Annotated in this window: 83 protein-coding genes and 3 pseudogenes (1 of these 86 running past the window's edge); 34 read left to right on the top strand and 52 right to left on the bottom strand. The window is 56.8% G+C overall.

Features of this window, described 5'->3' with window-relative positions:
- The 3 genes from pflB to IGS16_RS04270 form a co-directional block, all read right to left on the bottom strand.
- Positions 1-565, bottom strand: partial view of a formate C-acetyltransferase gene (pflB, locus tag IGS16_RS04280; protein ID WP_297083596.1) — the 5' portion only. Its footprint begins 1,697 nt before the window's first position; 565 of the gene's 2,262 nt are visible here — the first part of the coding sequence; the start codon lies at positions 563-565; its stop codon lies beyond the left edge, outside the window.
- Between the two features lie 141 nt (positions 566-706).
- On the bottom strand, positions 707-3,487 hold the full coding sequence (gene adhE / locus IGS16_RS04275; RefSeq protein WP_297083594.1) for a bifunctional acetaldehyde-CoA/alcohol dehydrogenase: 2,781 nt from the start codon (positions 3,485-3,487) through the stop codon (positions 707-709).
- A 371-nt stretch (positions 3,488-3,858) separates the two neighbouring features.
- The gene (locus tag IGS16_RS04270; protein WP_297083592.1) at positions 3,859-4,578 is read right to left on the bottom strand and encodes an alternative oxidase; all 720 of its coding nucleotides are present in this window, start codon (positions 4,576-4,578) and stop codon (positions 3,859-3,861) included.
- Between the two features lie 367 nt (positions 4,579-4,945).
- Here IGS16_RS04270 and IGS16_RS04265 point away from each other — a divergent pair.
- Positions 4,946-5,320 (top strand): annotated as a pseudogene (locus IGS16_RS04265) (winged helix-turn-helix transcriptional regulator); the annotation flags it as partial.
- A 270-nt stretch (positions 5,321-5,590) separates the two neighbouring features.
- On the top strand, positions 5,591-6,514 hold the full coding sequence (locus IGS16_RS04260) for an FTR1 family protein (protein WP_297083588.1): 924 nt from the start codon (positions 5,591-5,593) through the stop codon (positions 6,512-6,514).
- On the opposite strand, the gene IGS16_RS04255 is transcribed toward IGS16_RS04260, so the two are convergent.
- Positions 6,497-7,285 carry a pentapeptide repeat-containing protein gene (locus IGS16_RS04255; RefSeq protein ID WP_068514150.1) on the bottom strand — a complete coding sequence of 263 codons (789 nt, stop codon included), beginning with the start codon at positions 7,283-7,285 and terminating at the stop codon, positions 6,497-6,499. The two genes, IGS16_RS04260 and IGS16_RS04255, sit on opposite strands and share 18 nt — an antisense overlap.
- Positions 7,286-7,506: 221 nt before the next feature.
- Here IGS16_RS04255 and IGS16_RS04250 point away from each other — a divergent pair, with 221 nt between their 5' ends.
- Positions 7,507-7,962 carry a VOC family protein gene (locus IGS16_RS04250; RefSeq protein WP_297083585.1) on the top strand — a complete coding sequence of 152 codons (456 nt, stop codon included), beginning with the start codon at positions 7,507-7,509 and terminating at the stop codon, positions 7,960-7,962.
- A 68-nt stretch (positions 7,963-8,030) separates the two neighbouring features.
- Here the strand turns inward: IGS16_RS04250 and IGS16_RS04245 are convergent, their stop codons facing one another.
- The 7 genes from IGS16_RS04245 to IGS16_RS04215 form a co-directional block, all read right to left on the bottom strand.
- Entirely contained in the window at positions 8,031-8,882 is an 852-nt protein-coding gene (locus IGS16_RS04245; RefSeq protein ID WP_297083583.1) for a Uma2 family endonuclease, read from the bottom strand.
- An 84-nt stretch (positions 8,883-8,966) separates the two neighbouring features.
- Positions 8,967-10,160, bottom strand: a complete 1,194-nt coding sequence (locus IGS16_RS04240; RefSeq protein ID WP_297083581.1) for an aspartate aminotransferase — start codon at positions 10,158-10,160, stop codon at positions 8,967-8,969.
- Positions 10,157-11,389: an iron-containing alcohol dehydrogenase family protein gene (locus tag IGS16_RS04235; RefSeq protein WP_297083579.1), complete on the bottom strand. Its 1,233-nt coding sequence runs from the start codon at positions 11,387-11,389 to the stop codon at positions 10,157-10,159. The genes IGS16_RS04240 and IGS16_RS04235 overlap by 4 nt, the downstream gene beginning before the upstream one ends.
- 141 nt (positions 11,390-11,530) lie before the next feature.
- Positions 11,531-12,016, bottom strand: a complete 486-nt coding sequence (locus IGS16_RS04230) for a Ycf51 family protein (protein WP_297083577.1) — start codon at positions 12,014-12,016, stop codon at positions 11,531-11,533.
- 112 nt (positions 12,017-12,128) lie between these two features.
- Complete coding sequence (locus IGS16_RS04225; RefSeq protein ID WP_297083575.1) at positions 12,129-13,391, bottom strand: hypothetical protein; 1,263 nt, start codon at positions 13,389-13,391, stop codon at positions 12,129-12,131.
- A 116-nt stretch (positions 13,392-13,507) separates the two neighbouring features.
- On the bottom strand, positions 13,508-14,455 hold the full coding sequence (locus tag IGS16_RS04220; RefSeq protein ID WP_172358042.1) for an alpha-E domain-containing protein: 948 nt from the start codon (positions 14,453-14,455) through the stop codon (positions 13,508-13,510).
- Positions 14,456-14,521: 66 nt separating this feature from the next.
- On the bottom strand, positions 14,522-15,958 hold the full coding sequence (locus tag IGS16_RS04215; protein WP_297083573.1) for a circularly permuted type 2 ATP-grasp protein: 1,437 nt from the start codon (positions 15,956-15,958) through the stop codon (positions 14,522-14,524).
- A gap of 332 nt (positions 15,959-16,290) precedes the next feature.
- On the opposite strand from IGS16_RS04215, the gene IGS16_RS04210 reads away from it, so the two are divergent.
- Entirely contained in the window at positions 16,291-16,944 is a 654-nt protein-coding gene (locus IGS16_RS04210; RefSeq protein ID WP_297083571.1) for a zinc ribbon domain-containing protein, read from the top strand.
- Between the two features lie 381 nt (positions 16,945-17,325).
- Here IGS16_RS04210 and IGS16_RS04205 read toward each other — a convergent pair whose 3' ends face one another.
- Complete coding sequence (locus IGS16_RS04205; RefSeq protein ID WP_297083569.1) at positions 17,326-17,541, bottom strand: hypothetical protein; 216 nt, start codon at positions 17,539-17,541, stop codon at positions 17,326-17,328.
- Positions 17,542-17,543: 2 nt separating this feature from the next.
- Here IGS16_RS04205 and IGS16_RS04200 point away from each other — a divergent pair, with 2 nt between their 5' ends.
- Together IGS16_RS04200 and nagA are read left to right on the top strand one after the other, a co-directional pair.
- On the top strand, positions 17,544-19,568 hold the full coding sequence (locus tag IGS16_RS04200; protein WP_297083567.1) for an alpha/beta hydrolase: 2,025 nt from the start codon (positions 17,544-17,546) through the stop codon (positions 19,566-19,568).
- Positions 19,569-19,813: 245 nt separating this feature from the next.
- On the top strand, positions 19,814-20,962 hold the full coding sequence (nagA, locus tag IGS16_RS04195; RefSeq protein WP_297083565.1) for an N-acetylglucosamine-6-phosphate deacetylase: 1,149 nt from the start codon (positions 19,814-19,816) through the stop codon (positions 20,960-20,962).
- A 52-nt stretch (positions 20,963-21,014) separates the two neighbouring features.
- Here nagA and mscL read toward each other — a convergent pair whose 3' ends face one another.
- Both mscL and IGS16_RS04185 read right to left on the bottom strand, forming a co-directional pair.
- A complete protein-coding gene (gene mscL, locus IGS16_RS04190; protein WP_297083563.1) occupies positions 21,015-21,422 on the bottom strand; it encodes a large conductance mechanosensitive channel protein MscL in 408 nt (135 codons plus the stop codon).
- A 210-nt stretch (positions 21,423-21,632) separates the two neighbouring features.
- Positions 21,633-23,174: a DASH family cryptochrome gene (locus tag IGS16_RS04185; protein ID WP_297083561.1), complete on the bottom strand. Its 1,542-nt coding sequence runs from the start codon at positions 23,172-23,174 to the stop codon at positions 21,633-21,635.
- 375 nt (positions 23,175-23,549) lie between these two features.
- Between IGS16_RS04185 and IGS16_RS04180 the strand changes: the two genes are divergently transcribed.
- Both IGS16_RS04180 and IGS16_RS04175 read left to right on the top strand, forming a co-directional pair.
- Positions 23,550-27,674 (top strand): PAS domain S-box protein, encoded by a 4,125-nt coding sequence (locus IGS16_RS04180; protein ID WP_297083559.1) that lies wholly within the window; start codon positions 23,550-23,552, stop codon positions 27,672-27,674.
- 89 nt (positions 27,675-27,763) lie between these two features.
- Positions 27,764-27,904, top strand: a complete 141-nt coding sequence (locus IGS16_RS04175) for a hypothetical protein (RefSeq protein ID WP_297083557.1) — start codon at positions 27,764-27,766, stop codon at positions 27,902-27,904.
- Here IGS16_RS04175 and IGS16_RS04170 read toward each other — a convergent pair.
- From IGS16_RS04170 to IGS16_RS04145, 6 genes and pseudogenes are all read right to left on the bottom strand, one after another.
- Entirely contained in the window at positions 27,896-28,660 is a 765-nt protein-coding gene (locus IGS16_RS04170; RefSeq protein WP_297083555.1) for a sirohydrochlorin chelatase, read from the bottom strand. The genes IGS16_RS04175 and IGS16_RS04170 overlap by 9 nt on opposite strands.
- A 51-nt stretch (positions 28,661-28,711) precedes the next feature.
- Positions 28,712-29,266, bottom strand: a complete 555-nt coding sequence (locus IGS16_RS04165; protein ID WP_297083553.1) for a Dps family protein — start codon at positions 29,264-29,266, stop codon at positions 28,712-28,714.
- 303 nt (positions 29,267-29,569) lie between these two features.
- Complete coding sequence (locus IGS16_RS04160; RefSeq protein ID WP_297083552.1) at positions 29,570-30,535, bottom strand: bestrophin family protein; 966 nt, start codon at positions 30,533-30,535, stop codon at positions 29,570-29,572.
- A 112-nt stretch (positions 30,536-30,647) separates the two neighbouring features.
- A pseudogene (locus IGS16_RS04155) lies at positions 30,648-31,526 on the bottom strand (LysR family transcriptional regulator).
- A gap of 101 nt (positions 31,527-31,627) precedes the next feature.
- On the bottom strand, positions 31,628-33,241 hold the full coding sequence (locus IGS16_RS04150; protein ID WP_297083550.1) for a peptide ligase PGM1-related protein: 1,614 nt from the start codon (positions 33,239-33,241) through the stop codon (positions 31,628-31,630).
- 389 nt (positions 33,242-33,630) lie between these two features.
- Positions 33,631-35,055, bottom strand: coding sequence for a HEAT repeat domain-containing protein (locus IGS16_RS04145; RefSeq protein ID WP_297083548.1), 1,425 nt, complete (start codon positions 35,053-35,055; stop codon positions 33,631-33,633).
- 323 nt (positions 35,056-35,378) lie between these two features.
- On the opposite strand from IGS16_RS04145, the gene IGS16_RS04140 reads away from it, so the two are divergent.
- The 9 genes from IGS16_RS04140 to IGS16_RS04100 all read left to right on the top strand — a co-directional run bounded on the left by IGS16_RS04140 (position 35,379) and on the right by IGS16_RS04100 (position 49,295).
- Positions 35,379-36,911, top strand: coding sequence for a ferredoxin--nitrite reductase (locus IGS16_RS04140; protein ID WP_297083546.1), 1,533 nt, complete (start codon positions 35,379-35,381; stop codon positions 36,909-36,911).
- Between the two features lie 186 nt (positions 36,912-37,097).
- Positions 37,098-38,426, top strand: coding sequence for a CmpA/NrtA family ABC transporter substrate-binding protein (locus IGS16_RS04135; RefSeq protein WP_297083544.1), 1,329 nt, complete (start codon positions 37,098-37,100; stop codon positions 38,424-38,426).
- A 150-nt stretch (positions 38,427-38,576) separates the two neighbouring features.
- Complete coding sequence (gene ntrB, locus IGS16_RS04130) at positions 38,577-39,419, top strand: nitrate ABC transporter permease (protein WP_297083542.1); 843 nt, start codon at positions 38,577-38,579, stop codon at positions 39,417-39,419.
- Between the two features lie 37 nt (positions 39,420-39,456).
- Positions 39,457-41,457 carry a nitrate ABC transporter ATP-binding protein gene (locus tag IGS16_RS04125; RefSeq protein WP_297083541.1) on the top strand — a complete coding sequence of 667 codons (2,001 nt, stop codon included), beginning with the start codon at positions 39,457-39,459 and terminating at the stop codon, positions 41,455-41,457.
- A gap of 61 nt (positions 41,458-41,518) precedes the next feature.
- Positions 41,519-42,361, top strand: coding sequence for a nitrate ABC transporter ATP-binding protein (locus IGS16_RS04120; RefSeq protein WP_297083539.1), 843 nt, complete (start codon positions 41,519-41,521; stop codon positions 42,359-42,361).
- Positions 42,345-44,546 carry a molybdopterin oxidoreductase family protein gene (locus IGS16_RS04115; protein WP_297083703.1) on the top strand — a complete coding sequence of 734 codons (2,202 nt, stop codon included), beginning with the start codon at positions 42,345-42,347 and terminating at the stop codon, positions 44,544-44,546. The genes IGS16_RS04120 and IGS16_RS04115 overlap by 17 nt, the downstream gene beginning before the upstream one ends.
- A 151-nt stretch (positions 44,547-44,697) precedes the next feature.
- On the top strand, positions 44,698-46,470 hold the full coding sequence (locus tag IGS16_RS04110; RefSeq protein ID WP_297083538.1) for an ABC-ATPase domain-containing protein: 1,773 nt from the start codon (positions 44,698-44,700) through the stop codon (positions 46,468-46,470).
- A 584-nt stretch (positions 46,471-47,054) separates the two neighbouring features.
- On the top strand, positions 47,055-47,486 hold the full coding sequence (locus tag IGS16_RS04105) for an RNA-binding protein (RefSeq protein ID WP_297083536.1): 432 nt from the start codon (positions 47,055-47,057) through the stop codon (positions 47,484-47,486).
- A 183-nt stretch (positions 47,487-47,669) separates the two neighbouring features.
- Entirely contained in the window at positions 47,670-49,295 is a 1,626-nt protein-coding gene (locus IGS16_RS04100; RefSeq protein WP_297083534.1) for a S8 family serine peptidase, read from the top strand.
- A 52-nt stretch (positions 49,296-49,347) separates the two neighbouring features.
- Here the strand turns inward: IGS16_RS04100 and IGS16_RS04095 are convergent, their stop codons facing one another.
- Entirely contained in the window at positions 49,348-49,686 is a 339-nt protein-coding gene (locus IGS16_RS04095; protein WP_297083532.1) for a DUF4870 domain-containing protein, read from the bottom strand.
- Positions 49,687-49,829: 143 nt separating this feature from the next.
- Between IGS16_RS04095 and prfC the strand changes: the two genes are divergently transcribed.
- Both prfC and IGS16_RS04085 read left to right on the top strand, forming a co-directional pair.
- Entirely contained in the window at positions 49,830-51,458 is a 1,629-nt protein-coding gene (prfC, locus tag IGS16_RS04090; protein ID WP_297083530.1) for a peptide chain release factor 3, read from the top strand.
- Between the two features lie 242 nt (positions 51,459-51,700).
- Positions 51,701-53,992: a M48 family metalloprotease gene (locus IGS16_RS04085; RefSeq protein ID WP_297083528.1), complete on the top strand. Its 2,292-nt coding sequence runs from the start codon at positions 51,701-51,703 to the stop codon at positions 53,990-53,992.
- A gap of 244 nt (positions 53,993-54,236) precedes the next feature.
- Here the strand turns inward: IGS16_RS04085 and IGS16_RS04080 are convergent, their stop codons facing one another.
- From IGS16_RS04080 to IGS16_RS04045, 8 genes are all read right to left on the bottom strand, one after another.
- The gene (locus IGS16_RS04080; RefSeq protein WP_297083527.1) at positions 54,237-55,256 is read right to left on the bottom strand and encodes an NAD(P)-dependent oxidoreductase; all 1,020 of its coding nucleotides are present in this window, start codon (positions 55,254-55,256) and stop codon (positions 54,237-54,239) included.
- Between the two features lie 77 nt (positions 55,257-55,333).
- On the bottom strand, positions 55,334-56,395 hold the full coding sequence (hemE, locus tag IGS16_RS04075; RefSeq protein ID WP_297083525.1) for a uroporphyrinogen decarboxylase: 1,062 nt from the start codon (positions 56,393-56,395) through the stop codon (positions 55,334-55,336).
- An 857-nt stretch (positions 56,396-57,252) separates the two neighbouring features.
- Complete coding sequence (gene pstB / locus IGS16_RS04070; protein ID WP_172357215.1) at positions 57,253-58,053, bottom strand: phosphate ABC transporter ATP-binding protein PstB; 801 nt, start codon at positions 58,051-58,053, stop codon at positions 57,253-57,255.
- Between the two features lie 88 nt (positions 58,054-58,141).
- Positions 58,142-59,062: a phosphate ABC transporter permease PstA gene (gene pstA / locus IGS16_RS04065; RefSeq protein ID WP_297083522.1), complete on the bottom strand. Its 921-nt coding sequence runs from the start codon at positions 59,060-59,062 to the stop codon at positions 58,142-58,144.
- On the bottom strand, positions 59,059-59,994 hold the full coding sequence (gene pstC, locus IGS16_RS04060; RefSeq protein WP_297083519.1) for a phosphate ABC transporter permease subunit PstC: 936 nt from the start codon (positions 59,992-59,994) through the stop codon (positions 59,059-59,061). Before pstC ends, pstA begins: the two co-directional genes overlap by 4 nt.
- A 411-nt stretch (positions 59,995-60,405) precedes the next feature.
- Positions 60,406-61,473: a PstS family phosphate ABC transporter substrate-binding protein gene (locus IGS16_RS04055; protein WP_297083518.1), complete on the bottom strand. Its 1,068-nt coding sequence runs from the start codon at positions 61,471-61,473 to the stop codon at positions 60,406-60,408.
- A 300-nt stretch (positions 61,474-61,773) separates the two neighbouring features.
- Positions 61,774-62,343: a DUF4126 domain-containing protein gene (locus IGS16_RS04050; protein ID WP_297083517.1), complete on the bottom strand. Its 570-nt coding sequence runs from the start codon at positions 62,341-62,343 to the stop codon at positions 61,774-61,776.
- Between the two features lie 247 nt (positions 62,344-62,590).
- Positions 62,591-63,772 carry a bifunctional sterol desaturase/short chain dehydrogenase gene (locus IGS16_RS04045; RefSeq protein ID WP_297083516.1) on the bottom strand — a complete coding sequence of 394 codons (1,182 nt, stop codon included), beginning with the start codon at positions 63,770-63,772 and terminating at the stop codon, positions 62,591-62,593.
- Positions 63,773-63,993: 221 nt separating this feature from the next.
- Here IGS16_RS04045 and IGS16_RS04040 point away from each other — a divergent pair, with 221 nt between their 5' ends.
- Positions 63,994-64,878 (top strand): SDR family oxidoreductase, encoded by an 885-nt coding sequence (locus tag IGS16_RS04040; protein WP_297083514.1) that lies wholly within the window; start codon positions 63,994-63,996, stop codon positions 64,876-64,878.
- A 94-nt stretch (positions 64,879-64,972) separates the two neighbouring features.
- Here IGS16_RS04040 and IGS16_RS04035 read toward each other — a convergent pair whose 3' ends face one another.
- Positions 64,973-65,365 (bottom strand): hypothetical protein, encoded by a 393-nt coding sequence (locus IGS16_RS04035; protein ID WP_297083513.1) that lies wholly within the window; start codon positions 65,363-65,365, stop codon positions 64,973-64,975.
- A gap of 321 nt (positions 65,366-65,686) precedes the next feature.
- On the opposite strand from IGS16_RS04035, the gene IGS16_RS04030 reads away from it, so the two are divergent.
- Positions 65,687-68,668: an ATP-binding protein gene (locus IGS16_RS04030; RefSeq protein ID WP_297083511.1), complete on the top strand. Its 2,982-nt coding sequence runs from the start codon at positions 65,687-65,689 to the stop codon at positions 68,666-68,668.
- A gap of 588 nt (positions 68,669-69,256) precedes the next feature.
- Complete coding sequence (locus tag IGS16_RS04025) at positions 69,257-72,478, top strand: GAF domain-containing protein (RefSeq protein WP_297083510.1); 3,222 nt, start codon at positions 69,257-69,259, stop codon at positions 72,476-72,478.
- 76 nt (positions 72,479-72,554) lie between these two features.
- Here the strand turns inward: IGS16_RS04025 and IGS16_RS22290 are convergent, their stop codons facing one another.
- A complete protein-coding gene (locus tag IGS16_RS22290; RefSeq protein WP_367185721.1) occupies positions 72,555-73,187 on the bottom strand; it encodes a CP12 domain-containing protein in 633 nt (210 codons plus the stop codon).
- Positions 73,188-73,699: 512 nt separating this feature from the next.
- Here IGS16_RS22290 and IGS16_RS04010 point away from each other — a divergent pair.
- Positions 73,700-74,080, top strand: a complete 381-nt coding sequence (locus IGS16_RS04010; RefSeq protein ID WP_297083508.1) for a Uma2 family endonuclease — start codon at positions 73,700-73,702, stop codon at positions 74,078-74,080.
- 50 nt (positions 74,081-74,130) lie between these two features.
- Here IGS16_RS04010 and cphA read toward each other — a convergent pair whose 3' ends face one another.
- Positions 74,131-76,863 carry a cyanophycin synthetase gene (gene cphA / locus IGS16_RS04005; RefSeq protein WP_297083506.1) on the bottom strand — a complete coding sequence of 911 codons (2,733 nt, stop codon included), beginning with the start codon at positions 76,861-76,863 and terminating at the stop codon, positions 74,131-74,133.
- 263 nt (positions 76,864-77,126) lie between these two features.
- The gene (locus IGS16_RS04000; RefSeq protein ID WP_367185722.1) at positions 77,127-77,936 is read right to left on the bottom strand and encodes a cyanophycinase; all 810 of its coding nucleotides are present in this window, start codon (positions 77,934-77,936) and stop codon (positions 77,127-77,129) included.
- Between the two features lie 638 nt (positions 77,937-78,574).
- On the opposite strand from IGS16_RS04000, the gene trmD reads away from it, so the two are divergent.
- The gene (gene trmD, locus IGS16_RS03995; RefSeq protein ID WP_297083502.1) at positions 78,575-79,309 is read left to right on the top strand and encodes a tRNA (guanosine(37)-N1)-methyltransferase TrmD; all 735 of its coding nucleotides are present in this window, start codon (positions 78,575-78,577) and stop codon (positions 79,307-79,309) included.
- 95 nt (positions 79,310-79,404) lie between these two features.
- On the opposite strand, the gene IGS16_RS03990 is transcribed toward trmD, so the two are convergent.
- The 6 genes from IGS16_RS03990 to IGS16_RS03965 all read right to left on the bottom strand — a co-directional run bounded on the left by IGS16_RS03990 (position 79,405) and on the right by IGS16_RS03965 (position 86,464).
- Positions 79,405-79,581 carry a hypothetical protein gene (locus tag IGS16_RS03990; RefSeq protein ID WP_172799733.1) on the bottom strand — a complete coding sequence of 59 codons (177 nt, stop codon included), beginning with the start codon at positions 79,579-79,581 and terminating at the stop codon, positions 79,405-79,407.
- A 122-nt stretch (positions 79,582-79,703) separates the two neighbouring features.
- Positions 79,704-80,177: an SRPBCC family protein gene (locus IGS16_RS03985; protein WP_297083499.1), complete on the bottom strand. Its 474-nt coding sequence runs from the start codon at positions 80,175-80,177 to the stop codon at positions 79,704-79,706.
- Between the two features lie 14 nt (positions 80,178-80,191).
- Positions 80,192-81,589: a GTP-binding protein gene (locus IGS16_RS03980; RefSeq protein WP_297083701.1), complete on the bottom strand. Its 1,398-nt coding sequence runs from the start codon at positions 81,587-81,589 to the stop codon at positions 80,192-80,194.
- Positions 81,590-82,021: 432 nt separating this feature from the next.
- On the bottom strand, positions 82,022-83,284 hold the full coding sequence (sigC, locus tag IGS16_RS03975) for an RNA polymerase sigma factor SigC (RefSeq protein WP_297083497.1): 1,263 nt from the start codon (positions 83,282-83,284) through the stop codon (positions 82,022-82,024).
- A gap of 1,088 nt (positions 83,285-84,372) precedes the next feature.
- Positions 84,373-84,852: a peptidoglycan-binding protein gene (locus IGS16_RS03970; protein ID WP_297083496.1), complete on the bottom strand. Its 480-nt coding sequence runs from the start codon at positions 84,850-84,852 to the stop codon at positions 84,373-84,375.
- Positions 84,853-85,468: 616 nt separating this feature from the next.
- Positions 85,469-86,464, bottom strand: a complete 996-nt coding sequence (locus IGS16_RS03965; RefSeq protein ID WP_297083494.1) for a PRC-barrel domain-containing protein — start codon at positions 86,462-86,464, stop codon at positions 85,469-85,471.
- Positions 86,465-86,871: 407 nt separating this feature from the next.
- On the opposite strand from IGS16_RS03965, the gene IGS16_RS03960 reads away from it, so the two are divergent.
- On the top strand, positions 86,872-88,350 hold the full coding sequence (locus tag IGS16_RS03960) for an ATP-binding protein (RefSeq protein WP_297083492.1): 1,479 nt from the start codon (positions 86,872-86,874) through the stop codon (positions 88,348-88,350).
- A 37-nt stretch (positions 88,351-88,387) separates the two neighbouring features.
- Here the strand turns inward: IGS16_RS03960 and IGS16_RS03955 are convergent, their stop codons facing one another.
- Together IGS16_RS03955 and IGS16_RS03950 are read right to left on the bottom strand one after the other, a co-directional pair.
- The gene (locus IGS16_RS03955) at positions 88,388-88,591 is read right to left on the bottom strand and encodes a hypothetical protein (RefSeq protein ID WP_068514275.1); all 204 of its coding nucleotides are present in this window, start codon (positions 88,589-88,591) and stop codon (positions 88,388-88,390) included.
- Positions 88,592-88,678: 87 nt separating this feature from the next.
- Positions 88,679-88,930: a hypothetical protein gene (locus tag IGS16_RS03950; protein ID WP_297083490.1), complete on the bottom strand. Its 252-nt coding sequence runs from the start codon at positions 88,928-88,930 to the stop codon at positions 88,679-88,681.
- A gap of 450 nt (positions 88,931-89,380) precedes the next feature.
- Here IGS16_RS03950 and IGS16_RS03945 point away from each other — a divergent pair, with 450 nt between their 5' ends.
- The gene (locus tag IGS16_RS03945) at positions 89,381-89,950 is read left to right on the top strand and encodes a cell division protein SepF (protein ID WP_297083489.1); all 570 of its coding nucleotides are present in this window, start codon (positions 89,381-89,383) and stop codon (positions 89,948-89,950) included.
- Between the two features lie 78 nt (positions 89,951-90,028).
- Here the strand turns inward: IGS16_RS03945 and IGS16_RS03940 are convergent, their stop codons facing one another.
- Positions 90,029-90,505 carry a thioesterase family protein gene (locus tag IGS16_RS03940; protein ID WP_068514286.1) on the bottom strand — a complete coding sequence of 159 codons (477 nt, stop codon included), beginning with the start codon at positions 90,503-90,505 and terminating at the stop codon, positions 90,029-90,031.
- A 431-nt stretch (positions 90,506-90,936) separates the two neighbouring features.
- Between IGS16_RS03940 and IGS16_RS03935 the strand changes: the two genes are divergently transcribed.
- Positions 90,937-96,429, top strand: a complete 5,493-nt coding sequence (locus IGS16_RS03935; protein ID WP_297083487.1) for a helix-hairpin-helix domain-containing protein — start codon at positions 90,937-90,939, stop codon at positions 96,427-96,429.
- Between the two features lie 431 nt (positions 96,430-96,860).
- Here IGS16_RS03935 and IGS16_RS03930 read toward each other — a convergent pair whose 3' ends face one another.
- The 6 genes from IGS16_RS03930 to IGS16_RS03905 form a co-directional block, all read right to left on the bottom strand.
- Positions 96,861-97,490 (bottom strand): heme-copper oxidase subunit III, encoded by a 630-nt coding sequence (locus IGS16_RS03930; RefSeq protein WP_297076682.1) that lies wholly within the window; start codon positions 97,488-97,490, stop codon positions 96,861-96,863.
- A 242-nt stretch (positions 97,491-97,732) separates the two neighbouring features.
- A complete protein-coding gene (ctaD, locus tag IGS16_RS03925) occupies positions 97,733-99,385 on the bottom strand; it encodes a cytochrome c oxidase subunit I (protein WP_297083485.1) in 1,653 nt (550 codons plus the stop codon).
- 85 nt (positions 99,386-99,470) lie between these two features.
- Entirely contained in the window at positions 99,471-100,553 is a 1,083-nt protein-coding gene (locus tag IGS16_RS03920; RefSeq protein ID WP_297083484.1) for a cytochrome c oxidase subunit II, read from the bottom strand.
- Between the two features lie 205 nt (positions 100,554-100,758).
- A complete protein-coding gene (locus IGS16_RS03915; protein ID WP_297083482.1) occupies positions 100,759-101,787 on the bottom strand; it encodes a tetratricopeptide repeat protein in 1,029 nt (342 codons plus the stop codon).
- A 183-nt stretch (positions 101,788-101,970) separates the two neighbouring features.
- Complete coding sequence (locus IGS16_RS03910) at positions 101,971-102,309, bottom strand: hypothetical protein (protein ID WP_297083480.1); 339 nt, start codon at positions 102,307-102,309, stop codon at positions 101,971-101,973.
- Positions 102,310-102,418: 109 nt separating this feature from the next.
- A complete protein-coding gene (locus IGS16_RS03905; RefSeq protein ID WP_297083700.1) occupies positions 102,419-103,066 on the bottom strand; it encodes a Uma2 family endonuclease in 648 nt (215 codons plus the stop codon).
- A 419-nt stretch (positions 103,067-103,485) separates the two neighbouring features.
- Between IGS16_RS03905 and IGS16_RS03900 the strand changes: the two genes are divergently transcribed.
- Both IGS16_RS03900 and IGS16_RS03895 read left to right on the top strand, forming a co-directional pair.
- Positions 103,486-104,685 (top strand): Coenzyme F420 hydrogenase/dehydrogenase, beta subunit C-terminal domain, encoded by a 1,200-nt coding sequence (locus tag IGS16_RS03900; protein WP_297083479.1) that lies wholly within the window; start codon positions 103,486-103,488, stop codon positions 104,683-104,685.
- A 17-nt stretch (positions 104,686-104,702) separates the two neighbouring features.
- A complete protein-coding gene (locus IGS16_RS03895) occupies positions 104,703-105,935 on the top strand; it encodes an amidohydrolase family protein (protein WP_297083476.1) in 1,233 nt (410 codons plus the stop codon).
- A gap of 1 nt (position 105,936) precedes the next feature.
- Here the strand turns inward: IGS16_RS03895 and IGS16_RS03890 are convergent, their stop codons facing one another.
- Positions 105,937-106,431 carry a DUF4079 domain-containing protein gene (locus tag IGS16_RS03890; RefSeq protein ID WP_297083474.1) on the bottom strand — a complete coding sequence of 165 codons (495 nt, stop codon included), beginning with the start codon at positions 106,429-106,431 and terminating at the stop codon, positions 105,937-105,939.
- Positions 106,432-106,648: 217 nt separating this feature from the next.
- Between IGS16_RS03890 and IGS16_RS03885 the strand changes: the two genes are divergently transcribed.
- The 4 genes from IGS16_RS03885 to IGS16_RS03870 all read left to right on the top strand — a co-directional run bounded on the left by IGS16_RS03885 (position 106,649) and on the right by IGS16_RS03870 (position 112,341).
- On the top strand, positions 106,649-108,055 hold the full coding sequence (locus IGS16_RS03885) for an ATP-binding protein (RefSeq protein ID WP_297083472.1): 1,407 nt from the start codon (positions 106,649-106,651) through the stop codon (positions 108,053-108,055).
- Positions 108,056-108,194: 139 nt separating this feature from the next.
- Positions 108,195-108,860, top strand: a complete 666-nt coding sequence (locus tag IGS16_RS03880; protein ID WP_297083471.1) for a response regulator transcription factor — start codon at positions 108,195-108,197, stop codon at positions 108,858-108,860.
- A 567-nt stretch (positions 108,861-109,427) separates the two neighbouring features.
- Positions 109,428-109,643, top strand: a complete 216-nt coding sequence (locus tag IGS16_RS03875) for a hypothetical protein (RefSeq protein ID WP_297083470.1) — start codon at positions 109,428-109,430, stop codon at positions 109,641-109,643.
- A gap of 328 nt (positions 109,644-109,971) precedes the next feature.
- Positions 109,972-112,341, top strand: a complete 2,370-nt coding sequence (locus IGS16_RS03870; RefSeq protein WP_297083469.1) for a T3SS effector HopA1 family protein — start codon at positions 109,972-109,974, stop codon at positions 112,339-112,341.
- A 21-nt stretch (positions 112,342-112,362) separates the two neighbouring features.
- On the opposite strand, the gene IGS16_RS03865 is transcribed toward IGS16_RS03870, so the two are convergent.
- Complete coding sequence (locus IGS16_RS03865) at positions 112,363-112,683, bottom strand: hypothetical protein (RefSeq protein WP_297083467.1); 321 nt, start codon at positions 112,681-112,683, stop codon at positions 112,363-112,365.
- Between the two features lie 26 nt (positions 112,684-112,709).
- Positions 112,710-113,573 carry a M48 family metallopeptidase gene (locus tag IGS16_RS03860; protein ID WP_068514823.1) on the bottom strand — a complete coding sequence of 288 codons (864 nt, stop codon included), beginning with the start codon at positions 113,571-113,573 and terminating at the stop codon, positions 112,710-112,712.
- A gap of 874 nt (positions 113,574-114,447) precedes the next feature.
- On the opposite strand from IGS16_RS03860, the gene IGS16_RS03855 reads away from it, so the two are divergent.
- Entirely contained in the window at positions 114,448-114,765 is a 318-nt protein-coding gene (locus tag IGS16_RS03855; protein ID WP_297083466.1) for a hypothetical protein, read from the top strand.
- A 375-nt stretch (positions 114,766-115,140) separates the two neighbouring features.
- Here IGS16_RS03855 and IGS16_RS03850 read toward each other — a convergent pair.
- A pseudogene (locus IGS16_RS03850) lies at positions 115,141-115,343 on the bottom strand (hypothetical protein); the annotation flags it as partial.

The following is a 115,343-nucleotide window of genomic DNA, read 5'->3' as shown; positions in this document are numbered from 1 at the left end:
CTCGCCGATAGTCGCCGATAATCCGCCCCCGTCCATAGGCATCGGGCAGCCCAGTGATAATACCCGACCGCCGCGCCATCCGCATTTCCTGGGTGTAGGCATCAAACACGCCGTCGTTGTGCGTTTTGCGATACTTCGTGAAAATTGCCTCCGTTTCGGGGTCGAGCGTATAGCCATAGGCATTTAGCGCTGTTTTCACAACTCGGATGCCGCCAAAGGGCATCATCGCTCGCTTTAGCGGCTGGTCGGTTTGCAGCCCCACAATCCGCTCCAGTTCGCGGTTAATGTAGCCCGGCGGGTGGGAGGTGATGCTCGACACCACCCGCGTATCGGCATCCAAAATGCCCCGTTCTCGCTCAGCTTGCATGAATTGGGTCACTTGCTGCCACAGGGTGCGCGTGGCGGCGGTGGGACGTGCTAAGAACGCCTCATTCCCGGTGTAGGGCGTGTAATTTTTCTGGATAAAGTCGCGCACGTCAATCCGTTCTACCCAGACTCCGGGCACAAACCCGTCCCAGGGCGATCGCGCTTGACTGGCATCCGGTTCTAAAACAAGCGTTGGCATAGTGCCTCCTTGAACGTAAGACCTGAAGGTAAGACCTGGACGTAAGACCTGAAGGTAAGACCTGAAGGTAAGACCTGAAATTAGAAAAAGCGGCGGGTTTGCAGGGCCAGCCAGATTCCGGGCCGGCCCCGCGCCGGGGGGCTATGAGTCGTCCGCCGCTAAAGAGGGAATCGAGGGCATCTCCGCCATCACCGAGGTAGACAGCTCGCCTACGTCCGCAGGTTCATGCTCGCTGGGGTTTGGCGCAAGCTGCTGACTGGCGCGGGCAATTTCTGCGCGATAGCACAGCGGCACGTCGTCTGGATCGGCCTGGGGCCCCTCATAGGCCAACACAAATAGCTCCTTCAGGTCTTGGATCAGCGGGTAGCGAGGATTTGCCCCCGTGCATTGGTCGTCGAAGGCGCGGTTGGCCAGGTTATCAAGCTGAGCATAGAACGAAGCGCGATCGCCCCCCGGATAGGAGGCCTGCCCCATCTGACTGAGCGCTTCCGCCAGGGTTGCCGGAATCTCGACATTGCGCTTTAGTTCTTCCACCGCGATGATCAGCCGTTCCACCTTTTCATCGGTTGTGTTGCCCCCCAGGTGCAGATGGTCGGCGATCTGGGCGTAGCGGGCCTTGGCGTTGGGGTATTTATATTGCGGGAAGATTGCCTGCTTAAAGGGCTGATCCGTAGCGTTGTAGCGAATCACATGGGAAATTAGCAGCGCATTGGCCAACCCGTGCGGAACGTGGAACACCGCGCCAAGCTGGTGCGCCATCGAGTGGCAGATGCCCAAAAACGCATTGGCAAAGGCCATGCCCGCAATCGTGGCGGCATAGTGAACCCGTTCGCGGGCTTCGGGATCGCGGTCCCCGTTGCGATAGGAGCGCGGCAGATATTGGAACAGGAGGGCGATCGCCTCTAGCGCCAGCCCGTTGGTAAAGTCCGTCGCAAACACCGACACATAGGCTTCAACTGCATGGGTCAGCGCGTCAATCCCGCTCCAGGCCGTCAGCTTGGGTGGCATCGTCAGCACCAGATCCGGGTCTACAATCGCCAGACTAGGAGTCAGGGCATAGTCTGCTAGGGGATATTTAATGCCCTCCCGGTCATCCGTAACCACAGCAAAAGGCGTGACCTCAGACCCCGTTCCTGAGGTGGTCGGAATCGCCACCAGCAGGGCTTTTTGACCCAGCGGCGGCAGTTCATACACCCGCTTGCGAATGTCCATAAACCGCATAGCCACGCCCGCAAATTCCACCTCCGGCTGCTCATACATCAGCCACATAATCTTGGCCGCATCCATCGGCGAGCCGCCGCCCAGCGCAATAATCACGTCCGGCTGAAACCGCCGCAACTGCTCCAGTCCGCGATTCACATTCGATAGCGTCGGGTCAGGTTCGACATCGTGAAACACGTCGTAGCGAATTTCCAAATCCTCCAGAACCCGCGTGACAGGGTTGACCATGCCCAGGTCAAAGAGCGGCTTATCGGTCACAATAAATGCCCGCTGCCTGCCCGCCAAGTCGCCCAGCGCCATCGGCAAGCAGCCGCTCTTGAAGTAGACCTTCGGCGGCACGCGGAACCAAAGCATATTTTCGCGCCGCTGCGACACGGTTTTGATATTCAGCAGGTGATGCACAGTGACATTGCCAGAGACCGAGTTGCCGCCCCAAGTGCCGCAGCCCAGCGTCAGCGACGGGTCAAGCCTGAAGTTATACAAGTCGCCAATTGCCCCTTGGGAGGCTGGCGTGTTGATCAGCAAGCGCCCTGTCTGCATTCGGGTTTCAAAAAGCTGAATTTCGGAACGCTGGGCGGTGTCGATATAGAGCGCGGCGGTGTGCCCCTTGCCGCCAAAGTTAATTAGCTCCTCAGCGCGGGCGATCGCCCCTTCAAAGTTTGCTGCCCGATAAAACGCCAGAATCGGCGACAGTTTTTCCCAGGCAAACGGCTCATCCAGAGCCACTCGGTCGGTTTCAGCCAGCAGCACCTTGGTTTGTGGCGGCACGGAGATTCCCGCCAGCTTCGCCAGCGTTTGCACCGACTGGCCCACAATCGCCGCATTGAGCCGCCCATTCTGCACAATCTGTTCGCCCAGTTTCGCCTTCTCCTCTGGGTTCAGGAAATAAGCGCCCCGTGTCGTAAACTCTTGCTTCACTGCGTCGTAGATTGGCTCAACCACAATCACCGACTGCTCCGACGCGCAAATCATGCCGTTATCAAACGTTTTACTGAGTAAGATAGAACTCACTGCCGTTTGAATATCCGCGCTTTCGGCAATCACAGCAGGCGTGTTTCCTGCACCCACTCCCAGCGACGGATGCCCGGATGAGTAAGCAGCCTGCACCATCCCCGGCCCGCCCGTCGCCAAAATCAGCTTGATATCTGGGTGCTGCATCAAGGCCTGCGATAGCTCCACCGATGGCTCATCAATCCAGCCAATGATGTGATCCGGCGCACCGGCCGCCACAGCCGCCTGAAGAATTAGTCGGGCTGCTTCCACTGTGCAGCGCTTGGCGCGGGGATGCGGTGAAAAAATAATGGCATTGCGCGTTTTCAGGGAAATGAGCGACTTGAAAATGGCGGTCGAAGTTGGGTTTGTTGTGGGTACGATGCCTGCCAGAATGCCCACAGGCTCGGCAATTTTTTGAATGCCAAAGGTGTCATCTTCTTCGATCAGCCCGCAGGTGCGCTCATGCTTGTACTTGTTGTAGATAATTTCCGAGGCAAAGTGGTTTTTGATCACCTTGTCCTCAACAATGCCCATCCCGGTTTCTGCAACGGCCAGCTTGGCCAGATCAATCCGGTGGGCGTTAGCCGCTTGGGCAGCTTGCTTAAAAATCCAGTCTACCTGGCTCTGGGTATAGGTTGCGTATTGAGCCTGGGCTGCCTTGACTCGTTCGATCAGCGTTTCCAATTCTTGAATCGTAGTAACCTGCATAGGGACTCCTTAACTGGTGTGAGTAGGTGTGGATCTGAGTCGGCGGTGTAGCGTCTACGATCTTCAAGCGTTAGCGCATCGTGTGTCCAAATACGTTTCCAACTGCGTTTCCAAATGCGTTTCCAGACGTGCTTCCAACTGCGCTTCCAACTGCGCTTCCAACTGTGCTTCAGTAAAAACAGCAAGAGGATCTTTGGGCTTCACAAAACCATCTCTCTAGTTTCCTCGCAAGCCGAACAGTGCCATCATCAATCCCTACAAAATTCCTGCAACGTGAGGGTCAAGGCAAGCTCAGGGTCAGGCTCGATACGCATCCGGTTTTGAGGCTCTTTGAGGCTCTTTCATGCTCTTTCTGAGCCTGACTCTCCTGGCTATGAGCGCGTCACGACTTCTTTTTCCTCAGCTTTCTCAATCAAAACTGGCTCTGCGACGGTGTTTGACGGCAATTCCTGAAGGGGTTCGTAGCCGAGTCTGCCCGTATGGTCTGCTTGCTGACAGGCCACCATCGTTTTTACGTGTTCTCGCTCGTCATCGCGAATGGCAACAAACACGTCATACAGATTGTTAATGGCTGGACGACGTTCCTGCGGACGATGGGCCGTTTGAAACGCATCAAATAGATACAGATCGCCCGTTTGGTAATATTCAAGGGCTATTTGAGGAGCAGGCTGAGCCTTTAGGGTTTCGCCTTCCTGCACCAAGAACAGGTCGTAGGTATGATAGGCATGTTCCTCTACTAGCTCCATAAAGTGATACGCCGACTTGGGTGAGATAATATACAGCGCCACGATAATCCAGTAGTAGAGCAAGGCAACGCTGCGGGCTAGAAGGCGATCGCCCCAGTCTTGGCTACCCCCCAACGCTTCCATAATCAGCAGATGGTGTAGCTCGTTCCAAGACTCGGCAAAGTGAACCTTGAGCCACTCCACACGCCGCCACAATCCCAGCGTCTCGTACAAATGCAAAACCGACAGGTAAGAAAAGTAGGGAACGCGAGCCACAGTTTCCAGTACGTAAAACCGAGGAATCGGACGATCGTGATAAATCTGGTTGATCACAAACACCAGCACGCCAACGAGTAACTTAACCATTCAGCCAATTCTCCAAAAAGTGAGTGTGCAACGGGCAGCTTGAAGCGGAATGGGATGTACCGGATGCACAAGTGCCCAGATGACAGCAGGACTAAGGCAGCGGTTTGTTGAGTACTTGCCTTTGCCCCCATGATGAAAGACACGCCTCAGGAGGACAAGACAGTTTCCAAAATGCACACCCAGTTACCCAGAGGAAAAGAATCAGATGGGTGCTGGATTTGGACGGAACTGGAAGAAAACGTTAAACCTGACGAATTCGTATCCCTTGCACTAATAGCCTGGTATCGGGTCGAAGAAGCTATTGGATGGATCACTTGCTAATCCTGAGATAGATCAATTGCACCCCCACAGTTCAGGAGATAGTCCGTTGGATTCTCGCTCTTATTCTTCCTCTGATTTCAAATGCCCGATTCAGTTTACGCTCGACTTGATTGGCAGCAAGTGGGCCATTTTGATTTTGCGCGAGCTGTTTGCCAGTGGGCCAAATCAGAATGGTCGCCCTGCCCGCCGAACCCATGAATTTCTCGATGCACTGCCAGGGCTAAGCACCAAAACGCTGATGGCGCGGCTGCGGGAGCTAGAAGAACACGGACTCATTGAGCGGACGGTCTATGCAGAGATTCCGCCCCGTGTGGAGTATCGATTGACGGACAAGGGCCGAGAAATTCAGCCCGTGATGGCGGCGCTGCATCAGGTGGGGATGCGCTGGCTTCAGCAGGGGGTCTGCGAGTGTCCGCTGGATATGCCTCATCAGGAAGCGCCGCAATCCGACGCTTTGCCCGACGCTTTGCCGGCGATCGCCCCTAGTACCCAGCCCCATCTCGCCGCCTGTAGCAGCAGCAGAGTAGAATCACAGGTGTAATCGCTGATTGCAATGGCGGCTGCAATTCCTGGTTGCAATCCCTAGTTGCGATGCTGGTTGCAATTCCGGGTTGCAATTCTTGATTGTAATTGCGGTTGCAGCCGTCACAATGCTTGCGAGTCTGTTCTTGAGTTGGGGCTGTTTGAACCAATGGATTTAACGGCTGCTTTACCGACGTTTGTGGTGACGCTGCGTGAAGGGGTCGAAGCAGCGCTGGTAGTGGGCATCGTGCTGGCGTGCCTCAGCAAGGCGGGCCAGTCGCGGCTGAACTCGTGGGTGTATGGCGGTATCGGCGCGGGGCTGGCGGGCAGCGTGCTGGTGGGTGTGCTGCTGGGCGGCGTGCTGGCGGCGCTGAACCAGTCTCAGCAGCGCTATGCCCCTGTGCTGCGGCAGGCGATGGAGGCGGGATTTGGGCTGGTGGCGATCGCCCTGCTGAGCTGGATGCTGGTGTGGATGACGCGGCAGGCCCGCAGCCTCAAGGCCGAGGTGGAAGGCGCAGTCACGTCTGCTTTGCAGCAAGACGGCGCAGGCTGGGGCGTGTTTGGGCTGATCACCATCGCCGTGCTGCGCGAGGGATTTGAGACCGTGCTGTTTTTAGCGGCGCAGTTTCAGGAAGGGCTGGCTCCGGCGCTGGGCGCGGTGGCGGGGCTGGTGGGCGCGGTGGTGATTGGGATTCTGCTGTTTCAACTGGGCGTGAAAATCAACCTGAGGCGGTTCTTTCAGGTCATGGGCGTGTTGCTGCTGCTGATTGTGTCGGGACTGGTGATTTCCATGCTGCGTCATGTGGACATGGCGATCGCCGCCTGGGTGCAGCTTCACCCCGATTTGTCCTATCTCTGCTTTAGCGCCGGGCCAGACTGCGTGCTGGGGCCGCAGGTGTGGGATGCCCGCGCTGTGCTGCCCGACAAGCAGTTTCCCGGTGTGCTGCTGAAGGCGCTGCTGGGCTACCGCGATCAGCTGTATCTGGGACAGGCGATCGCCTATCTCGCATTTTTGGGAACTGTCGGCTGGCTCTATTTTCAGAGCCTCAGCCCAGCCGCGCCCAAAGCCCCGTCCCTACAGCAAAAAGCGTAGAAACAAACTCGCCAAGCCCCCAAGGGCACTCACTACATTGCCGACCCCGTTGCTGCGCCGCTGCGCCCGCCGTTCCCGCTCTTCGGCTGCCAGCACTTGCTCAATCCCAGTGACAAACCGCTCCGAAAGCTGCTGCCCTGGAATGTTTCCCTGAGCCAAGAACATTTGTTGCGCCCGCCGTCCGTCTTCCATCGCCCCTGCTTCGTCACCCAACTGGAGCCGCGCAATGCCCCGCGCCAGCATCGCGTTTGAGAAATCGGGCTGGCGGCTGAGGCTCTGGTTGAAATACTGAATCGCATCGGGGAAGTTGCCGCGCTGTGCCTCTGCCAACCCCCAGAGGTAAACTTGCTCCACCGACACCAGGGTTTCGGGCAAGCCGATTGCTCGCCACAAGTTTGCCCCGTCTAGTAGTGCCCCTGTCAGGTTTGCGCCATAGAGATAGGCTTCGCGCAAGTCTGCCCCGCGCAAATCGGCCCCGCGCAGGTCGGCTCCACCCAGATTGGCATAGGACAACACCGCGCCTTGCAGGTTTGCCCCTTGCAGGTTTGCCCCTTGCAGGTTCGCCCGGTTCAAATTCGCCAGACTCAGGTCAGAACGGCTGACATCGACCCCCGACAGGTTTGTAAACACCAGCCCTGCCCGGTGCAAATCACACTGCTGGCATTGGCGATTCGCAAGCAACCGCTGCACATGCTCAAGATTTTCGGCGCGGGCAGGCAGGGCCAAACCTAGCGCAGCCAACAGTCCTAGCGAAACAAGTTTGGAGTTCATAGCGTTGTTCAAAACCGGGTGGAGGAGTTCCGCGATATCGCTGCAATACGGTGTGAGTCAACTATGGGATCTAACCCTGGGAATCAACCGCTGCAACATCACATTGCCCAAAAGTGTACTGAGAAATCGCAAAACCGGCGCATTAATTTTAATTTTGGCGCAGCGCTAGGATAGTTGCTCTGTGATACAGTACATTTGTTCTTTTTTTGGAGGCGATCACGATGGCAGTCAAACCGATTCCTGATGGGTATTCAGCGGTGACCCCGTATCTGATTGTGCATGACGCAGCCGGGGCGATCGCCTTTTATGAGCAGGCATTTGGGGCAACGGAGCTAATGCGTCTGGCAGACCCATCGGGCAAGTTGGCTCATGCCGAAATCAAAATCGGCAACTCGCCCATCATGCTGTCCGACGAGTTTCCGGAGATGAACCATCTTAGCGCTCAGGCAATTGGCGGTACGCCCGTCAACCTGATGGTCTATGTGGAAGATGTGGATTCGCTGTTTGATCAGGCGATCGCCGCAGGCGCTACGGAAATTCGCCCGGTGGCAGATCAGTTCTATGGCGATCGCGCGGGTACGCTGGCCGATCCGTTCGGCCATGTGTGGACGCTTGCGACCCACGTCGAAGATTTGTCGATGGAAGAGGTAAATGCCCGGTTCAGCGCAATGGTTTAGCGCAAGTTGGGGGTAGATCAAGAAGCAAGGAGGGGCGATCGCCCTCAACCCAGGCAACCGTCGAAGCGCTATTCGCTGGGCAACTCACCAAACCGCGCCCGATATTGCACGAGGAGCGCTTCGGCCTGCTCCGCCCGCTGCCGTTCTTCTTCCGCCCGCTGCCGTTCTTCTTCCGCCCGCTGCCGTTCTTCTTCCGCCCGCTGCCGTTCGATGGCGGTTGCTTCTTCGGGGAGTGGCACAAGCTGCCCGTCTGGGGTGAAAAACCGCAGCTTGCGATCGTGGATTCCCAAAAATAGCTGGAGTTGTTCGCTCCACAGCCAGCCCCGCGAGTCGGGTTCGAGGGGCTGGTAGCGTCCGTCTACCAGGTGAAATCCGCAAAACTCCAGCGTATGGGGGTCAAACCAGAAATAGTCGGGCGTGCGGAAGGTGTCTTGATAAAGCTGTTTTTTCAGCCCGCGATCGACATTAGCCGTCGAGTCCGACAGTAGCTCAATGATGACGTTGGGATATTTGCCGCCCTCTTCCCACACGACCCAGCTTTTGCGGGGCTTGGGGTCGGCTCCCAGCACCACAAAAAAGTCCGGCCCACGAAAGTCCTCCGACTTGCGCTCGCGCAGGCTGTAGTAGATGGTGAGATTGCCAAAGGCGTAGAAATCTCGATGGGTGCTGGGGTCTGGCCCGCGCCACAGCCATTCGAGCGACTGAATCAGCAGCAAAATTTGGCGGAGATGCAGTTCAGATTCCAACGGAGGTTCGTCGCTGTAGAGGTCACCGGGCGGAAAGGGAACCTTGTCCAGGTCAAGGCCAGAGTCAATACCAGCGGCCCAATCAGGCTCCAGGTTTTGTGGAGCGCTCGGCTCAGCACTCGGCATCGCCGCAGGTTCCGTGCCGCGATCTTCCAGGTCTTTTGCAATGGACATGGCGAGACGGAGTGAAGGATGAATTCAGTGTAGCGGACTGGACGCAGGCATTCCCAAACCGCCCGTCTAGGCGCTGTTTCCCACCTACTGCCACGCCTTGTAGTGAATGCCTGCGTCTTTCATGCGGCGCAGCGCTTCACCGAGGCGATCGCACTCGGCAATCAAGCTAATTCGCACGTACCCTTCGCCGCCTTCCCCAAACGCATTGCCCGGAGTTACCACCACGCCCGTTTCGCCCAGCAGGTGCAGCGCAAAGTCGGTGGAGCCAATTCCCGGCGGACAATCGACCCAGAGGTACATCGTCGCCAGCGTCTTGGGTACATTCCAACCCAGCTCGCCCAGCCCGCAAATCAGGAAATCGCGGCGGGTGCGGTAGCGTTCCTGAACCTCATGCAGGTAAACGTCCGGCAGTTGCAGCGCCGTCTCGGCCGCCGTTTGCAGCACGCTAAAGATGCCGTAGTCCAGATTGGTCTTCAGCGTGCGGAGTCCCTGAATAATATGACGATTGCCCACCACAAAGCCGACGCGCCAGCCCGCCATGTTGTAGGTCTTGGACATGGTGTGAAACTCCACGCCAATCTCCTTTGCGCCGGGAATTTCCAGCAGGCTGGTGGGCTGATAACCGTCAAACGCCAGTTCCGCATAGGCCTGATCGTGAACCAGCAGAATCTGGTGCTGGCGGGCAAAGGCAACTACATCTTCAAAGAACTCCCTGGGCGCAGTGGCCGCAGTGGGGTTGCTGGGGTAGTTGAAGTAGAGGATCTTGGCGCGGCGGGCCACCTCGTCGGGAATCGCCGCCAGGTCAATCAGCCAGTTGTTTTCCGGCTTGAGAACCAGCGGGTAAATGTCCCCTCCGGCGATCGCCGGCCCGCGAAAATGCGCCGGATAGGCCGGACTGGGCACCAGCACCACATCGCCCGGATTCACATAGGCAAAGGACAGATGCGTCAGCCCTTCCTTTGACCCCAGCAGCGGCAGCGCCTCGCCATCTGGGTCAAGCTGCACCCCATAGCGACGGGCATACCAGTCGGTAATCGCCTTGCGAAAATTGGCAGTCCCCTCAAAGGGCGGATAGCCGTGGTTGGCAGGATTTTGCAGCGCCTTCATCGCTGCCTCAACGACAGGCTGGGGCGTTGGGCCATCGGGGTTGCCCATGCCCAGGTCGATCAGGTCTAGTCCTTGCTCTCTTGCCCGCGCCTTCAGCTCATCCAGCCGCGCAAACACATAGGGCGGCAGCGCACTCAGCCGATCCGCCGGGCTAATCCAATCCAGTTTCATTCCGACACCTCCGCAGACACGGGGTGGAAGAGGAAAGAAGACGGATGGGAAGGCTGAGCCGGATCATGATCAGCGTCGTCCAGGTTCCGCGCTGCGGCCGCCTCCTGGGCCCAACTATCGGCAATGGGCGCTGTCGTGGATACCATCGCCGCCATCAGGTGCGCTGGGGTGACGGCAAAGGGCAGACGGTGAATATCGGAACGGTCTGCACAGGCAACCTCGGCTGCGTGTTGCAGTTGGGCAATCGTAATATCGCCCAGACCCAGGTCGCTTAGCGTTTTGGGTAGTCCGATCTCGTTATAGAACTGGAGAAGCTGCTGACGGGCGCTGCTGGCCAGGCGGTTGCCCTGCACCAGTTCCTCCAGCCGCAGTTGGACGAGAATGCCGTAGGCTACCTTTTCGCCATGCAGCGTGCTGTGGCTCTGAGGTAAATGGGTCAGCCCGTTGTGAACCGCGTGGGCCGCTACCGTGCGACACTGCGCCCCGCCGATGCCGCCGATTACGCCGGCCAGCAGCACCGTTGCGTCTACCACGTCCTGCCAGGTGTCGCTACCGGGCGATCGCAGCGCTTCGGCCGACTTTTGGAACAGGATATCGCGCAGCACCCGCGCCTGCTGCACCGCCGCAATCAGAAACGTGCGCTCCGAATGTCCGCTGCTGACCGAGGCTTCGTACCACTTGGCGATCGCATCTCCAATGCCCGCAATCAGCGTGCGCGGGGCCGCCGTCTGCACCAGGTCATAGTCCAAAATCAGCAGATCAGGACAGCGAGGCAGCGCTACGTCGTAGAGAAACGCGCCCGCCTCGGAATACACGTTGGATAGCGCCGTCCAGGCCGCGCAAGTCGCGCCAGAAGTGGGAATCGTGACAATTGGCAAGCTGACTTGATGCGCCACCAGTTTAGCGGCATCCAGCGCCTTGCCGCCGCCCACGCCGATGACGAAATCTGCGCTGTGCTGGGCGATCGCCTCCCGCAGCTTGGCCAGGGAGGACTCGCTGCAATCTGACCCATAGCTTGCCTCCACTGCACTCAGCGAGTGCTTTTTGAACACGGGCTGGAGCCGCGGCCGCACCACCTTCAGCGTGCGATCGCCCCCAAGCACCACGGGCCGCCGCCCCAACTGCGCGATCGCCTCTGCCGCCTGGGTGATCGCCCCCTGCCCGCGCATGACCTGTGCCGGGGCAATCATGGAGGTTATCAGCGTCGGAAGCGAGGAGGGTTTGGCCATAGGTTCGGTAACAGGTGTTGTGGTGCAGCGTGTTTGAGGGAGTGGGGGTTCGCCGGAGGGTTCAAGCAGCGCTTGATGAGCCTGGTCGCTCTATCACCCCTTAGAAATCCCTTAGAAATCTAAAGATCAAAAATCAAAGATTTAAAAAATAGAGATTTCCATCTTATCGTCGTTGCGATCGAACAGGGAGCGCTTGACCTGGCCCAGATATACCAACTGGGTCAGCCCTTCCTGGGGGTGGGTGACGGTGCGGGCGCGGATGGTCATCTGGTTTTCGCCGCTGCGGCCCAGGCGGCCGGGCGAAAAGAGGTCGTTGGCGGCCTGCTGGAGCGTGGCAACAAGCTGTTCTTCGGTAATGTCAGGCGGCACTGCAATGACAACCTGGGTGGAGCCAGAGTCATAGACCGTCGAAAAGCGCACCGCACCGGGAATTTCCACGCGGGTAATCGGCATCAGGCTAAGCGCAAATAGCCCCACCGTCAGCACGGCCATAAACCCGGTGATGCCCACAAACCGGAAGCGGATGCCCCACTGGAACAGGAAGCCGAGGGTGGCGATCGCCCCCGCCACCAGGGTAATGAGTCCCGCCCACTGGGTCGCCGTCAAGAATTCAGCAGGTGTTGGCATAGCTCAAAGGATTGCAAGATGAGGAGAATGCAGGACAAACCGTAACGGAGTCCCTGCCTTCTGCAATATTCACCTTATCAGAACGGAACGAAGATGAGGCGATGATGATGCCTCACTGCCCTGTCAACTTGCTTAGGGCATTCTGCGCCTGAATCGTCAGCAGTTCTGCCTCTTTGTAAACCGTGGTGCCACTGGGAATCGCCTTCAGTTCGGTGAGGATGCGGTTAAGCTGGCTAATTTGGTAATTGGCATCGGTGCTGCCTGCGAGCTGCTGAAACTGCTGAATCTCCTGGTTTACCCGCGTCAGACGGCGCACAGCCTCGGCTTCGGCATCCCGGCGCACGCGAATTTCGCCCAGGTTTGCCTGATATTGCGCCAGCAGTTTTTCGGCCTCGGCTTTGCCTTGCAGATCATTGCTGGGAACTTGCCGCAGGCGGGCGATCGCCTCATTCCACAGATCCATCACCCGATCCCACTCTGCTACGGTATGGGGCGGGTTTTGGGCCGCTTTGGCCGCTTGCCAGGCAAACTGGCGGGCATTTTCAATTTGCGCGTTGACCTTAGCACTTTCGGCAGCCAGCCCAACGGTGCTGCGAAGCTCGGCGACGGCGGCGGCGTGGCGAGTGCGGGCCGTGCGGCCGGCGAGGGTCTGGCTAGGAATCAGTTCCAGGTCTTGCAGACCTGCTTGCCAAGCGGCGATCGCCCCTGCCTGGTCAGTTGGGTTGGTGGCCTGCTGATAGGTCTGCTTGGCCTGGGCGATCGCCTGCTCTGCCGTCACCAGCGCCGTTTGAGCGTTCTGCTCCTGGGCGGCCTTGGCTTGCAGGCGGGCCACTTCCAGGCGGGCATTGTTAAAGCCTGCGGTGGTGAAGCTCCAGCGATATAGTCCGCTCCAGCCGTCGTACCAATAGTCGCGCAGCCACACGGGTAGCTCGTCCAGCCGCTTCTGCGCTTCGATGGCCTTGCGCTGACCCGCATCAATATCTTCTGGGCGGGTGGGGTTGTCAATCAGTTGTTTGGCTTGCTGGGTCAGGGCGATCGCCGCCTTGTAATTGTTGTCCATGCTGACGTAGCTGGGCAACAGCAGCACGGGCGCTTTTTCGGCAACCGGGCGGCGAATCGGCGCGTAGGGCAGGTTGATGGCCCAAAGAACACCCACTGGAATGCCAACAAGCAGCCCCAGTCCCAGCAGCTTGCCCAAAAAACTTCCACTCCGGCGCGGCGGGGGCACACTCACAGGACGCGCCTGGATTGCCTGCCGCCGCTCATGCTCTAGCTCTCGTTCAAGTTCGGTGAGCGATTTGAGCTTTGCGGGCAGCGAGGCGGGCGGCGAAGACGGCGGGCTGGCAGGGCGAAAGACTCGGTTAAACAGTCCCATGATGCAGCGATGGAAAACGAGTAGGAAAGAGGCAGCGGGAAACCCCGCAGGATCTCCATCCTAGCGTTCCCAATCGAGTCGCTGCTTCCGCCAAACTCGCCCGGATTGAGTACCCGCTAGACCACTTCCAGCGCAAAGAAAGTTTCACGAATTTTTCTGCCAATGTCGTTCAACGCGGTTTCCAGGTCGTCGAGAAACTCATGCAGCCCGCGCTGGGTGATCTCTTCAACGGTAATATAGTCCAGTTCGGAGCGCAGTTTTCCCAGGGCCCGTTCTGCTGGGTTGCGCCATACACCGCGAGAACTGCCCGTAATCTGGTGGAGCGATCGCTCGGCTTCTAGCAAGCAAAACTGGATCGACCGGGGAAACTCCCGATCCAACACCAAAAAGTTCACCACATCCTGTGGCGTGATGCGGTGCTGGCGCTTGCGATACATCTCATAGCCGCTGGCTGATTTCAGCAGCGCGATCCACTGCAACTCGTCCAGCGGCGTGCCCACGTCTTTGACTGAGGGCAGCAGGATGAAATACTTCACGTCCAAAATCCGCGCGGTCTTGTCGGCTCGCTCGATCATCCGCCCAATCCGCCCAAAGTGCCAGCCCTCGTTGTGCGACATAGTAGCGTTCATCACGCCTGCAAACAGATGACTCGACATCTTCACCTGCGAGAAAAAGTCCGACAAGTCCAGGTCATCGGGGCGCTGGCAGGCATCTTTCACCATGAGATAAAAATCGTTGACCTGCTCCCACATTTCCGAGGAAATGCTCTCCCGCACCGATCGCGCGTTTTCTCGGGCCATTTGCAGGCACGACAGGATGGAGTTGGGGTATTTGGCATCAAAGGTAAGGAAGCGAATCACGTTGTCTGCCGTCGCTGCGCCATAGTTCTCTTTGAACAGCGTCAGGTCGCCCGTCGTCAGCACCAGCGGCTCCCACTGCTGGGCCACGCCCACAGGCGAATCCAGCAGCAGATTCAGGTTCACGTCTACAAATCGGGCGACGTTTTCGGCCCGCTCGATATAGCGGTTGAGCCAGTAGATGGAATCGGCAACGCGGCTGAGCATTGTTTGATGGATTGTATTGAAGGCTAGTTGATTGAAGGAAGATTAGAGGTTAAAGGGTTGGACTTGCTAACTATTGCCCACGACCCACGTATCCTTCGTGCCGCCGCCCTGGGACGAGTTAACAACGAGGGAGCCGCGCCGCAGGGCAACGCGGGTGAGTCCGCCGGGGTTCACATAGATCTCTTTGCCGTAGAGGATGTACGGCCGCAAATCGACGTGACACCCTTCGAGGCGATCGCCCATCAGCGTCGGGGCGCGAGACAGCGTCAGCGTGGGCTGGGCAATATAGTTGCGCGGGGTGGCGCGGATGCGCTCGGCAAAGTCTTCGCGCTGCTCTGCCGTGGCGTGGGGGCCGATCAGCATTCCATAGCCGCCAGACTCGTTGGCCGCCTTCACCACCAGCTTGTCCAGGTTTGCCAGCACATGGGCCTGATCCTGCGGCTCCCAGCAGAGATAGGTCGGCACGTTGGGAATGATCTGGTCTTCGCCCAGATAATATTTCACCATCTTGGGCACGTAGGCGTAGATCACCTTGTCGTCGGCTACGCCCGTACCCGGCGCATTGGCCAGCGCCACCCGCCCGCGCCGATAGACCTCCATAATGCCGGGAATACCCAGCATCGAGTCGGGGCGAAACGTGGTGGGGTCGAGAAAATCATCGTCAATGCGGCGATAGACCACATCTACCCGCTGAAGCCCCTTGGTGGTCTTCATTTGCAGATAGCCATCTGCCACCACCAGGTCGCTGCCCTGCACCAGTTCCACGCCCATCTGCTGTGCCAAAAAGGAATGCTCGAAATAGGCAGAGTTATACATTCCCGGTGTCAGCACGACCACGGTGGGATCGTCCAAGTGGGGCGGAGCCAAGTTTAGCAGGGTTTCCAAAAGCTGACCCGCGTAGTCGTCTACGGGCAAAATCGGCATCTGCCCAAACACTAGCGGAAACGTGGTTTTCATGACGCGGCGATTTTCCAGCACGTAGGACGCGCCAGAGGGACAGCGCAGATTGTCTTCCAGCACGTACCACTGCCCGTCGCGATCGCGCACCAGATCCGTCCCTGTGATATGGCACCAGATGCCGTTGGGCGGCTCCATGCCCAGACAGGGTTTGAGAAAGCCCTTTGACGAGTAAATGAGATCTTCCGGAATCAGTCCGTCTTTGACGATTTTTTGCTCGCCATAAATATCGCTCAAGAAGCGGTTCAGCGCCTCAATCCGCTGCTTGAGTCCGCGCTCTAGCCAGGCCCAGTCACTTCCAGATACGATGCGCGGAATAATGTCGAAGGGCAACACCCGCTCGGTGCCCTGATCATCGCTATAGACGTTGAAGGTCGCCCCCAGCCGCAGCAGGGCTTTTTGGGCAGACTGCTGACGCTGCTGCAAGTCTTCGATGCTCAAAGAGCTGATGCGCTCGACCAGGGGCAGCGCTTCGGGGCGAGGTTGTCCTTTTCTGACAAACAGCTCGTCGTAGAAATCTCCGGGGTCGTAGTCGTCCAGTTTCACGGCAAATAGAAATTAATTTTTCTAGTAATTTTTCTGGCTCGTCTCTTTGACTCGTCAAGGGGGGCGGGTGAATTACCCTTGCCTTCTGCTATGTGCTTGCCACGCCCCCACTATGGCAAACCGCGTCTTCCAAATCGGCCAAAACGGATACTGTAAAAACCTGCTTTCAGTGTTGAACTGGTTCGCAAGCATCCTCCAGCGCTTCAAGATCCCCTAATCCCCACTTGCTTTGGGCAGAGTCTTTGGGTCTGGCGTTTAGGATGTAGGGATAATACCAAACCTTTTTGAAATTCCCCTGGATTCCCTTTGAAAAGATTAAGGAAGAGCTAGCTATGGCATACGTCACAGACCTGGGTGCAGGTCAGCGCCTCTGGATTGAAAGCCGCGATCGCCTCACGACTTTTACCCTTCTGAGCGCCAGCGCCGGACAGCAGCAAAGCCAGCGAATGTCGGTCGAAACAGGTGCTTGGGCCGCACCACCCCAAGCATTTCGCACAGCAGGCGGTGTGGTGGTGCAAGTAGAAACAGAAAACGGCTCGCGCTTTGTGCAGGTGCAAGGGAACCAAATGCAGTCGCTCAACGGCGTGCCCGTGCTGACGGGGGCGGAGGCGCTGCCGATGCAGGAAACGACAGAAGACCCAATGCCGCCGATGGAACCCATGAAGCCGATGGAACCCATGAAGCCGATAGAACCCATGAAGCCGATGGAACCCATGAAGCCAATGCCGCCGATGAATTCCGGTCAGCCCTTGCAAATGGGCGAGATGCAGATGGGCGAGATGCGAACGGGCGAGCTAAAGATGGGCGATATGGAAATGCGCCTGAACCCGATGCAAATGAAGATGGGCAGTTTGGAGATGCGAATGGGCAGTGCCGAACGCCAGTCCCAGCAGCGGTTTTGTACGCAGTGCGGCGGCGAGGTGCAGATGGGCGATCGCTTTTGTGCCCAGTGTGGTCATCGGGTGGGAGAACTGAGCCACAGCTAAGGCAAGATTCAGCCTGCTTCTCTTGTAAAGCCCCCTTGTAAAGCCCCATAAAGTCCCATAAAGCCCATACGAAGGTTGGCGGGCACTTTTCTCGCTCAAATGTTCCCATCTGGATTTCTGGTCCAAATTTTTCAGCCGGGTTTCTCGTCCAGCCTTTCTCACCCGGTTTTCTAAAGCAGACTTGTAGCCGCGAAGTCTGACAGATTGTTAACCCGCTGTTAATCTACCTTTGCAGATAGGGAAAACTATTGGGTGATCAAAATCTTAAATTCTTACAAATTATTGATTTTATGCCGCTGGATTTATACCGTTGCGCCAGCAATCTGGGTATGGTTAACAATACCTGCTTCTAGCCCAGCGGATTTCCTCGGAACGCCCTGTTCAGAACGCCCGGTTCAGAAACCCCATCAGAACGACAGCCTCGCTGATTTGCCCGACCCGCTCATTTGCCGAGATGCTCTGTAGACCTGTTTGCGATGCCTTTGCTGCCCCTACACGCTCGACGGTTTTTTGCTCGACACGCCGCCCCCGGAGTTGAGAATCTGCCTGCGAAAACCGAAACACCTGCACCTGCTGACCGATGGTGCGATGTCCCATCTGTGCCTTTATCTGCCCCCCTGAAACGGTTTACCCCGTCCTACCGATGGCGATCGCCCCTGGGCTGGGTGGGTGGAGCGCTGCTGGTGGTGGGTAGCCTGGCCGATCCGGCAGCAGCGGCAAAAAAGCTCTCGATCAAGCTCGGCCCGGTGCAGTCTTCGGTGCAATTGTCTGATTTGCAGCACTACGCCAAAACCGGGGATGTGCAGGGTTCGCTGCGGGGCTATCGGCTGCTGCTTAGTCCATCTCTGCAAAGCACGCTGCAAAGCAGTATTCCACTTGATCCCAACGCTGGGCATCGCCTGGTTAAGGATCTTCTGAGTTCCTCAGCGGGCGATCGCCTGCTCACAGCACTGGAGCGCGTCATCCCCAATGGCGATCGCAAAATGCTGCAACTGGCGCTGACTCGTGCCGCCACCCACGCCAACGGGCTAAGCCTGCTGGGATTCTTGCAGGAATTTCCCGCTCCAGAGGTCGTGCTAGACCTGACGGCCGTTGCCTCGCTCACTTCGCAAATGAATCTGGCCTACTGGCAGAGTCAGGCGCTGACCTCGATTTTGGAGCGCGAACTGACCGTGCCCGAAGCGGCTCCCTTCCATGCGGAGCTAGACCCAACCCGTCCCGGCACTCATTGGGTACGCCAGCAGTCCCTCGTCTTCCGCGACTACGAACGGGCCCGCACGATTCCGGTCGATTTGTACTGGAGCTATCGCACGACTGGCCCACTCATCGTCATTTCCCACGGCTTTGGAGCCGACCGCCGTTTTTTGGGCTATCTAGCGAGACACTTGGCTTCCTATGGCTTTGCGGTGGCTGCACTGGAACACCCTGGCAGCAACGTCGCCTGGATTACGGAAATTACGCAGGGCAGGACGCGGGGGCGACATGGCACCGATCTCCTGCCCAGCGATGAATTTATCGATCGCCCTCATGACATTAGCTTTTTGCTGAGCGAACTCGATCGGTTGAATCGTCACTCTACCTTGCTCAAGGGTCGGCTAGATACCCAGCAGGTCGTGGTCATTGGCCACTCGCTGGGCGGCTACACGGCACTGGCGCTGGCCGGAGCCAGACTCGACTTGCCCAATCTGCGCCAGTTTTGCAATAGCCCGGAGCGGGTCGCCCTGTCCATTGCCGACTGGTTGCAGTGTACGGCGGCAGATCTGCCCGACGAACTGCCCGATCTGCGCGATCGCCGGGTGGCACGAGTGATGCTGCTCAATCCGGTGATTGGTCGCCTGTTTGACGAAGAGAGTCTGGCGAAGATCCGCATTCCGACGCTGATTGTATCGGGCACTTCAGACGCAGTGATGCCCGCCGTCAGCCAGCAGTTGTTGCCCTTTACCCAGCTTCCGGCTGATTCCAAGCTCTTGCTCACGGTCATTGGCGGCGGCCACCTCAGCGTCGGTGATCCCGAAAACCTGAACCAGGCGCTCACCCACAGCCTATTTATGCGAGAACAGGGCGATCGCGAAACGGAGGCACTCCGACAATTGCTCAAGGGCATCTCGCTGTCCTTTGTCAAACAGCTTACGCCCGATGCTCGTCACTACAAGCCATTTTTGTCGGCAGAGTATGTCCAGTCGTTTTCCACTGCTACCCTCCAACTCCGGCTCAATGCCCAGCTTTCAGAAAAGCTGTCGAACTGGCTCCAGATGGCAGCGCTGCCCCTAGAACAGATGACCTCCAGCGCCCAGCCCCAGCCGCGTCAATACGTCAGAACTCAGGTGGCAGGAACGGGGATCACCGTGCTGCTAGCGGGGTTGCCGCTGGTGGTGTTTGTTCTGCCGGGATATTTATCCTCATCGGTGAATCGGGTGCTGCGGCGCAAAGGTCAACCGGGACGCGCCAACTTGTCAGGACATTCTCAGCCAGGGCATTCTCAGCCAGGGCATTCTCAGCCAGGGCATTCTCAGAGGCTACATTCCGAGCAGGCAGACGGGGAACTAACGGATCGAACTGCCCATGTGGGAATCGCAGACTCAGCAGACTCATCAGCAGACTCAGAAGAAGCCGATAGACCCTGAATCTAGCGGATCAATTTGGCGCATAGCCTTTTGAGTTTATGATTAAGGCCAGCCTCTTAAGACTGTTCGCATCGACCAGCGCAGAATTTAGAGTTTAAGGGACGTGCTGTTGCCGGAGGCGATCGCCCTTCTGCTCTGCACCGATCCTACAGTTGGAACGTCAGCAAGATTGCTTTTGTTCAGGGTAATACACGAATTCACGAACGGCAACGCGAACGCCTTTTGCCTTTTACTTTGTCCTAACTATGCGCCCCTACGCCCTGACGAATTGCGTACTGCATACTGGTGAGCAAGATTTGGTCGATCACGCGCTGCTGATTGAGGGCGATCGCATTCTCGACATTCTCCCATCCTGGGATTTACCCGACTCTTTCAGCGTTATTGACTTGCAGGGCGACCACATTTCACCCGGCTTTGTCGATTTGCAACTAAATGGCTGTGGGGGAGTCATGTTCAACGACGAGATCACGGCTAAGACGCTGGAGATCATGCACACGACCAACCTCAAAAGCGGCACCACCAGCTATTTGCCAACGCTGATTACCACGTCGGATACCGATATGCTGCGGGCGATGGAACTGGTGCGCGACTATCGAAAATTTCGCCCCCATAACGTGCTAGGGCTGCATTTGGAAGGGCCCTATCTAAACCCAAAGCGCAAGGGCATCCACAACGAGCGCTACATCCGTCGGCCCGAACCAGCGATGATCCAGCAGATCGCGGCGGCGGGTCGCAGTTCTGTGTTGCTGCTGACGCTGGCTCCCGAAATTGTGGAGATGAACGATATCCTGACGCTGGCAGATGCAGGTATTCTGGTGTCCGCCGGCCATAGCGATGCCACCTACGAGCAGGCGATCGCCGGATTTGACGCAGGCGTGGGCATGGTGACGCATTTATTTAACGCCATGTCGCCTTGGCTGGGGCGCAGTCCAGGTCTGGTGGGCGCTGCCTTTGACCGAGATGACGTGTATGCCGGGATTATTGCCGACGGGCATCACACCCACCTGCGCTCGATCGCCCTTGCCCACCGCATGAAAGGTGAAAAGCTGCTAATCGTCACCGATGCCACGCCGCCCGTTGGCACTCAGATGGACTCCTTCAGGATTGGCGGGCAGGTGGTGTTCTACCGCGAGGGCAAGTGCGTGTCGGCCGAGGGAACCTTGGGCGGCTCTGCACTGACGATGATCGAAGCCATCCGCAACTGCGTCTCGATTGGGCTGCCTCTGGCCGAGGCCCTGCGGATGGCGAGTGCGTATCCCGCAGCGGCGATCGCCGTGAACGATCGTCTGGGTTATCTCGCTCCTGGCTACGTCGCAAACCTGGCGATATTCAACGACGCGCTAGAGATTACCGGCGTGTGCGATCGCGGCGAATATTTGGCGGTGATGAGCTAGCAATTAGGCTCCTAGCTCCTAACCCACCACCCACACCCTTGCATCGTCGCGACTAGCGTCGTTCCAGCGTTTCCGTCAGGCGCTCCACTGCGTCTGCCAAACGAGTGTTCACCTCAGCCAAATCCGGCGCTTCGGGATCAGCTTCCCTGCGCTTAAACGAAGCAAACCACTTGATCACCAGGTACAGCGAAAAGGAAATAATCAGAAAATTAATAATGGCGGCCAAAAAATTGCCCACAGGAATAGCACCAATTGTGATACCCGCAATCCCTGCTGCCGGGTCGGCACCAAAAATCAGGCCAATAATGGGCATGATGATGTCGTCCACCAGCGATTGCACAATCGAGCCAAAGGCCGCGCCGATGATCACACCCACCGCCAAGTCAACCACATTGCCCCTCAGGGCAAATTCTCGAAAATCGCGGAGAAACCCGCCTACCGCACTATTTCGTCGAGCCATGATTTCTGTTCACTCCTAAACAATCAATCAACCATTCAGCCTAGAAATTGATCTCGAACCAACGCTTTGACCCGGAGAAATTTCTATCGTTCAAACCACGGCTCTAGGAACCTTTTCTGCCCATAAGTTAGTGTGAGTTTTTTCAGATTGCAAGGTTAGCGAGCCGCTTTCTGAAATAGCAGTGCTTGCTTATTGCTTGTTCATGGCTTTCTAACGCCGCTGCTTGCCCCGCTGCAAGGCTTTGGGCTTGGGAGAGGCGCTCCAGCCCTGCGTGGCGGCGTTGTAGATTTTTTCGTTCGCTTCTGCCGATTTGAACAAGTCCACCACGGGATTGGGATAATCCACACCCAGTCGTAGCCCAAAGCGCTGCTGCTCGACGGGCAACAGTTTCCAGGGTTCATGCACCTTAGCAGCAGGCACGTTCGCCAGTTCTGGCAGCCAGTGCTTTACATAGTCGCCCTGCGGATCGTAGTCTTTGGACTGCTTGAGGATGTTGAAAAACCGGAAGCCGCGAGCGTCGTTGCCCACGCCCGCCGTGTAGTTCCAGTTGCCGTAGTTGCTGCATACGTCGTAGTCGATCAGCAGCGACTCGAACCACTCTGCGCCCATGCGCCAGTCGATGCCCAGATTTTTGGTGAGAAAGCTGGCAACGTTTTGTCGTCCGCGATTGGACATAAACCCGGTGGCGGCCAGCTCGCGCATGTTGGCATCCACCAGCGGAAAGCCCGTCTGCCCTTCGCGCCACCGATCAAACCGATCCCAGTCTTGCTGCCAGGGAATCGGAATACCCTGGAGACCAGAGGAATAGAACACCTTTCGACCGTGCTTAGCACAGATAAAGCGAAAATAGTCGCGCCAGAGCAGTTCAAAAATCAGCCAATATGTCGAGTCGTTCTTGACACGTTCTGACTCGTAACGCCCCACTTCGGCGTGGATCAGGCGCGGCGACAGGCAGCCTAGCGCCAGCCACGGCGAAAACTTGGAGGAATAGTCTGCGCCCAACATGCCGTTGCGCGTGTCTTTGTAAACCCGCAGGCGATCGCCCCTCCATAGATACGCCTGCACCCGCGCCAGTCCCGCCGTTTCGCCGCCCTCAAATCGCAGCACTCCTCGCGCATCGGGCGCAGGCGGCATCAGCCCCAGGTCTGCCAGAGTGGGAATTTCGCCTGGTTTTAGTGAATCGTCTGGCCAGTCGTCCGGCAAATCCTCTGGCAGGGGCGGCAGCGACCTGGGCGCGGGCAGGGGCGGGTTCACCGACGAGTCACGCTCGACCTGCTTGCGGAAGGCCGTAAACAACTCTGGAAGCTGCGACAACTCAAACGGCAAATCATCGGGATGGTAAAGGGTGTGTCCCCAAAAGGACTGCACCCGGATGCCCAGCGGCTTGAGCGCAGCGTGCAACGCAGTTTCGACCGCCTGCTCCTCAGCAGTGACTTCACGGTGATAAAAGACCGTAGAAATCGCCAGTTCTTTCGCCAAGGGGGGAATGATTGCTTCAGGTGGCCCCTGACGGATGAGCAAGTCGCTACCCAGGCTACGGAGCGATCGCCGCAAATCGGCTACACTCTCTATCAAAAACTGGGATCGAAACGCACCCGTTTTGGGAAAGCCAAAAGCAGTCTTATCAAACTGGCGCGGGTCGAAACAGTAGACCGGGACGATCTCTGCACCGCTGGCGATCGCCCGATGCAGCGGTTCATGGTCGTGGAGCCGGAGGTCGTTGCGGAACCACAGGAGAATGCGTTGGGTCACAGTTATCAGGAAACCGTAATTAGAACATTGTCGTTGCCACTCTCTTCTTAACATAGCGTTACACAAACCAATCGGGCCTCTCCACTACCCCCATCTGCCGCCCTCAAACATCGCAGCTCATCCTGGCAGCAGAGCCAAGACCTGTTTGTAATGCTGATTTCAGTCGGCCCACTTAAGTGAGGACTGTACACGTTAAAGATTGTGGACTAATGCAGTACAGGTTGTTAAGAATTTTTGGGGAGTGTAACTTGCTTGCTACCCTGAAGAAAAAGGGTGCATTGTCAATCAAGCAACTGAAATCGGTTTAAGGTAATCAGTTTAAGAACATTGACTTAGTCCCTTCGTCTGCTCAGTCAGACCCCTGTTAAAGGCTGCATGAAACTCGATCCTGGTGCCGCCCATCCCTCTAGCAGCCATGCAGACAAAGCAGGGAGCGATTCCCGTGGGGATCGCTTCGCGAATCGCCGTCATCAAGCCGTGGTGAATAGCCAAACCGAGCTCGTTTGCCGCTTTTTGCCCAATGGCGTGCTGACGTTTGTGAATTCGGCCTATTGCGATCGCTTTGGCAAATCCGCAGCCGAATTGCTGGGGCAGCCCCTCGTCAATCTGGTTCATCCCAACGAGCAGGGCCGCGTTGCCCAGCAACTGACCGAAATTCAAACCCTGAGCCCAGATAGCCCGGTTCAAACCCACGAACATTGGGTCTGGAGCGCAACGGGCGAAATGACCTGGTATGAGTGGATTGTCCAGGGCTTTTTTAGCTTATCTGGCGAACTGATCGAACTGCAAGCGGTCGGGCGCGACGTGACTCGCCGCAAACAGATGGAGCTAGAGCTAGAGCGCTATCACCAGGAACAGCGCACTCTCAACCGCATTCTGACGCTCAGCCTAAACGCCCAATCTACGCCGGATGTGTTTCGCTGCATTGCCGAAGAGGTGCGCCAGGCGACGGGCTTTCCGATCGTGGCCATTGAGCGATATGACACGACCCGTCAGACGATGGTGTTTGAGGGGCTGTGTGGCGTGGATTGTTCGGCAGATCCAGCCGTAGGGGAATGGGGCGGGGAATGGATTAATGAACAGACTCGCGAATGCAGGGGAGCCTGTACTCATGCACCGAGGCTGGAATTTCCAGTCACAGAAACGGTGTCAGGCGTGGTCTTGCAAACAGGACAGGTGCTAATCCAGCATTATGAATCTGAAGCGACGGTTCCGGGCGATCGCACGTCACTGCTGCGGGCGCTGGGGATCGCGACGTTCGTGTGCCTGCCGCTAACCGCAGACGGACGCACCCTCGGCACCCTCAGTCTGGGACATCTCCAGCGGCAGGCGGTGTCGCCATCGCTGCTGGAATGGCTGCAAAGTCTATCGGGGGCGATCGCCGCCCTGCTCAAGCGCCAGGAGACCGAGCGATCGCTGCAAGACTCGGAACAGCGCTATCGGCTGCTGTTTGAAAGCAACCCCCTACCCATGTGGGTGTTTGACCTAGACACGCTGGCGTTTCTCATGGTGAATGAAGCAGCGGTGCAGAAATATGGCTATAGCCGCGAGGAATTTCTCAGCATGACCCTGGCAGAGATTCGCCCACCCGAGGAGATTCCTCGGCTGCTGGCGATGATATCTGCTGTGAATCAGGGCATGAAAGATTCGGGCATCTGGCTGCACACCAAAAAAGATGGCAGCCGGATTCAGGTGGAAATTACCTCGTACCTGCTCACCTATCAGGGGCGGCGGGCAGAACTGGTAATCGCCAAAGACGTGACTGAACAATTACAAATCGAAGCGGCCCTGCGCGAAAGCCAGCGCAAATATGAAACCCTGTTTCAAACGCTGCCTGTAGGCATTGCCATGACCGATGCGTGTGGTCGTATCGTAGAAGTCAATCCGGTGCTGGAGGAAATGCTGAGCATTCCGGCTGCTGAGCAAACGCGCTATACGTGCGATCGCCCTGCCCAGCCCGTGCTGCGACCAGACAGCACCCCCATGCTGCCAGAGGAATTCGCCAGCGTCCGCGCCCTGACAGAGCAACAGCCCGTTCACAATGTTGAAAAGGGCATTGTTCGCACCGACGGCTCTGTGCAGTGGGTGAATGTCTGCGCTGCGCCAATTCCGCTGGAAAACTATGGCGTGGCGATCGCCTACATCGACATTACCCAGCGGAAACAGGCCGAACTCGCCCTGCAAGACAGCGAAACACGCTGGCAAACCGTCGTCCAATCCACCAATGACGGCGTATTTGACGCAGACCTGATCACGGGCAAGACCTTCCACTCCGAGCGCTGGAAAACCATGCTAGGCCACCAGCCCGACGAACCCTCAGAAGCCTACGAAGCGTGGGAGCAGCGCATCCATCCTGATGACCAGGCGCGGGTCATGTCGGTTTACGAAGCCTACTGCCAGGGAGCGCTGCCCCAGTTTCGGGTCGAGTATCGGCTGCGCTGCAAAGATGGCAGCTACCGCTGGGTGCTAGACCGAGCGCAGATCCTCCGCGACGAACACGGTACGCCCGTGCGGATGATTGGCACCATGACCGATATCCATCATCTCAAGGATGCGGAGGAAGCGCAAACGCTACAGGCAGAGCGGGAACGGCTGCTGTCTCGCGTGACGCGGCATATCCACCAGTCGCTCGATTTAAGCGAAATTTTGAATTTTGCCGTAACAGATGTGCGACAACTGTTTCAGTGCGATCGCGCTTTGATCTACCGCTTTCATCAACTTCCCACGCGACCTGCCCAGGCGATTGTGGAATCGAGCTTGCCTGGGTGGGGCGTGGTGCTAGACGATCCCCAGATTCATCTCCAGACCGAGGAAGTGCTATTGCGGCAGTATGGCGATTCCCATAGGGATCGCCTCGCGAATCGCCCCACCACCGAAGTTCAATCCACCCGCATTGACAACATCCACACGGCGGACATCTCACCAGAGTTTCGAGCGCTGCTGGCTCGCGTGGGTGTGCAGTCAAGTTTGACCGTCACTATCAACTGCGACGGCAACCTGTGGGGGTTGATGTGTGTTCACCAATGCCAATCCCTGCGAGAGTGGCAGACCTGGGAGATAGATTTGCTGGTGCAACTGGCCAACCAGTTGGCGATCGCCGTGCAGCAGTCAGAACTTTATAGCCAAGTGCAGCGGGTCAACGCCGAGCTAGAAACCAAAGTATCCGAGCGCACGGGCGAACTGCGCCAATCCCTTGAGTTTGAAGCCTTGCTCAAGCGGATTACTGACCAAGTGCGCGACAGCCTCGACGAGCGCAAAATCTTGCAAACGGCGGTGCAAGAGCTGGGGCAGGCGCTTGGGGTCTTCTGCTGCGACACCGCGCTCTACGATGCCGACAACCGTGTTTCCACCATCTACTGTGACTATACCCACGAGGTCAAGTCTGAAGAGGGCACGCAGATCGTCATGGCAGACTATCCCGACCTCTACCGCCAGCTTTTGCAGGGAATGCATCAGCAGTTTTGCTATGCCAACGAGGTGACGCGCGATCGCCTGCTGACTCGCCCAATGGCAAAACACTGTACGATTTTTTCCTGCCCCATCCGAGACGATCAGGGAGTCCTGGGAGACATGGTGCTGCTGCGGCCCGCCGATGAGTTCTTCAACGAGCCAGAGGTGCGGCTGGTGCAGCAGGTGGCCAACCAATGCGCGATCGCCCTCCGCCAGTCTCGCCTCTACCAAGCTGCCCAAGCTCAAGTCACCGGCCTGGCCCGCCTGAATCAGCTCAAAGACGACTTCCTTTGCACCATTTCCCACGAGTTGCGAACCCCCGTCGCCAATGTCAAAATGGCAGCTCAAATGGTCGAAACCACGCTCCGGGCAGAGGGACTGCTCAACAATCCGACTCAGCCGCTCGGTCGCTATGTGCAGATTTTGCAAGACGAATGTCAGCGCGAAATCAACCTGATCAACGACCTGCTCGACCTCTCCCGACTCGATGCCGAAGTCGATCTGCTGCACCCTGTTCCAATTCACCTAGCATCCTGGATTTCTCACATTGCCGAACCCTTCCTAGACCACATCCATCGCCACCAGCAGCACTTCAGCCTTGACCTGCCGCCCGACCTACCGCCCCTCACCACCGACCTCAGCCACTTTGAGCGCATCCTCACCGAATTGCTCAACAATGCTTGCAAATATACCCCCATCGGCGAACGCATCGAGGTGCGAGCCAGCCTCAGCAGCGACCGCATGGAGCGCGACGAGGTGGAACAAGATGGAGCCGAATCTGAAAGCCCGCTCTCCAGCCCCCCTCCACTCCCTCACTTCCTCATCACCATCACCAACACGGGGGTCGAAATCCCTCCAGAGGAGTGCGATCGCGTGTTTGATCGGTTCTATCGCATCCCCAGCAGCGACCCCTGGAAACACAGCGGCACTGGACTGGGCCTGGCGCTGGTCAAAAAACTAACGAAACTGCTGGGCGGCCGCGTTGGCATTCGCAGCAGCGCAGGACAAACCACCCTCTGGCTCCGCCTTCCGCTCGTTCTGCGGCAGTGATTGCTGGAAACGTCGCCCCACTCAGCAGAAGGGGAAAAACTCGATAAACCGCTGAAGCGGTCTTTTCCAGATATTTCGAGAGATCTGTGATGTCGATCAGCTATCAAATCGTGACCGAAAAGCACGGCGGCAAGCTGGAATGCGTTTCGACTCCGGGTGAGGGAACCGAGTTTGCCATTCAAATCCCACTGAAACAGCAGGCAGTGGCGCTGTCTGATGCCTCAGCCTGACCGCCTCGCCTCGCCCCAGCCCAGCGGACAGGTCGCCAAATCCAGAACCAGCGCAGCAAGCTGGGGAGTCGCGCCAAACGGCGGATAGAGCTGGAACTGGCAGGTGGGAAACTGGGCGGACAGGTCGCGCACGTCCTGGGCGATCGCCTCGGTAATCCCGCCAGGAAACAGAAAAAACGGCAGAATGTCCAGCTGCTGAGCGCCCTGACTAGCCAGCTTTGCGACCTGATCGGCAAGACCCGGCGGCACGGCCCAATAGGCCGCGATCGCCCCGATTTGCTGGGCTAGTGCTTCCACGGGCGCATTGCCTCCGGGACGACGACTGCCATGAGCCAGCAAAATTCGCGCCGCAGGTTCAGAATTGGGTGCAGGCAATAAGTCTGCCAGCCTGGGGTGACTGCCCAGATGGGGCGCAATCTCGATGGACAGGCGCGGGCTAGCCTGCTGGCGGGCGATCGCCACCTCAGCAGGGATGTCTTCCATCACATGCACCCCCGGCAGCAAAAATAGCGGGATAATCACGAGGCGATCGCCCCCCAGGGTCAGCGCTTGCGTCGCCACTTGCAGGATTTGCTGGTGCAACGGCTCTGAACCCAACTCCAGCACAGCCGTCTCCACCAGCGGCGGCAGCCCACCCGCCCCCCGCCGCCGCAACTCTGCCGCAACCTGATGCGCCAAAACCCCAGCCTCGGCATGAGGTCTGGGGTCGCGGCTGCCGTGAGTCACCAAAAGGTAGGCGGGAAGATGGGCGGGCAATTCAGAATTTGGCTAGGGTTGAGTCAAAGAGGAATCTGCCCCTTATTATCCTCAATTCTGACTGGCTAGGGTGAAAGCGGGCGTGAGGCTGTCGTGGGCCAGGAAGTGCGACAGGTGGAAGGCGCGATCTTCTGACTCCAGCAGGATCTTTTCATAGAGGTGGCGAGTCGCGCGATCGCCCAGGCTCTCTGCCTGTCCAGCCTGCCGCCGGATCACCTTGATGATTTCCTGCTCTGCGCTCAGGTCATGCTCCACCATCGCCCGACAGGAAAACACGCCGTCCGGTTCTGGCGTAAAGCAGCATAGCTCTGCCAGCTTGCTGAAGCTGGCAACCGGCACGCCGCCCAGCCCGTTCAGCCGCTCCCCAATTTCGTGGACATGGCCCTGCACTTCGTCATAGCTTTCCGAGAAAAACTCGTGCAGTTGATAAAACTCAGCGCCTTCCACCACAAAGTGATGCTTTTGGTATTGCAAATACAGCGCTTGAAAGCTTGCCAGGACAATGTTAAAGCCTTCACAAACCGCTGTGGTGACGTTCATCTCCAACCCGATGGGGTTGTCTTTCATCTGCTCAAAGGTTTGAATCGGACTTGCCGTAATAGCCATAGGTGCGCTCCTCAGCGATCGTCAGGTTTAGCAATGATTTTCTATCAATACTAAACACAGTATACAAGCTCAAAAATATCGTCAACCCTCCCATGATTTCTTGATAAGAAAGATTCTCAAAACACAGAAGATCATGACAATTCATGACAAATTCAATAGCAATTTATACAGAGCCAGGCAGAAATTACAGCGTTTTGTGTTGATTCCAACTTGCAATGAAAACTAAAGCCGAGATTGAAGGCAGTATCTTAATCAATTGCCTCATTGAAAAATTTTCTTCAAAAGACACTCCTGCTCCAGGATTCAAGCTCTCTCTACCTGAGCTTCAGTTTCCGGAGAGGATTGAGATTGAATCGTCCAGGCAGACCCCAGACTAATTAAGTCCTCAACATCTCGCAGCATATTTAAACACATTGCATCCAGCGGTAAATCGTTTGCATCGGTGCCAAAGGGGTTTTCAATTTCAATGCCGATCTCTTCGATGCCCAGCAGCGTAAAGGTAATGAGGGCAACGATTGGCCCGGTCGCCCAATGTAAATCTGCGACTAATTGGAAAGGCAACGTCAGGCAATAAAGCAACAGCAATTGTTTCAAATGAATCACATAAGCTAGGGGGATGGGCGTTCTTAAAATTCGTTCGCATCCGCCCAACACATCGACCATCGTGCTAATCATTTTTTGCATCGTGTCGAGTTGATAAGCTGTGAGCCGATTTCGGCAGCGCTGCTTTTGTAAATAGCTGCTAATCCAAAAGGCTATTTCTAAGGGCGGCGTGTTGGTATTTTGCAGCTTAAAGTAGTAATCTTTGGGGAGCAAATCAAGGAGCATCAAGTCTTCAAAAGACTGTCTACGGAGGTGCAGCTTGGTGGCCACCGCAAACGCGACCAACAATCGCAAGATAGAAATCTTTTGGGCGCGATCTTGAGAATTCTTTTCAGCCACATTTACCCAGATTTGCCGCGCTAGGTTGCGGGTGGTGTTGGTCAGGGTGCCCCATAGCTTTCGCCCTTCCCAGAAGCGCTCGTAGGCGGTGTTGGTGCGGAAGACCAGCAGCAGACCCAGGACGATGTTGGGAATTAGCCCAGACAGCGCCGGAATCGAGACAGCCCAACCCCTGGCATACAGCACGACGATGAGTTCCCCAAACAGCCCGCACAGCAGCGCCCTGGGCAGCACGTACGGCACGACCGAGCCGCGCAGTTGCAGGGCAGAGCGAAACCAGCTTCGTTTTTGGGGCGCAAGGGGGAGGTGCCAGCGGTTTTGGGGCATGGGGATTGGCAAGTTTGGGTAAAGCTAGGGTGGAGAGAGGCGGGGACTGAGAACACTGCATCATTACCTATCCCCAATTTAGTCATCCCCGATTTAGCCTAACCTCTAACTCCTATCTCTGGGTTTGGGCGATCGCCAAAAATCGCTGCACAGTGGGCGAGGGGTCTGCTTGGCGCGTGAGTAGGGCGATCGCCGCCTTGGGGGTGGGTTCCTGAAGTTCGCGGTACACAACCCCGGTGCGCTGGAGGTTTTGCAGCGACAAGGGCACGATAGCCACGCCGATTTCTGCGGCCACCAAGCTGATAATGGTCTGCATTTGGATTGCTTCCTGCACGATGGCGGGGCTAAAGCCGCTCTGCTGGCACAGGCTAATAATCTGGTCGTAGAGTCCGGGAGCCAGCGGCCGGGGAAACAGGATAAAGGGCTTGCCTGCCAGGTCTTTGAGCGATACTTTCGGCTGCTAGGCCAGGGGATGCTGCTGGGGCAGGGCGACGACGAGCGACTCCTCAAACAGCGGCATCAGGCAAAAGTCTGGCTCATCTATGGGCGGGCGGACGAGGCCCACGTCCATGCGGCGATCGCGCAACCATTGCACCTGCTGGTCAGTCGTCAGTTCGTGCAATTCCAGGCTCACCTCCGGCGCAGCGGCGCGAAAGCCCTGGAGCAGCGTCGGCAGCACGCTGTAGGCTGCGGAACTGACGAAGCCGATCACCAATTGTCCCCGCTCGCCCCGGCTCACCTGTTGCCCCAGTTGCACGGCCTGGTCTAACTGCTGCATGATTCGCCGACATTCCGCCAAAAACACTGCGCCGGCCTCGGTCAGTTGCACGCTGCGCTTGGTGCGGTGAAACAGTTGGAAGCCCAGTTCCTCCTCTAGCTGGCGAATCTGCTGGCTGAGGGGTGGCTGGGCTATGTGCAGCCGTGCGGCGGCCCGGCCAAAGTGCAGTTCTTCGGCAACGGTGATGAAGTAGCGCAGGTGACGCAGTTCGATCATGCGGGCGATCGCCAGCTATTTTTCCTCAAAGATCCGAGAAGGTGGATTGTGCAAGACACGCGCAACTCAACCGTTTCCAGCCCCCTCCCAATCAAGCACTAGCCTTCGTGATGAAAGTGCCAGTTGATCGGCGGCGTGTGGGATGCGGGATGAAACGGGTGCGACAGGTTCACCTCGGTTTCCTGATCAAGCGTGGCGATCACCTGGTTATAGCGGTCTTCTGCGTCTTGGGGCGAGTCGCCAATGCTGGTCAGCCCCAGCTTGCCGTATTCCGACAGGCAGCCCATGATGTGAAATACGCTGCCCGTTTCGGTGATGGGCGTGAAGTGGAGGCGATGCTGCACAATGATGTCCATCAGGTCGCTGGGCAGCAGGCCGAGATAGCGATCGCTCTGTAAGTTGTCGGTGGCGATGTAATATTTGGGCTGACCGTGCTGATTGAGAAACAGCCCAGTTTTGGAATCATAGCTGCCGCTGGTGAGCAGTTTCAGCGTCATGAAGGGATGGGTTGTGCCGCCTTTGCGGACGTTGATTTCGATTGCCTGCAAATCCCAATCCTCCGTCGCGTCTGGCCGGACTGCCATGAAATCGACGCTAAACCGTTCCAAAACGCCCTTTTCTGCCAGCACCTTGCCCACGGCATAGCCATAGTCTTGCAAGCGCATCCGGTAAGACTCGTCTGCTGGGAAGCGACAGCCCAAAAAGATTTGCCCGTCGGGCCCGCCCAAAATCTGGTCGTGGGTAGACAGCACCTCGACCTCACCCAGCGGCGTAATCCGGCACTGGACGCTGGGCGATCGCTTTTCTTCCCCTTCGATGAACGCTTCGACAATCGCCCCTAGTTCAGGAATTTTGCTGCTGAAGTTGTCCCAGGTTTCGGTGTCGCTCTGGAAGCTGAGGTGGTGAAACGCCTGGGCGATCGCTTCCCGTCGGGCTTCGGTGGAGGCCTGCCCCGGCGCAACGGCGGAGAGCGGCCGCAGATCCAGCAGCGCATTCCCCTGGCCCGAAAAGCCCTCATTTAGCTTGACGACCATCCGTTTTAGGTCGGGGCGACGCTCCCACAGGTCTACCGTTGCCAGCACCAGTTCTTCTGCCGTCCAGGTCTGCAAACTGCCGTCGGGATGGGGCACGTTGGCTTCGGCAAAGGCCTGGCGGCTGCCGCTCTTGGTGCCCCAATAGAGCAGGTCGGGGTCAAGCCCATAGAGCGGAATATCCAGCTGAAGCGACAGTTCCCGCTCTAGGGCAGTGGCGTTGAAGCAGGACATATAGGCTTTGTCGGGGCGCAGCAGGCTGCGGATTTGCTGGACGAGGCGCGGCCGCTCTAGGATTTTTTGCGTCAGGGGCTTGGGGTGAGAATCGTAGGTGGACAGCAGGATGAGGCGATCGCGGGCGTGGGAGTAGGGGATTTCGGGCAGCAGGTGCAGATAGTAGTCGATGATGCTAGGGTGAATTGGCTGCGACGTGACGTAGATTAGCCGCGTGCCCGGATTCCGCAGGCGAATCAGCGAAAACAGCAGCCGCTCTTCGTAATGGTGAACCCCTTTGACCTTTTGCAACTCGCGCTGATCCAGCGTCAGGGAGGGAACGATCAGAATGTCATGTTCTCCCCGGTCAAACTGATCGATGGTTTGCCAGCGATCGCGCAGTTGTCGTTGCAACATGTGAAAGCGATCGCTACCCTGCACCATCGGAGCCACCGTCAATGTCTGCATAAATCCCCCAGTTTTGGGCATCTTTCAAAGGTTTATTTTGATAAAGCTCGAACCAGTTCAAACGAAGTTTGTTAAGAAAACAAAACACTGAAGCAGCCATCTTTCTAGACGGCGACCCCTGTTCTATCCTGTTGATCCGCGCTTAGCGCTTCAAATTACGTAAAATCAACCGGGCAACCCTAAATCTAGGCAAACCCAGCCTACCGAACCCTGACACCCAGCGAAAGCGTTTGCGACTGCCTCTTGAGGAGGATGTTTGATGATTCTATCGAGTAGCCGCGCCAAATTACATCCTCGCCTAGAGTGAAATCGGCCGCAGGAGGGGAGAGGGAAGAGGGAAGAGGGAAGAGGGAAGAGGGAAGAGGGAAGAAGGAAGAACGAAGAAGGGATTACCACTCTGCTAGGGCGATCGCCACTTCTTGCCGGGTTTGTTCTGAAACTTGATGGTTGTTGGACAGTGCTTCGAGTTGCTGCCGTCCTTGGTTAGGGTGAAGCTGTTTGAGGGCGGCGATCGCATGGAGTTTCACGCCCAGATCCGGATCGGTTGCTAGGTGAACGAGGGCATCCAGCGCGTCGAGGTCGCCCAATTTTCCAAGCTGGAGGGCGATCGCCTGTTTCACGGCAGCAGTTTGCACCGCAGGTAGACTACCGTGCAACAGTTCCACCAGATGGCGGGCCGCCTGCCAGCGCAGTTCCGGGGCTTCGACCCGACCCATTGCCTGAATCGTAGCGTGTAGCAGCCGGGCGGATGCAGGTTCCTCGCTCCACTGGAGCGCCAGCCGATGCAGATAGTGCAGGGCGGCGGGGGTGCCCATCCAGCCTAGCGCCTGCACCAGCGCCATTTGCTGCGGATGGGTTGTATGGGGCAAGTGGGCGACGCGATAGAGCGCAGCCGCAGCCGGATTGGTGCCCAGGCGACCCAAGGCGATCGCCGCCTGCTGGGCTACGCCAGCGCTCGCATCTAGCAATAGCGGATGAATCAAACTCACTAGGTCATAATCTAGCAGCAGGTCGGTGCGAAAGCCCAGTTCCGTCACCGCCACCTGACGCACCGCCGCCGAGGAATCGCCCAGGGCCGTGATTAGCAAATCGGGAACGTGGCGATCGCGGGCATTGCCAACCGCCGATAGTGCAGCCGCTCGCACCTGCGGGTCAGGATCACGCAACAATTGCATCAGCGGTTGAACCACGCCAGGGTTCTGAATCTGCGCCAGGGTTTTCACCGCGAGCAGGCGCGTGTGGGGAACTTGGAGCAATTGGACGAGGGGGGCGATCGCCGCTTTTCCAAAGCCTGCCAGCGCCGCCACCGCAATCTGTTGCAAATCTTCGGTGGGAGCGGTTTGCAGCAGGTGAACCAGCGCCGACAGTACCGCAGGCTGACGAAACTCGCCCAAGATCCGAGCCACAAACCAGCGCGTATCTGGGTCTTCGTCTTCGTCTTGCAGCAGGGCCAGCAGCGGGTCAAGCAGCAGTTGCTTGACAGACTCTGACGTTTCAGCAGCCAGGGCTTCTAGCCGAGGAAATAGCTTGGCCACGTCCCAGCGATCTTGAAAATCGCCCTCATACAGCACGGCGATCGCCCACTGACTCAGCGTTTCTAGTTCCGTCAGAGCGGGACGGATGCCGTGGGTCTGCAACTGTTCTTCCAGATGCCCTAAGCCTTGCTGTACCCGCTGCACTACCTGTTCCCAATCAGCAGGAATCGCCCCATCCTCCGCCTGCTGAAGAAACAGGAAGCTTTTCTGTTGGGCAGATAAAATACGCGGATTGCTGACCATACTCGTCTGTGCCGCCAGATAGAAAAATGCGGTCAATGTCTTGACTGCTCTTGGATTCTAGCCAGAAGCGCTGGGTTTTGTTGAGCCGGGTTTGGCCCCATTATGCAGGTTGTGCATTATTGCAATTCGCAAATTTCATATGACGAAAATTTTTGTAACAGGAGCTACGAATTTTCAAAATCAATGCTCTTAACGTATCAATCATGCGAGGAGATGCAGGCTTGAATCGTTCGGCATTGGTCAAGCCTTCTGTAGACCCAAGTTTTAGTCAGCGCGGTTTCTTATCCCAAACGTTGAATCAAAAACGCGGGTCTACCCGCAGAATCGCTCGCAGTTTCTTCCATCCAAGGTCTCTTGCCATGACCAGTACCGTTCCAGCAGAAACCAGTCTGAATAAGTTCGAGAAGCTCAAGTCCGAAAAAGATGGTCTGGCGGTCAAGTCTGAACTGGAGGACTTTGCCCGTCTGGGCTGGGAAGCGATGAATGAGACCGACCGCGACCATCGCCTGAAGTGGATGGGCGTGTTTTTTCGACCCGTCACGCCGGGTAAGTTCATGCTGCGGATGCGGATGCCTAATGGCATTCTCACCAGCGGACAGATGCGGGTGCTGGCGGAGGTCGTCGAGCGCTATGGCGAAGATGGCAACGCCGACATTACCACGCGGCAAAACCTCCAGCTTCGCGGCATTCGGCTCGAAGATATTCCTGATATCTTCCGGCGGTTTGAGCAGGCGGGGCTGACCAGCATCCAGTCTGGCATGGATAACGTTCGCAACATAACAGGTTCGCCCGTGGCCGGCATTGATGCCGACGAGTTGATTGATACTCGCGGGCTGGTGCGAAAGGTGCAGGACATGATCACCAACAACGGCGAGGGCAACCCGTCGTTCACTAACCTGCCGCGCAAGTTCAATATTGCGATCGCCGGATGTCGCGACAACTCGGTACACGCCGAGATCAACGACATCGCCTTTGTGCCCGCCTACAAGGACGGACGGTTGGGGTTCAATGTGTTAGTTGGCGGGTTCTTCTCTGCCAAACGCTGCGAAGCCGCCGTGCCGCTCAATGCCTGGGTCGATCCGCGTGATGTGGTGGCGCTGTGCGAAGCCATTCTAATTATCTACCGCGATCACGGGCTGCGGGCTAATCGCCAAAAAGCCCGCCTGATGTGGCTGATTGACGAATGGGGTATGGATAAGTTTCGCGCAGAGGTAGAACAGCAGTTGGGATATCCCCTGCAAACTGCCGCGCCCAAGGACGAAATCCTGTGGGACAAGCGCGACCACATCGGCATCCACGCCCAAAAGCAGCCAGGGCTGAACTATGTGGGGCTGCATGTGCCCGTTGGTCGGCTCTATGCGCCCGATATGTTTGACTTGGCGCGGATTGCCGAAGTCTACGGCAGCGGCGAAATCCGCCTGACCGTCGAGCAAAACGTGATTATTCCCGACGTGCCCGATTCTCGGCTTGCGCCCTTGCTCAAGGAGCCGCTGCTAGAGAAGTTTTCGGTGAGTCCGGGGCTACTCGTGCGATCGCTCGTTTCCTGCACCGGGGCCCAGTTCTGCAATTTCGCCCTGATCGAAACCAAAAATCGAGCCATGGCGCTGATCAAGGAACTGGAATCCGAGCTAGAAATCACGCGCCCGGTTCGTATCCACTGGACCGGCTGCCCCAACTCCTGCGGACAGCCCCAGGTCGCCGACATTGGTCTAATGGGCACCAAAGTCCGCAAAGACGGCAAAGCTGCCGAAGGCGTGGACTTGTACATGGGCGGCAAAGTCGGCAAACACGCCGAACTTGGCACCTGCGTTCAAAAGGGCATCCCCTGCGACGACCTCAAGCCCATCTTGAGGAATCTGCTGATCGAAAACTTCGGCGCACGACCGAAGTAAGTTGCTAAGTGTCAGGTATCGGTGCTTAGCAACTTATCTTTACCTGATTCTTGACCCGCTCCCAACCCTAACCCTAACTCAGCCAGTTTCTCACCGGATCTTGACACCGGACGCAACTGGTAGGGGATTTTACATCCCAAAATTTGCCAACTGATTACCCTAACCACTAACTTGGAGAACTGACCCATGTCTAGACTTTCTCGACGGAAATTTATCTTCACGGCAGGCGTGACGGCTGGGGCAACGATCCTGGCGAATGGATGCAGTGGTGGCTCGTCGCCTTCGGATACCAGCAGCCCGGCCGCCAGCGCTCCGGTCTCGCCCGCACCCGTAGCCGCAGCCGACACACCCGAAGTGACTACGGCCAAACTCGGCTTCATCGCCCTAACCGACTCTGCACCGCTGATCATCGCCAAAGAGAAGGGACTCTTCGCCAAGTATGGAATGCCCGATGTGGAGGTGCTGAAGCAGGCTTCCTGGGCGGTCACCCGCGACAACCTGGAGTTGGGTTCTGCAGGCGGCGGCATCGACGGAGCGCATATTCTCACTCCCATGCCTTACCTGATGTCGGCAGGCGCGATTACTAAGGGCAACCAGAAGGTGCCGATGAACATTCTGGCGCGTCTAAATTTGAATGGTCAGGGGATTTGCCTTGCTAACTCCTATAAGGATCTGAAGATCAGCACTGACAGTGCGCCGCTCAAGGAGGCCTTTGCCAAAGCCAAGTCTGAGAAGGGCGAGATCAAGGCAGCAGTGACGTTCCCTGGCGGCACTCACGACCTGTGGATGCGCTATTGGCTGGCGGCAGGCGGCATCGACCCTGACAAAGACATTTCGACCATTGTAGTGCCGCCGCCTCAGATGGTGGCCAACATCAAGGTCAACAATATGGAAGCCTTCTGCGTGGGTGAACCCTGGCCCGCGCAAACGGTCAACCAAGACCTGGGCTATACCGCCATCACAACGGGCGAGTTTTGGGCAGACCATCCTGAAAAGTCGCTGACGATGCGGGCCGACTGGGTGGAAAAGCACCCCAATGCAGCCAAGGCGATTTTGATGGCGGTGCAGGAGGCGCAGATTTGGTGCGACGACATGGCCAACAAAGAAGAGATGTGCCAGATTATCTCCGGTCGGGAATGGCTGAAGGTGCCTGTGGAGGACATTCTGGAGCGGGCCAAGGGCAATTTTGATATGGGTGTGCGCCAGCTCGAAAACAGCCCGCTGCTGATGAAGTTCTGGAATGATGCAGCATCTTATCCATTCAAGAGCCATGACCTATGGTTCCTAACGGAAGACATCCGCTGGGGCTACTTGCCTGCTGACACCGACACCAAAGCGCTAATTGACGCGGTGAACCGGGAAGACCTATGGCGTGAGGCAGCGAAGGCAATCGGTCAGGAAGGTGCAATTCCTGCTGGCACCTCTCGCGGCGTGGAAACCTTCTTTGACGGCGTGAAGTTCGACCCCGAAAATCCCAGCGCTTACCTGAATGGTCTGAAGATTAAGAAGGTATAGCGAGGAACCGGGGGGCAGGGGCAAGTTGAGTTGCCGAGCCATCAAAGTTTCTTACTTTTTTAACTGACTTGTCCCTGGCTCCCAGTTTGCAATCCTAGTGTCCAGTTCCCAGCCTCTTGTTCCCAACTCTTAACCCCTAATACCTAGCGTATGACAGCCGACCTCTCTTCTCCCCGCCGTTCTGGGCGATCGCTCTCTTCCAGCTTGGGCGCATGGCTTGGCAAGACCATTCGTCGTTCCATCCCAACGGCGATCGCCCTCTTCGTTCTCCTAGGCATCTGGCAACTGCTGTGTTCGGGCGACAATGCGCCACTGCCGGGACCGATCCAAGTGGTGCAAGATACGTGGGAACTGATTATCGACCCGTTCTATCGCGGCAGCGGTACGGATCAGGGCTTGTTTTGGCAAATTGCCGCGAGTTTGCAGCGGGTGGCAGTGGGATACACGCTAGCGGCGATCGCTGGGATCGCCCTCGGCATCCTGATTGGCGTAAGTCTGCTGATGTTTCAGGCGATCGACCCCATCTTTCAGGTGTTGCGAACCGTGCCGCCGCTGGCCTGGCTGCCCATTTCCCTGGCGGCTTTCCGCGACTCCCAGCCCGCTGCCATTTTCGTGATTTTCATCACCGCCATCTGGCCCATCATCATCAACACCGCCGTCGGCGTGCAAAACATTCCTCAGGATTACAACAACGTCGCCCGCGTATTAAAGCTGTCCCGACTCGATTACTTCCTCAAGGTGCTGCTGCCTGCCACTGTGCCCTATATTTTCACCGGCCTCAAGATCGCCATCGGTCTGTCCTGGCTGGCGATCGTTGCCGCAGAAATGCTCACCGGCGGCGTAGGCATCGGCTTCTTTATCTGGGATGCCTACAACAGCGGTAGCAATAGCGAGGTGATCCTCGCCATTATCTACGTCGGTCTGGTGGGGCTGCTGCTCAACGCGCTGATCGGCTTCATCGCCTCCCGCGTCGTGCCCGAAGAACAGAAATAAGCATCCCAAAATCCAAAATCTAAAATCTAAAATCCCCATGCTGCCATTTGTAGAAATCGACCACGTAGATCAGGTCTTCCCGCTCCCTGGTGGCGGAGAGTACATTGCGCTGAAGAATATTGACCTGACGATTCGCAAGGGCGAGTTTATCTCGCTGCTGGGCCACTCCGGCTGCGGCAAATCGACCCTGCTGAACATTATTGCGGGATTGGCGAAACCTGCGGCAGGCGGCGTGGTGCTGGAAGGTCGCCAGGTCACCGAACCCGGCCCTGACCGGATGGTGGTGTTTCAAAATTATTCGCTGCTGCCTTGGCTGACGGTGCGCGAAAATATTGCTCTGGCGGTGAACCGCGTCATGGCGACGGCTCCCAAAGCGGAACGCAGCGCCATCGTGGAGCAGCACATCGACCTGGTGAACCTGCGCCACGCGGCCGACAAGCGGCCAGGGCAACTCTCCGGCGGCATGAAGCAGCGGGTGGCGATCGCCCGAGCCCTGGCCATCCGTCCCAAGCTCTTGCTGCTGGATGAACCCTTTGGCGCATTAGACGCGCTCACTCGCAGCAGCCTGCAAGACCAGTTGATGCAGATCGCCGAGGAACACGAACTCACCTGCATCATGGTGACGCACGACGTAGACGAGGCGCTGCTGCTGAGCGATCGCATCGTGATGCTGACCAACGGGCCAGAATCCTACGTGGGGCAGATTATGGACGTGACCTTCGAGCGACCGCGCGATCGCCTGGAGGTAGTCAACCATCCCAGCTATTACGGAATGCGGAGCGAAATTGTCTACTTCCTGAACCAGCAAAAGCAGGCCAAGAAGCGCAAGGCGGCCATGCAGGTGGGGGCGATCGCCCGCAATGGACTGGAAAAGGTGAACCTGGAACTGGGCTTTGTGCCGCTGACGGACTGTGCGCCGCTGGTGGTGGCCAAGGAACTGGGCTTTTTTGAGAAATACGGGCTGGAGCAGGTGACCCTCAGCCGCGAACCAAGCTGGAAGGCGATCGCCGAAGGCATTACCAGCGGCCGCCTGGATGCCGCCCAGATGATTGCCGGGATGCCCCTAGCGCTGACCCTGGGCATGGGCGGCAAAGCGCCTGTCCCCGTGACCACTGGCCTGGTTCTCAGCCGCAACGGCAACGCCATCACCCTTAGCAAGCGCTTTCTGCACGCGGGCGTGCGAACCGTGGAGGACTTGAAAGCGGCGATCGCCCGCACGCCTGACAAAGTGCCCACGCTGGCCGTGGTTCACCCCGCCTCGATGCACAACCTGATGATGCGCCACTGGCTGGCGGCAGGCGGCATCGACCCTGACCAAGACGTGAACATTGTCACCATTCCGCCACCGCAGATGGTGGCCGCGCTTAAGGGCGGCGGCATCGACGGCTTTTGTGTGGGCGAACCGTGGAACTCCCGCGCTATTCAGGAAGGGCTGGGCTATGCGATCGCCACCGACCTCGACATCTGGCCCGGCCACCTGGAAAAAGTGCTGGGCGTGCGCGAAGACTGGGCAAACCGCTATCCCAAAACCCACATCGCCCTTGTTACAGCCCTACTCGAAGCCTGCGAATATTGCGACGATCGCCGCAACCGCGAAGCCCTGGCCGAACTCCTCTCCCGCGACGAGTATGTTGGCGCGACGGTCGAACAAATCCGTCCCGGCCTAGTCACCCCCTACGACCGGGGCACGGGCGACGAGCCAGAGCAATTGCTGCGCTATAACCAGTTCTTCGTCGATCGCACCAACTGCCCCTACCGCACCGAGGGTCTGTGGATCATGACACAGCTTGCCCGCTGGGGCATCACCCCCTTCCCCCGCAACTGGTTCGACATCCTCGACCGCACCCGCCGCCTGGATGTGTTCGGAGCCGCCGCCCGCGACCTGGGCCTGCTCGACACCGAACCCAACCGCAGTCCCATCCACTTTGCCGACGGCAGCGTATTTGACCCCGACGACCCCATCGGCTATCTCAACAGCCTCGCTATCAAGCGCGATGTGCAAATTGAGGAAGTCAGCGTTGATGTCGTAACCGTGTGAGGTGTAAAAAGCCAGCTCTATGCTCCATTCTCTCCTCTCTCTCAACCCTGAATCCTTAACAATGCAGACTCTCGACTCAAACCAACTCCAGCCGCAGCCTGTACCCACGACCGATGCGTTTTTGATGATCGAGAATGTCTCGAAGGTGTATCCCACCAAAGATGGCGGCACCTACACCGTGCTGGATGGCGTGAATCTGGCGGTACAGGAAGGTGAATTTGTCAGCATCATCGGCCATTCCGGCTGCGGCAAATCGACGCTAATGGATATGGTGTCGGGCTTTCGCACGCCGACTAGCGGCGAGGTGCGCCTGCGAAATCAGCGGATTACGGAACCTGGCCCCGATCGCATGGTGGTGTTTCAAAACTACTCGTTGCTGCCCTGGATGACGGCCTACGAGAACGTCTACCTGGGATTGCACGCGGCACGACCAGAGCTTTCCAAGAGCGAAAAGGCGGCGATCGCCCGCGAGCATCTGGCGATGGTGGGCTTATCTGACGCGATGGATAAGAAACCCCGCGCCCTCTCTGGCGGCATGAAGCAGCGCGTCTCCATCGCCCGCGCCCTGGCCCTGCGCCCGGAGGTGCTGCTGCTAGACGAACCCTTCGGGGCCCTCGACCCCATCACCCGCGAGGAATTGCAAGAGGAACTGCTAAAAATCTGGACGGATCACCGGGTCACGGTGCTGATGATTACCCACGACATCGACGAGGCGCTCTTGCTGAGCGATCGCATCGTCATGATGACCAACGGCCCCGCCGCCAAGGTCGGCGAAATTCTCGACATTCCCTTTGCCCGCCCCCGCAATCGCGGCCGCGTCATGGAAGACCCACGCTATTACGAACTGCGGAACGAAGCGCTGGACTTCCTGTATCACCGCTATGCCCATGACGACGTGGGCTGAGTTTGAGGAGCATGAGAGAGTCGTGAAGGAAGAAACGCTAGTTAAAACCCTGTGCCCCTATTGCGGCGTGGGCTGTGGGCTAGAGGTGGTGCCGTCGCAGGGCAAGGGGGCGTGGCAGGTGCGGGGCGATCGCGCTCATCCGTCCAGCCAGGGGATGGTGTGCGTCAAGGGCGCAACCGTGGCAGAGTCGATTGGCAAGGATCGACTACTCTATCCGATGTGGCGCGAGTCGCTGGAGCAAGACTTTCGGCAAATTAGCTGGGATGAGGCGCTGGACAAACTGTGCGATCGCATTCGCGCCGTCCTTGCCAGCCACGGCCCTGATAGCATCTGCATGTATGGCTCCGGCCAATTCGTCACGGAAGATTACTACACCGCCCAAAAACTCATGAAGGGCTGCCTGGGGACAAATAACTTCGATGCCAACTCGCGGCTGTGCATGTCCTCGGCGGTGTCAGGCTATGGGCAGAGCTTTGGGGCAGACGGGCCGCCCTGCTGCTATGAGGATTTGGAGCAAACGGACTGCGCGGTGATCGTCGGTAGCAACATGGCCGAGTGCCACCCGATCGCCTTCAACCGACTGCGGAAATATCACAAAAAAACGCCCCATGTCCGCCTGATTGTGGTCGATCCGCGCCGCACCCAGACCGCCGACGCTGCCGACCTGCACCTGGCCATTCGCCCCGGTACGGATATTGACCTATTCAACGGCATCGCCTACCTGCTGATGCAGTGGGGCTATGAGCAGCCAGAATTCATTCAGCAGCACACAAACGGCTACGCCGACTATGCCGAAGTAGTGCGCCACTACCCGCCGGACATTGTGAGCGATCGCTGCGGAATTGCTATATCTGACCTGGAAACCGCTGCCCGCTGGTGGGGCGAGTCGGGGCGGGTGCTGTCGCTGTGGTCGATGGGGCTGAACCAGTCGAGCGAGGGCACGGCCAAAGTCCGCAGCCTGATCGACCTGCACCTGCTTACCGGGCAAATCGGCAAACCCGGCGCAGGCCCTTTTTCCCTAACGGGCCAACCCAACGCAATGGGCGGCCGCGAGGCGGGCGGCCTGTCGCACCTGCTCCCTGGCTATCGATTTGTGGTCAATCCCCAGCATCGCGCTGAGGTCGAACACGCCTGGAATCTGCCAGCGGGACAAATTTCGCCCAACCCCGGACGCACCGTGTGGGACATGATTTGCGGGCTAGAGGCAGGGGAGGTTGGCCTGTTCTGGATTGCGGCGACGAATCCGGCCGTGAGCCTGCCCGATCTGGTGCGAGTAAAGGCGGCCCTGGGGCGATCGCCCTTTACGGTCTATCAAGAAGCCTACTTTCCCACCGAAACCGCCGAATTTGCCCATCTGCTGCTGCCTGCGACGCAGTGGAGCGAAAAGAGCGGCACCATGACCAACTCGGAGCGCATGGTCACGCTGGCTAAAGCTTTCCAGCCCGCCCCCGGCGAAGCCCGCGCCGACTGGGAAATTTTCTGCGAAGTCGGCCGCCGCCTTGGGTTTGCTGCCCAGTTCCCCTTTCAAACCGCTGCCCAAGTCCATACCGAATTTGTGAAGCTCACCCAGGGCCGCCCCTGCGACATGAGCGGCATCAGCCATGCGCGGCTAGAGCAGGAGGGCCCCTTGCAATGGCCGCTGTCCAGCGGTGAGAACCCTGAATCGCAGACCCAGCCCGCCAAGCGCCTCTACACCGATCTGCAATTTCACACGCCCGACGGACGGGCCCGCTTTAGCGCCGCTCACTCGCGGGGGCTGGCAGAACCCCCCGACCCCGACTTTCCGCTGGTGCTAACAACGGGACGACTGTATGGGCACTGGCACACCCAGACCCGCACCGGCCGCACCGAAAAGATTACCCAGATGCACCCCAACCCCTTTATCGAAATTCACCCGCGCGACGCAGAGCCACTGGGCATTGTCGAGGGAGAACTGGTAGAAGTGCGATCGCGCCGGGGTTGGGCCCGCTTTCCGGCAAAAGTGACACGGGCGATCGCCCCCGGAACCGTCTTCGTGCCCATGCACTGGGGCGCACTCTGGGCCGACCATGCCGAAGCCAACGCCCTCACCCATCCCGCAGCCTGTCCCGACTCGAAACAGCCAGAACTAAAGGCCTGCGCGGTGAAACTGTTGCCGATTCGGGTAGAAACGCCCGTGCGCGAGGAGTTGGGCGTGCTGGGGTAGGGGAGAGGGAAGAGGGAAGAAGGAAGAACGAAGAAGGAAGAACGAAGAAGGAAAACCTGTTCTTCTCTCTTCTTTTTTCTCTATTCTTTTTTCTTTCTTCTCTCTTCCTTCTTCCCTAAACTGTCTTTGGCTGGCTGGATGAATAGGTGCTATGGCAAATGATCGGGTGCTGCGGCAAACTCTGGTGCGGCTGGATGGGCTGGGCTACAAGGCTTATAAAGAGATTCAGGGCAGCTATCGGTTTCCGGGCTTTACGTTGCATATTGACTTTGTGCAGGGCGACCCGTTTGCGGCTCCCAGTCGGCTGCGGGTCGTCGTGCCCCAGGCGGAGGCGGGTTTCCCGCCAGAAACGTTCCACACGCGCAGCCGGGAAATCGCTCTGCGGGATTATTTGACGCGGCAGTTTGGCAAAGCAGCGGCAGCGGTGCGCGAAAAGCGGGGCAGCGGCAACAGTGGTCTGATTGCGATCGCCCCTACCAGTCAATACATCCTGGAGCGATCGGCTCTTTGGGTGTCGGAGGCGGCTGTTGAAGCGCGATTTTGGGTTGGGCTGCCCGCACGGGGACGACAAATCTTGGGACGCACGGCGGCAGAACTGTTGTGCGACGACCTGCTGCTGATCGTGAGGCGATCGCTCCTCTACCAGTCTTTGAATCCAACCGAACTCCAGCAGCATTTGACCATGGCAGAAGACACCGACTGGCTGCGCGACCAGTTGGCAGCGCGGGGGCTGGTGGCCTTTGTCCCCGATGGAGCGCTCTTGCCTCGCCAGAGCGGCGTAGACGAGCGCCCGCTTCAAGACTCCAGCGCCGTGCGATTTCGCTCACCTGCGTCGCTGCGGGTGGAGTTCCATCGCCCCAACCAGGGCAAGATTTCGGGCATGGGCATTCCCAAAGGCATCACGCTCATCGTCGGCGGTGGCTACCACGGCAAATCTACCCTGCTCAGGGCGATCACCCTCGGCATCTACACCGCCATTCCTGGCGACGGGCGCGAACATCTAGTGACCGATGCCGCCGCCGTGAAGATTCGCGCCGAAGACGGCCGCAGCATCACGGGCGTAGACATTTCGCCCTTTATCAACCACCTGCCCCAGGGCCGCTCGACGACGCGCTTTAGCACCGAAAACGCCAGCGGCAGCACCTCCCAAGCGGCCAGTATCGTCGAGGCGCTAGAGGCGGGAGCGCGGGTGCTCCTGATAGACGAAGACACCTCCGCTACAAACTTTATGATCCGCGATCGCCGGATGCAGGCCCTCATCGCCAAAGACAAGGAGCCAATCACACCCCTAATCGACAAAATCCGCCAGCTTTACCAGGATTACGGCGTATCTACAATTCTGGTGATGGGCGGCAGCGGCGACTATTTCGACGTGGCGGATACTGTCATTGCCATGACCGACTATCAGCCCCAGGACGTGACCCAACAGGCCAGAGCGATCGCCACTCAGTTTGCCACTCAACGCACTGCTGAAGGGGGCGATCACTTTGGTTCACTCACCCCTCGCATTCCGCTCCCCAAACGGCTCGACTCGCCCGAAAAACGCGGGGAACAATCCTGGCACGGCGGCCGCCGGGGGGATACTCGCCCGGTGGAGGGCGATCGCCCAGAACGCACCCTCAAACTGAAGGCACGGGACATCGACGAACTAGTGTTCGGTTCAGAAACGGTAGATTTGTCTGCGGTGGAGCAACTGGTGGAAGTAGGACAGGTGCGAACCATTGGCGCGGCGATCGCCTATCTACAGCAGCACTATCTGGACGGTCGCCGCACACTGCCCAATGTACTCACCCAGATCGCACCTCAGCTTGCCGCCGACCAGATAGACGAACTAACAGCCTATCCCCAGGGAGATTTGGTTGCCGTTCGGACGCTGGAACTTGCCGCAGCTTTTAATCGTCTGCGATCTCTGAGCTTGCGGTAAAAATAGGAAATTTCTAAGAAAATTTTGGCTAACAAGCGCTTCTACAGCATTTTCTTGCGGGGTGAGGCACATGCTGCCCTCACGAGGCAAGGGCTTATTGACCATCCGTGTGCCTCACTAGCTTCAAAAACGCTGTAGCGCGATTGATTGCCCGAAATCGTCTTTCGGCAGCGAAATACGCGCTGATTCATCGACCCAAAACCAGGGACATCGGCCCATTTCTCCCTACAACCCCAGCATGAAATCTATATAATTGCCATCTTCGGAGCCAGTCGCCGTGATACCTTAGTGAAGGCGACGGTATCCTACGCCGCAATTTTCAACAGACTCATAACGGACTCATAACGAGCGAACGCTAAACGCAAATCCTGACGGCCTGACAGGTTTGTCCTCGACAGGTTTGTCGATACGCCGAAGGAACTTGCCTACTCAATACTCACCTGAGCGTTTCCATCAGACTTTAATAAACCACAGCCTGCTCTGGAAACCAGCCTGCTCTGGGGACATCGCCCGCACTACAGGCTTCTCATAGCAAGACTTCCAAGCTATTAGACTGAATTCAACCTGGAGGAATCTTCGATACCATGTCCATTCGTCTTTATGTAGGCAATTTGCCCAAAGAGCTAGAGCGGCAAGAATTGGCTGCCCTGTTTGCGGAGTTTGATGAAACCTTGACCACCAAGATCATCACCGACCGCAAAACGGGGAAGTGCCGCGGCTTTGGGTTTGTCACGGTGAAAAGCGAAGAGCAGGCAGACCAGGTCATTGAAAAGTTTGATGGCTTCCTGTTTAAGGAAACCCCGCTGAAAATTGAACGCGCCCAGCCCCGCGAAAAGGGCAGCGAGGAGGGAGAGGAGGCTGCTCCCGCCGCCAGTAACGGCAACCGCAAGAAAAACAGCAAGGGCAAAAAGACAGCCGCCCCAGCCGAGCCAGAATCTGTGCAGCCCGATCCTCGCTGGGCCCAAGAGCTAGAAAAGCTAAAGGAACTGCTGTCTACCCAAACGGCAAACTCTTAGCTCGGCTGACCGCGTGGGGCGCATAGAGTCCGATAGATTCTCGTTTCTTATATCGGTTCATTGAGCTTCAAGCTTCAAAGGGCGATCGCACTCCGGTCGTCCTTTTTGGTTGCCGTTCGCTGCGACAAACTTTAGGATGTAAGGCAAATCCACTTTTCAGGCTGTTGTTGGGGGAACGATTTCATGGCAAAGCGGCGACTGGCAAAACGACTGCGGTGGGTTATGGCGGGAATGGCGATGTCGCTGCTGGGCACTCCGGCGATCGCCTACATTGCCTCTATGACCTCGATGGAAGCAGGCGGCATCGATGCGCGTCGGGTGCAGTCTGAACCCTACAACCTCATGGGCCGCAAAATCGCCATTGGTCAGGTAGAAATCGGTCGCCCGGCCCTGTTTGGCCTCGATAAAACCGCTGCCAATAACTTTGCGGTGCGGGTGCGCCAGGTGTTCTTTCGGGATGGGGTAGCTCGTCCCAACGATACCGTTGACCCCCATGCGGCCAGCGTCGCCAGCGTCATGGTGAGCAACGACAAGCTGGTGCAGGGCGTTGCGCCCGAGGCGAAGCTCTACGCAGCAGCAGCGGGCTTTGAGCGGCGCGGCGGACAGCCGCAAGAGTGCCTCGCCTCGCAGACGGTGGCGCTGCAAAACGGCGACGATGTGCGGGCAATTAATTTCAGCTTCGGCGAGTCGCTGTCGCAAGACCCGCGCCCCAATGCGCGGCTGGACGGCAACGCCCTGCTGACCCAGTGCATCGACTGGTCGGCCAATCAGCACAATGTGCTGTACGTGATTGCGGGCAACCAGGGCGAAGGCGGCATCCCCATCCCCACCGACAACTTTAACGGCATGATCGTGTCGAACTCGATCGCCGTGAACGGCGTATATCGAAAGGTCAGCTTTTTTGACCTGGGGAGCGAGCCGCCCCCCATCTATGGCAGGGCCCGTGAACCGGAGACCAATGTCGGCCCGCGCCGCTCGGTCAGCCTGATGGCTCCCGGCACCAATATCCAAACCATCAACCCCGACGGAACCCTCAGCAACCCCGCCACGGGAACCAGCTTTGCAGCACCGCACGTCACAGCGATGGTGGCGCTGTTGCAGGAATATGGCGATCGCCAGATCCGCGAACAGCAGCCCAACTGGAGCCTGGATGCCCGCCGCCACGAAGTAATGAAGGCGGTAATGATGAACGCGGCAGATAAGATTCAAGACCGGGGCGACGGCCTGATGCTGGGCATGACCCGCACCGCCGTCAACAAGCAAAACCGCGACTGGCTCAGTTCCGATGCCTACACAGACGAAGCCAAACCCCTGGATGCTGATATGGGTACGGGGCATCTGCACGCCTATCGGTCGCTGATCCAGTTCGGTTCGGGTCAGTTTGCGCCTGATGCGCCTGTGCCGCCCGTTGGCTGGGATTATCGCACCGTTGGCACCGGACGAGACGCGCCCGCCTATCGAGACTATGTGCTGGAGCGGCCGCTGGTAGCAGGCAGCCACGTCGCCATCACCCTCGCCTGGAACCGCGTGGTCGAACTGAAAGATACTAACCGCAATGGACTCTACGACATCGGCGAAACCTTTGAAGACAAGGGGCTGAATAATCTAGACGTTTACCTAATGCGGGCAGAGGACGAGCGGGAGGGCGGTCGCATTTGGTCTTCCGTCAGCGCGGTAGACAGCGTGGAGCATATCTTTCACCCAGTTCCTGCAACAGGGCGCTACAAAATCCGCGTCGTGTATCGCGATCGCGTCAACACGCCCACCCAGTCCTACGCCCTCGCCTGGTGGACGGTTCCAGCAGAGTAGGGACTATTCAGGCACTATTCAGGCACTATTCAGGCACTCCTGAATGCAGGCACTATTCAATGAAGTGCCAGATGCAGGGATAGCGATAGGGACGCTCTAGGTTAGTCGCAGACTTCACCATTGCAATAATCGGCATGATCGTGCTGACAATCACCAGCCCAATCAGCAGCGGAATGCCAATTAGCACGAAGCACAACACCAGGAAAATCATCCCCCAAATCAGCACCGTCAGGTAAAAGTTAATGGCTTCCTTGGCGTTGCCCTGCACGATGGGATCATCCGAAATCAGCAGCAAGACGATAGGCACTGCTACCGATACCAACGAATAGCAAATCAACTGCGACCCGTGGCAGAGGACGGAATAGAGCTTGCGCTGTTCAAGATCAGTCATGGGTGTGAGGAGTCGAGTTAGGAGTACCTTTGTCTTCACCGGATAAGACAGCTTTTCCGGCGATCGCCCACGATTTGGGCTGGCTTGCTACGATAAAGGTTGCTTGCTGTATTTGCTCTACTTGCTTCTGAGTCTTTGCTGGCATGACCACCGACCTCCAAACTGAAATTGCGACTGCGGTTGACCAACGGCGCAACTTTGCGATCATTTCTCACCCCGATGCGGGGAAAACCACGCTGACGGAAAAGCTGCTGCTGTACGGAGGTGCAATTCACGAAGCAGGCGCGGTGAAAGCCAAGCGAGCACAGCGCCATGCCACCTCAGACTGGATGGAAATGGAGCAGCAGCGGGGCATCTCCATCACCTCGACGGTGCTGCAATTTGACTACAGCGGCTACACAATCAACCTGCTGGATACGCCCGGACACCAGGACTTTAGCGAAGACACCTACCGCACCCTGGCCGCCGCCGACAATGCCGTGATGCTGGAGGACGCAGCTAAGGGTCTAGAGCCGCAAACCCGCAAGCTGTTTGAAGTGTGCCGAATGCGGGGCATTCCCATCTTCACCTTTTTCAACAAGCTGGATCGACCCGGGCGCGAGCCGCTGGAGCTAATGGATGAAATCGAGCAGGAGTTGGGGCTGCAAACCTATGCGGTCAATTGGCCCATCGGCATGGGCGATCGCTTCAAAGGGGTTTACGATCGCCGCAAACAGCAAATTCACCTGTTTGAGCGCACGGCCCACGGCAGCCGCGAGGCCAAAGATACCGTAGTAAATCTAGGTGATCCGCGCATCGAAGATCTGCTCGAAAAAGACCTGTATTACCAATTCAAAGAAGAACTAGAACTGCTAGAGGCGGCGGGCACAGAGTTTGACCTGGCACAGGTTCACGCGGGTAAGCTAACGCCTGTCTTTTTTGGTAGCGCCATGACCAACTTTGGCGTGGAGCTATTTTTGGAATCGTTTTTGGACTACGCACTGAAGCCCGGTTCTCGCCGCAGCACTCAGGGCGAAATTGATCCGACCTACCCCGAATTTTCCGGGTTTGTGTTTAAGCTGCAAGCCAATATGGACCCCAAGCACCGCGATCGCATCGCGTTTATCCGGGTCTGCTCTGGCAAATTTGAAAAAGACATGGTGGTAAACCATGCCCGCACGGGCAAAACGGTGCGCCTGTCTCATCCGCAAAAGCTGTTTGGGCAGGGACGACAGTCCCTTGATGAGGCCTATCCCGGCGACGTGATTGGTCTGAACAACCCCGGCATGTTCGCCATTGGCGACACGATTTACAACGGCAAGAAGCTGGAATATGAAGGGATTCCCGCCTTTTCGCCAGAACTGTTTGCTTATCTGCGAAACCCCAACCCCAGTAAGTTCAAGCAGTTTCAAAAGGGCGTAAACGAGCTGCGGGAAGAGGGTGCGGTGCAGATTATGTATTCCACGGACGAGTCGAAGCGAGAGCCGATTCTCGCTGCTGTGGGGCAACTCCAGTTTGAAGTGGTGCAGTTCCGCCTGCGGAATGAATACAACGTGGAAAGTCTGCTCGATCCGCTGCCCTATAGTGTGGCTCGCTGGGTGGGCGGCGGCTGGGAGGCACTGGAAAAGGCAGGTCGCCTGTTCAACACGGTGACCGTAAAAGATAGTTGGGGCCGCCCGGTGCTGCTGTTCAAAAACGAGTGGAACTGTCAGCAGGTAGAAGGGGAGCATCCAGAGCTAAATCTGCGGGCGATCGCCCCGGTCGCGTCGGGTCAGGAACCCGCAGCGGTGTAATTCTAGCCTCATAGCAGCGCGATCGCGTGTAATTTCCGTATTTTCTGGGAAGCCTAGAGGCAAGCTGCATTTTTCCAAGTTGCACTTTTCTCTGGGCCGGTTTGCGAATAGCCCCTATGCTTGGGTTAGGGATTGTGTAGCTTTCTCTAACGCATGACTAGCGCAGCATTTTAACGAGCCTTAGCGCTTGACTCAGCCTTTGGGCTAGATGATCCTTTGAGCCACGCCAGCGAGGAGCGGATATGAGCGAGCGGTCAAAATTGCCTGTATCGTCCGGTTCTACGGGCGCGGCGGCGCGGGCGCTGCTGGATGCGGGGCTGGCAGCGCTGAAGCGGCAGGAATATGGCACGGCGATCGCCCATTTGGAGAGCCTATTTCGCACACCCGCCGAGCGCTCGGTGCAGCTTAAGGCGCGGATGGGGCTGGTGATGGCTTACGAAAAATCGGGCAATGTGCAGGAGGCGATCGCCCTCTGTCAAACCCTCAGCAACAGTTCCCATGTGCAGACCCGCCGCTGGGCCGCCAAAGCCCTGGCAGAGATTGCCCAGCGCCATCCAGAAGCTGCTGAACCTGCCGCTGCATCGGCACAGTCTTTAGACGCTCCCCCGGCCGCTGCCCGGCCTGCGTCAGAAGATGACCTCGCGGCGGGGTTGACTCGCGCTCCCGGCAGTCGCCCTCCCACCCGCCCGTTGCGATCGCCTAGCCATCCCCCCGCTGCATCGGCAAGCCCCCTGCCCAGCGGCACGGCGATCGCCCCCGTTCAAACAACGCCCATTGACTGGCGGCTGGCTGGCCGTGCCCAGAAGTGGTCACCGCTGCCGATGGTGGATCGGGCGGGCCTGTGGGCGCTGGGGCTGGGAACGGCGATCGCCCTGTTTGGCTTGCTGCGGGGGCTGCTGCTGGCAGTTTTTTGGCTATTTAACCACACGATTGCCCGCATCACATTTCCGGTTGACCTTCGGTATTACAGCATTTACCGCGATCCGGCGGCACTGGTGCTGTTGGGTCTGTTGGGTCTGGCGATCGCCCTACCTTGGCTGATGACACTGCTGCTGCGTCGAACCTACCAGATGCAGCCGCTAGCAGTAGACACCCTGGAACAAGCCAGCCCCGAAGCCGCCCGCGTGCTAAAGCGAGTCTTTGGCCAACAGCAGCGCCCCCTGCCCAAGCTGGAACTATTGCCCACAGACGCGCCGCTGCTGCTGACCTACGGATCGCTGCCTCGCCTGTCGCATTTGGTCGTGAGTCGGGGGCTGTTGGCGCAGCTTCGGGATGACGAGATTGCGGCGCTGGTGGCCGGGGAAATCGGGCATTTGCAGCACTGGACCGCAGGCGTGATGTCGTTCGTCGTGCTGGTGGGGCTGCTGCCCTATCTGCTGTATCGGGCGCTGGGGCAGTGGGGCGATTGCCAGCGCAATGCTATTCTGCGCTCTCTGGCGATGGCAGTCTCGCTGCTATGCTATGGCATTTTCTGGCTATGTCGGGCCGTGGGGCTATGGTTTTCGCGGCGGCGACTGTTCTACAGCGATCGCGCCTCCTCTAACCTGACGGGCAACCCCAACGCCCTCAGCCGCGCCCTGCTGAAATGTAGCCTCGGCCTGTCGCAAGCCGTCGCTCAACAACGCCATACCAGTCCGCTGCTAGAAAGCCTGGAACTGCTCATGCCCGTTGGGATCAAAACGTCCCTCACGCTGGGCAGCCTTTACGCCCAGCATCCCAGCCCCGACCTGCTCCAGTGGGATTGCCAAAACCCGCACCGCCACTGGCTCTCGGTCAGCAATGCCCATCCACCCCTGGGCGATCGCCTCCAGCACCTCAGCCGCTATGCCCAGCACTGGCGCTTGTTCCCAGAACTCGACCTGCCGCCCGCTGCCCCGCCTCGTCTGTCCTGGAAGGAACGTCGTCCTTTGTTGCTGCAAGCCTCGCCATACCTGGGGCTGGGCATTGGGCTGGCGATCGCGCTCTTCCTCTGGCTGGTCGGCGGAGTCGCCACCCAGTTCAACTGGCGCGGGCTGACCTGGATGTGGGGCGATCGCACGCTGCTGATGGGCTGTGGGCTGCTGGGCTTTAGCTTCGGCACGTTTGTCCGCATCAATTCCTTCTTCCGCGACATTCCCCGCACGGCTCCCGCCGACCTGTCTCTGGTGGAACTGATGCAGCCCCCGGCTCCAATTCCCTTACCCGGCCAACCGCTGCGCCTGCGGGGAACGCTGCTGGGTCAGCGAGGCATCTGCGCCTTGCCCAGCCAGGACTTGCTACTCCAGTGCGAAACAGGGCTAATCCGGCTGCACCACATACATCGCCTCGGCCCACTGGGCAGCCTCCTCGCACCCGGTCGCCACCCCAGCGGCTTGATCGGCCGCCCCGTCACGGTTACAGGCTGGTTTCGCCGGGGCGCAACGCCCTGGATCGACGTAGAAACCATCCAAACCACCCAGGGCGCGGTCTGCCGCAGCGAACACCCCCTCTGGTCTACGATTGTGGCGATCGCCGCTGCGCTCTGGGGCTTCTATGTCATCCTGACGGGCTTTTAGGATTTTGGGTTTTAGATTTTGGATTTTAGATTTTGGATTTTAGATTTGCGATTTTAGAGTACCTGTCTAGCGTCTGTGGGCTGCCAGGAATTTCATTAGTCGCGCCGTACAAGTGCGTCGGTTTTATCGCGGCAGGGGCTAGATCTAGAAGAGATCTACCCCTAGTCATGGATTCGGCGCTTTTCTGAGACACTGTTCAAACTGTTCTGAATTTTTGAATTGTTATATCGCAGAACGAGTGACCCTATTCTGCACTGCTGGATTCTGCCTTGACCAGCGGGGCGGGGGCGATCGCCACTGGAGGCACGCGGGAACCGGGCACACCGCTGGCGGCCAGCAGTTCGGGCACCGTGGCACAGCGCATGGGCAGCCCGTAGGTGCTGGGGTTGACGAAGTGCTGATGGGTAAAGTGGCGATAGTCCAGACAGAAGCGATCCCAGGCGGCCATCTGGATGCGGAAGAGGACAATGAGGAGATCGATCAGCCGACGAGTCAGCGGAATGCGGAAATAGATGCGCTTGCCCAGGTAGGCGCTCATGTCGGCGATCGCCCGGTTCACCGTGATTGGCTCGCTGCCCAGCACCAGTTCGCGTCGGTCGCCCAGTTCTGGTGGATGTTCTACGAGATGGGCGACGACCTGAGCAATGTCTTGGGCGTGGATAAAGTGAAAGCTGCCGTCGAGCTTGAGGAAGCGCAGTAGTCCGATCCATTTTGTGACCTCGGTAATGCCGCCGGAGAGGTGCGAGTAGGGCTTGGTGTCGTCGCCACCAAAGACGAGCGTCGGAAAGACGGTGGTAATTTGGGGGGCGATCGCCAGCTTGGACAGCCGCTGATGGCAGGCATATTTGGCGCGGATGTAGTCGGTGCCGATTTCGCCCGCCTGCTTGAGCGGCTTGCCCTCGCGATCCAAAATGCTGGCAGTGGAAAAATAGATGACCTGTTCGCACACATCCGGGTCGAGCAGGTTCATCAGCCGGACGGTTTTAATCACGTTTACGTCAAACACGTCCTGCGCCCCGCCCCACACGGCAGCAGTGAGAATTGCTACATCAATCGTTTTTAGCAGTTTATTCTGCTGCTCGATCTGGCGCATGTCGCCTACGACTAGGTGTACACCCGGCCGTGCGTCCACATTCAACCGAAACTTTTGCGGGTTTCGCACCAGCAAAAACAGCTCGTGCTGCGTCTGATGAATCAGCGCGTCAGCAATGTAGTGCCCAACGCAGCCGCTCGCGCCCGTAAGGAGGATTCGCTTCGGAGTCATGTGTGGGGGTGGCGGAGTGAAGAAACGAAGTAAAAACCTGGGCACGATGTACCCAGGCATTCACTCTACAAAGGGCGCTAGGCGATCGCCATCAGCTTATCGGCCTGCTTGGCGGTTTCAAAGAAGAAGGCGGCGTTTTCTTCGGGCGTGCCCGGAAGGATGCCGTGGCCCAGATTGAGAATATGCCCCTGATTGCCAGCTTTGCGGATGGTGTCGAGAATGCGATCGCGGATAAAAGCTTGCGACCCAAACAGGGCACAAGGGTCGATATTTCCCTGCACGCCCACGCTGGGGCCAAGGCGGCGACGCGCTTCGGCCATGTCTACCGTCCAATCTACGCTGACGATATCCACGCCCGATTGTGCCATGCGCTCCAGCAATCCGGCACTGCCGTTGATGTAGAGGATCATCGGCGTGTCGGGATATTTGGCCTTCACCTGGCGCACGACCTGCTGCTGGTAGGGCAGGGCAAACTGGTCATAGTCTTGCGGGCTGAGGTGGCCTGCCCAGGAGTCAAACATCTGCACCACCTGAGCGCCATTTTCAATCTGATAGCAGACGTAGGTGGCGATCGCATCTGCCAGCTTGCTCAAGAACTGATGCAGAATGGCAGGCTCCGTAAATGCCATGCTCTTGATAATGGTGTAGTCCTTCGAGCCTTTGCCCTCGATCGAATAGGCCGCCAGCGTCCAGGGTGCGCCGACGAAACCCAGCACTGCTGCGTCGTTGCCCACTTCCTGCCGCAGCGTCCGCAGAATCTTGCCGACGAAGCTCAGGTGCTGTTCGGGGTCGAGTTCATGAACCGCATCGACCTGCGCCTGGGTGCGAATGGGCGGGTCGATGATGGGGCCGCGGCTTTCGATGATGTCGAAGGGAATACCGATGCCCGGCAGCGGCGTGAGGATATCGGAAAACAGAATCACCCCATCGGGACGAAAGGCCCGCCAAGGCTGGAGCGAAATTTCCACTGCCAGATCAACCGTCTCCGAGCGCTCACGGAAGGAGGGATATTTGTCGCGCAAATCCCGATAAATCTTCATATAGCGCCCGGCCTGGCGCATCATCCACACAGGCGGGCGGTCTAGCACCTCTCCACGCGCAGCCCGAAGCAAGTATGGCACCTGGGTTGATCCTGTCATTGAAACGTCTCTCTTTTAAACGGGTTAGGGATGGGGTTTGGGAATTCGAGTTTTGGGGGACTTGCGCTATCACTCTGCATGGCTGCTACACAGTCTGAGTAAATCCAGCGAAAGGTAAGGTTGCAGGTCAGCGATAGCGCAAACAAGCCGGGTTGAAAGTGCCCTGGACAACGCGATTCACTCGACAGGTGAACCGGCCAGAGTGTCCTTTCCTGAAGCACAAACTCCGGCAGGTCAGTCACACACAACTGAGCGGTAACGTCTGATTATACGCGATCGCGCACCCCAAAAATCCCCTTTCCACGCCGCACAAAGCAAAGCAAATCCTGCCTTAGTGAAGCGTGTTTTAGAGAAAAGTTGAACGCACAATTTGACGCAAATCTGCTCCAAAATTCGCAAAAATTAACGATAGACGCTCAGGATATAGTGTCCAAAAAGCAGGGCAAATGTCCAGTTTTGCGCTAAAGGGCGATCGCCCTTTAGAATGCCCTTTGAATGCCTTATGGACATCTTTTAAACGTCTTTTGAACGCCCTTTAAAGTCCCTTTGAATACTCTTGAATACCGGTTGAAACGCTAAGAAGATAGCAAAAAGACGTTAATCAACGGGCGATCGCCCAATCTAAAACTCAAAACAGGATACCGGACAGTACAGATAATGATCAGGAAATGGTCAGGACAAGCACTCTCTATACACTCTTTAAATCATACGGGCAGGATGCAGTCGTGAATCTACCTGTCATCAAGCCAGCAAAGTGCCTCTGAATGCAAAATCCACATCCAGAGGCACTTCAAACATAAAGCTGAAAAAGCAGTGGCGAAACCAAACGGTGTCTACTAAAGTCTCTTTGCCAAAACTTAGCCGAAACGACCACTCACGTAGTCCTGCGTGGCAACCTGCTGGGGGTTGTTGAAGATTTGCTGAGTCGGTGCATATTCCACCAGATAGCCCATCTTGCCGCCCTTTTCAGTAGCCTGCGCGTTGAAGAAGGCCGTCATGTCCGACACGCGAGAGGCCTGCTGCATGTTGTGCGTCACGATGATAATCGTGTAGTCCTGCTTCAGTTCTTGCATCAGTTCCTCAACCCGCAGTGTCGAAATCGGGTCCAGCGCCGAGCAGGGTTCGTCCATCAGCAGCACTTCTGGCTCAATGGCGATCGCCCGCGCAATGCAAAGCCGCTGCTGCTGTCCACCCGACAGCGACAGACCGCTTTCCTTCAGCTTGTCCTTCACTTCGTCCCACAGCGCCGCCGACCGCAAAGAACGCTCCACCAGCGTATCCATATCACCCTTGTAGCCGTTGATCCGGGCCCCAAAGGCAATGTTTTCGTAAATCGACTTCGGGAATGGGTTGGGCTTCTGGAACACCATCCCAATTCGACGGCGCAGTTCAATCGGATCAACGCTGGGGTCGTAGATATCCACTCCGTGATAGGTGATCTTGCCCTCAATGTGGGCCCCCGGAATCAGGTCATTCAAGCGATTGAAGCAGCGCAAAACCGTACTTTTGCCGCAACCCGAAGGACCAATAAACGCCGTAATCTTGCGGTCGGGAACGTCCATGTATACGTCCTTCACAGCCATCACTGGGCCGTAGAAATAGGACGTTTTTTCGACCCTAAAGGCAGTGCCCGTATCGACAGAAGAACTCACTTGCATGAATAACCTACCTCAAATAACAAATGCAGCAGTTAGAGAACGACCGTTGGGGCAATAGCAACTTGGCGATCGCCCCCATCCCAAGAACCTAAAACTTGCGCTGGAACCTGTTTCGCAAGTAAATAGCAACAGAGTTCATCAGCAGCAACAGCGCCATCAGCACGATAATCCCAGCCGCTGAGTTGATATGAAACGGCTTCTGAGGGCGAGACACCCAGTTGTAAATCTGAATCGGCAGCGCCGTGAACGGGTCTCTCCAAGACTCCGGCAAGAACGAAATAAACGTCAGCGCTCCAATCGTAATTAGCGCAGCCGTTTCGCCAATCGCACGAGACAGCGCCAAAATCGTCCCCGTCAAAATCCCTGGAAAAGCCTGAGGCAAAATCTGATCCCGCACCACCTGCCAGCGCGTTGCCCCCAGCGCAAAGCCTGCCAATCGGAGGCTATCGGGCACCGTCCGCAGGGCTTCACGAGTAGACACGATGATCACTGGCAGCACCAACAGCGCCAGCGTCAGTCCGCCCGCCAACAAGCTGCGTCCGCCCGTAATCGGCTCCATCAAGCGCACAAATGCCGCCAGACCCAACAGCCCGTAAATAATCGAAGGAACACCCGCAAGGTTGGAGATATTAATCTCGATGAAGTTTGCAAGCCAGCCATCCGAGACAAACTCTTCCAAGAAGATGCCCGCGCCGATTCCAATTGGGAATGAAAAGAGCGCAACGATAAACAGCAGGTAAATCGACCCCACCAGCGCCGATAGCAAACCCGCCTCCTCGGCGCGGCGAGACGGAAAGCTAGTAAGAAACTGCCAATTCAAGCGGGGCAGACCATCCGTCAGCACATCAATCAGCAGAATCACCAGCACCAGCAGCGAAATTGCAATAGCCGCTAAAGCTGCAATTCTAAAAATCCTGTCCCAGCGATAGCGCTGTGCCATTTCGGGCTTGAACTGGCTCTCTCTCGCTGGCGAAAAGTCGCCCGAAATCTGAGGGTTTTGAACTGTCATTCGTACTTCTCCCGGAAACGACGGACGACCCAGAAACTGAGGATGTTAAGCGCCAGGGTCATCAGGAACAAGGTCATCCCAACCGCAAAAATAGATTTGTAAGCCAGCGACCCCGCAGGCGTATCTCCCAAGCTGACCTGCACGATAAACGCCGTCATCGTCATCACAGGTACCAGTGGGTTAAAGCCCAGCGTTGGGTTTTGCCCGGCTGCCAGCGACACGATCATCGTTTCACCAATGGCACGGGACACTGCCAAAATGAACGATGCCACAATGCCCGACAGCGCCGCTGGAACAACCACCGATGTAATCGTCTCACGCTTGGTCGCGCCAATGGCATAGGCTCCCTGACGCAGGCTATTCGGCACCGAATAGATCGCGTCTTCGCTCAGCGAGGCAACCAGGGGAATAATCGAAACGCCCAGAATCAGACCCGCACTAAGCGCGTTAAAGCCCTGTAGCCCAGGGATAAACCGTTGCAAAAATGGGGTCACCGTGAGTAGCGCGAAATAACCAAACACCACGCTGGGCACACCTGCCAGAATCTCAAGCGCGGGCTTCAGCCACTTCCGAATCTTAGGATTGGCATACTCACTTAAATAAATCGCCGCCAGCAATCCCAAGGGCAGTGCTACCAAAATTGCAATCCCCGTTGTCAGCAGCGTGGCGCTAATCAGCACCCAAATGCCGTACTGAGCATTAGAAAACAGAGGAGTCCACTGGCGATCGGTCAAAAATCGCCAGAAGGGCACGTCCTGGAAAAACTCAAACGTTTCAAAAATAAGGGTTAGAACAATACCAAAAGTCGTCACCACGGAAATCAGAGCAAAAGCACCAAAGATTAACTTGACAATACCTTCGGTTCTTTTGCTCGCTTGGCGATTTGGCTGCCAAAGCCCAGATGATTGTTCGCTAGGTAAGCCGCTATTCATGCCAGATAGCCTGTAGAGAGAACAAAGAACACCAATCTAAAACGCTGACTGATACGCCGACAGTTGCCGACAGATAGCTAGGGATACCCCAAGTAACTGCTTGATGCGAGATTACAAAATAGATACCTCAAGAGGCATCCTGGTTAACTGCTTTATCGTGAAACTCAATCACACACAGCGCTATCCAGTAAATTACGCAGGGAGCTAAAAACTCTTGGCTCTCAAAGTGGCGCATATCTTACAACATTAGGAAATGCTGCATATCGAGATATTCTAGTAAGTCCTCTTATTTTTTCGAGGTTCCCTAAGCTACGTCGCAGGGTAAGAAATCAACTAGTGGCTGGGGTAGCCACTCAGAACCCTGAGCGCTACCCCAATCCAACAAGATCAAGTGAATAGAGTCTAGGTGACCTATTCCTTTTTCAGTAGGTCAACTAGCTTAAGACCTACAGCAGGGCTGCCGCCAAACACACTGCCAGTCTTGCGCTGTTCGATCCGTGCTTCAGCCAAATCCTCAATCTCGGTCGGCAGGGGCACATAACCTACTTCAGAAATCAGACCTGCGTTGGCTGGGTCGATCTGAAAGCGGGCAAAGGCGGCTACTGCGGGATTGTCCAGAGAGGTTGTCTTGATATAGAAGAACTCAGGACGGGACAGAGGAGTATAAGTGCCGTCGGCAATGGTTTCTGCGCTAGGCGCAACGCAACCGTTGCCGTTGTCGATTTCCACCAGTTTCAATCTGTCCCTGTTTTCTTCGTAGTAGGCAAAGCCGAAGAAGCCTAGACCGCCCGGATCAGAAGCCACACCCTGCACGATCACGTTGTCGTCTTCGCTGGCGGTGAAGTCGCCCCGGCTCTCACCTTCTTCGCCAACGATGGCAGCGGTGAAGTAGTCATAGGTGCCGGAGTCGGTGCCGGGGCCATAAAGACCGAGGGGAAGATCGGGGAAGCCAGGCCGAATCTGATTCCAGTTGCGGACAGTGCCTTGAGCTGCAGGTTCCCACATCTTCTTCAGCTCGTCCACAGTCAAGCAGGTAGCGAACTCATTGCTGGGGTTGATCACCACCGAGAGACCGTCATAAGCAATTGGCACCTCGACGTATTCGATGCCGTTTTTGGCACAGAGGTCAATTTCCTCTTGCTTAATGGGGCGGGAGGCGTTGGAGATGTCGGTTTCACCCGCGCAGAACTTTTTGAAGCCGCCGCCCGTGCCGGAAACGCCGACCGTGACGCGAACGCCAGGGTTTGCTTTCATGAACTCTTCTGCCATGGCTTCAGAGATGGGGAAGACAGTGCTGGAACCATCCACCAGCACGCTGCCCGTTAGGTCAGAAGTGCCGCCACCTGCTGCGGGGCTTTGTGCAGTGGTGGTGCCGCCACCGGTCGTGGTGGTGCCGCCACAGGCGACTGCGAGCGCCAGAGAAGCGGCCGTCAGAGCGGCCAGAGTGGCAGAACGCTTGGAACGAAGATTGAATGCCATATCCAGAGATTCCTGTAGGGTTTGTTTCTGTCAAACGTTGGCATTCTACAGTTTCATCGTAAAGAAGAGGTTAAGTTGGCTCAGAAAAGTGTATCCCAGATGACTGAAAGTCCTTGTAAAGAAGACGGATGCGGTCTGACCGTGGCGATCGCCCTTCGCTGAATCCCTTACCGGATGCGCCTTTTGTCAGCCCGGCAGCAGCTACCCAAACCATATTGCAAAAACTTCCTAAAGTCTTCTGACGATAGGTCAGGAAATCGCCATCAGGCTTCCTATATCTACTGATTGCTAATTTTCTGCCTACCGGAAGCGGCGGCGACGACCAAAGAAACGCCACACTTTATAGGCTGCAAAGCACAGAAGACCGATAATGACAATTCCAGTGAGCAGCGGAATCAGGATTGCCATTACCGAGATGACAGATGAGGTGAACAACTCCATTGTGGAGAGGGCGGGGTTGGCGATGCCGCCCGTGGTGGCAGTAGACGTGAGGCGAGCGGCATCGGTCATGCCTTTGGTGAGTCCGGCGGCTCCGGCTCCGGCGATGATGGCCAGCGTCCACTGAAGAAAAGGGCTGATATCGACCAGAGTGGAGGCCGTCAGCACGGCTCCAGCAACAAGGGCTGCCGGAGTGGTGATCAGATCTAGAATCTCATCGACCCAGGGAATGTAGTAGCCCGCAATCTCTACCCCAGTGGCTACTGCAAAAGCCGTGATGGCGATTGGTGAACCGATCCACTCAAAGCCCTGAGCGGGTGTCATGTGGCCGGTGGCGGTGGCGATGCTCATGACCAAAAACGGCACAAATAGCCGAAACCCGGTGGCAGCGCTGAGGCTAACGCCTGCCAGCAAGCTAATCAAAGTTTCCAAAGAGTCCTCCAGCCCTAAAGTAGGGAGTTGTTAAAGCGTTGAGTAAAAATCGATTTTTCCAAAAAGCAAATCGTTTCAGCCCGAAACCAGCCCGGAACTAGCCTATGTAACTGAATTTTTCTAACTTGATTTTTCCAAAGTATTTTAGATGATTTTCAGCCGGACGCGACAACGTTCGCCGCATCCAGAAACGACTGCGGCAAAGGCAAGACTGAGAAGAGGATACTGAGAAAAGTTTGGCCGTGCGTTAGGCTGATTGAGAAAAGAGGCGGAAGTAGAGCGATCGCCCCAGTTCTTTGATCGGAAACGCGAGGTAGGTCAGCGGGTTAATCGTCACGATAATGTCGCGGAAATCGCGCTTAGCCAGCGCCACGATCGCCCCAGCCACCCAGGTTGCATCCATCACGCCGATGGGATTCAGATTGCTCTTGAACGGGCCAAGGATGAGTTTGCGAATGACGCAGGGTGCATCCAGTCGTCGCAGCGTAATCAGGTCGCCCAGGGTTCGCTTCGACAGTTCATACAGTGGGCTGAAGGCCGGGCTAACTTCTGCTTCGGAGGTGTTGATCCAGAGTTCCTTCAGCGCCCGATGTTCCGACTTTTGTACAGTGCTAAGGAAGAGTTCTGCCAGGTTCCAGGCTGAAAATGTGTTGACCTGAAAGGATTTTTGGATAGCTTCGGGCGTGCGATCGCCATGCACGTTGATTCCGTGATTAATAATCAGAATATCCACGCCTTGTAGCCGTTCCTTCAGATCAAGCTCTCGCCCCGCGCACCAGGGCAGCACCTCGACGCGATCGCCAAATTCTGCGCCCTCGCAGGTGGTGATGGCAACCGGCTTTGCGCCTTGCTTTTGCAACTGGGCAATCAGCGCCCGTCCCAACGTGCCCGATGCGCCCGTCACTGCGACCGTTTTGCCCTTGAGCGAAAGCGCCGTGCCCAGTATCTTGTCCACGATGGTAAAGTACCCGCAATAGTAAGCGTTGCCCTGGTCAAAATGATGCCGCCAGTGGTATGTGCGGTTCACCGTCCACTGCGAAGGAATCGCATCCAAATCGCCGGGCTTGTGCGTCAGGTCGGTGGCCAGCAGCCAGCCGCGCGATCGCGAATATGCCGTAATCAAAAACCCCAGCGAATAGAGGCAGCCCGCGACAAGCGCCAGATTTTGAGTCAGCGCCAGCAGGATCACCCCTGCCCCCAGCATGGCGATCGCCTCTGGTACATCATTATAAAGTTGCGCCTGCTTATAGGCCTCCAGGCTAACGATGCTGAGGTCGCGGCGATAGGCCTTGTGGTGTAGGTTGTGGCTGCGCTGGAGCGGCTGCCAATAGTGCCCCGCAATGTGATAGCCATCGCGCACCAGTTCAGCCAGCACAACGGAGGCTGCTGCCCACAAAGTAAAGCTGAGAAGACCGCCGGGGGTAATCATTTAGAGATCAAACGTCGAATAAAACGGTGAACCAGATGTCTAGCGGAGGGCCAATGCCCCATTTCCAACTGCTGCGGTATTGTGGAAATCATAGACAGTGTAACGTAATGTGACATCTTTTCAGAAGCGCGATCGCCCCTTGAGAAGACCCAAGCAAGGGGCAAGCAAGTTGGGGGCGATCGCCTGCAGGCTGATCAAATTCAGAACTTAGGACAGGCGATATGTTTTTAGTCACCGGAGCAACGGGTGGATTGGGCAAGCGCATCGTGCGGCAACTGCGAGAGCAGGAGCAGCCCGTGCGGGCGTTTGTGCGGCTGACTTCCCGCTACAGCGAACTGGAACAGCGCGGCGCAGAAATCTTTATCGGCGACCTGACCCAAGAACGCGACCTGCAAAAAGCGCTTCAGGGAGTACAGTTTGTCATCAGCGCCCACGGCTCGAACGAAGCCAGTGGCGGGGCCCAGGCGCTCGACTATCGGGCCAACATCGACCTGATCGATTTGTCGAAATCAGCAGACGTGCAGCATTTCACCTTTATCTCGGTGATGGGAGCCGACCGCAACTACGAAGACGCACCCGTGTTCAAGGCAAAGGCGGCAGTAGAAAAATATCTGCAAGCCAGCGGGCTGAACTATACCATTCTGCGGCCGTCTGGCTTCGCGTCTAATCTTTTACCCCTGGCGGAACAGTTTCGCAAGAGCGGCGTGTATCTGCTGATCGGCGACCCTAAAACCCGCACCTCCATCATTAGCACCGACGACCTGGCCAAGCTGGCGATCGCCTCGGCCACTACACCCGCTGCCCACGGACAAATCTTCAATGCAGGCGGCCCGGAAATCCTGGAGCGCGGCGAAATTCCCAATATCTTTGCCCGCATCTTCAAAAAGGAGCCGATTTTGATCAACCCGCCGCTGCTGGCCATCGACGGACTGCGAGCAGCCATCGGCCTGGTGAATCCAGAACTAAAAGCCTCGCTGGGCACCTTCCGTACGTTGCTGGCCAACGAGTTTTACACTACGCCTGCCGAAGTCGAGCAACTTCAATCTGCCTACGGTATCCAGCTAGAAACGCTGGAAACCTTCCTGCGGCGATATCTCAGCGCCTAAGGACGAGCAGTCGAGCAATTATTCCGCAATTGATCAAGCGGCTGCTCAGGCTACTCCGCCGTTCAAGCCGTAGGCAAATCTAGAAGCGCTATCCCTACTCCTCCTGCGCTTCCTCGATCGGCTTGGCTTTGATCTCGACAGCCTGCACATCAATCGTGCCCGGTGGCGTGATGCGATAAAACGCGCCTTTTTCAACCCGCAGCGCTTCGCCACAGTTGGGGCAGCGGAGTTGGGTGCCGTTGATGCCTGCGGAACGGGTTTCGCAGACGGGGCAGGGCGCTTCCACTAGGTTGCGGCCGAGCCACCAGCGAAAGGCAAAAAAGGCAATCACGGGCGTTAGAATCAGCAACCCAATCAGCACAATAAAAGACTTCACCAGCCAGCCCAGCCCTACCATGCCCAATAGCCAGGCGATCGCCAGCAAGGTTATCCAAAACCCCAGTCCTGACAGGGTAAACCGCAACCCCCCATAGCCGTTTTGATTCATGGCTGTCTCCCTAAACAATCGGGATTTCTGCGAATCCACTCCTTCATTGTGATAACGCGCATCATACCAAGCCCAGATGGAAAGCTCGAATTTCCCAGGAGAGATTTCCGAATTCTGAGTCTGTTCCTGGACGGCTCGAAAATTCAGACTGGGCAGATGGGAAAAACTCACCCTAAAAAATCAATTTTTGAAACAGACCTACTTGTGAATGCAGATTCCGTAAGCCGCCTGGGGTTATATAGAAACAGCGGTGTGTAACTGCAAAGAAATGCTGAGTGGCATAGGTAGATGCTGTAAAGCCTATTGGAAAGGGCAGGCGATATGGGGCTAAAGCGCCAACTGAGGCAACTCACTGGTTTTCCTCTCCGGCGCAGAAGCATTCTGGGTCTACTGATTTTGCTCGTCGCCAGCTACCTGGGCACTCTGGCGCGATGGAACTTGTTTTTTAATATTGACCTGATTTTTGGCTCCATTGCCGTGTGGCTGGTGGTGGGGTTTTATGGGGTTCGCTGGGGCGTTTTGGCGGGTGCGCTGAGTGGTGCCTGTACCTACTTTCTGTGGGGACACCCTTATGCAGGAATGGTTTTTACGCTGGAAGCGCTGTTTGTTGGGTTTTTGTTTTATCACAATTGCTCCGCAAGCCGTCCAAACCTTGTGCTGCTGGATGGTCTCTTCTGGCTGCTAATCGGGGTTCCCCTAGGCTGGTTTTTCTACGATAAAGTGTTGCAGATTGATCCTGTGCAGGTGCAAATTATTTTACTCAAGCAGCCCGTGAATGGCATCTTCAACGCACTGATTGCCAGCCTGCTGATGATCTACTTGCCCATCCATCGCTGGATCGATCGCCCCAAAGCGCTCAATTCTCTTGCGCTACAGCAAGCGCTGTTCAACCTGCTAGTGGCTTTTGTATTTTTGCCGACGCTGCTGCTGATTATATTTGCCAGCCGTGATGTGATTGATACGATTCGCTCCGATGCTCAGGCAGACTTGAGTCGCGTATCGGGCTATGCTGTAGCGTCGCTGCGATTGTGGCATCAGGAACACTTGCAATCGGCAAGTGAGCTGGCGCTGCAAGTTGCGAAATATGGCGAGTCTGATCAGGAGCATCTGCAGCACCATCTCGAATCGTCTCAGCGGCTCTTGCCCGATTTGTATCGGGTGCAGGTGTGGGATCGGGAGGGTCGGGTACTGGTATCTAGCGATACCATGTCTGATGAAGAGTCGGATGTAGCGATCGCCCCCCGGCAAGAAGATATCCGCTTGGCCCGACAGACGCTTCAGCCCATCTTGTCGGATGTGATTCCTGGAGCGCTGCCGCGTGTGGTTTGGAGTGTACCCATTGTGCAGAGGCTGCGGCTGGAGGGACTGATTCTCAGCGAGGTGGGATTGGGCCGCGTGGAGACACTGCTGCGGCAAAGCCTCAGCGGGGAGGGAATGGATCTCACACTCGTCGGGCGAAACCAGACTGTGGTGCTGAGTACGCGGGGCGATCGCCCGTCAGGCTCCCGGTTTCAACAGCCACAGGACAGTATCGTAGAACCTTTGGGCGACAATTTTTATCAGGTGTTTCCTGAGCGAAGCCGGCCCATCATGGCCCGCTGGATGAACTCCTGGTTTGGGCAGGCGGTGCCTGTGGCAGCGGGGCTACCGTGGACGCTAGTGGTCGAGGCTTCAGCTCAATCCGATGTCCGCAACATCCAGCGCATCTATTCCCGCAATCTGGCGCTGCTGCTGGCGATCGCCCTGCTAGCGCTGCTAGTGTCGGCGCTAGTAAGTCAGTGGATGGTGCACCCCCTGTCTCGACTCGCCCAAGTGACGACCAATCTACCCGATAAGCTGCTGGCTGGGCAGCCCATCGACTGGCCCGACAGCCAGATTACTGAACTCGCGTTTCTGGTCAAAAACTTCAGAACGATGGGCAGATCGCTGACCCAACAGTTTGGCGCGATTCAGCAGGCCCTCAGCTATGAGGCGTTGATCCGGCGTATTACCGACAGCGTGCGCGACAGCCTGGACGAGTCGCAGATTTTGCAGACGGCGGTGCAGGCGCTGGGGCAGGAGTTAAGCTTGGTCTGCTGCGATGCGGCGCTCTACAGTGCCGACCAGAAGTATTCGACAATTCAGTACGAATATACAACCGCCCTGCCATCGGCGCTGGGCACGAGCTTTGCCATTCCCAACGAGTTTTCTGAGGTTCATGGTTTGCTGCTGCGGGGAGAATCCTGCCAGTTTTGCGCCGCGCAGCCCCATCCAGTCCGCCCCACTGCCTGCACGATGACGGTGCTGGCCCATCCAATTTGGGACGATCAGGGCGTGTTGGGGGATCTATGGCTATTCAAGCCGCAGGGCGCAGTTTTTCAGGAGCCAGAGGTGCGGCTGGTGCAGCAGGTGGCCAGCCAGTGTGCGATCGCCCTGCGTCAGGCCCGGCTGTATGAAGCGTCGCAGATTCAGGTCAAAGCGCTAGAAAACCTGAACCTGCTCAAAGACGACTTTTTAAGCACTGTGTCTCACGAACTGCGGACTCCCATCACCAATATTAAGATGGCTATTCGGATGCTCAAGCTGGCGCAGCAGAACGAGCAACGCGAACGGTATCTCAAAATCTTAGAAGCCGAATGCGATCGGGAGGCAACCCTAATCAACGATCTGCTCGACTTGCAGCGCCTCGCCGCCGGAACGCAGGCACTTGATCCGGAGCCAATTCATCTGCGGGATTGGGTGCTGCGCTTGGTTGCGGCATTTGAGGAGCGCATTCACAGTCGTCAGCAAACCCTGCAAGTCGAACTCCCCCACGACTTGCCAGTCATTACCTCTGATGCTGGCTGTCTGGAACGCATTCTGACCGAACTACTCAACAATGCCTGCAAATATACGCCACCTGGTGAAAAGATTTGGGTGTCGGTCGGTGCTGTTGCACCTGTAGATTCCAGCTTAATCGAAATGGCTCAGGCCGTGGGCGATCGCCCCATAGCCCTAAAACCGCTGTCCTACCCGCCAGAACCAAGCACCGCATCAGATTCATCCGATTCAAGCTGGCTGGCTCCAGACCCGCTCGATCCTGGCTTTGTGGTAATTAGAGTCTGCAACTCTGGAGTTGAAATTCCCGCCGCAGAACTAGATCGAATTTTTGAAAAGTTTTACCGCATCCCCAGCATTGACCGCTGGAAGCAGGGCGGCACAGGGCTAGGCTTGGCGCTGGTGCAAAAAATGACGGAGCACCTAGGCGGTCGCATCCAAGTGACTAGCGCTGCTCACCGAACCTGCTTCAATATAGCGCTGCCTATCACCCCAAAGCCAAGCTAAAACTAGCGGAAATTAAACTAGCTGAAATCTAGCGGAAATTAAGACTGACGCAGTTCTATACAATTCCTGCAAACAGCGCCACAGACTCAATCGCTAGAAGGCCTTGCAGACTCTTAGATTCGCAATCTAGAGTCGCCAATCCACAGTCCAGAATCAATATTGATCGACACTAGACGATTTCTCGCAGATGTCGCCCGCAAGCAATCGTCCAAAACCCAGAAAATTGAAACAAGTGCGTCAGCTTTGTGAAAGCTGGTCGAGCGAGTCTAAATCCTCCCCAAGCAACCTGGCTTTTGTTCAGTCTTTTCAACGGAAGGGAACCTTAGAGAAGATAGTAACTAGGCGGGTGAACCCTTCCTCCGGTGCTTGCGTTCTGGAAAAAATTGCCCTGAATAGGATCAATTCTCGCAAACAGCGCTACAGACTCAATCGCTGGAAGCCTTACAGACTCTTAGATTAACAATTAGACTAGCAATCTAAAATTGCCAATCCACCATCCAGAGTCGATATCAGAGGCGTTCCCTCGCTGCATCGTTCACAACTGTCGCCTGTCTGCCCCTCATTGCTCCTGCCTCCCGTGCCACAACTATGCCAGTTCCCGACTTTGCTACGCTCGATGTGCTGCGTCAGTACAACATATTGGATAGCGCCCCTGAGGAAGGCTTTGACGGATTAGCGCGGTTAGCGGCGCAGCTTGGGGGCGTGTCGGTTGGGCTGATTGCCTTTTTGCGGAGTGATAGCTCGACGTTAGCGGGCGAAGATCGCTACTGGCTGAAGGCACTGACGGGCTGGCCTGAGAACACGCCCTGCCATCCGCTGGTGTGTTTGGACAGCACGCTGACCGCCGAAGACGGGCTGCTGGTGACAGATTTGCAGCAGGATGAGCGGTTTGTGTTTGAGCCGATTGCCGTGGGCACACCGGCGGTGCGGTTCTATGCTGGCGTGCCGCTGCTAAGTCCGGCGGGGGCGGCGCTGGGCGTGCTGGCGGTGATGGGCTGGGAGCCGAAAAATCCGCCCGCAGGGTTGATGGATGGGCTACGGCTGCTGGCACGGCAGGCGATCGCCCAGCTGGAACTGCGGCGGCGCACAGCGGCTCTGACAGAGGCGATCGCCCAACAACATGCCGCCGAAACTGAGCAAAAGCTGCTGTTTTCCCTGTCAGCTCATCTAGCCTGCGTCATGGGAGCCGATGGCTATCTCAAACGGCTCAACCCTGCCTGGCGCAGGCTCTTGGGCTATACCGCAGCAGAACTGATGGCTAAGCCTTTCCTGGAATTCATTCATCCCGACGACTGGGAAATCACCCTCAACCACATACAAAAAGTGGTCGCCAAGGGCAAAAAAGTCACGTTTCAAAACCGATGCCGCCACCGCAACGGCAGCTATCATCGCCTCCAGTGGCGCATTGGGCCGCTGCAAGACCGCCAGCTTTTGTGCGCTACTGCCAGCGAAGTTGCAGCAGATGCACTGCCCGACTCCGCGCTGCCGCAATACGACCTGCTCTCTGACCTGGCCTTTGCGCTGAATCAGCATTCCATCGCCGCCATCACCGATGCTCAAGGGAAAATTATCTACGCTAACGACAAATTCTGCGAAATTTCCTGGTATTCTCGCGAGGAGCTAATTGGGCAAGATCATCGGCTGATTAGCTCTGGCTATCACTCGCGGGAGTTTTTCCGGGATCTGTGGCAGACCATTGCCTCTGGCAACGTGTGGCGTGGCGAAATTTGCAACCGGGCCAAGAATAATATTCTCTACTGGGTGGATACGACCATCGTGCCCATCCTAGACGACGCAGGCAAGCCCCAGCGCTATATCGCCCTGCGAACCGACATCACCGAGCGCAAAGAAGCCGAGCAGGAACTCAAAGCGCGATCGCACCTGGCAGAACTGGGCGCGGCTGTTGGCGTAACCCTGTCTCAGGGCGGCACCGTCACCGACATTCTGAAGCGCTGCACCGCCCAACTGGTGCAATATCTCGATGCCCATTCTGCGTATGTGTGGACGCTGAATCCTGAAACCCGGCTCCTGGAGCTACGAGCTAGCGCAGGCGGTTTATCCTGCCCCAAGGAGTTTCAAAATCGCATCCCCATTGGCATATCGGTAATTGGCTATGCCGCCCAGACGCGCCGCCCCTACCTCACCGACAACGTGCTGAACGACATGTGCATCGGCTCCAAAGACTGGCTGGAGCAGGAGCGCGTGGTCGGCTTTGCGGCCTACCCGCTGGTGACGGAAGACCGCCTGATTGGGGTCATGGCGCTGTTTAGCCATCTACCCTTTGCCCAAACGGTGCATAAAACCCTCGGCTGGATTTCCAACAGTTTGGCTGTGGCCATCGACCGGACGCTGGCGCGAGAGGAACTGCTGAGTCGGCGGGAGGCGCTGCTGTTTCGCCTGGCTAGTCAGATTCGTGCGTCGCTCGATCTGGTAGCAATTTTGGAAACGACAGTGAGCGAGGTGTGGTCGCTGCTCCAAGTGGATCGCTGCCAGTTTCTCTGGTGTCGCTCGACGCTAGAAGCGACGCGGCTGGAGATTACCCACGAAGCGCGGAATCCGGCGTTGATTAGTTTGCTGGGGGATTATCCACTCGGGCCAGGACGGGTGCTGGGCGAAAAGGTGCTGAACCTGGAAATGGTGCGGATTGCCGACGGGCGACCCGGAGCGGTGGAACCGGGCTTGCTAGAGGTGCTGAACCGGGCCGATGCGGTGGCACTGCTGCTGCTGCCACTGGAGACCCATTCCCACAAACTAGGGGCAATCGCCTGCTATCACAGCAGCCCCCGCGCCTGGACAGACAGCGAGGTAGAACTGCTGCAAGCGGTGGTTGACCAAGTAGCCATTGCCATTGACCAAGCTGAACTGTATGCCCAGAGTCGAGAAGCGGCGATCGCCGCCGAAGCCCAGGCCGCCCAGCTCAGCCAGACATTGCAGCACCTCCAGCAGACCCAGGCGCACCTGATCCAGTCCGAAAAAATGTCCAGTCTGGGGCAGATGGTGGCGGGCATTGCCCACGAAATCAACAATCCGGTGAATTTCATCAATGGCAATTTGGTTCACGCCAACAACTACACCAAAGACCTGCTGCACCTGTTGAATCTGTATCAAAATCACATACCCGATCCACCGGATGAGGTGGTTCAGGCGCTCCAGGCGATCGACCTGGACTTTATTGGCGACGACCTGCCCAAGCTAATGACCTCCATGAAAATTGGCGCAGACCGGATTCGTCAGATTGTGCTGTCGCTGCGAAACTTTTCTCGGCTCGACGAAGCAGAGAAAAAGCCTGTGGATATTCATGAAGGCATTGACAGCACGCTGCTAATCTTGCAAAATCGCCTGAAAAATCACGCCGAAGGAACGGGAATTGACGTTGAAAAAGAATACGGATCGCTGCCCAAAGTGGAATGCTATGCGGGTCAGTTAAACCAGGTGTTTATGAACATTCTGGCGAACGCAATCGACGCGCTGGAAGAGTGCCCCCCGCCGCGCCGGATTACTATCTCGACCGAGTTTGAGCCGCAGCCCGCGATCGCCCTTGCACCGCCCGCCGAACCCGCAGCTTCCCAGTTGCCAGAGCCTACTGGCTGCGTTGTTATTCGCATTGCCGACAACGGCCCGGGCATGTCTGCCGAAACGCGCGATCGCCTGTTTGACCCTTTCTTTACCACCAAGCCCGTCGGCAAAGGCACAGGGCTAGGGCTGTCCATCTGCTACCAGATTGTCGTGCAGCGTCACGGCGGCAGCCTGGAATGCGAATCGGAACTGGGCAAAGGGACGACCTTCACCATTCGCATTCCGCTGATCTGAGCGCGATTTTGGATCTTAGATTGGCAATTTTAGATTGGCGATTTTAGATTGGCGATTTCAAAGCCCAGCATCGATATCACGAATCGTACATCCGGGCTTCGGGTGCGTCGGGATTCTCTTCGCAATATTGCTCAAAGGCCGACTTGTCGCTGCCGATGCTGCCGTAGGTGCGGTTGGCTTTTTGGTGAGCGGCTTCGGCTCGCAGTTCTTCCACAATGTCCCACGCCGCAGCGCAGTCTGGCGAGTCGATGCCTTTGGCGGCGCAGACCTGTCGGGCATGGGCGATCGCCTCTTGCAGTTGGTTTTCCAGCAGCACGGCCTTGGGCTGTTCCACAAAGTCGCCCTTGGTCAGGATGTCGTTCAGCGTAATCAGCCCCAGCAGCCCGCCCTGAATCACCGGAGCGCTGTGAATGCCCGTATTGGCAAATAGCCGCGCAACATATTCCACACCCAGATCAGGATTCACCACAATGCAGGGCTTGGTCATGATTTCAAACACGCGCACCCGCGCCGGGTCGAGGCCGTAGGCGACGACTTTGTACACCACGTCCGTTTCAGTCACAATGCCATAGGCATCCTGGCTGTGGCGCAGTTCCACAATCAGCGTCCGGGTCGCCTTTTCCTTCATGAGCTTAACGGCTTCATAGACCGTGGCCGAACCGCGAATCGTTGCCACCTCTTTGGACATTACCTCAGACGCTTTCAGCATAATTCTTTCCTGATGAGAAACCCTAGAGAAACCTGAATGTTGCCAATTATTGCCAAATGCTACCAACGATTGCTTAATTACCCAAATCTCAGCCTGCAAGTTGAGCCAGCACTATCCTCACACAGTTTGCCTCTGACTGCTTAACACGATTCCCAAAAGGCTCGAACCCTACTCATCCAAATGGAGAGGGATGGAGAGGGGGTTGTGAACTCTGCGTTTGAACCGTGGTCGATGGTTATGCTAGAGGTGAGTTTAAGCAGCAGGAGTAGAGAACTCTAACTCGTGTCAGGAAAAGACTGAATGAGGACTTACGCAGTTGGACAATTTCTCGTGGGCCCGCGAGAAATTGTCCAAAATCCAGAAAGCCTATTGCAAGTGCGTAAATCCTGTGAATTAAAGGGTGGACTGGGATTTTTGGGTATGGAAGTCCTAGAGCAGCTTTAAGGCAGCATTAACGTGGCATTTTTTGTGGCATTTCTAAGCAGCACTTTCAGAAGGCGGAGGGAAACCCAATGACGATTGCCAATCCCGTCGTCAAACCGATTAGTCAGCTTGAACTAGCACCAGGAAGCATGGCAACCCTGAGAAATGTAACCTGGCAGGAGTTTGAAAGCATTTTGGAAGAACTCGGTGAGCAGCGAGCCGCTCGCGTTGCCTACAGTGGAGGAAACCTGGAGATTATGGTTCCGCTGCCAGAACATGAACGGGCAAAGATTGTGATTGCCGACCTAGTCAAAACAATCCTTCGATCGCAACGACGCAATTGGGAGCCGTTGGGGTCTACCACGTTTAAGCGGGAAGAAACCTCCCGACCTTCCCATCGCCGAAATCATTCCAAACGCAGTGGAGCGGGCGACGCAAATCGGCACCAGCCAGTCTCTCAGAGAATTTGAAGACTGGCTCAAGCAGACTAGCTCAAGCAGCGCTGAATCCTAACCCCAGCCTATCCCTCTGCCACAGAGGGCACAAACTCTTCAAAGCCCGTCTCGAAGGGGTTGTCTTCCAACCTTGGCGGCTCTGGTGGGGCTTCGGGGGTGGGCTGGAGCGTGGTCGCCTCCGAAATGGGTCGGCGGGCATCGATCAGGCTCATGGCACGGCTGACGCTCTCCGGGAGGATGACCACTAGTGCATCCTTGGGGGCCCGATCCAGCGCCGTGTTAATGGCTTCGGTTTCGTCCAGAATCACGTCGTACTTCAGCCCCGGCTGGATCTGTCGAATGCCTTCTTCAATAAGACCAGCAGCGCTGCCCCGCGCTCGTCCGCGGGTGTCGTTGTCTTCCTTGATATAGATACGGTCGAAAATGGCGGCAGAGAGCCGACCGAGGGTGATGAAGTCTTCATCGCGGCGATCGCCCGGGCCCCCAATCACTCCAATCCGCTCGCCGTTCCAATTCCGCACAAAGCCGCCCAGCGCCTCATAGCTGTGGGGATTATGAGCATAGTCTAGCAGGACATGAAACTCACCCAGGTTAAACAGGTTCATACGGCCGGGGGTCTGGCTGGCGGAAGCCTGGAAGGTGGCTAGTCCCTGCCGGATGGCTTCGACCGGAACGCCTTGGGCAAAGGCCGCCAGCGAAGCCGCTAGCGCATTGGCAATCATAAAGGGCGCACGGCCGCCCATCGTCAGGGGCATGCTAGCCGCCTCCATCAGCCGCAGCGCCCAGTCGCCCTTCACCAGCGTCAGGTAGCCGTTTTCGTAAATCGCTGCCAACCCGCCCTGAGCAACGTGGTTTTGCACCGTGGGATTCTCCGGGTTCATAGCAAAGTAGGCCACCTGCGACTTGACGCGGCCAGCCATCGCCGCCACCAGCGGGTCATCCGCATTCAGCACAGCATATCCGCCCACACCGACGCTTTCTGCCACAACGCTCTTAAGGTGCGCCAGTTGTTCCACCGTGTCAATATCGCCAATGCCCAAGTGGTCGGCCGCCACATTCAGCACCACGCCCACATCGCACTGGTTAAAGCCCAGCCCAGAGCGGAGAATGCCGCCCCGCGCCGTTTCCAGCACCGCGACTTGCACCGTTGGATCTTGCAAAATCACCTGGGCGCTTTGGGGGCCTGTGGTGTCGCCCTTTTCCACTAGATAGTCGCCAATGTAGATGCCGTCGGTGGTGGTGTAGCCGACGATTTGCCCCGTTTGCTTGAAAATATGGGCGGTCAGGCGATTGGTGGTGGTTTTACCATTAGTGCCCGTCACCGCCACAATGGGCACCCGGCCGGGCGTTCCGGGCGGAAACAGCATGTCGATGATGGCTTCGCCCACGTTGCGCGGCGTACCCTCGCTGGGTGAGAAGTGCATCCGCAGGCCCGGCGCGGCGTTGACTTCTACGATTACGCCATCCACCTCGCGCATGGGTTTAGAAATGTCAGGGGTTACCACGTCCAATCCGGCAATGTCCAGCCCGATGATTTTGGCGGCGCGTTCGGCAATCCAGCGGTTTTCGGGGTGGATGTCGTCCGTGCGATCGATGGCGATGCCGCCTGTGCTGAGGTTTGCCGTTGCCTTCAGATAGCACACTTGCCCCATCGGCAGCACGGTATCCAGGTCATAGCCCTGACGCTCCAGCATTTGAAAGGCAGCGCGATCTAGCTCAATCTGAGTCAACACGTTGTCGTGTCCTGTCCCCCGGCGGGGGTCACGATTCGTCTCGTCTACCAGTTCCGCAATGGTGGAGCGACCGTTGCCAACGACGTGAGCAGGGACGCGCTCTGCCACTGCCACCACTTTGCCGCCAACGAGCAAGATCCGGTGGTCGCGCCCGCGATAGAAGCGCTCGACGATCACCGCATGGGATTTTGAGGCAGCTTGGGCGGCATCATAGGCTTCTTCGGCTTCTGCCATTGAGTTAATGTCGATGGTGATGCCGCGGCCGTGGTTGCCGTCTAGTGGTTTGATGACGACCGGGAATCCGCCCACGTCTTCAATGGCTTGCTCCAGTTCATCCAGGTAGTAAATCGTGGTGCCACGAGGAACCGGAACTCCCGCTTCGGACAGCAGCCGCTTCGTGCCTTCCTTGTCGCTGGCTAGCTCTACGCCCAAAATGCCCGTGCCGCTGCTGAGGCTGGCCTGGATACGCTTCTGGTATTCGCCGTAGCCAAGCTGGATGAGCGATCGTGTGCTAAGCGGCATCCAGGGAATCCCCCGCGCCTCGGCCGCTGCGACGATATGCTCGGTACTGGGGCCGAGCGCTGCTTCCATCGCCAGTTCTCGCAGGTCGTTCAGGTCTTGCTCCAGTTCTTCGACGGGATAGCGACCTGTGTCTACGATGCTCTGGCAAAGGCGAACCGCCGCCCGCGCTGCGTAGCGACCCGCCTGCTCGCTTTTGTACTCCATCACAACTTGGTAAACGCCGGGAGTCGAGGTTTCGCGGGTGCGCCCAAAGCCGACGGGCATCCCGGCCAGCGTTTGCAATTCCAGCGCGACGTGTTCCACGATATGCCCCATCATCGTGCCTTCCTGGACGCGGCTGAGGAATCCGCCCCGGCAGCCGGGTGAGCAGTAGTGTTCGACCAGGCTAGGCAGGAGGGATACCAACCCATCGTAAAATCCGGGGATTTCGTTAGACGGGCGATCGCTCAGGTCTTCGAGGTCGAGCCGGATGACCACCAGCTTTGGGTATCGAATGCTCCAATAGTTGGGGCCTCGCAACGTCTGAGTCTTGAGAATCTTCATAGCGCTGGGATTCCAGGATAGAGTGCGGCTTTAGAAGCACGATAGTCTAGTGTCAAGCGGGACAACAACGACAAACTGTATTGTTTGAAACAGTTTCAAGTTTGTTTTAGAACTGCCTGCCATCACCCCTTTGCCTGAATCCTGACGCATTTTTGTCCCACGCGCAATAAATCGCAGGACATTTCTGTGAGTAATTACTTATTGAAATGAGTCTCAGGACGGACTTGCGGCTTGAGCGGGGGAGGGCGATCGCCACTCAGAGGCTACCGATTCAGAACCACGCGCTTGTAGAAATCGAAGCGATCGCCATGACTGAGAATATGCACCCGCAGATTGTGGATGCTGAGGGGATCGTCCGTGCCCGCGTCAGGCTGATTGGTAAAGGAAATCTGCTCTGGGTCGATTACTGTCACCGTGCCCTTGCCAATCACCTCAAAGGTGCCATTGCCCTGAAACATGGCGCAGGTGTCCTCATCGATACCGATGCCCAGCTTTTCGGGATAGGCGGCGATCGCACTCATCAGCCGCGCCATCCGATTGCGGTTGTGAAAATGCTGATCCACCAGCACTTCGGGAATAATGTTGAGTCCGGTCGTCAGATCCACCAGCGACCGATTCGGCGGCTCCCCGCTACCGCCCCCTGCAATCATGTGCTGCCCCATTACTGCTGCGCCAGCACTCGTGCCCGCCAGCGTAATTTCGCCCAGTTGAGCACGAATTCGCACCTTCTCCATGATGGGCGTATCCGACAGCAGGCCACACAGCCGCAACTGGTCGCCCCCGGTCATAAACACGCCCGTACAGTCTTCCAGAAACGCCTGCCAATCAGGATGGCTCCCCTGATCCCGGTCTTGAATGTCGAAAATGGCAATATCCTTTGCGCCCATGTCTTCAAAAATCTCGCGGTAGCGGCTGCCAATTACCCCCGGCTCCCGCGACGCCGAAGGAATAATGGCAATCCGCGCATCTGCACCGCGCGATCGATGAAAAAACGTGCGAAGAATTTCACGACCGTGGACTTTGTCTTCGGCACCGCCGATGACCATAACCGCTGTTTCTGTAGACTGGGGCATCCGTTGACGCTGGAGGGTAGGATCAGGTTGAAACATCCGCTCTGAAGGCGGACGGCGCGACACTAGCCGTTCTAATAGTTTGCCAAGCCCGTGTTGAGTTCTACTCATGACTCAAGAATGAAGGTTGCTGGCGAGTGGGGACTCAAGAAAAACAGCAAAGAAATCTTCTAGCGTGCAGTGAAGGTGCAACGAAACCAGCGGTCAAGGCATGAACAGTGGGATAAATCGTCGAAATACGAGCAATGGTGCAGCAGCAATCTCGCAAGCGCGATCTCGCACATCATCGCCGACTCTGCTTTATCCTGATAAAGTTCAGACGAATAGAATTTAGATTCGGCAAGTTAAATCAGCAAATCTAATGGGAATGGGTCTAGAGTCTAAGCGTAATTATTTAACCATACTCTCAAGCCTTTAACGGTAGTTTTTGTGCGAACCCTATCCTAGCTTCATTACATTCCCCCTGAGCATAGGTGCAAAAACCTATCGCCCTCTATCACTGCTCACTAACCAAAGCCGCCGGACACCACCCCGAAAATTATTCCAAAAAACAGTGATCCGAAGCGGCCACCTCCCCTCTTTCCAGCCCTCTTCGTTCTTCCCTCTTCGTTCTTCTTTCTTCCCCCTTCCCCCTTTCCCCCGTGCGCTTCGACCTAATCACCCTATTTCCCGATTTCTTTTCTTCGCCCCTGCAATCCGGACTGCTGGGCAAAGCGCTGGCAAACCGGATTGCGGAGGTGCATCTGACCAATCCCCGCGATTTCACCACCGATAAGCATCACAAGGTTGATGACGAACCCTATGGCGGCGGCGTGGGGATGCTGATGAAACCAGAGCCAATCTTTGCGGCGGTGGAGTCGCTGCCCGTGCTGCCCCGACGGGAGGTGCTGCTGATGACTCCGCAGGGGGAGCCGATGTGCCAGCGGATGTTTCAAGAGTTTGCTAGCAGCCGGGATCAACTGGTCATTATCTGTGGGCACTACGAGGGCGTAGACGAGCGAGTGCTGAATCTGGTGACGCGGGAAGTGTCGCTAGGGGACTTTGTGCTGACCTGTGGCGAAATTCCGGCGCTGGCGCTGCTGAACGGCGTGATTCGCCTGCTGCCGGGGACAGTGGGCAAGGTAGAGTCGCTGAAGTTGGAAAGCTTTGAGGATGGGCTGCTGGACTATCCCCAATACACCCGGCCCGCGGAGTTTCGCGGATGGCGAGTGCCCGATGTGCTGCTGTCGGGAAACCACCAGGCGATCGCCCACTGGCGGCACGAACAGCAGATTGAGCGCACGCAGAAACGCCGCCCCGACCTTTGGCAGGCATGGCAGGAGCGGCAAAAGTCTGCATCTTCAGATGAGAGAGAAAAAGACGACCACAAACTCTAGAAATTTGGCAAATGGAAATTCCGCCAGCAGGGGTCGATGAAACGGATTCTTGCGTGGAGCTTCTTTAATATAGGGCTATGTAGAGCTTCTGGCTGCTACGTGGGGCTGTAGTGGTCAATCAGCAGGGCTGCCAGGACTGCAAAGGCAGTGATACTAAGGGCAATCGCCGGATGTTGCCCCTGGCTAATGGCAAATGTGGTAACTGCGCCAGCACCCAGCGTTGCGGTCAGCGTTGCGCTAACCCAATCTTTCTTTGTGTTTTTATCGTACATTTGGCTAAACCGAGGCAAATCTGATGGTGTTATTCGATACCCATCAAACTATCACCCCGATCTGAGATTCCCAATCGAAGGCTGGGAATTTGTAATCAAGGTTTAGTTTTGCATACGTTTCTTCACTTTCTGGGCGCAGTTTGTGAGCTATTGTAAAGCGCTTCTGCTACGCGCTTTAGCCGCCGCAACTGCGCCTGCATATCCTGTCGGGTCCACTCTGCCGCAAACGTATTAAACCCATAGCGGACGATGGGATTGGGAATGCGAAACTCAAAGCGATTGACCAGCGTCGTGCCCGTGGAAGTCGGCTGACACTCCCAGCGATCGCGCCCCTGAAAGAATCCCCGAAACTCCCAGACGATTAGCCCTGGCTCTCGCTCGACCACTGTGCTGTGGAGCGCAGGCTGCACCAGCGGCGTTTGAATCAGAAATCGGCTCTTGCCGCCTAGCTCCGTACTCCAAACGCCCACAGGCTCGCAGCGCAGCGCCGGATTGAGCCAGCGATGCATCAACTCTAGGTCGGTGAGGCATTGCTCTACCGCCGTCGCGCTGGCATTGATCGAAATGGATTGTTCAAAGATCTGAACGTCAGACATTCTCCCCATTCCTCCTACCGCTGCTCCAACTTAGCCTGCAATTCGCCCTTGATTCGGCTCAGAATGGAGGCTTCGTCAAGGGAGTCAAGAATTTCGCTGACGACGGTTTTTAGCCCGGTGGGACCCCAAGATGCGCCGTTGGCGAGGTAGGTTTTGGTGAGTTGGCCAATGACGTAGGTAGACACTCCTGCGACCCCCGCTTGGGCGATCGCCACCGAAGCATAGGGCAACACCGACGCGCCCCCAGTGGCTGGAGCCGCCGCACCCAGTAGGCTTTTTAGTGAACCCAAGCCCAGCGTCAGCAGCAGGTCGCTGGCGGTCACGCCGCCCAGCCCAATTGCCATTTTTTGCAGCAGCATGAGGGCATTTTGCTGGGTCATGGGGATGCCGTAGAGCCGTGACAGGGTGACGATCAGGGCAATTTCAATCACTGCGCCGCCCAGCAGATCTAGCACGGTAATCGGGTTGAGGGCGATCGCCACGGCTTTGGTCATCACGCCCTGCCAGATCAGGTCATCGGCGCTGCGATCGCGGATTTCGAGCTTGCGCTGCAACAGGCGATCGCTCACATCGTCGGCATAGAGCATCGTGTTCAGCGCCACCAGCGACTTGCCCTCGCGGTGCAAAATCTCCAAAATTTTCAGCTTCAGGTCGTCTATCTGGGGTTTCCCGGCTTCTCGGCGCACCACAAGCCGACCATCAGGCTGACGCACGGCCGTCGTCGTCATCGGCGAAGCCGCCGCCATGACGATTTCGTCCGGCGATAGCAGTTCCCGCACGCGCTGGTCGCGGATGGTCTGATAAATCGCTTGACGATCGGCATCGGGATACTGATCCACCTTGTTGAACACCAGCAGCATCGGTTTAGCCGCCTGCCGCAGCGCCGATAGCGCCTCGTATTCTACGCGGGTTATGTCGCCCGACACAACAAAGAGGATGAGATCTGCCTGTTTAGCAATCTGCTGCGCCAGTTGTTCGCGCCCTTCCCCATCTACTTCGTCAATTCCTGGTGTATCGATCAATTCCACCTGCGACTGCCCCGTTCCTGGCAGCGACACCCGCAGAACCTCCTGAGCGCTTCCGGCGATCGCCTCCTGCCGAATCTCCCAGTTCGCCGCCTGCACCGCCTGCGTAATGCCATGCACGGGCCCCGTTTCAAATACCGACTGCCCCAGCAGCGCATTCAGCAGCGACGACTTGCCCCGCCCCACCATGCCAAACACCGCAATTTGCACCACCATGCGGTCGAGCTTGTGGAGCAGGGTTTGCAGGCTGGTTAGCTCTGTTTCTAGCCCCGATCGCTCGCGTGGGGTCAAGTCCAACCTACTGACGAGATCCCGCAATGCGTCTTGGGCCTGGCAATAGGTCAGGTCTGCCTGAATTTCTCGAAAGCTGGCGATCGCCTCGTCCAGTTCTTGATCTAGCGTTGGATCGGAGGGCGATCGCGACGTTGCCCTAGAAGCCTGAGTAGCGCGAACCGGAGGTCCTCCCTCTGAGCGCTCTGGCACGTTTCCAACATCCGTCAACACAAACCTCCTGCGGAAAATCAGCCGCCTTGCCTCATCAGCGTGAGTTCTGATGGTGCATCTATCGCTGACGCATCTATCTCCAATCCTAACGACTTCCGTTGTGTCTGTGCGCTCGCGCACAAGCCGCCTTGCCCATTTTTAATGTCTCCTCGCTGTCTTCTGAAACTTCCGGGCTATGCCTAGAGGGTCGAGTTGGGAACGTCAGGTTGCCCCCTTTGTGAAAGATGAAGACGAAGTAGGCAAAACAAAGGGCAGAAGGAACCTAAATTCCTTTCCGCCCTAAATCTCCAGATCCGGAATTCTGGCTTCTGCTATTTAAGACAGCGCCTCCAGGTAATCGCGGACGCGGTTGCGACGCTTGGGCTGACGCAGCTTTTGTAGCGCCTTCGCTTCAATTTGGCGCACCCGCTCACGGGACAGATCCAGCGCCCGGCCAATTTCCGCCAGGGAATAGGGTTGTCCGTCACCCAGCCCAAAGCGCATCTGAATCACGTCGCGCTCTCGACTGGTAAGGTCGGTAAGCAACTGCTGCAAATCGCGGATCAGGGATTCCCGCATCAGCAGTTCCTCTGGCGATGCGCCTTCGGTTTCCAGCAGGTCGCCCAGTTCCGTGTCGCGCTCCTTGCCCACTTTGGTTTCTAGGGATACAGCGCGGGGGACGCGCTGCAACACCTCGCGCACCTGGGGCGCGGTCATGTCGAGTTCGGCGGCGATGTCCTCATAGGTGGCGGTGCGGCCCTTCTCCTGGGAGACTTTGCGCTGCGCTTTTTTGATTTTGTTGAGCTTTTCGGTGATGTGGACGGGCAAGCGGATAATTCGGCTTTGGGTGGCGATCGCCCGCGTAATCCCCTGCCGAATCCACCAATAGGCGTAGGTGCTGAAGCGATAACCCTTCGTCGGGTCAAACTTCTCCACTGCTCGCTCCAGACCCAGCGTGCCCTCTTGAATCAGATCCAGCAATTCCAGTCCGCGATTCTGATACTTCTTGGCCACCGACACCACTAGGCGCAGGTTGGCCTTGATCATGTGATCCTTGGCAGACAGCCCTTCCGACTGCACCAGTTCTAGCTCTTCTACCGGACGCTGCACCAGCTCGGCCCAGCGGCGCTTGCCCTGTGCCAGCAGCGGCTTCAGTTCCGTCACAGCGATTCCCGCTGCCTCGGCCCAGCGCTCCAGCGAGGGACGATGCCCCAGCATGGATGCCAGCCGATCTTGGGTTTCCATAATTTGCAGGTAGCGCTGGAGCGCTTGGTCGCCCTGTTCGGCTGCTTTGTGGCAAGCCTCTAGCAAAGACATGTAGCGCTGCACCTTTTGAGCTTCCGAGACTTCTTCATCGCGCCCCAGGAGCCGCACCCGCCCAATTTCCTGGAGGTAGAGTCGCACTAGGTCAGTCGTGCGCCGCGCGGTGGCGTTTTTGCCGATTGCACCCGCCCCATACTCCAGTTCCAGGCTTGCCAAATCCTCGCTCAGTTGCGCTTCTAGATCGTCATCTTGAGCGTTGACAGCGCCAGTTTGAAGCTCAAAGCGATTCGAGGAGTCGTTGTAGTCCGCCTCAGCGGAGAAAGATCTTGCTGGCATAGTACTCGTCTCAGTTGCTCCAGGTAACAAGGGGCTTCTTTCACTGCTTACCGATAGTGTTCCCGGTATTCAGGACTAATCCATCAGGACTGAAAAAGAATATTCAGGTTCCACCCGACCGTTTCTTGAGCATCTCAGCTAGGATTTCCAGGATTTCCAGTCCTCAGCACAAAGCAATGCCAACTAACCCTGCGACTGGAGTCGAGTGCCACATCCGAAATGAGGGCTTGCGGAAGGGTGGCTATGCTTGGCAGATCGTGGCAGGCTTCCAGGCTAAGGAAACGGATTCGTCAACAGGTTGCCCCTTGATTCAGTGTTGGCAAACCGTAACTCCATAAAATCCGAATGCTGACTCAGCCCTAGAGATTCGGTCTATAACATCTATCGGCTCCGACCAATTAGTTTATGCAAGTTCTACGCGGGTCTTATGGCGCAGTGGTGATGCTAATGGCCTAGATGCACCCGACTTTGACCGCAAACTGCTCAATGCCCGTTACCATAAAGCGGTCTTGATGCAAGACGCAGACTCAAGCGAGTCACAAACAGGTTGACCGAAGCAGCTTGCAAAAAGCTCTTACATAAAGTTCTACAGGCTGCCCTCCGAAAATTCCCGAGGGGGCCTCTGAAGTTCACACTTCCTACATCAAAAGAACCTAAATTCGGCGGGTATTTTGTCCGCAAAAAGGCGGAGTCTGGTTTCAAAGAATACAAATTTGAAACTCAAATTCCGGCGGCGCGTGAGATTTGGGTGGGCGATCGCCCCTTTCCCTTTTTCAGACCATATTTTCTGCTAGCTCTATGGCTGCCAGACAGAGCGACCGCCAAATTGCACCAATAGCTGATTTCAAGCACATCTTGCGCTTCTAGACGAGAGATTAAAGGGCTGCATGGAGCGAGTTGGGTGCAGGCAGAGCAAAAGAGACAGGGCGATCGCCCTGCTGTGTAATCTGCTTTGTTAATAGTTTGTATAGATATCGTCCCGGGACTTGCAAAATTTTGAGTCTTCAGGATGCGGATGATGAGGATGCAGATGACGGCTTTGGGACAACGTTGATTACATGCCCTTGCTCTGGGTCGATTCCAGCCCACTAATTTGCACAGGGACAAGGGGTACGCCGATTGCCAGCGCTGCTGAGGGCTTGCCGGAGTTGCTGCTTGAGGTCTTCTTCAATAGCGCTGCGGACGCTAGCCGTGGCAACGCCAGTCACAGGCAGTTTGCGTTGCGCTTGAAACTGCTGAACGGCGCTAACCGTGCGCGGCCCATAAAACTCGCTGATAGACAGATCCGGACTCACGGTTTGTTTCAGTCCGTGGTGCAAGTTACGGACAAGCTGGCGTGCTTTTTCCTGGGTAGGCTGGTCTGCTTCGCCCGTCAGCGGCAGCCCGTAGTGTGCCTGAAAGGTGCGAATTGCCAGTTGCAGGTCATCCCTCGCCCGTTGGCTTTGTCCTTTGCGCTGCTCTGGCTGCGGGTTGTTTTGCAGGCTGTCCGAATTTGCGTCCGAATTAGCGAAATATCCTAGCCCCGATAGCACGGCGATGAATTGTTGCAAAGAATAAACCGTTTTCATGGTCACGAATCCTGAAGTTTGGTCGGGGGGTCGAGTGCTAGGTGCGCTGCAAGGGCTAGACTAGCTCCCCGCAAGGTAACCTTGCTAAAACTCTGAAACTGCTTAGGACTTACGCACTTGCGATAAGCTCTTTGGGTTTTGGACAATTTCTTGCGGGCTGCGCCCACGAGAAATTGCCCAACTGCGTGAGTCCTACTGCTATTTAATCCTGAAGGCTTGATGGTGGAACCTTGCACTAGAAAACCGTCTGGAAGGAAGGGCGGGGGTGCAATGGGAACACCCCCACTTGCAGAAGGTTCGTTCACCAAGTCGAGATACAACCTGAATCGCTCTCTAGTATCAAGATAGGCAAAGGCTCAAAATAACTCTTCATGCTGCGGTGTAGACCCAGATCACCCACTCTGATCACCCGCTAGTATGAACCTCTAGGTTTGTTGCAAAAAGGGCGATCGCCCAATCCGTCCTTCTCCATCAAACGCTATCGAAAAAGGTGTGGATTGTGCGATCGCCCTTGTCATCCCGACTACCCCCTGGAAATCCATTCTTGTGGATTCAGACGGGTTGAGACCTACTGCTAACGGTAGGAGACTATAAGATTAGGGGATTAGGGAACAGATTAAAGATCAGCGGAATCAGGCAGTTCTTCTGGGCTGGCGGCAGGCGGCTCGGTGGGCTGGCGGCGCTGGGTTGCCTCGGCGATCGCCCCCTGAGCCTGTTCCGAAAGCTGCTGTGCTTTGTCCTGCGCCTGGGCCGTGAGGTTGGCCATAGACTCTTTGGCTTTTTCCCCCGTTGCTTGCACCTGGGTCGTCGCGTCGGCTAGTCTCTCTTTGGCCTGGGCTGCGGCGTTTTCAGCCGTTTGCTGAAGCTGTCCAGCTTTATCCGAAAGGGTTTCCTTTGCCTTTTCAGTCGTTTGCTGAAGTTGCTCAGCCTTGTCAGCAAGGGTGGCTTTGGTTTGCTCGGTTAGCGACTGGGCGCTGCTTTGCACCTGCCCGACCAACCCCGTCAGTTTTTGCTTGAGGTTGCTGACATCTGCCTTGGTTTGAGAATAATCTTTCTTGAGGAACTCCCGCGCCTGCTGCACTTTCTGCACCACGCCGGGGCTTTCCAACTCCGCCGCCTCGACCGAAGACACGGTGCAGACCAAGCGGCGATCGCTCACACCGATCACGCCCGCCGGGTGCAGCCGATATAGCCCGCTCGTCAGCCCGCCCCAGCCGTCGGTTGTAAATAGATAATCCAGCACGTGCCCGCTCGTCGGGTCAAGGCGATAATCCACCACCAGCCCGGCGCGACTGCCGCCGTCCGTCCAGACCTCATCTCCCAGCACAAACACAACCGTATCGGGCTTGGTCGCTTCTGGGCCAATGTGGGCCTTGAGAATGACCCCTTCAGAGCCGATGCTAGCGATTTGCAGCCAATTATAGGCATGGCGCTTGATCCCTAATGCGCCTGCTGTGCATTCCAGCCCCACAATTTGATGCGCTTTGGGGTCAAGCCAGAGCCGACTGACGCGCCCGACTTCCTCCGCCGTATCGGGCTTGATGACAACTTTGCCGATCACCTCACTTTGCAACATGACCGGATTTGCCGCAGCAGTGGAATCAGTAGTCATAAAGGAACGGGGGGTAGAGGTTTAAAGAGGCAGGAAAATGGGGGTTGCAGGCGAGTCGGAATGGGAAACGGTTGTTTAGTCTAATTTTCAGCCTTCACGCCGAATCCTGACCGCCTACGTCCCTCTATACGCCCTTCTAAAGGATAGATGCTGTTTTTTGATTCCTGGGCATTCTAAACAAATAATTTCGTCTGATCGCTTTGTAATTTTTTTGATAATTTCCGTCTAACAGTTTCCGAATTGACAGCGATCGCCCAGTTTTACAGACTTTCCCAGCCAAGACTGGCTCAGTCTGCCGCTGGGACTGTTTTCTGAATTTTATGGATAACTTGTTCATGATATCGAGCGATTTCCCGACAGATTGCCCAGCAGCATCTCCTTTAGCAGGGGTACTGCCTGAGGGCTTTTTGATTCCCCGATTGCGCGAGACCGGCATTCAGGTGCTTAGCTCAGAGTCTACGCTGGAGGAATTGCCGCTGCACGACTTTCAGGCAAGCTATGAGCAGACGGGGCTACAAGTTGCGGCGGTGTTTGAGCAGCATCCAGCGCTGCCGGGAGTCGTGCTGTGGGATGCGGCGCGGTTTGTGGGGATGCTGTCGCGTCAGCGCTTGCTGGAATATCTGCTGCGTCCGCATGGAACAGAGTTGTTTCTCAGTCGCCCACTGAAGGTATTGCATAGCTATGCTTGCCAGCCGCCGCTGGTGTTGCCGGGTCATACGCCGATTTTGGCAGCGGCGCAGCAGGTCTTACGGCGATCGCCCGACCAGTTCAACGAGCCAATTGTGGTGCAGGCAGACGGGGCCTATTATCTGCTCAGCCCCCACGAGCTAAATCGGGCCCACTGGCAGATTCGCGGCATCGAAACCCAGGTGCGCTATGAGCGAACCCAGGTGCAACTGATTCAGAGCGAAAAAATGGCCGGGCTGGGGCGACTGGTGGACGGCGTGGCCCATGAAATTCTCGATCCGGTGGGTTTTATCTGGGGAAACCTCAGCCATGTGTCGAGCTATGCTGCCGACCTGTTGACTCTGGTCGCCGCCTACGAAGCCAGCCTGCCGTCAGTGCCGCCTGCGGTGCAGCAGCTTCAGCACGCCATCGAGCTAGAGTACGTAAAACGTGACCTGCCCCAGGCGATCGCCAGCATTCGCGCCGGGGCCGAGCGGCTCAAGAACCTGGCCACCAGCCTGCAAAACTTTTGCCATGTCGATGAAGTCTATCCCAAGCCTGCCAACCTGCATGAATGCCTTGACAGCATGGTGCTGCTGCTGAAAAGCCGCCTGACTGGAGAAATCGACATCGTGTGTGAATATGGGCATCTGCCGCCCGTGCCCTGCTTTATTGGGCAACTGAGTCAGGTGTTTATGAATATCCTGATCAACGCGGTTGAGGCCCTGCTAGACTCGGCCACTTACCAAAACTGGGTTGAGGGGATGGGCGATCGCCCCACCCACGCGGCGGCCGGTTCTCTCCGCAAACCCCAGATCGTCATCACTACAGCTATCCAGGGACTGTCAGACCCATCACCCAGCGGCGGGACATCGGCCAACCCATCGGGGGCGATCGCTCCAGCCCACTCAGACCCCATCCAAGCAACCGCTAAAACAGCCCAGTCGCCCTCAGGCGCAGCAGCGCGAAACGAACGCCGCTGGGTGTCTGTCCGCATTACGGACAACGGCCCCGGACTCTCGCCCGAAGTCCAGCAGCGTATTCTGGAGTCGTTCACCGTCGAGCGTCGTGCCGCCAAAGAAACCAGCCTATCCGTCAGCTATCAAATTGTCACCGCCAAACACGGCGGCCAGTTTCGCCTTAAATCCCCCGCCCTTTTCCCTACCGATGCGCCCGCTGGCATCGGCACCGAATTTGAGATTCTTTTGCCACTCTCCTAGAATCTGTCGTTGAAATCTCATCCCTAACATCTCACCCCTACCCCTCCCTAGAATCCAGGTGCGATCGCCGGGCCTCTTGTTCGACCAGCATTTTGGCAATGCCCTGAAGGTTTTGCGCGGCAAATTGGAAGTAGGTGGCGGCTTTGGTATCGGCTCCGAGTTCTAGGAAATAAACGGCGTGTTCCAGCGCCGCTTGGGCGATCGCATACTGTCGCGTAATCGGTGATTGCATAACGTTCATGGTTAGTCACATCAGTCACAACAGTCACAACAGAGGTCGGCGCGGCAGAAGTTGTGAAGTGCCGCAGGGCGCTGACTCTACCCACGACTACAGCCCAGGGTTGACCAAAAGCTGCGATCGCCACAACCCCGCCCGACACACAAACGCGCAATATTGCCGAATTAGCGCTTGCTGGCTAGAAGGCGGCAGTCGTCGGGCCGTGTCGTATCGGGCGATCGCCCAGGCAATGGCATCGGCGGCATCAATGGGCACTCCCGCCTCGATCAGCTTGCGCCAATAGGTGGGTTTGATTTCGCGAGTCCGATTGCGTCGAGGTAGCGCTGACCGAGTCTCATTCATGGCTGGAACACTCTCTGGGTTAGCTGTGACTACTATCTCCTGTTTCACGCTCCAGCCAGGTGATTCCACAAATCTAGGGGGGTGATAATTCTCTGGAAATCGGGTGACTGCCAGGGCCCCTGCGTTGTGATGGGCCGTCCCAGGACATGTGACGAGCGTCACCGGAATTGGGCAGGTAGAACTCGCCGTCCGGAGTAGACCGCGAAGCGCCTGAACTTTCGCCTTCGTTACAAAACTTGACCCGTCACAAAACTTGAGCGGAACCACTTTAGGATTTCGGGCACACAGGTTAAAATAGAACAAGCGAACTAAATTCAGGCTTGATTTGATTTTTTGAGTTCTAAGTTTTTGAGTTCTAAGTTTGAGTTCTATATTTTGATTCCTGTACTGTCCGTAGCGATCTCTGCGCCGCCATAGCCACCCCCTCCGTCCTCTCACCCTCCCACAGCCATGAGCTTCTTCCAGCGAATTCAAGACGTGTTTGGTTTGGGCGAACCCTACGACGATGCCGAGTACGAAGACCTGGGATACGCCGCCGAAGACGAGTCCTACGGCTATGCCAATGCCTACCCCGAGCAAGTTCCGCCCCCGTCGCCCGCCCCTCGCCGTCGTGGGGGTGCTGCACCCAATAGCGTCCCCAATAATGTCGTAGGCCTGCCGCGTGCTGCTGGGCATCAGCCCGAAGTGGTGTTGATGGAGCCGCGCTCCTTTGAAGAAATTCCCCAAGCGGTGCGGGCGCTGCGAGAGCGCAAGTCAGTCATTCTGAATCTAGGGCTAATGGAGCCAGACCAGGCCCAGCGGGCGGCCGACTATGTGGCAGGTGGAGCCTATGCAGTGGATGGACACCAGGAGCGGCTGGGCGACCACATTTTCCTATTCACTCCCAGCTTTGTGCAGATCAGCAGCTTTACCTCGATGGGCCGGGGCGATCTGCCGCTAGGCAACCTGACCTATCCTCCCACTCCGACCCCAAAGGGGCCGCCGACTTCGCCGCCACCCTGGCCCGGTAATGCGTTCTGATCGCCACTTCCAATCGCCGCTTCTGAACGTTTGCCTTGGACGAGCGATCGCCCATCTGCCCCCTACCGAGAGTAGGTTCTAAAGCAACGTTTCCAAATCATCAAACACCTTTTCTCCTTCGCGGCTCCATTGGCTGAGCCACTTCATCACCTCTAGCGGTAGGGGCGATCGCGCACGCTGGGCGCTGTCAATGCACACATGCTTGGTAAAGGCGCGGGCAACGCAGGTTTCCTGGATTTCGGGAATTTCCTTGCCCACTCGCTCCACCGTAAACACTTCGTACTCGATCTCAAACTCGCTGTCCTTCAGCTTTTTGGGCGTGACGTAAATCTTCTGCTCGTCCCCACAAAAAGACGGCCGCATAAAATCTACCGTGGCGTGAGTAATAGGAATCGCAATACGCGGGTAGCAAAAAAAGGCATTGAGATTAATCCCTGAGGCGGCGAGGGAGGCTTCATAGGCTTCGTGGCACATGGCCAGCACGTTGGCAAAATACACAACGCCGGCCGCGTCGGTGTCTTGAAAACGGACAGTGCGAGAGTAAGTGAAGGGCATACCCAAATAACGGCTCAATGACAGCTTTGTACTTGATGAGAATCCTATCAACTCTTTTGCCCATCTTTTGCACAACGCGACTCATGAAATCGCCAAGGAATCGCTAAAGTCTTGCGGCGCGTTGTGCCAGATCTAGCAATCTAAAATCACCAATCTAATCATTATGGTGGGTAAGGGGATTGTTCTGGCGATTGCCCCTGCAAACGTGCCGCAAACTTTGGAATTGCTTAAGGTGCATGGGCATTGCTTGTGTTCTGTACAACTGACGCAAATCCGTCCTCTGGACTATCTCTAGAGGAGATGGTAGCGCGCTGGGTGGTAGCGCTGTTTTTGCATTTGGCAGCATTGTGGGGGGTTAGGTTAGCGTTCCGGGAGTCTTCGGATAGCCTGCACTGCACGATTTTTATTCACCTTTCGCCAATATCCTCCTCATGTCACAGAATTTTGGTTTTTGGGCAGACCGTTTTGCTTCGGCTGGACTGGCTGCATCAGGTCTTTTGCTTGTGCTGCTAGGAATGATGCCTGCTGGCATGGCCGCGCCCAATACGGTTGGGCGGGATGTTCAGCCAGATGTAGCGGATTTGCAAGCTGTAAACCTGGAACCTACAACGTTCATCCGGATAGACGGGGCCCGCGATCTGCTGCCGCTGAATCGGGCGCTAAAGCAGCAGCTTGAGGCAGAATCACTCAGCCTCAGGGTGGAGGTGCAGGCCAATGGAACAGAGGCGGGGCTGGCGGCGCTGAAGCGAGGCGAGGTCGATTTGGTGGCACTGGAGCGATCGCTCACGCCAGACGAACTCGCTCAGGGCTTCAAAACGCTATGGTTGGATCAGGCGCAAATCGCAGTCATCGTGGGTGAGGATAATCCCTTTAAGGGACATTTGACGGTACAGCAGTTCGAGCAAATCCTGCGCGGAGAGATTACCAACTGGACGCAGGTGGGCGGGCCCGATCGCCCGATTCGCCTAATTGATCGCCCGGCCACTAGCGAAACACGGGCAGTTTTGCAGCAATATGGATTGGTGCCGCCAGGTGTACCGCCAGCAGCAGTGAACCGAGTGCTGCTGAAAACTGATGACACGGCTGAGGTCATTGCCAAGTTGGGGAAAGATGGGATTGGCTATGCAATCGCCGACCAGTTGACCCAGCAGACCAAAGCCCGCGTGGTAAAGCTAGCGGTTTCCCAAGAAGTCTTGCCGACAGATGCGCGGTATCCGCTGGAGCAGGTGGGGGCGATCGCCTATCGACCCGGTTCTCCCGCAGCAGCCGTGGTGCAAAACCTGACCTCATCGCCTGATGGACAGGCGCTGCTGAGCGAGGCAAAGCGAGCGATCGCGCTGGAGGCAGGCAAACCCAAAACCGTGGCGATCGCTCCTGGCGAGGTGGTTCCTGGTGGGCGCGGCATCGGCTCTTTGCTGAAGTGGGTGCTAGTGCCGCTGCTGGTGCTGGGCGGGTTGCTGACGCTGGTGCAAACGGTTCTGGCGCGACAGGCTCGGCAGCGAAATCGAGCGTTGTCTGCGGCGGAACAGGCCGGGTCGTTAGGGCGATCGCCAGACTTTGCCCCAACTCGCCCAGCAGCGACGGTTGCCAAAACCATGACCAATAGCGCCCAAGTTCGCATCCCAAATGACACAGCCTGGACTTCCGTAGCGGACGCAGTGGTAATTGAAGACAGTCCAGACGTTGAACAAGAAACTGAACCGGCAGAGGAACAGATTGATGATATCGACATCATTCCACAGATCGATGCTGAGCAGGAAAGCATCGATCCCGAAGCTGGTACGGCAAAATTTCCAGAATCAGAATTAAATCTCGAACCCGAGAATGAACTATTCCTGGAATCAACTGCTGATGTGACAGCGACCGACGTTGACACAGATGTTGACACGGTTGATGCCAAAGCAAGTGATGCTGAAGTGATTGATGAGGTGGAGGATAAACCAGAACCAGAATCTGAAGCCGTCATCGAGTCGGACGCAGAAGAGTTAGACGTAGAACTCCTCACAGAAAATACGCCGCTAGCAGAGGGCGATCGCGCTTCGTTGACAACCAAACAGGAACGCATAGAGGAACATGAAAATGGGCCTAATACGCCTATAGATGAACCCACAGGTGAATTCACATCAGAGGAAGTTCAAACTGCTTTGGTGACTGGGCTGGCCCTTTCACAAGCATTGATGGGCGAACCCAAACAGACACCATCGCTCATAGAAACGCTCCGGTCAGAAAAGCAAACATTGGAACTGGAACTCGAGGCGCTGCGATCGCGCTTGCAGGATGCTGACACTCGGCAAATTGAGCTAGAGGCAGCGTTGGAAACTGCACGCGCAGAACAGTCCGAGCGCACGGCTGACCTAGACGAACTGCGCCAAGCGCTGGCAGGCGTTACCCAGGAAAAGGAAAGCTACTGGCAGGCGCTGAGCGGCTTTTATGCCGCCTTTGTGGGCGAATCGCTGAACCCTGGAGAGCGAGTCGATTTCGCCCAGCTTCGCCCCCAAATTGAGCTTCGTCAGGCAGATTTGGCGGCATTGCACGATCAGCTTGAAATAAGCCAGCGCGAACGAGAGGCGATCGCCGCCGATCTGGAAGCCGCAAGCGCAGAGCTACGCCAGGTGAACGCCGAGCGGAACGAACTGACGAATCAGATTGTCTTGCTTCAGCGAGAGCTAGAAGCACAGCGAAGTTCAGAAACGGCTGCTGAAGAAGAAACACAGAATCTTCGAGTTTTGTTGCAGTCAGCGCAAGCAGAGAAGACGGATCTAGACGCGCAGCTAGATGCTCTGCGATCGCAGTTTGAACGCATTCAAGCTGAAAAGAATGACGTAGAGGGAGAACTGATATCGCTGCGATCGCGGCTCACGGAACTGGAAGGCTTGGAGTCAGAACTGCGAACGGAACTGGAAACCGCGCGATCGCAGGCTGCAAACGCTGAAGCAGTCATTTCTGAAACGGAAAACACTTTGTCAGCATTGCGCCTAGAGCTTGACGCTGAGAAGGCAACCCGAAGCGAGTTGGACGCAGAAGTGACGCTGCTGCGGGCCAGCGTAGCCGAAGCCACTCGCGTTCGGGCAGAGGAAGAGGCAGCCCGGGCAGAACTGTTGTCGCAAACCGAGGCGCTGGCAACCGAGCGGGACGCGCTTGGGGATGAGCTTGCGACCTTCCGCACTCGTGTAGCAGAACTCCAGAAAGAACTGGAGGCTGCACAAGCTGCCCATGCAGCAGAGCTTGTGACTCTGAGGGCCCAGTTGGATGCGTTCGTTGAGGAACAAACGGCCGCCCAGCAAGCCGCAGCCGCAGACCTGGAAGACCTGCAAGCCCGGTTAAACCATCTCATAGAGGAACGTGACGCGCTGGATTTAGAACTGTCCACAGTTCGCACTCAGCTTTCGGATGCCACTGCCGCAGGCGAAGCAGGGGCGCGAGAGTTAACGGAATTGCGAACTCAATTAGAGGCGATCGCCGCTGAGCGAGAAGCCGTAATCTTACAACTTGCAACGCTGCAAACTCAGTTTGACGAAATAGTTCAGGAGCGCGAGGCGCTGACGGCAGACCTAGCGAATCTCAACACCCAGCTAGCAGATAAAACGGCTGCACAGGAAACGCTAGAATCCGAACTGGCGGCTCTGCGAACGCAGTTGGGCAACATCACGAAAGAACGCAATGAATTGACAACTCAGCTTGATGAATTGCGGGCCCATCTCGATGAGATTGCTGAACAGCGCTCTGCGTTTGAAACTGAACTGACTGCACTGCGTCCCCAAATGCTGAATCTAACCGCTGAACGGGATGCATTTGAGGCAGAAATTGCACCGCTTCGGGCGCAGCTAGACGAAATGACTCAAGAGCGCGATCGCCGTGAAGCTGAGCTATCTACACTGCACTCTCAGATAAACGACATTACCCTGGAGAAGGATGCGTTTGAGGCAGAGAGCGCGATGCTTCGCGCACGACTGGGTGAACTTGAGCATGAACGCAATACCTTTGAAGCAGATTTAACCGCGCTACAAGTTCAGTTCGATGAATTTGAAAGCGGACGAGAGGCGCTGGACTCAGAATTGAGCACGCTGCGGACTCAGTTGAAAGCGGTTCAGGATGATGCGATAGGTGTAAAGGCTTCTCTCGAGTCAGAACTGGGAACGCTGCGAGAGCAATTAGTTCAAGTGACAAATGAACGAAACCAGTTTGAGACTGAGTTAGCCTCTGCACAGAAACAGCAGGAGGAGATTGCTCAGGAACGCGATCAGGAACGTCTTGCGCTACAGGAACGGATCGATGCCTTGCAAGAGCAGGTTGCGACGGTGAGCGGCGATCGCACAACGATTGAAACAGAACTGGTCGCTCTCCGCGCTCGGCTAGAGGATATCGAGGTGGAATGGCGATCGCGCGTCCAGACGCTTGAAGCCGAGTCCGAAACGCTTCGACAGGCGCAGGCAGAAACCCAAGCTCAGCGAGAAGCGCTTCAGGCAGAACGAGACACTCTTGTGGCACAGCTTGCCGAGGTGCGGTTGCAGTTAGAATCGCTGCCGCTGGCGCTGACGGCGGAGGCTGGTGCGGCAGGAGCTGGTGCGGTAGGGGCGATCGCCTCCTCGGACGCAGGCACATCCAGCATCGCCACCGAATCGCCAGATCGCGAAATCGTTCAGGCAACAGGGCTGATGACAGATATTCGGCACGACCCGCTGCGCGATATCAACGGCATCGGCCCAATTTATGAACAAAAGTTGTTCAATGCAGGCATTTACACCTTCGCAGATCTGGCGGCGCTCACGCCAGCGCAGGTGCAGGAGATTATTCGTCCCGCCGCCTGGCAGCAGATTTTTCCCGCTGTATGGATTCAGGAAGCCGCTCGGTTGGCTCAGGGAGTAGATGTTCCCGCAGACATCGACCATGACCCGCTGCGCGACATCAATGGCATCGGCCCGGTATATGAACAGAAGCTATTTGACGGCGGCATTTGCACCTTCGCGGATTTGGCTGCTGCAACACCAGAGCAGTTGCGAACCCTGATTCGGCCGGAAAGCTGGCAGCGGTTTGATCCGGAGGCGTGGATTGCCGAAGCGCAGGTGATTAGTGGGCGATCGCCCTCTCCCATTCCCGCTGAGATTCCCCGCGATCCGCTGCTGGATATCAACGGCATTGGCCCGGTATATGAGCAAAAGCTGTTTGCGGCCGGAATCACCACCTTTGCCGATCTAGCCGCCGCCACACCAGAGCAACTGCACGACATTATCCAGCCAGAAAGCTGGCAGCGCTTCACGCCGGAAGCCTGGATTGCAGAAGCCCGCCGCCTAACTGGAAATGCAGAGGTTCCTACAGAAACAGCCCGCGATCCGCTGCTGGATATCAACGGCGTTGGCCCTGTCTACGAGCAAAAGCTGTTCGATGCGGGCATCACCACCTTTGCCGACCTGGCCGCCGCCACGCCGGAACGACTGCGAGAGATCCTCCAGCCGGAGCGATGGCAACGGTTTACGCCAGATGCCTGGATTGCCGAAGCAGCAGCACTCGCAGCGCGATCGCCCGAATCGCATCCCGACCGTGACCCGCTGTATGAAATTAACGGCATTGGCCCGGTTTATGAGCAAAAGCTGTTTGCCGCCGGAATCACTACGTTTGCAGCCTTGGCGGAAACCACCGAGGCACAGATTTTAGAAATCATTCAGCCCGCATCCTGGCAGCGTATTTTCCCGAACTTGTGGATTGAAGAGGCGCGAGAGCGATCGCGCCAGTCAATCCAACCCCAGCCCGACCAAACAGCGTCTACCGAATCCACTGAAACTCCTGCTGAAGCCTCCGCTACTGAAACGCCTGCCCAAGTAGAACCGCCAGCCGCCAGCCCAATTGCAAAGCCGCCTAGCAGTCCTCCACCCAAGTCCACGCCATCTCGGAAAAAGCCGCCCAGCAAGCGAGGCAAGCGCCGCTAAAACACGGGCGATCGCCCACGTTGGTTGTATGGGTTCGTCACGTTTCTGCGATTGCCAAAGCAAACGGCACAGAATACGAGTTAAACCTCCCGATACGCTGCCCGATGAATCTGTCGGGGCCCTGTGGCTGTATTGAGCCTGAATTACGGGCAAGTGTGCATGTCTCGCCGCTGCTGGAGTGCCGAGAGGGGGCTGTGACTTGAGGATTGGGGCGATCGCCCTAGCCCAAAACCTGACGCGGGCGACTCACGAGACACGAGAGTGTAGGCACATCAATGGTTTAAGGACTGACGACTGGGAAGCAGTAGGATCAATAAAAAAGAACAATAAAAAAGAACAAAAAAATAACACGGTCTTTCGTTTGGAAAAACCGTGTACTGGATTGGTGAAGTGAAACCGATTCGGAATGAAATCTGGAGGCTAGTGCGAACTTAAGAAAACTGCGTCAGAATGTAGAGCAGCGCAAACAGGATGATCCAGATAATGTCCACAAAGTGCCAGTAAATTTCCGCCATTTCAACGCCCGTGTGCTTATGGTCGGAATAGTGACCCGCACGGCGCGATCGCCACAACACGCCCAAAATTAGCACCAGCCCAATGAAGACGTGCAGCCCATGAAAGCCTGTCATCAGGTAAAAGCAATTGGCAAAGATATTCGTCTTTAGCCCATAGCCTAGCGTTGCGTATTCGTAGGCCTGTCCTGCAAGGAAGACTGCGCCCATCAGCGCTGTGACAATGTACCACTTCCGCAGGCCGTTCACGTCGTTTTTCTTGATGGCGACATCGCCCAGGTGAATCACAAAGCTGCTCGACACCAGAATGATGGTGTTGATCGTTGGCAGCAGCAGTTCCACCTCGGTTCCCTCCGGCGGCCAGTGGCTTGCGGCTCCGCGTACCATCAAATAGGCGGCAAAAAATCCGCCAAACATCAGCGATTCGGAAATTAGGAACGTCAGCAGCCCCCAAACTCGCAAATCGGGATGCGCGTGGTCATGGGCCTGAGCCTCGGCAGTAATTTCGGGGGCGATCGCCGTTCCGGTGGGTGCAGTTGCGTCAGTCATGGTTGGGTATTTGTCAGGAGTTCAGGTCAGTTGGGCGGGAAGAGGGAAGAACGAAGAGGGAAGAGGGAAGAGGGAAGAACGAAGAGGGAAGAACGAAGAGGGAAGAGGGAAGAACGAAGAGGGAAGAGCGAAGAGGGAAGAACGAAGAGGGAAGAGGTCTCATTTTTCGCTTTTCGTTTTTCGTTTTTCGTTTTTCGTTTTTCGTTTTTCATTTTTCGTTTTTCGTTCTTCCCTCTTCCCCATCACTCTACCGCCAGGGCTTCCTCAGTCATGCCGTATTCATAGGGGCCGTGCTTCACCACAGGCAGCACTTCCCAGTTTTCGATGATCGGCGGCGAGGCGGTCGTCCACTCCAGCGTCAGCGCATTCCAGGGGTTGTCGCTGGCTTTGGGGCCGCGCATCCAGCTCCACACCGCGTTGATGATGAAGGGTATCAGCGAAGCCGCCAGCATAAACGCGCCAAACGTGCAGAGCTGATTCAGTGATGTAAACTGCGGGTCATACATGGCGACGCGGCGCGGCATTCCGTGCGCTCCCAGCGAGTGCATCGGCAAAAAGGTCAGGTTTGCCCCGATGAAGGTCATCAGGAAATGCACCTGACCCAGTTGCTCGTTCATCATGCGGCCCGTCATTTTGGGGAACCAGTGATAAATCGCGGCGTAGAGTCCAAACACCGATCCACCAAACAGCACATAGTGGAAATGCGCCACGATGTAATACGTGTCGTGGACGTGGATATCGAACGGCGCTGCGCCCAGCGTGATGCCGCTGAGGCCACCCAGCACGAACATGCCCAGCAGACCGATCGCAAACAGCATTGCGGTGGTAAAGCGGATCTTGCCGCCCCACAGCGTTGCCACCCAGCTAAAGATCTTGACCCCGGTGGGAACGGCCACAATCAGCGTAGAAATCGTGAAAAACAGGCGCATCCACGGCGGCGTGCCGCTGGTGAACATATGGTGTACCCAGACAAACAGGCCAACTAGGCAGATCGCGAGGCTGGAATAGGCGATCGCCTTATAGCCAAAAATTGGCTTGCGGGCATAGACCGGGATAATCTCCGACATCATGCCAAAAATCGGCAAAATCATGAGATACACCGCCGGGTGTGAATAGAACCAGAATAAGTGCTGGTAAATGATGATATTTCCGCCTGCGTCTGGCTTGTAAAATGACGTGCCGAAGTTGATGTCAAACAGCAGCAGGATCAGCCCCGCCGCTAGCACGGGCGTAGACACGAGTGCCAGCGCCGAAGTCGCCAAGATTGCCCAGCAAAACAGCGGCAGCTTGTCCCACGTCATGCTCGGAACCCGCATCATGATGATGGTAACGATGAAGTTCACCGCGCCCATAATGGAGGATGTGCCCACCAGCACAATCGCCATAATCCACATCGACTGGGCCACTGGAGCGGTGATTTCACTGAGCGGCGGGTAGGAAGTCCACCCCGCCTGCGCCCCGCCAAAAAAGAAGCTGCCCAGCAACAGCAAGCCAGCGGGCGGGTTGAGCCAGAAGGCGATCGCATTCAGGTTGGGAAACGCCATGTCTCGTGCGCCGATCATCAGGGGAACTAGGTAGTTGCCAAAGCCCCCGATCGCCGCAGGCACAATCCACAGAAAGATCATGATCGTGCCGTGGTTGGTCAGCAGTGCGTTATACAGGCTGGGATCGACAAAATCGGGATCGGGCGTGGCTAGCTCCATCCTCATGCCCACGGCCATCAGCCCGCCGATGAGATAAAACACAAACGCCGTCACCAGGTATTGAATGCCAATCACCTTGTGATCGATGTTGTATCCAAAGTAGTGATACCACTTCCAGGCTTTGTGATCCTGGGCGTGGTCGTGGTCTACAACAAGCGCTGCGTCGTCGAGTGGAACTTGTGCTTGAGTCATACGCAGAGGGGATATACCAGTTTTTTATCAAGAGGCGGAACAGAGGAATGAATGCGGTTGAGCGGCAAAACAGCGCGATCGCCCCCTAAGAGCGCGATCGCAATTGCGAAAGCACCTGATCGTTCACGCCCATTTCCTGAGCATAGGGCGCAAGATAGTCGCCATCCGACAAATCCGCCGGATTTACGGCTATAGTCTGCGCTGGGTTTTGCTGCTGCGCGATGGCATTTTGCTGAAGCCATTCGTCAAACTCGTCCTGGGCATGGACAATCACCTGAGTTCTCATGCCGCCGTGGTAGCTGCCGCAGAGTTCCGCGCAAACGACAGGATAGGTGCCCACCTTCGTCGCCACAAACCGCAAGCCAGAGGATTGCCCCGGCAGCGCGTCTTGCTTCAGGCGAAACTGCGGCACCCAGAAGGAGTGGATCACGTCCTGGGCAGAAATATTAAGCTGAATGTCTTTGCCGACAGGAATATGTAGTTCGCCCGTCATAATGCCGCTGTCGGGATAGTTAAACAGCCAGGCATACTGCATTCCAGTGACGTTCACCACCAAATCGGGCACTTGTCCTTCCTCATCGGGGTTTGCGCCAAAGCCGTAGCGGGGAACCGGCATAGCAGGTGGCTCTGCGCCGTCAGGCAGATCCGCTAGCATTTCGGCCGTCGCGTCGGTGGCGATCGCCCCATCATCTGGAGCCTGCGCCATCATCGCGACGGAACCCTGCGGCACGGCGTGCATTTCGTGAGACGGCATCGCGTGCGACACTGCGCCGCCCATCATGCTGTGCCCGACGTGGATACTGCCAGGGTCAAAGCCGCCCATTTCTTGAAACACCTGGACGCTGTAGACCCCCAAACCGATGACCAAAATAGCGGGAATCGCCGTCCAGAAGGCTTCTAGCGGCAGGTTGCCTTCGATGGGGATGCCGTCGCCCTCGTCTCCTGGCGCACGGCGATAGCGAAAGCAAAACAGCAGAATTGCTCCAATGACCACCAGGAACAACGCGGTGGCCATCATCACCATCACGTCAAAAAGCTGGTCTACCAAAACCGCCGCTTCCGACGCTTGCTCTGGCAACAGACCATGATGCTGACCCACCCACAGGCTGACCAGGGTGATCAGAATGCCAGCGGTTAGCGTTAACAGGGATGCTGGAATCTGTTTCATGAATCCTCAAAGTGTGAGTCGCAGATTGAGCGGGTGTCGCAGGGGTTGTAACGTTTTGTGGCGATCGCCCCCGCCAAATACCCAAACTCTCTCCCTTAATACCACCCGAACTCTGGGGATCGCTGGAAACTTTCGATTTGCTTCAGATCCCCTGGGGTCTACGTTGAGATTTCATGACGTTTTTTACCGTTTCCGGTTTTACTGCCTAGCCCTGTTCTAGCCGCCACAGCATATCCTGCACTTGCAGCACGCGGTGAGATTCATGTTTCGCAGCAAACAGGTCGCGGGCGCGGTTCAAATGGGTGGCCGCCGCCTGAACATCGTGCTGTTTGTAATGAACCATGCCCAGACGATAGTGAGTTTCGGCATCGTCGGGATTGGTCTGGAGCGCCTGCTGATACTGGGCGATCGCCGCTTCGGGGCTGTTGGGCACTGGGGCTGGTTTTGCTCGTTCAGGATTGACCGCAGGCTGAGGGTTGGGAGCGGCCACAAACTCGCTAATTAAGCGGGCGACTTTCTCCTTATGCCTCAGACCGGGATAGAGGTTGCGCGTCATTGGAAAGCGATCGCCCGACTTCAGGTGCAGCACAATCCGTCCGGTCGATCGCGCCTTGCCTGTGCCCTGCTCCACGTCTGCATAAGCCACTTGATGCAGCGGCAGCACCGATTCTTTTTGCCCAATTGCGCCCTGGCGGACATGGTGCAGTTTGCCGCTGGCTTTGTCTAGTGTGGCGTGGTTAATCTCGCACATACCCAGCAGCCCGCCAATCCCCATCGCCGCAGTGATGCCGCCGATGAATAACATAACCACTCGGTCGTCGTTTTCGACGTAGAGCGAGGGCTGGGTATTGTCCATGAAAAAGGCGTTGACTCGGTTGGCGATCGCCTCCTGACGACTCCAGCTTGACGACCTGGAACTGATTGTGATGGATTGACCCTTGGTTTGCAGAATGACGCTGTAGCGAACGCTGCCGCGTCCACTCGATCGCCGCTTTACGACCGCCCCGCGAATGCTGCTGGGAGGAATCGGGCGACGGGTAGACACTAGGAAATTGCTCTCCTCTAGCGTGCATTGGGCGCTGAGCGTTGAAACGCGCTGGCACGAAAAAATCGTGTGCCTGCCCAAGGGCATGATGCCCAGCCCGAGCAGCGCCATCGGAAAAAACGTGAGCCACAGCGACCAGCCGCGATCGCGCAGTTTCATCCGCCCTGGGGTTTGCTCCACGATTTTCATAGCCACGCTCCGCCGCTCGGCACATTTCAGCTTTAGTCAGCTTTATTCAGCTTGGGTCAGCGCTTTTTGCTCAGCGCTTACTAGATAGCCTCAGTGTGCCCATCGATGAATCCGGAAGCGACGACCCGGCGATCGCCCTGTCACGCCTCTTCAAAGCGCAGTTTGTGGGCAGGTCTGGACAAATCACGAGCGACCTTGGCGATCGTTAAGCAGCCTGTCTTGTATTTCCCTCTTTAATTGAGCCGCGAACGTCTTGCCATACCGCGCTTCTAGGAGTCCAGATTCAAAAAAAGATTTCGAGTATTCAGCGGCGATCGCCCCGCGAGTCGTCAGCCCTTTTTCGCTATACAGTTCGGCAATTTCTCGAAACTCCTCGATCGGGTCGATTGCACCCGGAGCGCCGGAAGCCATGCGCCCTGCAAGACAGCCCTCCCCAGATACAAAACCGTAAATCGCGTTGATGCGGCTTTCCAGCCTTTCCTGCCAGTAGCGACGAGCGTTTTCAATTCGTGGATCGTCCACAAGTCCTCTCCAAATCAGTTCTGTGCGAATTTCTGTGCGAATTTTTGTGCAAATTTCTATGCAATTTTCTATGCAAATTTCTATGAAATTTTCTCTGCAATTGCCACAGCTATAGGGCATCCGGATCAACGCCCAGTTCGCGCAGTTTCGCGGCAAGCTGTTCAGCCCGTCGGTCGGAGGCTTGGCGCTGCTGTTGCTCCTGTTCGGCCGCTTCGGCAGGCGTGGGAACCAGCGTGCCGTCGGGCGCAAAGAAGCGCAGCCTGCGGTCGTGGATGCCAAGGAAAAGCTGGAGTTGTTCGCTCCACAGCCAGCCGCGATCGCCCGGTTGCAGGGGCTGATACTGTCCGCCCACAAGCGTAAATCCGGCAAATTCCAGCGTTACTGGGTCAAACCAGAAATAATCAAACACTCGCAGCACATCCTGATAAAGCTGCTTTTTCGCGCCGCGATCTTGCTGGGCCGTGCTGTTCGACAAAATTTCGATAATCACGTTGGGCGTTTTGCCGTCCTCTTCCCAAACAGTCCAGCTTTTGCGCGGGCGCTTTTCCGTATGCAACACCACGAAGAAATCGGGGCCGCGAAAGTCGCGGGTCTTGATTTTGCTCGTACTGTAGTAAATCGTGAGATTGCCGCTGGCGTAATAGTCCGTGCGATCGCGCCACAGCCAGTTCAGGCACTCCAAAAACAGAATCATTTGCTGGAGATGAAGATCGGATTCCAAGGGCGGCTCGTCGCTGTCAAGATTACAAGGGGGCATGGCGGGCAACTCGCGATCGCCCTCCTTAGAAAAGCGAGCTTCGGCAGGCTCCTCCAGCGCAGATTGCTCAGGCGACAATTGCATCGGGTCTGACGGATCAATCTCTGGCGTATCTGGCGCGAGGAGTTCGGGTTCTGGCATCGGCAGCGTGCCCCCACGACGAGCATACAACTGCCTTCAGTTTAGTGGATTCGGTCGAGTGGACAGGGGGCGGGGTGTTGGGGTGTCAGGATGTTGGAGTGTTCGCGAAGTTGCCTCTTTCACCTTTTGCTCGACCAACTTAGCCAAGGCCGTTGGGGTGTCAGGATGTTGGAGTGTTCGCGAAGGGCGATGACGAGAAAGGGCGATCGCCCGTCCCCCACCCTACGGTATTGTGAAAACAGGTCGCCTGACCCCCGAAACCTGACCCCTGATCCCTCATGACCGCCGTTTCGCCCAACGCCCACAAAAAAGCCCGCGCCCTCAAACCCGGCAGCCGTCGCCCTGCCAAGGAGTTGTGCAGCGAGTGCGGCCTCTGCGACACGTACTATGTGCATTACGTCAAGGAAGCCTGCGCCTTTATTAACCAGCAAATTGCCGACCTGGAGCAGGAATTTCACGGGCGCAGCCGCGATCTGGAGCAGGAAAACGACCTGTATTTCGGCGTGCATCAAGATATGATGGCGGCGCGTAAGACTGAACCGATCGAGGGCGCACAGTGGACGGGCATCGTCAGCAGCATTGCCATTGAAATGCTGAATCGGGGGCTGGTGGAAGGCGTGGTCTGCGTGCAAAACACGACGGAAGACCGCTTTCAGCCGAAGCCCGTAATCGCCACCACACCAGAAGAAATCCTGGCGGCGCGGGTGAACAAGCCCACGCTGTCGCCCAACCTGTCGGTGCTAGAACTGGTGGAACAGTCGGGCATGAAGCGGCTGCTGGTGATCGGCGTGGGCTGCCAGATCCAGGCGCTGCGGGCGGTGCAGGACAAGCTGGGCTTAGAAAAACTCTACGTGCTGGGAACGCCCTGCGTAGACAACGTGACCCGCGCCGGATTGCAAAAATTCCTGGATACCACCAGCCGATCGCCCGATACGGTGGTCTATTACGAGTTTATGCAGGATTTTCGCGTACATTTCAAACACGAAGACGGCTCCACGGAGACGGTGCCGTTTTTTGGGCTGAAGACGAACGAACTGAAGGACGTGTTTGCGCCCTCCTGCATGACCTGCTTTGACTATGTAAACTCACTGGCGGATTTGGTGGTGGGCTACATGGGCGCGCCCTTTGGCTGGCAGTGGATTGTGGTGCGAAATGAGACGGGCGCGGAGATGCTGGAGTTGGTGAAAGACCAAATCGAAACGCAGCCAGTGATGTCCCAGGGCGATCGCCATCAAGCCGTGCAAAACAGCATCCCTGCCTACGACAAGGGCGTAACGCTGCCGATGTGGGCGGCGAAGCTAATGGGCGTGGTGATCGAAAAAATTGGCCCCAAAGGGCTGGAATACGCCCGCTTTTCCATCGACTCGCACTTCACCCGCAACTATCTCTATGTGAAGCGCAACTATCCCGAAAAGCTGGAGCAGCACGTCCCCGACTACGCCAAGCGCATTGTCGGGCAATATAAACTGCCAGAATAACTCTGCACACTGGATTCATGGATCTGAAAATTACACAGGCGCGGCTGGCGGGACGGGTGGGACTTTGGGACATTGGAATTGAGGGCGATCGCATTTCAGCCGTCGCCCCGGCCCTCTCGACTTCAGTGGCAACGGTGATCGATGCCGCGCAAAAGCTGGTGATTCCGGGTTTGGTAGACGGACACATTCATCTAGATAAGGCGCTGATTTTAGACCGACATCCTGCGGTGGAAGGCACGTTTCAAGAAGCCATGCGCGGCACCTTGCGACTGAAGCAGACCTTTACCGAGGCGGATATCCAGGCGCGGGCGCGGCAGGTGCTGCAACGGGCGATCGCCTTTGGCATCACCGCCATGCGGAGCCATGTGGAGGTCGATCACACCATCGGCTTGACGGGACTCCGCGCCCTGCTGCCGCTGCGTCAGGAATTTGCCTGGGGCATCACGCTCCAGCTCGCCGCCTTTGCCCAAGAAGGCATTACGAACCAGCCCGGTGTAGAAGCCCTGCTGCGAGAGGCGATGACGCTGGGAGCCGACGTGATCGGCTCTGCGCCCTATGTAGACCCCGATCCAGAACAAAACATCCGTATCGTGTTCGACATTGCCGAAGCGTTTAATTGTGATGTCGATTTTCATCTGGATTTTTTGGATGACGACGCGCCGCTACTGTGGCCCGTGGTGGCCGCAGAAACGGCACGGCGCGGCTGGCGGGGGCGCGTCTGCCTGGGGCACATGACCAAACTGGCGGGGCTGTCCCCGACGGAACTGGCCGAGGCGGCGGCCATGCGGGAAGCCGGAATTTCCATCCTGGCGCTGCCCGCGTCTGACCTCTACATGATGTCTCGCAAGGACACCCACAACGTCCGCCGGGGCGTAGCTCCGGTGCATACGCTGGCGGCGATGGGCGTGAACACTGGGCTGGCGGTCAACAATATTCAGAACCTATTCACGCCGTTTGGCGATGGCGATGTGCTGAAGATTGGCACGCTGCTGGCGCAGGTGTTGCAGATGGGGACGGCGCAGGCGCACGAGCTGTGTTTGGACATGGCGACGACCCGCGCCGCGAGGGCGATCGGCATTCAGGATCAGGCGATCGCCCCTGGCCACCGCGCCGATCTGGTGATTCTGGACGCAGCATCGGCAACGGAGGCGATCGCCGCCCCACCCGCAAATCGAACCGTCCTCAAGCACGGGCGCATCGTCGCCCAAACCAAGCTCGAACGGCAGCTTTTCTGCCGCCCGTCAGAATAATCTAAATCGAGAGGCCCAGCTTTAGCCCAAAGATGCCGTGGATCAGCAGCAGCGCCAGAGCCGCGCTGCCCAAATAAGCGTGAACCGTGCGGAAGCCTTTGCCCTGCGAAAAGCCCACCGCAGCAATCAGCCCATTCACCGCCAGCATTCCCAGCGCCACAGAACCCGTCCAAAAGTGGGGGCTTTGCAAAATTGGCTGCTTTTGCATCACCAGCGACAGAATGCCGCCCGTATAGCCCATTGCGATGAAAAGAAACATCAGTCCAGCGATTTTCTTGTGATCCGTGCGCTTTTGGGCAGCCAGCGCATCGTCGGTCGCCGTCAGCAGGCGCCCTTGCCAGCCTGTCACCGCAGCAAAACTGCCCATCACCAGCACCACAATCCCCATCATCGCAGGATGCCCCCAATGCACAATCGGCTCTGGCACATTGAGGTTGCGAAAGACATCGGCGATGGGGTCTAGCCATTCGCTCAAGCGAGTTGCAAACTCTGACATGGTGTTCTCCTTGCCCTTGGAATGGTTTCTTAAAAAAATGTTAAGCCTGTGCTTAAGCCTATTCTATAGCGGGAACTGGGCTGGACGGAGAAGAAAAGCGCGAGAATCCTGATACACCATGTCCTGAGCAGGAACCACTTCCACCGGAACCTTTTTCTACTGCTGCGGTCAAGAAGCCCACTCAGGCTTGCAATCTGCCCGTCCCATTCATTCATCTATGCGACTTAATCGGCTATTCTCCAGTCTTCGGACGCGAATTCTGGGTTGGTATATTTTGCTGGTGGCGGCCTCGATGCTGGTGTCGATTGTGGGAATCCGCCAAACGCTGCTGGCTCGCCTGTATGAGCGCATTGAGCAATCGCTGGAGCAAGAAGTGCTGGAACTGCGCCAGCTCAAAACGGGGCTAAATCCCAGAACCAGCGAGCCGTTTGGAAACGACATTGATGCTCTGTTTCGGGTTTTCCTCAGCCGCAATATTCCGGCTGATAACGAGTTTTTGCTGACGTTTTTGGATGGCGAGTTTGATCGCTCCAGTCCCCGCGCTGTCCCCAAGTCCCTAGATTTATCTAGCCCGCTGGCTCAAGAGTTTGCAGAAATTGCCACACCCCGGCGGCGCTGGGTGACGCTGCCGGATGGGGAAATCATTATTTATCAGGCAGAGCCGATCTTTCGAGAAGGCAGCCGGGGCGTGTTTGTCGTAGCGCATCTGCTCTCGGCCGAACTGAGGGAGGTAGACGAGGCGATCGCCGTCGTGATTCAGGTGATGCTGACGGTGCTGGCCCTGACAGCCATTGTGGGGTGGTTTATAGCGCAGCGAGCATTGGAGCCGCTCAACCTGTTAACCCAGGCCGCCAAGACCGTGAGCGAGTCTGATCTGACTCAGCGCATTCCAGTGCATGGCGTAGACGAAATCAGCGAACTGACACTGCGGTTCAACGAAATGCTGGATCGGCTGCAACTGGCCTTTGCTGCTCAGCGCGATTTCGTGAGCGATGCGGGACACGAACTGCGAACGCCCATCACCATCATTCGCGGACATCTAGAACTGCTGAGCGACGACCCCACCGAGCAGCGCGAAACCCTTGATCTGGTGACCGATGAGCTAGACCGCATGAGCCGCTTTGTGGATGACCTGCTGCTGCTGGCGCGGGCAGAGCAGCCCAATTTTTTGCGGATGGAAATGGTGAATGTGGCGACTCTGGCAGAGGAACTATTTGCCAAGGCAAAGGCCCTGGGCGATCGCCAGTGGCAACTAGAAAATCATGCTAAAGGCTGGATTGTGGGCGATCGCCAGCGGCTGACTCAGGCGGTGATGAACCTGGCCCAAAACGCCACCCAGCACACCCAGCCCAGCGACACCATCACCCTGGGCACAGCGCTCGATCAAGATAAAGTTCGCTTTTGGGTACGCGACACGGGCAAAGGCATTCCCCAGACAGAACAGGCTCGCATTTTTGAGCGGTTTGCCCGTTCCAGCACCAGCAGGCGACGGTCGGAAGGTGCGGGGCTGGGGCTGGCCATCGTGCGGGCGATCGCCCAGGCCCACGGGGGCACTGTCGAACTGGTCAGCCAACCCGATCAGGGCGCAACCTTCACGCTCATCATCCCGGTTGATCCGCCCTAAAGCCGATGTCAATTTCTCTCCACAGCGCTATCTGTGGAATTAACGAAACGCCCTGCCAGTCCTTGACTGAGCCAGCAGATTAGTCATCCAAAATCACCCATCTAAACTCCAAAATTCAGTACATCCAGAAACGAAAATCATGACCCGCGTGTTGATTGCAGAAGATGAGCCGCGCATTGCTGCTTTTTTAGAAAAGGGATTTCGGGCTAACGGCTTTGCAACGGCGATCGCCCCGGATGGACAAACCGCCTGCGAAATGATTGCCAGTCAAGAGTTTGACTTGTTGATTTTGGATTTGGGATTGCCTAAAAAAGATGGCTGGACGGTGCTAGAGGAATTGCGCGGGCAGGGCGAGCAATTGCCTATCATTATCCTCACTGCCAGCGACAGCGTCTACGACACCGTGGCTGGGCTGGAAAGCGGCGCAGATGATTATGTCACCAAGCCCTTCCGGTTTGAGGAACTGCTGGCCCGCGCCCGTCTGCGCCTGCGCTCCACACGCACTGCCCAAAGCGCAGAAATGCGGCTGCAAGTGGGCAACATCGAGCTAGATTTGCAATCGCATCAGCTCCAAGTGGGCGATCGCCAGATTGAGCTATCGGCCCGAGAATTTGCCCTAGCAGAAACGTTCCTGCGAAATCCAGGACGAGTCCTCAGCCACGAGCATTTGCTCAAGCACGTCTGGGGCTATGACTACGACCCCGGCTCCAACATTGTCAATGTCTACGTCGGCTATCTGCGAAAAAAGATGGGGAACGGGTACATCGAAACCGTCCGCGGCATGGGCTATCGCTTTCAGCCGTAGTCAACGTCTGTCTGAAATTTCAAAACTAAAATTTCAAAAATGTCCTGGGCTTCAAACTCAATTTGTTGAAGTCAGTTTTCGAAGTCAGTTCAGCGTGTTTCTGCGGTGCATTTAGAGCGTACTGTTTGGGCCTTATTCTGCGCTTGTGTAAAGGCGATCGCGCCGCAGACGAAGACCAAATTAAAAAAGTTCCCGAAATTCGGAACTTATTCCAAAACTCATTTCAAAAAGCAGGCGACGTTCAATCTTTTCAAAAGTTCCTAAATAAAATCAAAAGCTTTTCTAAATTCAAGATATTTTTAGATTCATCTCCTAAGATGCACTCTAGCAGGAGCTTTCTGGCAATACCTCTATGCCCTTGGATATAGGCATCCTCGTCCTGAGTCTTATTCCAAAAACGTTGCTTTAACGCTCAATAAGAGAAGCATTAGAAAACTCTAATAAAGATTGCTTTCGATTGTTCATATCGATAAGCTGAAGACACATGGAGGAAGCACAAAAAAACAAGTCTCTTGCAGATGCAAGTGTTTCCAACATAAGTCGATAGTTAGTAATGAGGATCGTGCAATGACTAACAAGCAACTTTCACAATATCAGCCCGCAGGTATCGATTTGTTCCTGGGCATCGAAGGATTGTCGCAAGTGCTAACTGAAGAGAACGAGCTGCTGATCACAGGAGGACGGCGGCGAAATTCGACCCCTCCGCGTCGCAATCCTCGACGAGTTGTGCGCCGTCGGACAACCCGCCGAGTAGTACGTCGCCGTAATATTTTCACGACCTAATGCTTTCGACCAAGCTTTGGTATTTGATTCGTTTTAGGTTGTAAGGTTTCGCTCGTTTTGATCGAGCAACTGCTGATTAGGGGGTTCAGAATTCACATGACTTAAAATCCCTCTTTTGGCAGAGGCGGCTCTTCAACCTTTGGTTGAGTCAGAGCCATAGCCAGAGTCCTGAGTGGCTCTGGCTAAGTTTTTTAGAGATGCAAAGCAGAACAGCAGAAAGTTTGTGTCAGTTTGTGTCAGTTTGTGTCAGCTTGTTTAATTTAGAGACGCTGATTCGATAAATTCCAAAATGCATACAGAGACACCGTTTAGATTGGATTATCAGAACGTGTTTGATTATTTGGTGAGGCGTAATATCTGCGATCGCCAATTAGAATCTGTCATTTCTATCGAAGCCAAGTCTTCCAAAAACTTTAATTTGCTGGTGCGGCTGACGGGCGATCGCCTGCTGTTGGTGAAACAAGAGCCGCTGGATGCCCAGGGCAATGCCGCTGGAGATTTGCTGATTGAAGGAGAGGTGCAATCGCTGTTTCAAGCGCATTCTGAACTGAGCGGCTTGATTCCTCTAACGGCAGGCATTTTGCTGTTTGATCCAGCCCATCACATCCTGGTGATGAACTATCTTCAGGACTATCTCGATCTGGAAACTTTCTATGCCGAACGGCAGATGTTTCCAACGGCGATCGCCCACCAGTTAGGGCATCTGGCCGCACAATTTCACCGCACTACATTGGACTATTGGCCGATCTATCACCAACTTCATCCCGACGAGGAGGTGCTTCATCGGGCCGCCCTCCAGCAAACCCAAACGGCGGCAATGGCAGAGGATGAAATCGCCACGATTGTTCCTAATTTTGAAGACGGGCTGGAGTGGCTGACTCCAGAAGATTTGGGGCGGATCAGCGAAGATGGGCAGCGGTTTTTTGAGCTGTATTTTCAGTCTGCGGATCTGCGGAGGGCGATCGCCCATTTAAGCGAGATTTACGACCCCTGCTGCCTCACGCACCAAGATTTCAAATTCGGCAATGTGCTATTGCATCGCAACTGGCCGCAGTTGATTCGAGCCGCCTCTAAAGAATTCAAAGAATCAGCAGAATCAGCTAAAAAATCATCCGCGAACAATCAGCCTTGGAATGCTGCCCCGCAACCCCTGCGCCTGATCGACTGGGAGAAGGCAGAATGGGGCGACCCAGCGCTGGATGCGGGATTTCTGATTGCTTGCTATCTGCGGCTATGGCTACAGAGTTTGGTGGTGTCGGGGCTGGATTTGACCGAGGCGCTGCGGCTGGCGGCTGTGCCACTGGAGGCTCTCCAGCCGTCGCTACGATCGCTCGTGCGGGGCTATGCGGCGGCGTTTCCCGAAATGGGGCGATCGCCAGACTTTTGGCAGCGGGCGATGCAGTTTGCGGGTTACAGCCTGGTTCGCACGCTGCGGGTCAAAGCGCTGCACTTCGAGCCGCTGGGCAATGTGGGTATTTGCACGATGCAGGTGGCGAATTCGCTGCTCAATCGGCCAGAAGCGGCGATTCGGTCAATTTTTGGCGGGCCGCTTCTGGACTGGCTAGACAGTAAAGCATCTGACGCAGAATTGGGCAACCAGCCAGATAGCCAATCCGACCTTGCGGCGACATCCGGCTCTGGCGAACTGGCAGGTTCCCCCGCGACAGTTCCAAACGCGACCCCGACGCTCAAGCTGCCGCCCGGAGCGGGGCTAGAGGATTTGCTGCGGCATCTCCACATCAGCGCGGAGGGACGGATTTATCACGATCGCTGTCCGGCGGCGGTGCTAGTAGAAGACGATCGCCCCTTTGACCAGTTGCCGCCAGAGGTGCAGCGTTCCTATCTGCGGCTCCAGCTTCGCAACGTGATTTATGACCTTTACTTTTGTGGACGGCAACTGACCGACCAACCTGCGGCGACGGATCTGCGAAACTCGGTGCAAGCTGGGGTGGATGTGGAATTTTTTGAGCAGCTTAGCGCAGCAAACACAGGACAGGGCTATTTTGACGCGGGCTGGATTGTCACGCAGATTGACGAAACGATGGCCTTGGTTCAGCGCAATGGGTTGATTTTGCGGCTGGAGCGCGATCGCCATTTATCTCCCTCCCAAAGACATCCGGCAGTGGGCGACGCGGTTGCGGTGTGGATGCCGCCCCATCGCATGGACGCGAGTTTCTATACCGTTTTGGGCGATCGCGGCCCGATTTCACCGGATCTGCCTGCGGTGCAGGTTTATTTCAACCTGTCGCCTGCGGGGGCGATCGCCCTCATGCACGATCTGATTCCGGCGCTAAATACGGCGGCGCTGCCCTTTGCGCTCAGCCTGCTGCACGACCCAGCCGACTATGAGCGGCGCGATTCAGCCATTTTGCGAATTTGCCAGGTCGATTGGGCAGCGGCGGCTCCGATGCTGCGGCAGGCTTATCTAGCCGTGCGATCGCACCTCCAGCGGACCGTGCCTCTGTTTACCAAGGCCCTCGCGCCGGGAGTGGGGCTAGCGGAGGAACCGATTGAGGAAGCCTGCAACGAGGCGATCGAGTTTGGGCTGCACCGCGCTCAGTTGGTTGCCGATGGGCTGCTAGACAGCGCCGACCCAACCACGCGGCTAGCGGCGATCGCCCGTCAGTTTCAGCAGGCAGGGCTGTTGCTTGACCGGCCATATCTGAATCCTGGTGCGGACGATCGCTACTCGCTTTGAATGGCTCGACGATTGCTGGGTTTAGAAAATAAAAGGCAGTACCGGGCGCAGTAGCCGCCGCAGCTTCAAGAGCATCACTGTTTGCCGGATTTCGGGCGGCAGCTCGCGGGGTTGTTCCTCAATCGCCGTCTGGCGACTGGCCTGCTGAGTAGCGTGTTCGCTTGCAGTGAGCGGTTCCCCCGTGACGGGCGATCGCCCCTCCAGCACAATCTGCGTCCGCAGCACCTCCTCTGGCACGTCCTCTGGTGGCGGCAGCGCGTGCCCCAAACCGGCCCCAACGCCCATTGCGCCTGCGGTGCCGCACACCACGCCCGCGCCAACCCCGGCAATCCAGCGTCTCATTTCACGTTCCTGCTAAGAGAGAGCATTTAGCGCACAAGTGGACGAATCTGGTTGCGATAGTCGGCAGTGTCTAGCCCTCTGCCCTGGGTGAGGGCGGCTTCATCTACCATTTGCCGCAGGCGAGCAGCGCGTTCGCCAGAGTTGGGGTGGGTGCTGAGGAAGGTGGGCACCGAGCCGCCTCGCTGCTGGAGTTTTTCCATAAAGCTGACCAGGCCAATCGGGGCATAGCCAGCGCGGATCATGTTGTTGAGGCCGCGCTCGTCGGCTTCGTATTCGTCGCGGCGGCTGTTGGGCCGGTTGATGGCGAGTTCCACACCCAGGGCAACGGCCGTGTTGCGATCCAGTCCGGCAGCACGGGCAGCCCCAGCGGCGATCGCCCGATCGCGCAACTGCTCGACCGAGTGGCGCGAGGCAATATGCCCAATCTCATGCCCCAATACGCCCGCTAGCTCAGCCTCGTTGTCCATTGCTTGCAGCAGCGCAGTGGTAACGTAGACATAGCCGCCCATTGTGGCAAAGGCATTGATCTGGTTGCTCTCGACCACCTGGAAGGTGTAGGGAATCTGGGGGCGATCGCTGTGGGGCACGAGGCCCTGTCCCACGCGGTTAACGTATTCAGAAACCGTCGAATTCCGATAAAGCCGAAACTGCTGCGTCAACAATTGCTGGTTGATCTGCCGACCTAGCTCCAACTCTTGCCGCTCCGACATATTGGAGATTTGAACAATTTGCGCCCCGCGAATCAGCAGTTCCAACCAACGCGGCACGGTTTGCGAATGAGACGGCGAAGGGCTAAGCACAATTAGCCCCGTTGCCATCACGCCTGCCATCAACCCATAGAGCCAGCGGCGGCGCAGATTGCCAAATTGGTGAAGGAGAAAGTCAATCATGATGCTTTGCCAGAGTGTGGAATGTTGACGTGCGGAGGAGTTCAGGAGTTAGGCGTATTAGGCGTAACAGATAACAACAAGCTTGCCTGAAGCTTCGGGATTCCTCAAGATCAAAAAATTGATCCAGGATCAATCCAGATATATTGATCTTCGAGACGTAGATTATGCAAAATTGTTGCGTGAGTAGGCATCTTGCGCGGGCCGGTGTGATGATGCAGGTGAGGGCGATCGCCCACCAGCCCTTTTTAAGCGTTACTTCCAGGAACTCTCTCTAGCGTTCCACAATCCCTCCAAAAATCACTCTCCCCAACGGTGAAGTTGTGCGGCAGCAGATAGCCTCGAAATCTCACAGACAATTTTTCTGCCGCCTGCTTGCTCAGCACTTCTTCGCGGCCACCTGTTAACTCCGTCTCCCTCAGGATCTACGTTAGCCTTCGCGATCGCCCTCATCTCTCAGCACCCGCACCTTTCGGCGATCGCCCTTTATCTCTCAGTAACCGCAACCTCTGGGCGATCGCCCGTTTCTCCCAACACCCACACCTCTGAGCGATCGCTCTTCATCTCCCAACACCAACACCTCTGGGCGATCGCCCTCATCTCTCAGCACCCGCACCTCTGGGCGATCGCCCCCCGATACCTCTCGGAACCTCGAACGGCTGACCCAAACCTATCACCGCTCAACGTTGGCATCTTACCCGAAAGCTGTTGGGACTGGTTGCAATGACCGAAACCTCCAAAAAACCGAACCTTTGCAATCAGGGGGCGAATCGCCTACTCACCCGAAAGCTAACTGAACCAGAGCGCTGAGGGCTAACGGTGTAGCTCAACGGCGGTCAGTGGCTCTCGGTTTCAGCCAGGATCTCTGTTCCGTCCGTTGCAGCGAGGTGTTAGCCTTCGCGATCGCCCCCCATCTGCCAACACCAACACCTCTGGGCGATCGCCCTCATCTGGCAGCACCCGCACCTCTGGGCGATCGCCCTCATCTCTCAGCACCCGCACCTCTGGGCGATCGCCCCCCGGATACCTTTTGGGACGTTGCACACTGACCGAAGTCTATCGCTGCTCAACCTTTGCGGCTGACCCGAAAGCTGTTGGGAGTGTTCGGCTTGACCCGGATCTCGAAGAACTGAGCCTCTGCAAGTGGGGGGCGAATCGCCTACCCACCGACAAGCTGACAGAACCAGAGCGCTGAGGGCTAACTATTAATTAGACTGATCCTGTCTGCCTATCTACCCCGCAGAGGGCAATTAGGCTGAAATCCGTCTGTCTAAGATCCCAAATTGGGTAGATAGGCTGATTGAGATCTGTCTAAGATCCCAAATTGGGTAGATAGGCAGACATTGATCTGCATAATACCCCTGTTTCAGGGAGTTAGGCAGACGGCTTCACAAAGGCTTTAGATAAGTGGGGCTAATGATTAGGCGCGATGCAGCGTTAGGCGCAGTTGCCCTGTTTGAAATTTTCGATTGGGGATTGGGGATTTTCGATTGGGGAGTTTGGATTTTGGATTGACAGACTCGGCCGCCAAAACCCAAAATCCAAAATCCAAAACCGACCTTATCTGTTCTTACTCGGTTGCACCAGGATTGCTCCGGACTTCACGGTGCAGGCAGCGCAACACTTCGCTGGGTTGCTCGGCGTTAAGGACGATGCCGTTGGGCGGAAATTCCAGGGCGTGCGTCCACTCGAAGCGTTCGGCGTAGCGGAGCAGGTGTAGCCGGTCGATGGCCAGTTGCGCGTCTTCGGGCAGGCCGATGATGTAGTGGCGCA

It is taken from the genome of Thermoleptolyngbya sp. C42_A2020_037, from assembly GCF_015272455.1.
In the GTDB taxonomy this organism is placed as follows: Bacteria; Cyanobacteriota; Cyanobacteriia; order Elainellales; family Elainellaceae; genus Thermoleptolyngbya.
Note: the sequence above shows the minus strand (reverse complement) of the source record. Positions and strands in the feature narration are given on the sequence as shown.

What these genes read in the sequence shown, in the direction of transcription:
- IGS16_RS04150 (WP_297083550.1), bottom strand. Translation starts at nt 33,241, where the DNA reads ATGCAGACATTGACGGTGGCTCCGATGGTGCAGGGTAGCGATCGCTTT.
- IGS16_RS03865 (WP_297083467.1), bottom strand. Translation starts at nt 112,683, where the DNA reads ATGAGACGCTGGATTGCCGGGGTTGGCGCGGGCGTGGTGTGCGGCACC.
- IGS16_RS04135 (WP_297083544.1), top strand. Translation starts at nt 37,098, where the DNA reads ATGTCTAGACTTTCTCGACGGAAATTTATCTTCACGGCAGGCGTGACG.
- IGS16_RS04230 (WP_297083577.1), bottom strand. Translation starts at nt 12,016, where the DNA reads ATGCCAACACCTGCTGAATTCTTGACGGCGACCCAGTGGGCGGGACTC.
- IGS16_RS04180 (WP_297083559.1), top strand. Translation starts at nt 23,550, where the DNA reads ATGAAACTCGATCCTGGTGCCGCCCATCCCTCTAGCAGCCATGCAGAC.
- IGS16_RS03885 (WP_297083472.1), top strand. Translation starts at nt 106,649, where the DNA reads ATGCGACTTAATCGGCTATTCTCCAGTCTTCGGACGCGAATTCTGGGT.
- IGS16_RS03950 (WP_297083490.1), bottom strand. Translation starts at nt 88,930, where the DNA reads ATGAATGAGACTCGGTCAGCGCTACCTCGACGCAATCGGACTCGCGAA.
- IGS16_RS03915 (WP_297083482.1), bottom strand. Translation starts at nt 101,787, where the DNA reads ATGAAAATCGTGGAGCAAACCCCAGGGCGGATGAAACTGCGCGATCGC.
- IGS16_RS03945 (WP_297083489.1), top strand. Translation starts at nt 89,381, where the DNA reads ATGAGCTTCTTCCAGCGAATTCAAGACGTGTTTGGTTTGGGCGAACCC.
- IGS16_RS04255 (WP_068514150.1), bottom strand. Translation starts at nt 7,285, where the DNA reads ATGAACTCCAAACTTGTTTCGCTAGGACTGTTGGCTGCGCTAGGTTTG.
- IGS16_RS04055 (WP_297083518.1), bottom strand. Translation starts at nt 61,473, where the DNA reads ATGGCATTCAATCTTCGTTCCAAGCGTTCTGCCACTCTGGCCGCTCTG.
- IGS16_RS04245 (WP_297083583.1), bottom strand. Translation starts at nt 8,882, where the DNA reads ATGTCCATTGCAAAAGACCTGGAAGATCGCGGCACGGAACCTGCGGCG.
- IGS16_RS04105 (WP_297083536.1), top strand. Translation starts at nt 47,055, where the DNA reads ATGTCCATTCGTCTTTATGTAGGCAATTTGCCCAAAGAGCTAGAGCGG.
- mscL (WP_297083563.1), bottom strand. Translation starts at nt 21,422, where the DNA reads ATGGCTCGACGAAATAGTGCGGTAGGCGGGTTTCTCCGCGATTTTCGA.
- sigC (WP_297083497.1), bottom strand. Translation starts at nt 83,284, where the DNA reads ATGCCAGCAAGATCTTTCTCCGCTGAGGCGGACTACAACGACTCCTCG.
- IGS16_RS04165 (WP_297083553.1), bottom strand. Translation starts at nt 29,266, where the DNA reads ATGGCTATTACGGCAAGTCCGATTCAAACCTTTGAGCAGATGAAAGAC.
- IGS16_RS04250 (WP_297083585.1), top strand. Translation starts at nt 7,507, where the DNA reads ATGGCAGTCAAACCGATTCCTGATGGGTATTCAGCGGTGACCCCGTAT.
- IGS16_RS03990 (WP_172799733.1), bottom strand. Translation starts at nt 79,581, where the DNA reads ATGTACGATAAAAACACAAAGAAAGATTGGGTTAGCGCAACGCTGACC.
- IGS16_RS03905 (WP_297083700.1), bottom strand. Translation starts at nt 103,066, where the DNA reads ATGCCCCCTTGTAATCTTGACAGCGACGAGCCGCCCTTGGAATCCGAT.
- IGS16_RS04175 (WP_297083557.1), top strand. Translation starts at nt 27,764, where the DNA reads ATGTCGATCAGCTATCAAATCGTGACCGAAAAGCACGGCGGCAAGCTG.
- IGS16_RS04220 (WP_172358042.1), bottom strand. Translation starts at nt 14,455, where the DNA reads ATGCTCAGCCGCGTTGCCGATTCCATCTACTGGCTCAACCGCTATATC.
- IGS16_RS03900 (WP_297083479.1), top strand. Translation starts at nt 103,486, where the DNA reads ATGACCGCCGTTTCGCCCAACGCCCACAAAAAAGCCCGCGCCCTCAAA.
- IGS16_RS03935 (WP_297083487.1), top strand. Translation starts at nt 90,937, where the DNA reads ATGTCACAGAATTTTGGTTTTTGGGCAGACCGTTTTGCTTCGGCTGGA.
- IGS16_RS03895 (WP_297083476.1), top strand. Translation starts at nt 104,703, where the DNA reads ATGGATCTGAAAATTACACAGGCGCGGCTGGCGGGACGGGTGGGACTT.
- IGS16_RS04270 (WP_297083592.1), bottom strand. Translation starts at nt 4,578, where the DNA reads ATGGTTAAGTTACTCGTTGGCGTGCTGGTGTTTGTGATCAACCAGATT.
- IGS16_RS03920 (WP_297083484.1), bottom strand. Translation starts at nt 100,553, where the DNA reads ATGAAACAGATTCCAGCATCCCTGTTAACGCTAACCGCTGGCATTCTG.
- prfC (WP_297083530.1), top strand. Translation starts at nt 49,830, where the DNA reads ATGACCACCGACCTCCAAACTGAAATTGCGACTGCGGTTGACCAACGG.
- IGS16_RS04115 (WP_297083703.1), top strand. Translation starts at nt 42,345, where the DNA reads ATGACGACGTGGGCTGAGTTTGAGGAGCATGAGAGAGTCGTGAAGGAA.
- IGS16_RS04080 (WP_297083527.1), bottom strand. Translation starts at nt 55,256, where the DNA reads ATGACTCCGAAGCGAATCCTCCTTACGGGCGCGAGCGGCTGCGTTGGG.
- IGS16_RS03890 (WP_297083474.1), bottom strand. Translation starts at nt 106,431, where the DNA reads ATGTCAGAGTTTGCAACTCGCTTGAGCGAATGGCTAGACCCCATCGCC.
- ctaD (WP_297083485.1), bottom strand. Translation starts at nt 99,385, where the DNA reads ATGACTCAAGCACAAGTTCCACTCGACGACGCAGCGCTTGTTGTAGAC.
- IGS16_RS04235 (WP_297083579.1), bottom strand. Translation starts at nt 11,389, where the DNA reads ATGGCCAAACCCTCCTCGCTTCCGACGCTGATAACCTCCATGATTGCC.
- IGS16_RS04210 (WP_297083571.1), top strand. Translation starts at nt 16,291, where the DNA reads ATGGCATACGTCACAGACCTGGGTGCAGGTCAGCGCCTCTGGATTGAA.
- IGS16_RS04110 (WP_297083538.1), top strand. Translation starts at nt 44,698, where the DNA reads ATGGCAAATGATCGGGTGCTGCGGCAAACTCTGGTGCGGCTGGATGGG.
- IGS16_RS04205 (WP_297083569.1), bottom strand. Translation starts at nt 17,541, where the DNA reads ATGGGACATCGCACCATCGGTCAGCAGGTGCAGGTGTTTCGGTTTTCG.
- IGS16_RS04045 (WP_297083516.1), bottom strand. Translation starts at nt 63,772, where the DNA reads ATGATTACCCCCGGCGGTCTTCTCAGCTTTACTTTGTGGGCAGCAGCC.
- IGS16_RS03880 (WP_297083471.1), top strand. Translation starts at nt 108,195, where the DNA reads ATGACCCGCGTGTTGATTGCAGAAGATGAGCCGCGCATTGCTGCTTTT.
- IGS16_RS04025 (WP_297083510.1), top strand. Translation starts at nt 69,257, where the DNA reads ATGCCAGTTCCCGACTTTGCTACGCTCGATGTGCTGCGTCAGTACAAC.
- IGS16_RS04010 (WP_297083508.1), top strand. Translation starts at nt 73,700, where the DNA reads ATGACGATTGCCAATCCCGTCGTCAAACCGATTAGTCAGCTTGAACTA.
- IGS16_RS04000 (WP_367185722.1), bottom strand. Translation starts at nt 77,936, where the DNA reads ATGCCCCAGTCTACAGAAACAGCGGTTATGGTCATCGGCGGTGCCGAA.
- IGS16_RS03985 (WP_297083499.1), bottom strand. Translation starts at nt 80,177, where the DNA reads ATGTCTGACGTTCAGATCTTTGAACAATCCATTTCGATCAATGCCAGC.
- IGS16_RS04030 (WP_297083511.1), top strand. Translation starts at nt 65,687, where the DNA reads ATGGGGCTAAAGCGCCAACTGAGGCAACTCACTGGTTTTCCTCTCCGG.
- IGS16_RS04225 (WP_297083575.1), bottom strand. Translation starts at nt 13,391, where the DNA reads ATGGGACTGTTTAACCGAGTCTTTCGCCCTGCCAGCCCGCCGTCTTCG.
- nagA (WP_297083565.1), top strand. Translation starts at nt 19,814, where the DNA reads ATGCGCCCCTACGCCCTGACGAATTGCGTACTGCATACTGGTGAGCAA.
- pstC (WP_297083519.1), bottom strand. Translation starts at nt 59,994, where the DNA reads ATGAATAGCGGCTTACCTAGCGAACAATCATCTGGGCTTTGGCAGCCA.
- IGS16_RS04100 (WP_297083534.1), top strand. Translation starts at nt 47,670, where the DNA reads ATGGCAAAGCGGCGACTGGCAAAACGACTGCGGTGGGTTATGGCGGGA.
- IGS16_RS03970 (WP_297083496.1), bottom strand. Translation starts at nt 84,852, where the DNA reads ATGAAAACGGTTTATTCTTTGCAACAATTCATCGCCGTGCTATCGGGG.
- IGS16_RS04035 (WP_297083513.1), bottom strand. Translation starts at nt 65,365, where the DNA reads ATGAATCAAAACGGCTATGGGGGGTTGCGGTTTACCCTGTCAGGACTG.
- pstA (WP_297083522.1), bottom strand. Translation starts at nt 59,062, where the DNA reads ATGACAGTTCAAAACCCTCAGATTTCGGGCGACTTTTCGCCAGCGAGA.
- IGS16_RS04140 (WP_297083546.1), top strand. Translation starts at nt 35,379, where the DNA reads ATGACCAGTACCGTTCCAGCAGAAACCAGTCTGAATAAGTTCGAGAAG.
- pstB (WP_172357215.1), bottom strand. Translation starts at nt 58,053, where the DNA reads ATGCAAGTGAGTTCTTCTGTCGATACGGGCACTGCCTTTAGGGTCGAA.
- IGS16_RS03875 (WP_297083470.1), top strand. Translation starts at nt 109,428, where the DNA reads ATGACTAACAAGCAACTTTCACAATATCAGCCCGCAGGTATCGATTTG.
- IGS16_RS04120 (WP_297083539.1), top strand. Translation starts at nt 41,519, where the DNA reads ATGCAGACTCTCGACTCAAACCAACTCCAGCCGCAGCCTGTACCCACG.
- IGS16_RS04160 (WP_297083552.1), bottom strand. Translation starts at nt 30,535, where the DNA reads ATGCCCCAAAACCGCTGGCACCTCCCCCTTGCGCCCCAAAAACGAAGC.
- cphA (WP_297083506.1), bottom strand. Translation starts at nt 76,863, where the DNA reads ATGAAGATTCTCAAGACTCAGACGTTGCGAGGCCCCAACTATTGGAGC.
- IGS16_RS03955 (WP_068514275.1), bottom strand. Translation starts at nt 88,591, where the DNA reads ATGAACGTTATGCAATCACCGATTACGCGACAGTATGCGATCGCCCAA.
- IGS16_RS04085 (WP_297083528.1), top strand. Translation starts at nt 51,701, where the DNA reads ATGAGCGAGCGGTCAAAATTGCCTGTATCGTCCGGTTCTACGGGCGCG.
- adhE (WP_297083594.1), bottom strand. Translation starts at nt 3,487, where the DNA reads ATGCAGGTTACTACGATTCAAGAATTGGAAACGCTGATCGAACGAGTC.
- IGS16_RS04125 (WP_297083541.1), top strand. Translation starts at nt 39,457, where the DNA reads ATGCTGCCATTTGTAGAAATCGACCACGTAGATCAGGTCTTCCCGCTC.
- IGS16_RS22290 (WP_367185721.1), bottom strand. Translation starts at nt 73,187, where the DNA reads ATGCTGAAAGCGTCTGAGGTAATGTCCAAAGAGGTGGCAACGATTCGC.
- ntrB (WP_297083542.1), top strand. Translation starts at nt 38,577, where the DNA reads ATGACAGCCGACCTCTCTTCTCCCCGCCGTTCTGGGCGATCGCTCTCT.
- IGS16_RS03930 (WP_297076682.1), bottom strand. Translation starts at nt 97,490, where the DNA reads ATGACTGACGCAACTGCACCCACCGGAACGGCGATCGCCCCCGAAATT.
- IGS16_RS04095 (WP_297083532.1), bottom strand. Translation starts at nt 49,686, where the DNA reads ATGACTGATCTTGAACAGCGCAAGCTCTATTCCGTCCTCTGCCACGGG.
- IGS16_RS04040 (WP_297083514.1), top strand. Translation starts at nt 63,994, where the DNA reads ATGTTTTTAGTCACCGGAGCAACGGGTGGATTGGGCAAGCGCATCGTG.
- hemE (WP_297083525.1), bottom strand. Translation starts at nt 56,395, where the DNA reads ATGACAGGATCAACCCAGGTGCCATACTTGCTTCGGGCTGCGCGTGGA.
- IGS16_RS04240 (WP_297083581.1), bottom strand. Translation starts at nt 10,160, where the DNA reads ATGAAACTGGATTGGATTAGCCCGGCGGATCGGCTGAGTGCGCTGCCG.
- IGS16_RS03860 (WP_068514823.1), bottom strand. Translation starts at nt 113,573, where the DNA reads ATGATTGACTTTCTCCTTCACCAATTTGGCAATCTGCGCCGCCGCTGG.
- IGS16_RS03940 (WP_068514286.1), bottom strand. Translation starts at nt 90,505, where the DNA reads ATGCCCTTCACTTACTCTCGCACTGTCCGTTTTCAAGACACCGACGCG.
- IGS16_RS04260 (WP_297083588.1), top strand. Translation starts at nt 5,591, where the DNA reads ATGGATTTAACGGCTGCTTTACCGACGTTTGTGGTGACGCTGCGTGAA.
- IGS16_RS03965 (WP_297083494.1), bottom strand. Translation starts at nt 86,464, where the DNA reads ATGACTACTGATTCCACTGCTGCGGCAAATCCGGTCATGTTGCAAAGT.